Origin of the sequence: Leucobacter sp. UCMA 4100, assembly GCF_027853335.1 — a bacterium.
GTDB lineage: Bacteria > Actinomycetota > Actinomycetes > Actinomycetales > Microbacteriaceae > Leucobacter_A.
The window spans coordinates 401,326-515,190 of record NZ_JAFEUS010000002.1 but is presented as its reverse complement, the minus strand read 5'-3'; the positions used below and the strand labels follow the sequence as shown (position 1 = coordinate 515,190).

Annotated in this window: 117 protein-coding genes and 2 tRNA genes (2 of these 119 cut by a window edge); 97 read left to right on the top strand and 22 right to left on the bottom strand. The window is 61.0% G+C overall.

The features are described from left to right. Positions 1-191, bottom strand: partial view of a hypothetical protein gene (locus JSO19_RS02640; protein WP_270909561.1) — the 5' portion only. Its footprint begins 124 nt before the window's first position; only the first 191 of its 315 coding nucleotides appear in the window; its start codon is at positions 189-191; its stop codon lies off the left edge, out of view. 307 nt (positions 192-498) lie between these two features. On the opposite strand from JSO19_RS02640, the gene JSO19_RS02635 reads away from it, so the two are divergent. From JSO19_RS02635 to JSO19_RS02615, 5 genes are all read left to right on the top strand, one after another. After that, positions 499-1,227, top strand: a complete 729-nt coding sequence (locus tag JSO19_RS02635) for a TSUP family transporter (protein ID WP_270909560.1) — start codon at positions 499-501, stop codon at positions 1,225-1,227. A gap of 132 nt (positions 1,228-1,359) precedes the next feature. Next, a complete protein-coding gene (locus JSO19_RS02630) occupies positions 1,360-1,950 on the top strand; it encodes a GNAT family N-acetyltransferase (protein WP_270909559.1) in 591 nt (196 codons plus the stop codon). 55 nt (positions 1,951-2,005) lie between these two features. Beyond that, positions 2,006-2,491 (top strand): S-ribosylhomocysteine lyase, encoded by a 486-nt coding sequence (locus JSO19_RS02625; protein WP_217136416.1) that lies wholly within the window; start codon positions 2,006-2,008, stop codon positions 2,489-2,491. Continuing rightward, positions 2,472-3,098 (top strand): phosphorylase family protein, encoded by a 627-nt coding sequence (locus tag JSO19_RS02620; RefSeq protein ID WP_270909558.1) that lies wholly within the window; start codon positions 2,472-2,474, stop codon positions 3,096-3,098. Before JSO19_RS02625 ends, JSO19_RS02620 begins: the two co-directional genes overlap by 20 nt. An 11-nt stretch (positions 3,099-3,109) precedes the next feature. Beyond that, positions 3,110-3,198, top strand: a tRNA-Ser gene (locus JSO19_RS02615). Between the two features lie 306 nt (positions 3,199-3,504). Here the strand turns inward: JSO19_RS02615 and JSO19_RS02610 are convergent. Next, the gene (locus JSO19_RS02610) at positions 3,505-4,656 is read right to left on the bottom strand and encodes an IS30 family transposase (protein WP_442915703.1); all 1,152 of its coding nucleotides are present in this window, start codon (positions 4,654-4,656) and stop codon (positions 3,505-3,507) included. A gap of 249 nt (positions 4,657-4,905) precedes the next feature. Between JSO19_RS02610 and JSO19_RS02605 the strand changes: the two genes are divergently transcribed. Continuing rightward, entirely contained in the window at positions 4,906-5,418 is a 513-nt protein-coding gene (locus JSO19_RS02605) for a DUF1648 domain-containing protein (RefSeq protein WP_270909556.1), read from the top strand. Here the strand turns inward: JSO19_RS02605 and JSO19_RS02600 are convergent. Together JSO19_RS02600 and JSO19_RS02595 are read right to left on the bottom strand one after the other, a co-directional pair. Then, on the bottom strand, positions 5,311-5,817 hold the full coding sequence (locus JSO19_RS02600; protein WP_270909555.1) for a hypothetical protein: 507 nt from the start codon (positions 5,815-5,817) through the stop codon (positions 5,311-5,313). The genes JSO19_RS02605 and JSO19_RS02600 overlap by 108 nt on opposite strands. Before the next feature lie 220 nt (positions 5,818-6,037). Continuing rightward, on the bottom strand, positions 6,038-6,784 hold the full coding sequence (locus tag JSO19_RS02595) for a GntR family transcriptional regulator (protein WP_270909554.1): 747 nt from the start codon (positions 6,782-6,784) through the stop codon (positions 6,038-6,040). A gap of 156 nt (positions 6,785-6,940) precedes the next feature. Between JSO19_RS02595 and JSO19_RS02590 the strand changes: the two genes are divergently transcribed. From JSO19_RS02590 to phnE, 4 genes are all read left to right on the top strand, one after another. Next, positions 6,941-7,750, top strand: coding sequence for an HAD family hydrolase (locus JSO19_RS02590; protein WP_270909553.1), 810 nt, complete (start codon positions 6,941-6,943; stop codon positions 7,748-7,750). Beyond that, complete coding sequence (locus JSO19_RS02585; RefSeq protein ID WP_270909552.1) at positions 7,747-8,706, top strand: phosphate/phosphite/phosphonate ABC transporter substrate-binding protein; 960 nt, start codon at positions 7,747-7,749, stop codon at positions 8,704-8,706. The genes JSO19_RS02590 and JSO19_RS02585 overlap by 4 nt, the downstream gene beginning before the upstream one ends. Before the next feature lie 135 nt (positions 8,707-8,841). Then, positions 8,842-9,702: a phosphonate ABC transporter ATP-binding protein gene (gene phnC, locus JSO19_RS02580; RefSeq protein ID WP_270909551.1), complete on the top strand. Its 861-nt coding sequence runs from the start codon at positions 8,842-8,844 to the stop codon at positions 9,700-9,702. After that, on the top strand, positions 9,699-11,411 hold the full coding sequence (phnE, locus tag JSO19_RS02575) for a phosphonate ABC transporter, permease protein PhnE (RefSeq protein WP_270909550.1): 1,713 nt from the start codon (positions 9,699-9,701) through the stop codon (positions 11,409-11,411). Before phnC ends, phnE begins: the two co-directional genes overlap by 4 nt. A 297-nt stretch (positions 11,412-11,708) precedes the next feature. Here phnE and JSO19_RS02570 read toward each other — a convergent pair whose 3' ends face one another. After that, the gene (locus JSO19_RS02570) at positions 11,709-14,108 is read right to left on the bottom strand and encodes a DUF4073 domain-containing protein (protein ID WP_270909549.1); all 2,400 of its coding nucleotides are present in this window, start codon (positions 14,106-14,108) and stop codon (positions 11,709-11,711) included. Positions 14,109-14,416: 308 nt separating this feature from the next. On the opposite strand from JSO19_RS02570, the gene JSO19_RS02565 reads away from it, so the two are divergent. Beyond that, complete coding sequence (locus JSO19_RS02565) at positions 14,417-14,602, top strand: CsbD family protein (RefSeq protein ID WP_270909548.1); 186 nt, start codon at positions 14,417-14,419, stop codon at positions 14,600-14,602. Positions 14,603-14,706: 104 nt separating this feature from the next. On the opposite strand, the gene JSO19_RS02560 is transcribed toward JSO19_RS02565, so the two are convergent. Then, complete coding sequence (locus JSO19_RS02560; RefSeq protein WP_270909547.1) at positions 14,707-15,480, bottom strand: AraC family transcriptional regulator; 774 nt, start codon at positions 15,478-15,480, stop codon at positions 14,707-14,709. Positions 15,481-15,534: 54 nt separating this feature from the next. Here JSO19_RS02560 and JSO19_RS02555 point away from each other — a divergent pair, with 54 nt between their 5' ends. The 9 genes from JSO19_RS02555 to JSO19_RS02515 all read left to right on the top strand — a co-directional run bounded on the left by JSO19_RS02555 (position 15,535) and on the right by JSO19_RS02515 (position 24,889). Further along, positions 15,535-16,818 carry a CynX/NimT family MFS transporter gene (locus tag JSO19_RS02555; RefSeq protein ID WP_270909546.1) on the top strand — a complete coding sequence of 428 codons (1,284 nt, stop codon included), beginning with the start codon at positions 15,535-15,537 and terminating at the stop codon, positions 16,816-16,818. Between the two features lie 107 nt (positions 16,819-16,925). Beyond that, on the top strand, positions 16,926-17,666 hold the full coding sequence (locus JSO19_RS02550; RefSeq protein ID WP_270909545.1) for a VIT1/CCC1 transporter family protein: 741 nt from the start codon (positions 16,926-16,928) through the stop codon (positions 17,664-17,666). 88 nt (positions 17,667-17,754) lie between these two features. Continuing rightward, positions 17,755-18,690, top strand: a complete 936-nt coding sequence (locus JSO19_RS02545; RefSeq protein WP_270909544.1) for an ABC transporter ATP-binding protein — start codon at positions 17,755-17,757, stop codon at positions 18,688-18,690. Positions 18,691-18,719: 29 nt separating this feature from the next. Further along, a complete protein-coding gene (locus tag JSO19_RS02540; protein ID WP_270909543.1) occupies positions 18,720-19,442 on the top strand; it encodes an ABC transporter permease in 723 nt (240 codons plus the stop codon). A gap of 9 nt (positions 19,443-19,451) precedes the next feature. After that, positions 19,452-20,546 carry a sensor histidine kinase gene (locus JSO19_RS02535; RefSeq protein ID WP_270909542.1) on the top strand — a complete coding sequence of 365 codons (1,095 nt, stop codon included), beginning with the start codon at positions 19,452-19,454 and terminating at the stop codon, positions 20,544-20,546. Then, a complete protein-coding gene (locus JSO19_RS02530; protein ID WP_270909541.1) occupies positions 20,540-21,166 on the top strand; it encodes a response regulator transcription factor in 627 nt (208 codons plus the stop codon). The genes JSO19_RS02535 and JSO19_RS02530 overlap by 7 nt, the downstream gene beginning before the upstream one ends. Positions 21,167-21,261: 95 nt before the next feature. Beyond that, the gene (locus JSO19_RS02525; RefSeq protein ID WP_270909540.1) at positions 21,262-21,945 is read left to right on the top strand and encodes an SOS response-associated peptidase; all 684 of its coding nucleotides are present in this window, start codon (positions 21,262-21,264) and stop codon (positions 21,943-21,945) included. 65 nt (positions 21,946-22,010) lie between these two features. Then, entirely contained in the window at positions 22,011-23,348 is a 1,338-nt protein-coding gene (gene radA, locus JSO19_RS02520; protein ID WP_270909539.1) for a DNA repair protein RadA, read from the top strand. A 53-nt stretch (positions 23,349-23,401) separates the two neighbouring features. Continuing rightward, positions 23,402-24,889, top strand: a complete 1,488-nt coding sequence (locus JSO19_RS02515; protein WP_270909538.1) for a malate:quinone oxidoreductase — start codon at positions 23,402-23,404, stop codon at positions 24,887-24,889. 87 nt (positions 24,890-24,976) lie between these two features. On the opposite strand, the gene JSO19_RS02510 is transcribed toward JSO19_RS02515, so the two are convergent. Next, positions 24,977-25,747, bottom strand: a complete 771-nt coding sequence (locus JSO19_RS02510) for an HAD-IIB family hydrolase (RefSeq protein ID WP_270909537.1) — start codon at positions 25,745-25,747, stop codon at positions 24,977-24,979. 126 nt (positions 25,748-25,873) lie between these two features. Between JSO19_RS02510 and JSO19_RS02505 the strand changes: the two genes are divergently transcribed. The 5 genes from JSO19_RS02505 to JSO19_RS02485 all read left to right on the top strand — a co-directional run bounded on the left by JSO19_RS02505 (position 25,874) and on the right by JSO19_RS02485 (position 33,113). Continuing rightward, positions 25,874-25,950, top strand: a tRNA-Pro gene (locus tag JSO19_RS02505). Positions 25,951-26,178: 228 nt separating this feature from the next. Further along, positions 26,179-27,435 (top strand): hypothetical protein, encoded by a 1,257-nt coding sequence (locus JSO19_RS02500; protein WP_270909536.1) that lies wholly within the window; start codon positions 26,179-26,181, stop codon positions 27,433-27,435. 171 nt (positions 27,436-27,606) lie between these two features. Beyond that, entirely contained in the window at positions 27,607-28,815 is a 1,209-nt protein-coding gene (locus tag JSO19_RS02495) for a hypothetical protein (RefSeq protein WP_270909535.1), read from the top strand. A 230-nt stretch (positions 28,816-29,045) separates the two neighbouring features. Then, positions 29,046-31,481: a SpaA isopeptide-forming pilin-related protein gene (locus JSO19_RS02490; protein ID WP_270909534.1), complete on the top strand. Its 2,436-nt coding sequence runs from the start codon at positions 29,046-29,048 to the stop codon at positions 31,479-31,481. A gap of 93 nt (positions 31,482-31,574) precedes the next feature. Then, on the top strand, positions 31,575-33,113 hold the full coding sequence (locus JSO19_RS02485; protein ID WP_270909533.1) for a SpaH/EbpB family LPXTG-anchored major pilin: 1,539 nt from the start codon (positions 31,575-31,577) through the stop codon (positions 33,111-33,113). A 71-nt stretch (positions 33,114-33,184) separates the two neighbouring features. On the opposite strand, the gene JSO19_RS02480 is transcribed toward JSO19_RS02485, so the two are convergent. The 7 genes from JSO19_RS02480 to JSO19_RS02450 form a co-directional block, all read right to left on the bottom strand. After that, positions 33,185-34,918: a 2-isopropylmalate synthase gene (locus JSO19_RS02480; protein ID WP_270909532.1), complete on the bottom strand. Its 1,734-nt coding sequence runs from the start codon at positions 34,916-34,918 to the stop codon at positions 33,185-33,187. Positions 34,919-35,162: 244 nt separating this feature from the next. Further along, positions 35,163-36,089, bottom strand: coding sequence for a ribokinase (locus tag JSO19_RS02475; protein WP_270909531.1), 927 nt, complete (start codon positions 36,087-36,089; stop codon positions 35,163-35,165). Beyond that, positions 36,086-37,030 carry a nucleoside hydrolase gene (locus JSO19_RS02470; RefSeq protein WP_270909530.1) on the bottom strand — a complete coding sequence of 315 codons (945 nt, stop codon included), beginning with the start codon at positions 37,028-37,030 and terminating at the stop codon, positions 36,086-36,088. The genes JSO19_RS02475 and JSO19_RS02470 overlap by 4 nt, the downstream gene beginning before the upstream one ends. A gap of 71 nt (positions 37,031-37,101) precedes the next feature. Beyond that, entirely contained in the window at positions 37,102-37,575 is a 474-nt protein-coding gene (locus JSO19_RS02465) for a SprT-like domain-containing protein (protein WP_270909529.1), read from the bottom strand. Then, a complete protein-coding gene (locus JSO19_RS02460; RefSeq protein ID WP_270909528.1) occupies positions 37,572-38,417 on the bottom strand; it encodes a spermidine synthase in 846 nt (281 codons plus the stop codon). Before JSO19_RS02460 ends, JSO19_RS02465 begins: the two co-directional genes overlap by 4 nt. A 12-nt stretch (positions 38,418-38,429) precedes the next feature. Next, a complete protein-coding gene (locus tag JSO19_RS02455; protein WP_270909527.1) occupies positions 38,430-38,717 on the bottom strand; it encodes a glutaredoxin domain-containing protein in 288 nt (95 codons plus the stop codon). A 9-nt stretch (positions 38,718-38,726) separates the two neighbouring features. Continuing rightward, complete coding sequence (locus JSO19_RS02450) at positions 38,727-39,434, bottom strand: phosphatase PAP2 family protein (RefSeq protein WP_270909526.1); 708 nt, start codon at positions 39,432-39,434, stop codon at positions 38,727-38,729. 218 nt (positions 39,435-39,652) lie between these two features. Here JSO19_RS02450 and rpoB point away from each other — a divergent pair, with 218 nt between their 5' ends. The 40 genes from rpoB to rplQ all read left to right on the top strand — a co-directional run bounded on the left by rpoB (position 39,653) and on the right by rplQ (position 72,892). Beyond that, the gene (rpoB, locus tag JSO19_RS02445; RefSeq protein WP_270912084.1) at positions 39,653-43,150 is read left to right on the top strand and encodes a DNA-directed RNA polymerase subunit beta; all 3,498 of its coding nucleotides are present in this window, start codon (positions 39,653-39,655) and stop codon (positions 43,148-43,150) included. A 41-nt stretch (positions 43,151-43,191) separates the two neighbouring features. After that, positions 43,192-47,088, top strand: a complete 3,897-nt coding sequence (gene rpoC, locus JSO19_RS02440) for a DNA-directed RNA polymerase subunit beta' (RefSeq protein ID WP_270909525.1) — start codon at positions 43,192-43,194, stop codon at positions 47,086-47,088. A 185-nt stretch (positions 47,089-47,273) separates the two neighbouring features. After that, positions 47,274-48,215 carry a hypothetical protein gene (locus tag JSO19_RS02435; RefSeq protein ID WP_270909524.1) on the top strand — a complete coding sequence of 314 codons (942 nt, stop codon included), beginning with the start codon at positions 47,274-47,276 and terminating at the stop codon, positions 48,213-48,215. After that, a complete protein-coding gene (locus JSO19_RS02430) occupies positions 48,212-48,718 on the top strand; it encodes a hypothetical protein (protein WP_270909523.1) in 507 nt (168 codons plus the stop codon). Before JSO19_RS02435 ends, JSO19_RS02430 begins: the two co-directional genes overlap by 4 nt. Then, the gene (locus JSO19_RS02425; RefSeq protein WP_270909522.1) at positions 48,715-49,356 is read left to right on the top strand and encodes a spermidine/putrescine ABC transporter substrate-binding protein; all 642 of its coding nucleotides are present in this window, start codon (positions 48,715-48,717) and stop codon (positions 49,354-49,356) included. Before JSO19_RS02430 ends, JSO19_RS02425 begins: the two co-directional genes overlap by 4 nt. Positions 49,357-49,627: 271 nt before the next feature. Then, complete coding sequence (gene rpsL, locus JSO19_RS02420; RefSeq protein WP_217131605.1) at positions 49,628-50,002, top strand: 30S ribosomal protein S12; 375 nt, start codon at positions 49,628-49,630, stop codon at positions 50,000-50,002. Further along, positions 50,002-50,472, top strand: coding sequence for a 30S ribosomal protein S7 (rpsG, locus tag JSO19_RS02415; RefSeq protein ID WP_217131607.1), 471 nt, complete (start codon positions 50,002-50,004; stop codon positions 50,470-50,472). Before rpsL ends, rpsG begins: the two co-directional genes overlap by 1 nt. A 105-nt stretch (positions 50,473-50,577) precedes the next feature. Continuing rightward, positions 50,578-52,692: an elongation factor G gene (gene fusA / locus JSO19_RS02410; RefSeq protein ID WP_270909521.1), complete on the top strand. Its 2,115-nt coding sequence runs from the start codon at positions 50,578-50,580 to the stop codon at positions 52,690-52,692. A gap of 162 nt (positions 52,693-52,854) precedes the next feature. Then, entirely contained in the window at positions 52,855-54,048 is a 1,194-nt protein-coding gene (tuf, locus tag JSO19_RS02405; RefSeq protein ID WP_270909520.1) for an elongation factor Tu, read from the top strand. 150 nt (positions 54,049-54,198) lie between these two features. Continuing rightward, positions 54,199-55,998, top strand: a complete 1,800-nt coding sequence (locus JSO19_RS02400) for a polysaccharide biosynthesis protein (RefSeq protein ID WP_270909519.1) — start codon at positions 54,199-54,201, stop codon at positions 55,996-55,998. After that, positions 55,995-57,071, top strand: coding sequence for a UDP-phosphate alpha-N-acetyl-D-fucosaminephosphotransferase (locus tag JSO19_RS02395; RefSeq protein WP_270909518.1), 1,077 nt, complete (start codon positions 55,995-55,997; stop codon positions 57,069-57,071). The genes JSO19_RS02400 and JSO19_RS02395 overlap by 4 nt, the downstream gene beginning before the upstream one ends. 314 nt (positions 57,072-57,385) lie before the next feature. Beyond that, entirely contained in the window at positions 57,386-57,694 is a 309-nt protein-coding gene (gene rpsJ / locus JSO19_RS02390) for a 30S ribosomal protein S10 (RefSeq protein ID WP_010156393.1), read from the top strand. Positions 57,695-57,708: 14 nt separating this feature from the next. Continuing rightward, positions 57,709-58,362, top strand: a complete 654-nt coding sequence (gene rplC / locus JSO19_RS02385; protein WP_270909517.1) for a 50S ribosomal protein L3 — start codon at positions 57,709-57,711, stop codon at positions 58,360-58,362. Between the two features lie 3 nt (positions 58,363-58,365). Next, positions 58,366-58,983: a 50S ribosomal protein L4 gene (gene rplD / locus JSO19_RS02380; RefSeq protein WP_270909516.1), complete on the top strand. Its 618-nt coding sequence runs from the start codon at positions 58,366-58,368 to the stop codon at positions 58,981-58,983. Continuing rightward, positions 58,983-59,279 carry a 50S ribosomal protein L23 gene (gene rplW, locus JSO19_RS02375; protein ID WP_217131619.1) on the top strand — a complete coding sequence of 99 codons (297 nt, stop codon included), beginning with the start codon at positions 58,983-58,985 and terminating at the stop codon, positions 59,277-59,279. Before rplD ends, rplW begins: the two co-directional genes overlap by 1 nt. Before the next feature lie 27 nt (positions 59,280-59,306). Continuing rightward, positions 59,307-60,143: a 50S ribosomal protein L2 gene (gene rplB / locus JSO19_RS02370; protein WP_217131621.1), complete on the top strand. Its 837-nt coding sequence runs from the start codon at positions 59,307-59,309 to the stop codon at positions 60,141-60,143. A gap of 10 nt (positions 60,144-60,153) precedes the next feature. Beyond that, positions 60,154-60,435: a 30S ribosomal protein S19 gene (rpsS, locus tag JSO19_RS02365; RefSeq protein ID WP_217131623.1), complete on the top strand. Its 282-nt coding sequence runs from the start codon at positions 60,154-60,156 to the stop codon at positions 60,433-60,435. A 26-nt stretch (positions 60,436-60,461) separates the two neighbouring features. Beyond that, the gene (gene rplV / locus JSO19_RS02360) at positions 60,462-60,842 is read left to right on the top strand and encodes a 50S ribosomal protein L22 (protein ID WP_217131624.1); all 381 of its coding nucleotides are present in this window, start codon (positions 60,462-60,464) and stop codon (positions 60,840-60,842) included. After that, a complete protein-coding gene (gene rpsC / locus JSO19_RS02355) occupies positions 60,843-61,607 on the top strand; it encodes a 30S ribosomal protein S3 (RefSeq protein WP_270909515.1) in 765 nt (254 codons plus the stop codon). A gap of 2 nt (positions 61,608-61,609) precedes the next feature. After that, on the top strand, positions 61,610-62,029 hold the full coding sequence (gene rplP / locus JSO19_RS02350) for a 50S ribosomal protein L16 (protein ID WP_270909514.1): 420 nt from the start codon (positions 61,610-61,612) through the stop codon (positions 62,027-62,029). Continuing rightward, a complete protein-coding gene (gene rpmC, locus JSO19_RS02345) occupies positions 62,029-62,343 on the top strand; it encodes a 50S ribosomal protein L29 (protein WP_217131630.1) in 315 nt (104 codons plus the stop codon). The genes rplP and rpmC overlap by 1 nt, the downstream gene beginning before the upstream one ends. 2 nt (positions 62,344-62,345) lie before the next feature. Beyond that, positions 62,346-62,639, top strand: a complete 294-nt coding sequence (rpsQ, locus tag JSO19_RS02340; RefSeq protein ID WP_217131632.1) for a 30S ribosomal protein S17 — start codon at positions 62,346-62,348, stop codon at positions 62,637-62,639. A 35-nt stretch (positions 62,640-62,674) separates the two neighbouring features. Then, the gene (gene rplN / locus JSO19_RS02335; protein WP_217131633.1) at positions 62,675-63,043 is read left to right on the top strand and encodes a 50S ribosomal protein L14; all 369 of its coding nucleotides are present in this window, start codon (positions 62,675-62,677) and stop codon (positions 63,041-63,043) included. A gap of 3 nt (positions 63,044-63,046) precedes the next feature. Next, entirely contained in the window at positions 63,047-63,409 is a 363-nt protein-coding gene (gene rplX / locus JSO19_RS02330; protein WP_217131635.1) for a 50S ribosomal protein L24, read from the top strand. Then, the gene (gene rplE, locus JSO19_RS02325; RefSeq protein WP_217131637.1) at positions 63,409-63,990 is read left to right on the top strand and encodes a 50S ribosomal protein L5; all 582 of its coding nucleotides are present in this window, start codon (positions 63,409-63,411) and stop codon (positions 63,988-63,990) included. Before rplX ends, rplE begins: the two co-directional genes overlap by 1 nt. 157 nt (positions 63,991-64,147) lie before the next feature. Beyond that, complete coding sequence (gene rpsH / locus JSO19_RS02320) at positions 64,148-64,546, top strand: 30S ribosomal protein S8 (protein ID WP_270909513.1); 399 nt, start codon at positions 64,148-64,150, stop codon at positions 64,544-64,546. A 9-nt stretch (positions 64,547-64,555) separates the two neighbouring features. After that, on the top strand, positions 64,556-65,092 hold the full coding sequence (rplF, locus tag JSO19_RS02315) for a 50S ribosomal protein L6 (protein WP_270909512.1): 537 nt from the start codon (positions 64,556-64,558) through the stop codon (positions 65,090-65,092). A 2-nt stretch (positions 65,093-65,094) separates the two neighbouring features. Next, positions 65,095-65,469: a 50S ribosomal protein L18 gene (gene rplR / locus JSO19_RS02310; RefSeq protein WP_270909511.1), complete on the top strand. Its 375-nt coding sequence runs from the start codon at positions 65,095-65,097 to the stop codon at positions 65,467-65,469. After that, entirely contained in the window at positions 65,466-66,173 is a 708-nt protein-coding gene (gene rpsE / locus JSO19_RS02305; protein WP_270909510.1) for a 30S ribosomal protein S5, read from the top strand. Before rplR ends, rpsE begins: the two co-directional genes overlap by 4 nt. Positions 66,174-66,175: 2 nt before the next feature. After that, a complete protein-coding gene (gene rpmD, locus JSO19_RS02300) occupies positions 66,176-66,361 on the top strand; it encodes a 50S ribosomal protein L30 (protein ID WP_217131647.1) in 186 nt (61 codons plus the stop codon). Then, the gene (gene rplO / locus JSO19_RS02295; protein WP_217131649.1) at positions 66,361-66,855 is read left to right on the top strand and encodes a 50S ribosomal protein L15; all 495 of its coding nucleotides are present in this window, start codon (positions 66,361-66,363) and stop codon (positions 66,853-66,855) included. Before rpmD ends, rplO begins: the two co-directional genes overlap by 1 nt. A gap of 161 nt (positions 66,856-67,016) precedes the next feature. Then, positions 67,017-68,345 (top strand): preprotein translocase subunit SecY, encoded by a 1,329-nt coding sequence (secY, locus tag JSO19_RS02290; RefSeq protein ID WP_217131650.1) that lies wholly within the window; start codon positions 67,017-67,019, stop codon positions 68,343-68,345. Beyond that, entirely contained in the window at positions 68,345-68,923 is a 579-nt protein-coding gene (locus tag JSO19_RS02285; RefSeq protein ID WP_270909509.1) for an adenylate kinase, read from the top strand. Before secY ends, JSO19_RS02285 begins: the two co-directional genes overlap by 1 nt. A 6-nt stretch (positions 68,924-68,929) precedes the next feature. After that, positions 68,930-69,769 carry a type I methionyl aminopeptidase gene (map, locus tag JSO19_RS02280; RefSeq protein ID WP_270909508.1) on the top strand — a complete coding sequence of 280 codons (840 nt, stop codon included), beginning with the start codon at positions 68,930-68,932 and terminating at the stop codon, positions 69,767-69,769. 129 nt (positions 69,770-69,898) lie between these two features. Continuing rightward, complete coding sequence (infA, locus tag JSO19_RS02275) at positions 69,899-70,141, top strand: translation initiation factor IF-1 (RefSeq protein WP_217131653.1); 243 nt, start codon at positions 69,899-69,901, stop codon at positions 70,139-70,141. A 67-nt stretch (positions 70,142-70,208) separates the two neighbouring features. Next, entirely contained in the window at positions 70,209-70,322 is a 114-nt protein-coding gene (gene rpmJ, locus JSO19_RS02270) for a 50S ribosomal protein L36 (RefSeq protein ID WP_005987264.1), read from the top strand. Between the two features lie 147 nt (positions 70,323-70,469). Further along, positions 70,470-70,838 carry a 30S ribosomal protein S13 gene (gene rpsM, locus JSO19_RS02265; protein ID WP_217131654.1) on the top strand — a complete coding sequence of 123 codons (369 nt, stop codon included), beginning with the start codon at positions 70,470-70,472 and terminating at the stop codon, positions 70,836-70,838. Positions 70,839-70,868: 30 nt separating this feature from the next. Next, entirely contained in the window at positions 70,869-71,264 is a 396-nt protein-coding gene (rpsK, locus tag JSO19_RS02260; RefSeq protein ID WP_217131655.1) for a 30S ribosomal protein S11, read from the top strand. 103 nt (positions 71,265-71,367) lie between these two features. After that, on the top strand, positions 71,368-72,354 hold the full coding sequence (locus tag JSO19_RS02255) for a DNA-directed RNA polymerase subunit alpha (protein ID WP_217131657.1): 987 nt from the start codon (positions 71,368-71,370) through the stop codon (positions 72,352-72,354). 43 nt (positions 72,355-72,397) lie between these two features. Next, a complete protein-coding gene (rplQ, locus tag JSO19_RS02250; protein WP_270909507.1) occupies positions 72,398-72,892 on the top strand; it encodes a 50S ribosomal protein L17 in 495 nt (164 codons plus the stop codon). A 177-nt stretch (positions 72,893-73,069) separates the two neighbouring features. Here rplQ and JSO19_RS02245 read toward each other — a convergent pair whose 3' ends face one another. Next, positions 73,070-75,022 carry an acyltransferase family protein gene (locus JSO19_RS02245; RefSeq protein ID WP_270909506.1) on the bottom strand — a complete coding sequence of 651 codons (1,953 nt, stop codon included), beginning with the start codon at positions 75,020-75,022 and terminating at the stop codon, positions 73,070-73,072. Positions 75,023-75,076: 54 nt separating this feature from the next. On the opposite strand from JSO19_RS02245, the gene truA reads away from it, so the two are divergent. From truA to glmM, 4 genes are all read left to right on the top strand, one after another. After that, positions 75,077-75,994, top strand: coding sequence for a tRNA pseudouridine(38-40) synthase TruA (gene truA, locus JSO19_RS02240; protein WP_270909505.1), 918 nt, complete (start codon positions 75,077-75,079; stop codon positions 75,992-75,994). Between the two features lie 326 nt (positions 75,995-76,320). After that, a complete protein-coding gene (gene rplM, locus JSO19_RS02235) occupies positions 76,321-76,767 on the top strand; it encodes a 50S ribosomal protein L13 (RefSeq protein WP_270909504.1) in 447 nt (148 codons plus the stop codon). Between the two features lie 35 nt (positions 76,768-76,802). Next, positions 76,803-77,282 carry a 30S ribosomal protein S9 gene (gene rpsI / locus JSO19_RS02230; protein ID WP_270909503.1) on the top strand — a complete coding sequence of 160 codons (480 nt, stop codon included), beginning with the start codon at positions 76,803-76,805 and terminating at the stop codon, positions 77,280-77,282. A 20-nt stretch (positions 77,283-77,302) separates the two neighbouring features. Further along, positions 77,303-78,652 (top strand): phosphoglucosamine mutase, encoded by a 1,350-nt coding sequence (gene glmM, locus JSO19_RS02225; protein ID WP_270909502.1) that lies wholly within the window; start codon positions 77,303-77,305, stop codon positions 78,650-78,652. Between the two features lie 71 nt (positions 78,653-78,723). Here the strand turns inward: glmM and JSO19_RS02220 are convergent, their stop codons facing one another. Continuing rightward, positions 78,724-79,056 (bottom strand): hypothetical protein, encoded by a 333-nt coding sequence (locus tag JSO19_RS02220; protein ID WP_270909501.1) that lies wholly within the window; start codon positions 79,054-79,056, stop codon positions 78,724-78,726. 95 nt (positions 79,057-79,151) lie between these two features. Then, a complete protein-coding gene (gene coaA, locus JSO19_RS02215; RefSeq protein WP_270909500.1) occupies positions 79,152-80,117 on the bottom strand; it encodes a type I pantothenate kinase in 966 nt (321 codons plus the stop codon). Positions 80,118-80,184: 67 nt separating this feature from the next. On the opposite strand from coaA, the gene JSO19_RS02210 reads away from it, so the two are divergent. The 6 genes from JSO19_RS02210 to tsaD are packed head-to-tail and all read left to right on the top strand — an operon-like array spanning position 80,185 to position 84,397. Next, the gene (locus JSO19_RS02210) at positions 80,185-80,589 is read left to right on the top strand and encodes a holo-ACP synthase (RefSeq protein ID WP_270909499.1); all 405 of its coding nucleotides are present in this window, start codon (positions 80,185-80,187) and stop codon (positions 80,587-80,589) included. Between the two features lie 2 nt (positions 80,590-80,591). Continuing rightward, positions 80,592-81,731, top strand: coding sequence for an alanine racemase (gene alr / locus JSO19_RS02205; RefSeq protein WP_270909498.1), 1,140 nt, complete (start codon positions 80,592-80,594; stop codon positions 81,729-81,731). Further along, positions 81,731-82,222 (top strand): tRNA (adenosine(37)-N6)-threonylcarbamoyltransferase complex ATPase subunit type 1 TsaE, encoded by a 492-nt coding sequence (gene tsaE / locus JSO19_RS02200; protein WP_270909497.1) that lies wholly within the window; start codon positions 81,731-81,733, stop codon positions 82,220-82,222. The genes alr and tsaE overlap by 1 nt, the downstream gene beginning before the upstream one ends. Then, entirely contained in the window at positions 82,216-82,866 is a 651-nt protein-coding gene (gene tsaB / locus JSO19_RS02195; protein WP_270909496.1) for a tRNA (adenosine(37)-N6)-threonylcarbamoyltransferase complex dimerization subunit type 1 TsaB, read from the top strand. Before tsaE ends, tsaB begins: the two co-directional genes overlap by 7 nt. Beyond that, a complete protein-coding gene (gene rimI / locus JSO19_RS02190; RefSeq protein WP_270909495.1) occupies positions 82,863-83,339 on the top strand; it encodes a ribosomal protein S18-alanine N-acetyltransferase in 477 nt (158 codons plus the stop codon). Before tsaB ends, rimI begins: the two co-directional genes overlap by 4 nt. Beyond that, positions 83,336-84,397, top strand: coding sequence for a tRNA (adenosine(37)-N6)-threonylcarbamoyltransferase complex transferase subunit TsaD (gene tsaD, locus JSO19_RS02185; RefSeq protein ID WP_270909494.1), 1,062 nt, complete (start codon positions 83,336-83,338; stop codon positions 84,395-84,397). Before rimI ends, tsaD begins: the two co-directional genes overlap by 4 nt. Positions 84,398-84,404: 7 nt before the next feature. Here tsaD and JSO19_RS02180 read toward each other — a convergent pair whose 3' ends face one another. Both JSO19_RS02180 and JSO19_RS02175 read right to left on the bottom strand, forming a co-directional pair. Then, positions 84,405-85,637: a THUMP-like domain-containing protein gene (locus JSO19_RS02180; protein ID WP_270909493.1), complete on the bottom strand. Its 1,233-nt coding sequence runs from the start codon at positions 85,635-85,637 to the stop codon at positions 84,405-84,407. Positions 85,638-85,646: 9 nt separating this feature from the next. Then, positions 85,647-86,300 carry a DUF4190 domain-containing protein gene (locus tag JSO19_RS02175; protein WP_270909491.1) on the bottom strand — a complete coding sequence of 218 codons (654 nt, stop codon included), beginning with the start codon at positions 86,298-86,300 and terminating at the stop codon, positions 85,647-85,649. Positions 86,301-86,540: 240 nt separating this feature from the next. Between JSO19_RS02175 and groES the strand changes: the two genes are divergently transcribed. The 9 genes from groES (at position 86,541) to JSO19_RS02130 (ending at position 95,010) form a co-directional block, all read left to right on the top strand. After that, positions 86,541-86,834, top strand: coding sequence for a co-chaperone GroES (gene groES / locus JSO19_RS02170; protein ID WP_270909489.1), 294 nt, complete (start codon positions 86,541-86,543; stop codon positions 86,832-86,834). A 224-nt stretch (positions 86,835-87,058) separates the two neighbouring features. Beyond that, positions 87,059-88,129 (top strand): Lrp/AsnC family transcriptional regulator, encoded by a 1,071-nt coding sequence (locus tag JSO19_RS02165; protein ID WP_270909487.1) that lies wholly within the window; start codon positions 87,059-87,061, stop codon positions 88,127-88,129. 356 nt (positions 88,130-88,485) lie between these two features. Next, the gene (locus tag JSO19_RS02160; RefSeq protein WP_270909486.1) at positions 88,486-89,976 is read left to right on the top strand and encodes an aldehyde dehydrogenase; all 1,491 of its coding nucleotides are present in this window, start codon (positions 88,486-88,488) and stop codon (positions 89,974-89,976) included. Further along, positions 89,973-90,701 (top strand): gamma-glutamyl-gamma-aminobutyrate hydrolase family protein, encoded by a 729-nt coding sequence (locus JSO19_RS02155; protein ID WP_270909484.1) that lies wholly within the window; start codon positions 89,973-89,975, stop codon positions 90,699-90,701. Before JSO19_RS02160 ends, JSO19_RS02155 begins: the two co-directional genes overlap by 4 nt. A gap of 32 nt (positions 90,702-90,733) precedes the next feature. Then, complete coding sequence (locus JSO19_RS02150) at positions 90,734-91,207, top strand: DUF3830 family protein (RefSeq protein WP_217131700.1); 474 nt, start codon at positions 90,734-90,736, stop codon at positions 91,205-91,207. A gap of 39 nt (positions 91,208-91,246) precedes the next feature. Next, positions 91,247-92,335 (top strand): extracellular solute-binding protein, encoded by a 1,089-nt coding sequence (locus JSO19_RS02145; RefSeq protein ID WP_254259223.1) that lies wholly within the window; start codon positions 91,247-91,249, stop codon positions 92,333-92,335. Between the two features lie 9 nt (positions 92,336-92,344). Then, the gene (locus JSO19_RS02140) at positions 92,345-93,169 is read left to right on the top strand and encodes an ABC transporter permease (RefSeq protein WP_217131701.1); all 825 of its coding nucleotides are present in this window, start codon (positions 92,345-92,347) and stop codon (positions 93,167-93,169) included. 3 nt (positions 93,170-93,172) lie between these two features. After that, the gene (locus JSO19_RS02135; protein ID WP_217131703.1) at positions 93,173-93,976 is read left to right on the top strand and encodes an ABC transporter permease; all 804 of its coding nucleotides are present in this window, start codon (positions 93,173-93,175) and stop codon (positions 93,974-93,976) included. Continuing rightward, complete coding sequence (locus JSO19_RS02130) at positions 93,973-95,010, top strand: ABC transporter ATP-binding protein (protein ID WP_270909479.1); 1,038 nt, start codon at positions 93,973-93,975, stop codon at positions 95,008-95,010. The genes JSO19_RS02135 and JSO19_RS02130 overlap by 4 nt, the downstream gene beginning before the upstream one ends. Here JSO19_RS02130 and JSO19_RS02125 read toward each other — a convergent pair. After that, positions 95,007-95,591 (bottom strand): hypothetical protein, encoded by a 585-nt coding sequence (locus tag JSO19_RS02125; protein ID WP_270909477.1) that lies wholly within the window; start codon positions 95,589-95,591, stop codon positions 95,007-95,009. The genes JSO19_RS02130 and JSO19_RS02125 overlap by 4 nt on opposite strands. Positions 95,592-95,653: 62 nt before the next feature. On the opposite strand from JSO19_RS02125, the gene rarD reads away from it, so the two are divergent. From rarD to guaA, 7 genes are all read left to right on the top strand, one after another. Then, complete coding sequence (rarD, locus tag JSO19_RS02120; RefSeq protein ID WP_270909476.1) at positions 95,654-96,586, top strand: EamA family transporter RarD; 933 nt, start codon at positions 95,654-95,656, stop codon at positions 96,584-96,586. A 61-nt stretch (positions 96,587-96,647) separates the two neighbouring features. Next, positions 96,648-98,150 carry an IMP dehydrogenase gene (guaB, locus tag JSO19_RS02115; RefSeq protein WP_270909474.1) on the top strand — a complete coding sequence of 501 codons (1,503 nt, stop codon included), beginning with the start codon at positions 96,648-96,650 and terminating at the stop codon, positions 98,148-98,150. A gap of 15 nt (positions 98,151-98,165) precedes the next feature. Beyond that, positions 98,166-99,287, top strand: a complete 1,122-nt coding sequence (locus tag JSO19_RS02110; RefSeq protein WP_270909472.1) for a GuaB3 family IMP dehydrogenase-related protein — start codon at positions 98,166-98,168, stop codon at positions 99,285-99,287. Positions 99,288-99,292: 5 nt separating this feature from the next. Continuing rightward, on the top strand, positions 99,293-100,945 hold the full coding sequence (locus tag JSO19_RS02105; protein WP_270909470.1) for a glycerol-3-phosphate dehydrogenase/oxidase: 1,653 nt from the start codon (positions 99,293-99,295) through the stop codon (positions 100,943-100,945). A 122-nt stretch (positions 100,946-101,067) separates the two neighbouring features. Further along, positions 101,068-101,889, top strand: coding sequence for an SURF1 family cytochrome oxidase biogenesis protein (locus tag JSO19_RS02100; protein ID WP_270909468.1), 822 nt, complete (start codon positions 101,068-101,070; stop codon positions 101,887-101,889). 4 nt (positions 101,890-101,893) lie between these two features. Then, positions 101,894-102,343, top strand: a complete 450-nt coding sequence (locus JSO19_RS02095) for a DUF3817 domain-containing protein (RefSeq protein WP_217131717.1) — start codon at positions 101,894-101,896, stop codon at positions 102,341-102,343. Positions 102,344-102,362: 19 nt separating this feature from the next. Next, positions 102,363-103,934, top strand: coding sequence for a glutamine-hydrolyzing GMP synthase (gene guaA / locus JSO19_RS02090; protein ID WP_270909466.1), 1,572 nt, complete (start codon positions 102,363-102,365; stop codon positions 103,932-103,934). Between the two features lie 436 nt (positions 103,935-104,370). Here guaA and JSO19_RS02085 read toward each other — a convergent pair whose 3' ends face one another. Next, positions 104,371-105,186 carry a Bax inhibitor-1/YccA family protein gene (locus JSO19_RS02085; RefSeq protein ID WP_270909465.1) on the bottom strand — a complete coding sequence of 272 codons (816 nt, stop codon included), beginning with the start codon at positions 105,184-105,186 and terminating at the stop codon, positions 104,371-104,373. Positions 105,187-105,309: 123 nt separating this feature from the next. Here JSO19_RS02085 and JSO19_RS02080 point away from each other — a divergent pair, with 123 nt between their 5' ends. The 4 genes from JSO19_RS02080 to sucD all read left to right on the top strand — a co-directional run bounded on the left by JSO19_RS02080 (position 105,310) and on the right by sucD (position 111,029). Next, positions 105,310-106,353 carry a glycerophosphodiester phosphodiesterase family protein gene (locus tag JSO19_RS02080; protein ID WP_270909463.1) on the top strand — a complete coding sequence of 348 codons (1,044 nt, stop codon included), beginning with the start codon at positions 105,310-105,312 and terminating at the stop codon, positions 106,351-106,353. After that, entirely contained in the window at positions 106,350-108,818 is a 2,469-nt protein-coding gene (locus JSO19_RS02075) for an ATP-dependent helicase (protein WP_270909462.1), read from the top strand. The genes JSO19_RS02080 and JSO19_RS02075 overlap by 4 nt, the downstream gene beginning before the upstream one ends. A 108-nt stretch (positions 108,819-108,926) precedes the next feature. After that, positions 108,927-110,093, top strand: coding sequence for an ADP-forming succinate--CoA ligase subunit beta (gene sucC / locus JSO19_RS02070; protein WP_217131725.1), 1,167 nt, complete (start codon positions 108,927-108,929; stop codon positions 110,091-110,093). Positions 110,094-110,126: 33 nt separating this feature from the next. Continuing rightward, a complete protein-coding gene (gene sucD / locus JSO19_RS02065) occupies positions 110,127-111,029 on the top strand; it encodes a succinate--CoA ligase subunit alpha (RefSeq protein ID WP_270909459.1) in 903 nt (300 codons plus the stop codon). Positions 111,030-111,105: 76 nt separating this feature from the next. Here sucD and JSO19_RS02060 read toward each other — a convergent pair whose 3' ends face one another. Further along, a complete protein-coding gene (locus JSO19_RS02060) occupies positions 111,106-112,086 on the bottom strand; it encodes an epimerase (protein ID WP_270909457.1) in 981 nt (326 codons plus the stop codon). A gap of 100 nt (positions 112,087-112,186) precedes the next feature. Between JSO19_RS02060 and JSO19_RS02055 the strand changes: the two genes are divergently transcribed. Then, complete coding sequence (locus JSO19_RS02055; protein ID WP_270909455.1) at positions 112,187-113,236, top strand: hypothetical protein; 1,050 nt, start codon at positions 112,187-112,189, stop codon at positions 113,234-113,236. Between the two features lie 34 nt (positions 113,237-113,270). Next, positions 113,271-113,865 carry the start of a cell division protein PerM gene (locus JSO19_RS02050; RefSeq protein WP_270909453.1) on the top strand. The gene runs 1,115 nt beyond the window's last position, so 595 of the gene's 1,710 nt are visible here — the first part of the coding sequence; the start codon lies at positions 113,271-113,273; its stop codon lies beyond the right edge, outside the window.

Below are 113,865 nucleotides of genomic sequence, written 5' to 3'. Positions count from 1 at the left end.
TTCACGCGTTCAGTTTCGACGACGTAGTACGTCGCGTGACCGGCACGAAAGACCGATCGTTTGCTGGCCCAGCTCGGAATGAGCGTCTGGGGCTCGTCAGAAGCACCGAGAGCGCTGAGTGCGCGGTACGGCGTCTGCGGCAGCGTCGCAGCGAGCTGCTGCGGGTAGTGCAGTGTAATAGTGTTTGTCATTGTCCATGTTTCCTAACTGGCACCTTGGCCAATATGGTGGTGACGGTTCAGGCTGTCGCATACGAAGAAGCACACGAACATTGACACGAAAGTTCGTGTCAAACCGAAGACCTCAACCGGTCGTATTATTCTTCAACTCCTGCGACCCGCCTCATCTTCGGTGATGAGTCTTGCGGCGCAAACAGCGAACTGAAGAATATGACCCAACACTATAGTCTAGGTTGAGGGTTGTCAAGCATTTTCTTTGTGCGCGAACGATTGCTGCGCCTACCGGCCGCGCACTCAGTGTGAAGAGTAGCATCGAGGCATGCTCGTTCTCGCAACCCTCACGTTCTTTATCGCGGCGGTCGTGCAACGGCTGACGGGCATGGGGTTTGCGCTCGTGGCAACACCGATTCTCGTGCTCCTGCTCGGGCCGCACGACGGGGTTCTGCTCGTCATTATGGGCGGCTTTGTGATCTCTTCGCTCATGCTTATCGGCGGTCTCCGGCTCATTTCATGGAAGCCCACCCTCCTCCTGCTCCTGGGCGGCACGCTAGCAATGCCCTTCGGTGCGTGGGTCGCAGCGGCCCTGACCGATGCCGCTCTGCTCACCCTCGTGGGAGCCGCGGCGATCTGTGCGCTGCTCGTGCCCATGCTGCCGTTGAAACCCCACCCCAACACCGGTGCTCGAGGTGCGATCCCCGCCCTCGGAGCCGGCGCCGTCTCTGGCTTTCTCAGCGTCACGAGCGGGCTTTCTGGGCCACCGCTCGTTGCATACGGAACCTCATCGCGCTGGGAACATCGCAGCTTCGTCGCCTCGATCCAGGTCGTCTTCGTTGCTTTCGCCGCGGTAACGCTCGCGCTGCGCGGACTGCCGAGTGTGCAACCCACCTCATATGCGCTCTTCGCCGTTGCCCTTGTCGTTGGTCTGATCGTGGGTATCGGCCTCGATACGATCGTCCCGGTGCGCGTCGCGAGAATCGGCATGTTTGTGTGCGCCTGGGCCGGTGCAGTCTCGGTACTTGCGCGGGGAATCATCGCGCTTCTCGCGTGATAATTGCGGCGGATCGGGCCGAGTGATCCGCCGCGATTTGTTCCGGCCCGCACGCCAACGGGCGGTACGATTGCCACGTGACCAGCGCGGGTTCTCGCGCACGACAACGCCTAGCGCGAGAAGGAGACAACGATGCTCACACACCCCGGCACGCTGAGCGGTGACCTCGTCAGGCTTGAGCCGCTGAGTCATGAGCACCACGACGGTCTCGTCGAAGCAGTGCGCGACGGCGAACTGTGGAACCTCTGGTACACGATGGTTGCGCGGCCCGAGGCGATGCGCCAAGAGATTGACCGCCGCCTTGCGCTGCAGGAGGACGGCTCGATGATTCCGTTCACCAGCGTGCGGGCCGACACCGGCGAGGTGCTCGGGATGACCACCTTCATGAACATCGAAGCGACCGTTCCGAGGGTCGAAATTGGCTCGACCTGGAACCGACTCTCAGCGCAGGGAAGCGGCACCAACGCCGAGGCCAAGCTCATGATGCTCGGCCACGCCTTCGACGTGTGGGGGTGCATCGCGGTCGAGTTTCGCACCGACTACTACAACCAGCAGTCGCGCCAGGCCATCGCGCGGCTCGGCGCGAGGCAGGACGGGATTCTGCGTTCGCACCGAAACGATGGCGGGTATCTGCGCGACACTGTCGTCTTCTCGATTGTGCAGCAGGAGTGGAGTGGTGTGAAGAAGGGGCTTGAGCTGCGGCTGGCGAAGCGTCGGGGCTGAGGGGTGGCTTTTGCGTCGATTCAACGCGAATCGGTTGAGGGGGTAAGCTCGTTGCATGGACGATCCGTTGAAGCTGCCAGAATCATTTACGCTCGATCATGACGCCGTAAGCGCGCCCTTTGTGAGGCTTGCCGGGAGGCACGTGCTCGCAGGCGGAGGCGAAGTTGTGAAGTGGGATCTGCGCTTCGAGCAGCCCAACGAGGGTCACCTTGAGATGGACACCGTGCACAGCATCGAGCATTCGCTCGCGACGACCCTGCGCACGATCACCGATGCGGTCGTTGATATCTCGCCCATGGGATGCCAGACCGGTTTCTACGTCTCGGTCGATGCCGCAGAACTCGATGATTTTGATGTGTTCACCGAGGTGCTCGCGCGCGGTATCCAGACGGCGCTCGAGCTCAACACGGTTCCTGGCTCAAGCCGTACCGAGTGCGGCTGGGCCCACTCCCACTCGATCGAGGGCGCGAAGGAAGCTCTCGCCGGTTTTCTCGACAAGCGCGACGAGTGGAACGTGATTTATGGTGAAGAGCGTGCCTAAGCCGCTGCTCGTCTTTGCGCACGCCGACGAGGCACAGGCTTTCGCCGAGGTGCCTCATCTCATTACCGGTATTGGCAAGGTCAATGCCGCGGCTAAGCTCGGGCAGCGTCTTGCCGAGGGCGACGTCTCTGAGGTTGTTGTGCTCGGCACCGCCGGCATGCTCGACGACTCGCTCGACCTGTCGACCGTGTACCGAGTGAACGTTGCGCTGCAGCACGACTTCGAGTTCGCGAGCCCGGCCGCCGTCATGGGGGCCGACGGGGGCGTGCAATTCGTTGCCCCCGAGGTGTGGATGCGCGATGGTGCTGGGCTCGTCGGCACCGATGCGTCAAACGCGGGGGAGGCGACCGCCACGATCGCGACGGGTGACGTCTTCGTGAAAGATGACGGCCTTCGCGCCGCGCTCACCGGCCAAGGGGCCCAGCTCGTCGACATGGAGAGCTACGCGTACGCCGTGCTCTGCCACACGTTCGGCGTGTCGCTCAGAATTTTTAAAGTGCCTTCTGACTTTGCAGACAGCGCCACGAGCCACGAAACCTGGGATGACATCGTCGCCCGCAAGAGTTCGGAGCTCCTTCAATTTGCGCGGGGGCGCTCACTCGTCTAAACTTTTCTCTTGGTGACGTGTCCGAGCGGCCGAAGGTGCAACACTCGAAATGTTGTGTAGGCAACCCCTACCGTGGGTTCAAATCCCACCGTCACCGCCACTCGAAAGGCCCCGCATTCCCCTGAACTGGGGAGGTGGGGCCTTCGTTATTTCTTCTCAGGGGCTTGCGCTTGGTCGCGATGCCTCGTTTCGGCTGGTTAGTGAGTGACGGCATCGGCACCGGCACCGGCACCGGCACCGGCACCGGTAAGGGTGAGGTAGGGCGCGGCGCTACAGCCTGACTTGCCTTTCGGCCGCCGTATGTTGCTGGTGTGCCTGCTCTATGGCCGCTATTGCCCGCCCTGTGGTCAATTTCGCACGCTGTGTGGTCAAAAAGTGTCGATTCTTGAACGGCGGTTTCTAGCGGTCAGCGCAACAGTATCTCTTCGATGACCTCGGCCGGCTTCGCGAACGCTAACCGTTTCCGGGGCCGGTCGTTCATCTCCCACTCAACATAATCGAGATCTGCCTGACTGAACACACTCAGATCAGTGCCCTTGGGGAAATACTCCCGCAGTAACCCATTCGTGTTCTCATTCGTCGGCCGCTGCCAGGGCGAGTGCGGGTCGCAAAAGAACACATCAATATCAGCTCCCATAGCGACTTCTTGATGCTTACTCATCTCTTTGCCCTGGTCCCAGGTGAGAGTCCGACGAAGCACATCAGGTAACTCTTTCATCTTCGCGATAAGCCCCTCAGTGACTGCTTCTACCCGCGGTAACGAGGGGTCTAACCAAACAAGGAATAGATAGTTCGAGTGGCGTTCAACGACCGTCCCGATAGCGCTCTTGCCATCTTTCCCGATAATTAAGTCACCTTCCCAATGCCCAGGAACAGCCCGATCAAGTGCTTCTGCGGGACGGTCAACAATGTTCACCATCCCAGCAATTCGGCCCTGCCTAGACTGGCCAGAACGGTGACTGTGTCGGATCTTCCTCCCCGTACGAACCCGAACCTCAAGCTCGCGTTTGAGCCCACCCCTGGCAAGGAGATAGATCGCTTGATAGATCGTTTCGTGTGACACTCGCATCTCCGGCTGATCCGGAAACTCGCGCTGTAGCCTGCCCACAACCTGTTCCGGTGACCGCTTCAACGATAGTTCAGCCTCCACAAAACGCCGTAACCGCGGATTCGTTACCAGCTTCGACGGTTTCGGTCTGCGGGCGCGCTGAAACGTTTGCGATTGTGCCTGTGTTGCCCGATACCTCGGCCTACGAGCCCGTTCAGAAGAAAAGAACGCGTTCCGCCGAATCTCACGACTCACTGTTGACGGGGCACGCCCCAACTTCCTCGCGATCTCACGAATCCCAGCCTTTGCCGTCCATAACGCCTGAATCTCGATACGCTCCTCGAACGATAACGACGACACCCGGGCTACTCTTCGGGGTCTCACCCCGCCCTGCGAATGAATATGTGACAAGATCGCGGCTTCGCTCTTGTCTACCCGTTCACCAATCTCTCGTGCGGTGAAGCCAGCAGCTCGCATATCCCAGATCGTGTTCACATGCTCAGCAAGCATGTTCCTTGAGAACTTCATGTCAGTGTCCACCCTTGTATTGTCTCGGGTGTTGCAACCACCGTTAGAACCCGCGAACCGATTTTCGACACTTTTTGACCACACGATGAGTGAGAGGGTACGGTGGGGCGGAAACGGGGCGGGTTTGGTGGGATGAGCGCCAGGAAGGCGCGCGTGCCGGAACCTCGCAGCGCCAGGAACCCCGCAGCGACGGCGCACCACAAGAACCCACGTACCCATAGAATGAGCCTGATGACGAAGCACCTCACCAGCCATGCTCACCCCGCCGAGCGGCCGCCGCGCACCTACGTGACCGGGCCAGTGACGCGGTTCGCGCGGTACCTTACGATCGCGGCCGCAGCAACGGTGGTAGTGATCGGGATCGTGGGCTACTCGTCTATGCCTGACACGATCCCGACGCACTTCGGGGTGAACGGCGAACCCGACCAGTGGGGCCCGAAGGGAACGTTCATCGCGCTGATCATTCTGGCGGCGCTCGTCTCGGCGGGCATGGTGATCGCCTCGTACTTTCCGGGCAGTGTGAACGTGCCCAGGGTGATCCCCGTTGAAAAGGCGCAGGAGTACTACCGAAGGGTTGAGCAACTCCTCATCGCGGTTGCCGCGGTGACGGTCATGCTCTACGCGACGATCGTGTTCTCAACCGTTTACGACGTGAATATGCTGCTTCCGCTCATCGGCGTTGGTGCTGCGCTGCTTGCGACCGCCGCGGTTGGCACGGTTCGGCTGGTGCGAGCGCTGCGGTAGTGCTTCACCCTCAGCCGAGTGGGGCTGGTGCGCCGAGTGGTAGACGTCGCCGAGCATGTCACGCACGGCTTCAGCGCAGCGCTCCTGGATCTGCTCGCAGACTCCCTCGGCCGGGCCTCGCCGCGGCACCGGAACGTCGTTGATGTGTGAGAGCACGACGTTGGTGAGCTCAGAGATGGCGTCATTGACGTCTCGATGAAAGAGACGAAGCTTTGCAAAAAAGTGTGTCCCGTTGACGTTCTCGAATCGACCATTGTCTTGAACGAGGGCTACGCGAGCTCCGGTCGCAAGGTTGATCCACTCGAGATCGAGGGTGTGGCCGCGATTGAGATCGCGCATTTCGTGCAGAGCACCCCAAGCTTCACGCTGAATTCCGGGAGTTTCAATCCATGTAGCCATAAGACGTCCTTCTGTTGCGTATAAACACAAACGGTCGAATATCCACCCTCTTAAATAATATCGCCACCACCTCAAAAAACCGAAAAGAACTGATGTTGATTGGGTAACAATCGCGTCGCACGCCGCTGGCATTCGCCGACCCAGCCGGTGAAGGGGCCCAGCCGATGAAGACGCCCCAGCCAGTGAAGCGGTGTCAGCCGGCGCAACCGCAACCGCAACCTCAGTCTGCGCGAGAGAGCGTGTTGCTGGCGTTCGACGTTTGGGCGTGAAAGGTGATGGTGTCTGGCAGGTAGCGATCTTCGCCGTGTTCGATCGGCACGCCACTTCCGGTGAAGCTCGTGCGCCGCACGCGAAGCAGGGGGCTTGAACGTCGAACGTGAAGCAGCGCCGCATCGGTGCTTGAGGCGGCGACCGCGTCAATCGCGTGGTCGGCGTGCGCGGTCACAACGCCGAAACGCTCGGCCAGAACGGTAACGACTGAGGGCTCGTCGGCGGGCAGCGAGCGTATCTTCTCTGACATCCACTCGGGGTAGATCGTGCGTTCGAGCATGACGACCCTGCCGTCGAGGGTGCGTGTGCGCGTGACTTCGAGCACCTCGCTCTTTGGCTTGACGAGAAGTTTGCGGGCTTCCTGCACGCTCGCGGGTCGCGGCGTCGCTGAGTGCACCTGACCGCCAGGGGTCATGCCCTTACTCCTCGCCCACTGCGCGAATGACCGTAGCTCGCGAAAGCTCTGTGTGTTGAGACTCGACTGCACGATCCACCCCGCGCCTTGAACTGGCACGAGCATGCCGCGATCTTCGAGGCCCGAGAGCGCCGTGCGTATGGTGCCGCGCGAGACGCCGTACTGCTCGGCGAGCTTGGCCTCAGCGGGAAGCGGCGTGCCTGCGCTGAACTCACCGTCGATGATGCGTGCGAGAAGGTCTCGCAGTACATCGCGGTGGATCGAGGCCCTGGCTGCGTTCACACCCCAACAATAGCCCCGCGCGGCTCGGCTCGAAAGCGGCTGTGAACAGGAGTTCACAGTTGTCCGTTCACAGGGGCGTTCGGCCAGGAAATGTTTGCGCGGCGTTTACCGTAGCGACCTGTTCCGTTAACGCTGAGCGGCGCTAATGAGGGTGTGATGACTGAGCCACTGACGAAAACGCCGCGGCAGGCAAAACCCCTCCCCGCCGCGGTGTTGTGCGACCTCGATGGGACGCTGCTCGATACTGAGCAGCCCTGGCTCGAAACCATTCGCGTGACGCTCGAAGATCTCGGCATCGCAATGTCCGAGCGTCAGCTCTTGCGTTTTGAAGGGGCGACTGTCTCGCAAACGGCGAGGCGCATCATCGATGAGTACTTTCTTGGCCGGGTGCCGAGCGGGCTTGCCTCGGCTGCCGAACTGGGGGAGCGGATCGAGCTCGCCTCGCTTCGGGTCCAGCGAGGCGCCGCCCGCTGGAAACCAGGGGCGAGAGAGATGCTCGCTGACCTGCGCGAAGCTCGGGTACCCGTCGCGATTGTGACGAGCTCATCGCGGCGCTGGTACGAGCAGCTCTCGGATGAGCTTGCTCTGGAGGGGTTTGCGCACGTCGTCACCGCCGACGATGTGCGGGCGACGAAACCAGACCCCGAGCCCTACCGTCATGCCGCTGGCCTGTTCGGGCTTCGCGCGAGCGATTGCCTTGCCATCGAAGACTCAGAGGTGGGTATGCGTGCAGCGCTCGCAGCAGGGTGCCGCACCGTGCTCGTGCGCGCTGATCCCGGCGCTGACCTCAACACCGTTTCCCGCGAAGACTTCGGTCCAGGGCACGGGGGAGCCCCAGAGCCCTGGACCGTGGAGGCCCACGTACGCGTCTCGAGCCTCGTGGGGCTCGGCAGCGACTGGGCCGCCAAAATATGCGATCTTGACCGACTTTCACTCTTTGAACACAACCCGAAAGGTACTCCGTGAAAACATCAACCCGTCGTGGCCTCGCCATCGTCGCAGGACTCTCACTCCTCGGCACACTCGCCGCCTGCTCGCCGAGCGAAGCCACGCCACCCGCAGAGGGCGGCGACACCGCGAACTCGCAGGAGGGGAGCTTCGCGAAAGACGAGAACACCCTCGTCATGGGCATGGTTCCCGACCAGCAGTCGGTCGAAAACAACTTTGAGCCGCTCGTTGATTACATCGCGGCCAAGACCGGCAAGAAAGTCGAGCTCGTGCAATCGACCGACTATGCGGCCCTCGTTGAAGCCGCGATCGCCGGGCGCATTGACATCGGGAGTTTCTCGGGCTTCACCTATGTCGCCGCGACGAACGGTGGCGCGCCTCTCACCCCGATCGGCGTCACGGTGACTGAAGCAGGAGAGGAACCAGGGTACGAGTCGCTCGCGGTCGTGCCGAAGGGCTCAGACATTGCCTCGATCAAAGACATGAAGGGGCACAAGGTGTGCTTCGTTGACCCGGGTTCAACCTCGGGCTACCTGTACCCGAGTGCTGAGCTACTCGCCGAGGGCATCAACCCCGAGAGCGATGTGACCCCGGTCTTCGCTGGTGGCCACGATGCTTCGGCGCAGAAGACCGCGCAGGGCGTTGAGTGCGAGGCCGGCTTCGCCGAGGACGCCGTGGTCGAGACCACCGGTATCGCCGATGGGCTCTTTGCCGAGGGCGACCTGACCGTGATTAATCGCGTCACCGTTCCCGGTGCTCCGCTCGTCATGTCGACGAACCTGCCGAAAGATGTGCAGAGCTCGCTCAAAGATGCGCTGCAAAACATCACGCTTGACGGTATCGAGGCCGAGGGCATCACGATCACCGAGGCGTTCAAGGCCTACTTCTACGAGCTCGTGCCCGTTGAAGATTCGTATTACGACAGCGTGCGCAAGGTGTGTGAAGAAACCGGCGCCGCGCAGTGCCAGCCCTAAACGGGGCATTGCCGGGTGAGGCCTAGCCCGACGGCTGAGCCCATCCGGCACCTCCCGGGGCCCGACACCAGTGGGTGCCGGGCCCCGCACATGAATGCTTGAGACCGCGGAAGGCGCGGCAGAAGGAGTCAACTGATGAGTGATACACCGAAGATCCGCTTGACCGAGGTGACGAAGACGTTTGGGCACACGGTTGCCCTTGAATCGGTCTCGCTCGAGGTCTCGGCGGGCGAGGTCGTCGTGCTGCTCGGGCTGTCGGGTTCGGGTAAGTCGACCCTGCTGCGCCACCTGAATGGGCTTGAGACCGCGACCGAGGGCATCGTTGAGGTGCTCGGCGATCCGCTCGGCGGTCTCAAGGGGCGCCAACTTCGTGAGCTGCGCAGCAAGGTCGGGTTCATCTTTCAGCAGTTTGAGCTCGTGGGCCCGCGAAGCGTGCTCGAAAACGTGTTGAGCGGTAGCCTCGCCACCCTTCGTGGCCCGAGGCTCGGCCTGCTCAGCTACCCGAAGCATCTGAGGCTGCGAGCGCTCGACCTGCTCGCCGAGGTGGGGCTTGAGGAACTAGCCTTCCAACGGGCCGACACCCTCTCTGGCGGGCAGCAGCAGCGGGTCGCGATCGCGCGTGCCCTCATGCAGGAGCCAGAGATTCTACTCGCAGACGAACCTGTTGCCTCGCTCGACCCGGAGTCGTCGCAGCAAGTCATGAACCTCATTCGTGAGATTGCCGTGCGCCGCGGTTTGATCGTGCTGTGCAGCCTGCACCAGGTCGACCTGGCCCTCGCCTGGGCCGATCGCATTGTCGGGCTGAGGCACGGTGCCGTCGTGCTCGACACCCGGGCCGGCGCACTCGATAAAGAGACCGTCATGAATATTTACCGCAGAGTTGCGGTGACACCCGAAGAGATCGCTGCGATCGAACCACAGGTAGGCGCAGCCGGGCTGGGGCAAGCTGCGGGGGCGCCCGTGACCGATATGCAGGCGAGTGGGGCATCGGCGTGACCGCCCCGACGCTCGCAAAACGAGAGGCTGCTGCGCAGCCGCCCTGGCCCACACTTGCAAAGCCCACGAGGGCGAGAATCGTTACCAACGCACTGCTCATCGGGCTCCTCATCGCGGGAGTATGGTCGCTGCAGGGCGTCGGCCTCTCCTGGGAACAGGTCACCCGGGGCACCGAGTATGCGGGGTCGTTCCTTGCACGCACGGTTCCCTTCGTCTGGCCGAGCCTCGGCGAAGCCCTGTGGCTCTGCGCTCTCACCCTGGCCATCGTGTTTTGCGGAACGGCGCTCGCCGCAGTGCTCTCGATCCCGGTGGCCTACCTTGCCGCCCGCAACACCGCCCCGAACCGCTTTGGCGTTGCGCTCGGCCGTTTTCTCGGCGTCACGACGCGAGCGGCACCCGACGCGATTATGGCGATGATCTTCGCGCTCATCATCGGGCAGGGGGCGCTCGCCGGGGTGCTCGCTCTCGGGATCCACTCGATTGGCATGATCAGTAAGCTCACCGCCGATGCGATCGAGCAGATTGACGACGGCCCCGTGCTCGCACTGCGCGCCGCCGGGGCGAGTAAACACCAGCAGTTTTGGGGAGCGGTGTGGCCGCAAATTCTGCCGGCGTTCATCGCGATCGTGTTGCACCGTGCCGACATTAACCTGCGCGTCTCGGTCATTCTCGGCTTCGTGGGCGTCGCGGGCCTCGGCCAGCAGCTCAGCATCGCCATGCAAACGCTGAACTATCGCGAGGCGATGCCCTTCGCGATCATCATCTTTGTGCTGTGCGTCCTGTTCGAGGTCGTCTCGGCCCTGTTGCGGCGCTCGTTACTCGGAGCCCAGCCCGAGGGCCGCAGTATCGCCCACCGCCTTGTGCGCCGCCTGACGAACGAACCCGAGAGTCCAGAAGCGATGCGGATCGCGCACGCCGCCCAGGGCCGCGAAGGCCGCATTCCGTGGACTCCTGACCGGGTGCGCAGCGTTACCCTCATCTGGTCGACGGTGCTGATCGTCGCGGCCTCGGTTGTTCTCGCGGGATCGCAGGGAAGTAGCTTCGCGAACTTCTGGCAGAACCTCGCGATCGCCGGAGGTCGGCTCTGGCCACCGTCGCTCGCTCAAGAAAAGTGGGGGCAGGTCGCTCTCGCGCTCGTCGAGACCGTGCAGATCGCGTTCGCGGCAACCCTCTTCGCCGTCGTCTTCTCGATGCTGCTTGGGGCTCTCGCCGCACGCAACGTCTCGCCGAGCCCCGGGGTTCGGGCTGGCGCACGGTTCACGCTCGTCGTGATCCGCGGCTTGCCAGAACTCTTGCTGGCCCTCTTCTTTATCATTCTCACGGGGCTCGGCCCCGGTGCCGCCGTGCTCGCGCTTGGTATCGGCGGGGTGGGGCTGCTGGGGAAGCTCATCGCCGACTCGCTCGAAGAGGTGAACCCTGGGCCTGAGCAAGCGCTTTTCGCGGTTGGGGCGACCAGGCCGCAGGTGTTTGCCGCAGCGACCTTCCCGCAGGCGGTGCCATCGTTCGTAGGGCACACGCTCTACCTGCTCGACACGAACATTCGCTCGGCGACAGTGCTCGGCATCGTTGGCGGAGGCGGCATCGGGTACATGCTCTCGAGCGCGGCCCGGGTGAACCAGCACGAACTGCTCTTCTTGCTGCTGTGCGTGCTCGTGATCGTCTTTCTCGTCGAGGGGCTCTCGACGCTGCTGCGCAAGATGCTGGCGTAACGCGGAACGACTCGTGCGGCCCGAGGGGATTTACCCTCGGGCCGCTTTCGTGTGCCCGCATGAATGCGTGTGCGTCCCGTCTGCGCGCTTGCGCCTGGCGCCTGGCTCCTGGCTTTGCGCCTGGCCTCGTGGCTTCGGCTGCTGCGCTTCACAGTGCGTCCTGTGTGACGAGTGAGACGAGAACGGGACTCGGTGATCACCCGGGGAAGGGAAGGGAAGGTGGCGATGGCTCGGGGGAACGCAGAAGGCTGGGGCGCCCCGGGAACAACCCGGAACGCCCCAGCCTTGGACGTGGTGCTAGCGGCTCGAACCGTGGCGCACGAAGCGTGCGGTCACGAATGCTCCGCCGGCAGCGAGCAGTGCGAGTGCAGCCGCGATGCCCCAGCCGTACCCGGCTAAGCCGGTCTGCGCGAGTGCGCCGTCGGTCGCTGCTTCCGTTGCATTCGGTGCGCCACCGCCCGGTGCTCCATCGTCAGTCTTGTCGCCGGGGGTCTCAGGCCCAGTGGCCGTGCCTTCTGAGGGCGTGAGGCCCGCGATCGCCGAGATGATCGCCTGGGCCATCGCGTCGACCTCGGCCTGTCGATCGGCAGTGAGGTCGTAAACGACCGCAGCGATCGCTGCTTCGAGGGGCTTGACCGAGCGTGGCGTGAAACGGTCGAGGTGCTGCGGCACCGATGCGAGGGCCGCGGTGATCCCCGAGTAGTCGGCCGCACGCTTTTCGTCAGGCGCGAGCTCTGCCGTGAAGTCGACGAGCGGGTTTGCGATCGTGACCTGGCGCAACTCGGTGTTGCTTGCGAAATCGTAGGCGGTGATGACCACTCGGTCGCCGTATGAGTCGAGCGTGAGGCCACGGTTGATGTCGCCGGTCGTCACCTCGGTGATATCGCTGGTGTTTTCACCGCGGGCATCCCACTCAATATGCATCGCGAGCGTGTTGATGGCCCAGAAGCCGTCGGGGTGGCCACGATCAGATCGGCGCTGCATCGACCAGTCGCCGAGCTCTGCGGGGTAGTGGGTGTGGCCGCTCAGCATGATGGCATTCGGGTAGTTCACCATGATGTTGGTGAGGCGGTCGTTGTGCATGTGGTGCTTGCTGTACCACGGCAACCATGATGCCGAGACGGTGTTGCCGAGCGGAAAGTGCGAGAGCACGAGTACCTGCTTATCGAGCGCGGTCCAGTGCGCGAGCCGCTCTTCGAGAAACCTGACCTGCTCTTCGGTCATGGGAACGTCGCTCGGGCCAGCGATCTCTTGACCGAGTACGATTACCGGCAGGTCACCCGCAGGGCCTTCGAGCACGTATTCGCCCCATGCCTTGTCTCGTTCGGCAAACTCGAGAAAGCGCGCAAAGTTCGCGTCAAACCCTCCTGAAGCGTAGCGTTCATGGTTTCCCATCGTGGCGACGGTCTGGCGCGGGCGGTAGGCCTCAGACGCGTTCATGACATCGTAAATTTCACGCCACTCCTGCACCGATCCCGAATTGACGATGTCGCCGACCATGAGCAGCCCGTCAGCCTTTGGCGAAAGCTCGGCAAAGCGCTGAAGGCCGACAGCGAAATCGGCCGGGTGCCCCTGAATATCTGAGACGACCCAGGCCTGGGTGGGTTCAACGCTCGTGGCGGCCTGTACCTGGTGCACGAGCACCGAGTCGATGCCCCAGTAGTGTGCGCCTTCACCGCCGGTAAAGCTCCACGTGAACTGAACCGTTTTGGCCTTGGCCGGCACCTCGATCATCAGGTCCTGTGCGGCATTCATCTGCATGCCGTCGTAGCCCGAAGTGACGGTTGTCTCATCGAGGCTCAGCACCTGCACCGGCTCGGCCTCATCGAAGCTCGCAAAGACCTCGCCGGTTTGGCCCGGCGCGCCACGGTAATGGCTGTCGAAGGTGAGGCGTACACGATCGAGCCCGTGCACGTCGACCGGGGCGCTCGTGAGGCTCGCCTCGAAGTAGTCAGCACCGAACTGTTGTGCATCTGCCACCATGAAACCGCGATCAGTGCGCCCGAAACGATCGCGCATCTCGTCAACGTTCTCAGACCACTGCGACCTCGTCGTTTGTTGCCAGCCAGCGTATGCCGGATTGCCGGTCGCGGGCGATGCAAAGGCCGTGATCCACCCCTCTGGTAACGACGTCTCGGTGAAAAACTCGCGCATGATGACGCCGTCGGTTGCGACGGTGGTCGTGACCGGGTCGATCGTGACCGGGGCGAGTGGATCACCGGGTTCGAGAGGGGCCGGGGCCTGCGGATCAGCCGTGACCGTCAACACTTGCTTATCGGTAATCGCATCGTAGCCGCCCCGCGCGAGGAACCAGACATGGTAGGTGCCGGGTTGAAGATCGAGGGTGAAACTCGTTGAGCCTGAGGCTTCTGGCGTGTACTTCCACAGCAGCGAGGGGGAGTCGCCTGGAGCGACCGTTTCAGGGTAAATGCCCACCCAGTTTTCGGCGTGGAGCTGGTCTGTTGCGTACTTGACGGTGAGCTTTTCACCGGTTATTGCAGTCGCTGCCGAGAGCGAGAGCGTGGCTGGAGCTGCTGCCTGCAACGGGGCGCTTGCGTTCGCTTGCTCCTGCTCGGCTTGAGGCTCGGCCCAGGCCGAGCTTGTTGCGGCTGGCACGAGCAGCATGGTCGTGACGAGCGCGCCTACGATGGCGAAACGCCGCTGTTTGCGTGAACGTCGGGATGGTGACGCGGGCATTGAGATTCCTTTCTCGAAGCCCCGAATTTCAGGGCTTACCCGCAGTGTTTCGACTCTGCGTGAACGGGCGGAGGAGGGCCGGTGAATGCTCGGTTGCGGGTCGTCTCATCTGCGCGTGTGATGGGGACAGCTGTGCAAACCTGTTCGCCCTGCGGGGTGCGTGGGGTGGGCCGAAGATGAACGAGAGGTTGCGAAAACCTGCGGGTTCGGCGAGTAGCTGCTGTGAACGCCCTGGGCATGACTTGCACCATCGGCGCATGAGTGAAACAGTAGAAATGTCCAATATAACCAACGAACGGAGCTGAACAATGAGTGCATCAGACAAAATCGAAGCAGGTATGGACAAGGCAAAGGGTAAGGCCAAAGAAGCCGTCGGCAACCTCACTGATAACGAGCAGATGGTTGCCGAGGGTAAGGCAGACCAGGTCAAGGGCGGTGCCAAGAAGGTCGTTGGCGACGTGAAGGACACCGCAAAAGACATCATGAACGACTAGCGTTCGCCCAGGCGAAACGCTTCACAGCCCCAGCCCGGCATAGCGCCGGGCTGGGGCTGTTCTCTTTCTTGGCGGATCGCGCCCGGCTATGACCCCGGAGCGTTCTACTGAGCGGAGCCAGCCCCCGCTTCGCCGAGCGAGCGCTGGTACCTGCCCGGGGTCTGGCCGATGAGCGCGGTGAAGGCGTCGATGAAGGCGCTCGGGTTGGCCCAGCCGCAGGCGGTTGCGACGTCAAGCACCGACCGCCCCTCGCTGAGCATGAGGAGGGCGCTGTGCACTCGCAGTTGAATGCGCCACTGGCGAAAGCTCATGCCGGTCTCTGCGCGAAAAAGGCGGCTGAGCGTGCGTTCGCTCGCGCCGATGCGGTGCCCGAGTTCGCTCAGGGTTGCGGGGCTTGCGAGGTCTGCCGTGACGAGCGACATCACCTGCAGGAGTCGCTCGTCGGTGGGAACGGGCAGATGCAGGGGCTGCTCAGGGGTCGCCGTGAGTTCGTCGATGATGACGTGGCGCAAGCGGTTGCGTGATTCAGGGCTGCGAGCCTGTGTACTCGTGAGCGCGAGCGTGGCCTCTCTGGCGAGGGGCGGCACCGCGAGCACTGCCGGGTGGCCTGGCAGGCGGCAGGCATGCTCGCCAGTCATGAAGACAATGCGCATGTCGGTTGCTCCGTGCGCGCGGTGCTGATGCAGAAAGCCGCTGGGAATCCAGACGGCACGGTTCGAGGGTGCGATCCACGACCCCGCATCGGTCACCATCGAGAGCACACCGGTTGCCGGGTACACGAGGTGTCCCTGGTCGTGCAGGTGGGCAGGGGTGTGCTGCTCGTGGCCGAGCCGAAGGGCCTGCTCGGGAATGATGACTTCTTGGCGTAATTCAGGCATTTCATGTCAGTTTACCGGTTGTGAGCTAGTTGCGTATCGGCTGAAATGGTGGGTATGCCGTTTGATACCCCGAATACTGACATGGTGAACCTGCCAACCCCAGACGCCGAAAAGGTGAGCGTCGCACCCGAAAAAACCCCGAGCAAGTGGTCGTTGCTCCTGCTCGGCACCGGCCTCATTCTCATCGGGCTGAACCTGCGCATCGGTGTTGCCTCAATCGGCCCCGTACTCGCCGACATTCAGGCCTCGCTCGGGCTTTCTGCGACGCTCGTGAGCTTGCTCATGACGATTCCGGTCTTTGCGTTTGGTGCGTTTGCCTTCTTCACACCGGCGCTGACGAGGCGTCTCGGCATGCACCGTCTGCTCGGGCTCACGATGCTCGTTCTCGCAGCCGGCATTCTGCTTCGGCTGCAGCCGAGCCTGCTCGGCCTCTTCGCCGGCACAGTGCTCGTCGGCGCCGCGATTGCGGTGGGCAACGTGGTGATGCCCGCCGCGATCAAGCAAGACTTCTCGCACCGGGTGGGCCTCATGATGGGGCTCTACTCGACCGCCCTGTTCGTGGGTGCCGCCTTTGCCTCAGGGCTCACCGCCCTGCTGCTGCCCGTCATGGATGGGAACTGGCGCCTCGCGCTTGGTGTCTGGGCGATTCCCGCGGTGATCGCGCTCGTCATTTGGCTGCCGCAGCTGCGACGTGGCCCGCAGCCTCGGCTCCCAAAGCACGAGGCAGGCGTCAAAGCCGCCACCCACGAGCCGCCATTTCGAGCGATTCTCACCGACCCGATTGCGATTGCCGTTACCCTGCTCATGGGTCTGCAGAGCGCGAGCTACTACACGATGCTCACCTGGATTCCAACGATGCTACAAGACGCAGGCATGAGCCCGAACGAGGCTGGTTTGATGCTCGCGTACTCTGCCTTTCCTGGAATCGTTGCCTCACTTGTGACGCCGTCGGTCGCCGCCCGTATGAAACCGACCTGGGTTCCCGTCGCCATCGCGACCGCGCTCGTCGCCTCAGCGTACGTGGGGCTCGCGATCGCACCGGCCGAGGGAGCCTACGTGTGGATGACGCTCATCGGTCTCGGACAGGGGGCCACCATCAGTCTGTCGCTGACGTTTATCGTGTGGCGTTCGCCAGATGCCCACCACACGGGTCACCTCTCGACGATGTCGCAGGGCTTCGGCTACCTCATCGCGGGGCTCGGGCCCATCGGCATCGGTGCGGTGCACGCTGCAACCGGCGAGTGGAAGGTGCCGATGGTCGTGCTGGGAGTCGCACTCGTCGTGCAATTGCTCGCCGGAATCGTTGCTTCACGACCCGAACATATTCGGGCTCGGTAGTGGGTCAAAAGTGAGGCTAGGCTATGCTCATATTTGAGGCAAACAGAGGCTTTTAGCCTTGCCTAGCCTTGCTTGCGCGGTCTTCTTCTCGGTGCCATGCTGATGACATGAACACCAGAGTAACCGGCTTCGAAACCGTCATCGACCACCTCCACGAGTCACACCTCGAGAGCAACGTTGGGCAACGCCTTAACTGGTTGCGCGCGGGCGTGCTCGGAGCGAACGATGGCATCGTCTCGGTCGCCGGCGTCGTTGTCGGTGTCGCAGCAGCAACGCCAGGCAACGTCATCGCGATCGCGACGGCCGGAATCGCCGCGCTCGTTGCGGGTGCCTTTTCGATGGCTGGCGGCGAGTATGTCTCGGTGAGTACGCAGCGTGACACCGAAAAAGCGCTCATTGAAAAAGAGAGCATCGAGCTCAAAGAGCACCCGCAAGCCGAGCTGGCCGAGCTCACCGGCATGTACCGCAAGCGCGGGCTCTCAGCCAAGCTCGCGAAGCAGGTCGCCGAAGAGCTCACCGAGCACGACGCCCTTGCGGCTCACGCCGAGGTTGAACTCGGCATCGACCCCGATGAATACACGAGCCCGTGGGTCGCTGCGTTCTCGTCGTTCATCGCCTTCACGCTCGGTGGCCTCATCCCGATGCTCATGATTCTCATTCCAGGGGGCAACGCGGTCGCACTCACCGCGATTGCGGTCGTGGTTGGCCTCTTCCTGACGGGCCTTCTGAGCGCCAAGCTCGGCGAAGCGCCGATTTGGCCCGCGATCATACGCAACGTGCTCATGGGCTCTGCCACGATGGTCGCAACCTACCTCATCGGCATGCTCTTTGGCGTGGCGATCGGCTAGTCGACGCGCGAAAGTCGTGACACTTGTCACGAAAACCCCATGACAGTTGGTTCCTGCATCTCTTGGCGATGTCAATGAAACTTGCAGCATGGAAGATCTTTACGACGCACCCACTCACGCGCCTGTCGTTGATATTCAAGGGCTAACGAAACACTTTGCATCGCCGAGTGGCTCGGTTACAGCGGTCAACGGGCTCACCTTTAGCGTTCGCGCGGGAGAAATTATCGCGTTTCTCGGCCCCAACGGGGCGGGGAAGACGACAACGATTGACATGATGCTCGGTCTCACGAAGCCCGACGCCGGGAGCGTGAAACTCTTTGGCGTTGATGCCCGGCAAGCAGTGAACGAAGGGCATGTCTCTGCGGTCTTGCAAACTGGCGGGCTTCTCGCCGACATTACCGTTGCTGAAACGATCGGTATTATCGCTAGCCTGCACAAACGCAGGGAGCGAATTCCTGAAGTGATGAAACGTGCCAGGCTCGAAGGTATTGCAAAACGCAAAGTCGGCAAATGCTCTGGCGGCGAGCAGCAACGGGTGAAATTCGCGTTGGCACTTGTGCCAGATCCCGAGTTGCTCATACTCGACGAGCCAACCGCGGGCATGGACGTGCACGCCCGAAAAGCATTCTGGCAAGAAATGCGCGTTGACGCGGCGCGCGGCAGAACGATTATTTTCGCGACGCACTACCTCGAAGAGGCAGAACACTTTGCCGAACGAACGGTTGTTGTTCACCGGGGCACGGTGGTCGCAGACGCGAATACCTCGGAGCTTCGCAACACCCTCGGCACGCGCACGCTGAAGGCGCGTGTGCCCATGGCGCGAGAGGCAGAGTTTACGCGGCTCGCTCGAGAAATTTGCCATGATCCGCGTTCCCAGGTGCGGGTTCAAGGGGGCGAGTTCTGGGCCCGAACTGTTCGTGCAGATCAACTCGCTGCGGCAGTGCTCGAACGGGGCGCAACTGACCTTGAAATAGCGGCCCCAACACTTGAGTCGGCATTCACCACTCTTACTGAGGAGGCATGATGTTTTCGGGCACATTTTATGCAGTTGAGATGAAACGACAGCTGCGAAACCCCTTCGCGCTCGTTTTCACGCTCGGCATGCCAATTGCAATGTACCTGTTGTTTGGTGCCGGTGCCGAGTATGGCTCGGCCCCCATGGGCAAAGGGAACGTCGCCTTTTACGTCATGGTTTCGATGGCCGCATTTGGCACCGCAGTAGCGATGACTTCGGTGTGCTCATTCGCTGCCTCAGAGGTCAGACAGGGGTGGGGGCGCCAGATTGCAGTAACGCCCATGCCGATGCTGGGCTATGCGGCGGTGAAGCTCGCGACCGCGCTGACGTTTTCGATCATCGTTGTCGTGGTGGTGGGAATCGTTGGATGGAGCACTGGGGCTCGCGCTGATGACGCTTGGCGGTGGGCATTGGCCGCGCTCATTATTCTCACCGGTGGGGTCATCTTTGGTGTGTTCGGGCTCGGGGTAGGGCTTACGTTCAACGCAGACTCAGCTTCTTCGCTCGCTTCAATTGCCGTGACCTTCTTTGCGTTTTTCGGCAACGTGTTCATGCCGCTGGAAGGCACGATGCTGTCGATCGCACAGTTCACTCCGATGTATGGTTATGTCTCGCTCGTTCGCTGGCCGATAACCGAGGGAACGTTGCTCGCAGGCGGGAGCGACAATATCTGGCTTGTACTCGGGAATATTGCAATTTGGGCGATACTATTTGCCGCTCTCTGCCTGCTCGGTATTCAACGATCTCGCCGACGCCGCTAGGGTACAACTATGCACGACGTAAAACGGAGCCAAACGGCTGACGAGCCCTGGTCACGATACGGCTGGCTTATGGCAGCCGTTTGGCTTGTGTTCCTTCTGTTCCCGGCGCGAGCCATCGTCTCGGCAGAGAAACCGCCGGTGCTTATGGTGCTTGCCTGGGGCGCCTTGCTGCTCTTTGCTGCGGCCTATACCGCGGGTTTCGTGCTGGGTATGCGGTGCGGTTGGCGTAACCCTTCGCCAATAGTCTTTGTGATGTTTTTTGGCGCAGCGCTTTCGGCCCTTGCAACCGTTCCGACGATTGGCTGGGATGCAACGAGTTTTCTCCCGTTTCTCATGGCTTACGCTTCGTACTGCATGGGCCGAGTATGGCACTGGGGCGTTATTGCAACCTCCTTTGCGATACTTGCCGCTGAGATTTGGGCATTGACTTCGAAAGGCGAGTCGGCGCCATGGGCGCTCGTTGCGGTCATGACGATTATGTCCGTTGTCAACACCGTAAATACTTGGCTCATAGACCGCTCGGTGAGCGCCGATGCTCTGAGAATTAACCTGGCGAAGAGCGAGCAGCGGGAGTCGATCAGCCGTGATATTCACGACCTGCTTGGCCACTCGCTCACCGTGATTAAGCTGAAGTCTGAGCTCGCTGTTCGGCTTATTGACCAAGACCGTGTCAAGGCCAAACGAGAGGTTGAAGAGATTGCGCGTCTCAGCGGCGAAGCCCTTGGTGCGGTTCGAAGCGCCGTAAGCGAGATGCGCCACACCGGTTTTGCCCAGCAGGTGATTGCCTCTCAAACGTGTCTGCGCACGGCTGGCATGAACGTCGCGGTTTCTGGCGATGCGACAGCGTTGTCACAGGCTCAAGCTATTCCTGCCGAGTGGATTCTTCGAGAGGCCACGACGAACGTTCTTCGCCACTCTGATGCCAGGAATGTTGGCATTGAGATTGCGCCTGGAACACTCATCGTGACCGATGATGGGAGAGGCACCGCGCATACTGAGGGTAACGGGCTCTTCGGCATGCAAGAGAGAGCTGCTGCTGCGGGCGCCGCCCTTGCCGTCGAGAGCCAACCAGGGTTAGGAACAAAAGTGAGCCTGCAATGGTGAGTGCTGAGCGACAACGAACAAAACTCCTCATCGTAGACGACCAGGCGCTGGTTCGTGGTGCCCTTGGGGCGCTGCTTGACCTTGAAGAAGACTTTGAGGTTGTCGCGTATGCGACCGATGGTGCGGAGGCTCTGCGGCAGATAGAAGCCTACGCACCCGACGTTTGCTTGATGGATATTCAGATGGGCGGTAATGATGGCATTGCTGCAACCCAACGAATCTCTGAGCAGTACCCTCACGTCGCCGTGCTCATAGTGACGACGTTTGCTCGGCCCGGGTACGTGAACGAGGCGCTCGCCGCAGGGGCAAAAGGCTTTATTGTGAAAGACGCTGCGCCCGAAGCGCTTGCAGAGGCAATTCGTCGGGTGCGTGCGGGCCTGAGAACCATTGACCCGGCGCTTGCAGAAACCACCCTCTTTGCATCAACAAACCCGCTGAGCGACCGTGAACGGCACATCTTGAGGCTCGCCGGTGAAGGCAACAATGCCCCATCGATCGCCGCAGAGGTCTTTCTCTCAGCAGGAACGGTGCGCAACCACCTCTCTTCGATCATTCAAAAACTCGGCGTTGATAACCGGGCGCAGGCATTTGCCTTGGCCAGTCAACGGGGCTGGCTGTAAACGGCACTCTCGTGAGACACTGGTGCCCGAGAACAGAAGGGGTCACCGTGAAGAGCGCTCGGCAGCAGCCAGAAACCAGGCGGGGGTAGCGTCATATGTGCGGTCGCTGCGTTGTCGACATTTCAGAGCAACAATTCGCCGAGACTTTTCCCGGCGCCGTGCTTTCGCCCGCGCTCGGCGACTCATCGTGGAACCTTGCGCCGACCCAGCACCTGCCCATTCTCGTGATGAGCCATAAGCAGCCTGGCCAACGCCGAGTCGAGCTTGCGCGCTGGTCGTTGACGCCACCCTGGTCGCCGACCCTGCAAACCTCGTTCCCGACGTTCAACGCGAGGGCCGAGACGGCGGCGACGAAGGCCACGTGGCAAGATCCGCTGCGTTCGAGGCGTTGCGTCGTGATCATGAACGGGTTTTATGAGTGGAGCGGATCACAGGGCAAGCGAATCCCGCACTATATTCAGGCCCCTCATCAACCGATGCTCGTGGCCGGGTTATACGGGTGGTGGCGTGATCCAGAAGCTGAGGGCCCCGAAGCATGGCACCTCACCGCGGCGGTGCTCACCGACGAAGCCGAGGGGCCGGTGAGCGCGCTGCACGACCGCATACCCGTGTTCATTGAAGAAGCCCACATTGACGCGTGGATCGACCCCGCCAACCCGGGTGCCGGCCCGCTCCTCGAGATGGTTCGTGAGGGCGGTCGGCGCATTGCCCGGCAACTGCGCATCGACGAGGTTGCCCCGCTGAAGGGTGACGGGCCGCACCTCACCGATCCCGTGTAGTGCTCATTCGGGCCGCTCGACAGCCTCGGAGCCGCCGTGTCAGTGGCTGCCAGTATGCTCGCACTATGGCAAAATCAAGCGGCTTCGAATGCACCGAGTGTGGCTGGCGTGCCCCCAAATGGGTGGGGCGCTGCGGCGAGTGTCAGCAGTGGGGCACGGTCATTGAACGAGGGGCTCCTGCCGGTGGTATTGGCAAGAACACCCGTGCGGTGAGGCCCCCAGAAGGCCGTAGCGCGGTGGCGATTACGAAGCTCTCTGGCGACACCGTTAAGCACCGGCCGACCGGCATTTCTGAGCTTGACCGCGTGCTCGGCGGCGGCATCGTGCCGGGAGCTGCGATTCTCTTTTCAGGCGAGCCAGGGGTTGGCAAATCGACGCTACTGCTGAGTGCAGCCGCTGAAGCGGCGAGGCGGGGTGACCGAGTGCTGTACTCGAGCGGCGAAGAGTCGACGGGGCAGGTGCGCATGCGCGCCGAGCGAACCGGTGCGCTTGAAGAGACCCTCTTTCTCGCCGCTGAAACCGACCTTGCCGTTGTGCTCGGCCAAATTGAAGAGGTCAATCCTGATCTCGTCATCATCGACTCGGTGCAAACCATGCAAACCGAGGCCGCGCAGGGCATTGCCGGCGGGCCTGCCCAGGTGCGTGAGGTCGCGGCCACGCTCATTCGGGTGGCAAAAGAGCGAGAGATTCCTGTCGTGCTCGTGGGCCACGTGACGAAAGACGGCATGGTTGCCGGGCCGAGGCTGCTTGAACACCTCGTTGACGTGGTGTGTCACTTCGAAGGGGATCGAGACTCGGCGTTGCGTTTCTTGCGAACGTTGAAAAATCGCTTCGGCCCAACCGACGAGGTCGGCTGCTTCCAGATGCACGGTGAAGGCATCGAGCAGGTTCCCGACCCGAGTGGGCTCTTCCTGAGCCGAAACCGAGAGAGCGTGAGCGGGGTGTGCACGACCATCGCGATGGAAGGGCGTAGGCCACTGCCCGTTGAAGTTCAGGCACTCGTCTCGCCCTCGGCGGCGCCGAACCCTCGCCGAGTCACGAGTGGCGTTGACTCCTCTCGCGTCGCAATGATTCTCGCGGTCATCGAAAAGCGTTGTGGGCAGAAGCTCTCAGACCATGACGTGTACGTCTCAACGGTCGGCGGGGTGAAGCTCGCCGAGCCCGGCACCGACCTCGCGATCGCACTCGCAATTCTCTCGTCGGCCAAAGACCGGGCACTGCACCCAGGCGTTGTTGCCTTCGGCGAAATCAGTCTTGCCGGCGAAATTAGGCCAGTTCAGGCCGGTCAGCAGCGTAGGGCAGAGGCCACGAGGCTCGGCTATCAGCACATTATTGATGACGCGACGGGCTCACTGCGGCAGGCAGCACAGCATACCGCAAGACTCTCAACGTCTGTGGGTTGACGCTGAGCACCGCTTTACACACGAATCATCAAGGAGGAGTACACTTGAACATCGTGACTAACAAAACCGTAGATGTCGTACTTATTGGTGGCGGAATCATGAGCGCCACGCTCGGAACCCTGCTCAAACAGGTGCAGCCAGACTGGTCGATCACGCTCTTCGAGCGCTTCGGCGGCCTCGCCACCGAGAGCTCAAACGCGTGGAACAACGCGGGTACCGGGCACTCAGCGCTCTGTGAGCTGAACTATATGCCCGAGGGCAAAGACGGCTCGCTCTCATCAGCCAAGGCAGTCACGATCAATGAGCAGTTTCAGCTCAGCCGCGAGTGGTGGGCATCGCTCGTTGAAGACGGTGTACTCGGCGAACCAACGTCGTTCATCAACGCAACGCCGCACATGACGTTTGTTCAGGGCGAAAAGAACGTTGACTACCTGCGTCGCCGCTACGAGACGCTCAAGCAAGAACCACTCTTCAAAGAGATGGAATTCACCGACGATCCAGAGAAGATCGCCGAGTGGGCACCCCTCATCATCGACCGCCGCAAGAAGGGCGAAGCGGTAGCCGCTACCCGCTCAATTCACGGCACTGACGTCGATTTCGGTTCGGTCACACGACAGCTCACCAACAACCTCGAGTCTCAGGGCGTCGGGGTCAACATGAACACCCAGGTCAAGAAGGTCAAGCGTCAGAGCGACGGCACCTGGCGCGTGTTCTATCGCGACCACAACACCGACATCTCGAGCACCATCGACGCGAAGTTCGTCTTCGTCGGTGCCGGCGGCGGCGCACTGCAGCTGCTGCAGAGCTCAAAGATTCCCGAGATCAAGGGCTTCGGCGGTTTCCCGATCAGCGGCGAGTTTTTCCGTTGCGACAACCCCGAGGTCGTCTCGCAGCACCGCGCCAAGGTCTACGGTAAAGCCGCGGTTGGCGCACCCCCCATGTCTGTTCCTCACCTCGACGCCCGCATCGTCGACGGTCAAGAGTCACTGCTGTTCGGCCCCTACGCCGGCTTCACCCCGAAGTTCCTCAAGAAGAGCTCGTGGTTTGACCTGCCAGGCTCAATTCGCATGCACAACATCTGGCCCATGATTCGCGTCGGGCTCAGCGAGCTCTCGCTCGTGAAGTACCTGCTCACCGAGCTCATGGCGAGCCGCAACAAGCGCCTCGAGGCACTGCGCGAGTACCTGCCAGCTGCGAAGTCAGAAGACTGGCGCCTCATCACAGCCGGCCAGCGCGTGCAGGTCATGAAGAAAGACAAGAAAAAGGGCGGCGTGCTGCAGTTCGGCACCGAGATCGTCACCGGTGGCGAGGGCACCATCGCAGGCCTGCTCGGCGCATCGCCCGGCGCATCGACCGCTGTGTACGCGATGCTCGACGTCATGAGCAAGTGCTTCCCTGAAAAGTTTGAATCAGAGTGGAAGGCAAAGATCGTCAAGCAGATTCCTTCATACGGCAAAGACATCAACGCAAATGCCGATGTCGCGATGCAATCGCTCGCTGCGACCGCCAAGACCCTCGGCCTCATGAACAACGAGGCCTAAGCGAAGTAATAACCTCTCGCTAATACGGCTGAGGCCCCCGACTCCACACGGAGCGGGGGCCTCAGCCGTATCTACGGTGACTCGCGGTTAGCCAGCGAGCGTCGCCAAGAAAGCGGCGGTGTCCTGCCAGCCGGTGACCTCGTGGCAGCGAACACCGAGCTGCTTCACGGGGTAATCGTTACCGTCAGGGTCTAGCCTGTCGCCAACGAACAGCATGTCGCTCAGCGCGATGCCGGTCTGCTCTGAAAGCTTCTGCATGCCGTAGGCCTTGTCGATGCCCTTGAGCGTGATGTCGACTGACGTTGATCCGCCGCTTCGAACTTCAAGGTGGGGAAGCTTCGCCGCGACGGCCTCTCGCAGCGCATTCTTCTTGGCGCCAGACTGGTCCCACAGCTCTTTCGCCTCAACCGGGGCGCGCTGCCCGAGCGCCGAAAACGTGATCTGTGAGCCGCGATCTTCGATGATGTTGCCCCACACGAGGGCCTCCCAGAGCCCGAGACGCTTCGCCTCAGCCTCGAGCGTCTGCGCCGCGAGCGCGCGATCGGCAAACGGCAGGTTCTCTTCGTACTTCGCCCGCCACGCAGCTCCGTCGTGCAGGTAGTAGCGCGTGCCGCAGGTGGGCAAGAGGTGAAGTTCGCCGAGCAGGTCGAGCGCGTCCGCTTTCGCAAGGTGCTCCCGCAGCGGATCAATGAGCTGCGTCGAGAACTGCTCAAAGTTCCCTCCCGAAATCACTGCGATGGGGGTGACCTTGAGCAGCCGCGTAAGTTCTTGCACGATCGCCTCGGGCGCCCGTGACTTCGAGGGGGCGAGCGTGTCGTCAAGGTCAAACGCCAACAGGCGAAAATCAAGGTTCGTCATGCGTCCCATTCTCCCACAGCGACCCCTGGTAGCCCTCTCGAACCGAGCCATCGGGCGCGCGCACCGCACTCTGATTTTTGTCTCGGGCGATGCAGGAGTAGTATGGTTCGTGGCTCATCGAGCCATCGGGATGTGGCGCAGTTTGGTAGCGCACGTCGTTCGGGACGACGGGGTCGCAGGTTCAAATCCTGTCATCCCGACCATTAGCCCCTCAACTTTCGTTTTAACACCGGCGGGTTGAGGGGCTTACTTGTTTTCAACAGGGCAGTTGAATGTAGACAGTATCGCGCCCCCGCCGAAGCAACCGGCCTGGTTAAACAGCACTCCTTTTGCCCGAACGACAGGAGATGTATACTAAAGCCAATTTTCTTCCAGCAGTCGGTTTCGCCATGCTCGGCGACGACTGCTGAAGAAAGAAACTGTGGTGGGGCATGAAAAAGAGCGCTTGTGTAGGGGCGGCCTTTGTAGGGCTTTCGACAGTCATGGCGTTTGCTACAGCAGCAAACGCGGTGGGAGTTGTTGACCCTGAATGTACCGATACAACCGTGGTCGCATTTGACATAACAGTTCCTGAAGGGCCCAGTGAACTCTCGATTTTCAACTACCAGTTCTACGGCAAATGGGGTTTTCTCGATCCACATCCCCTGGGCGGTAGCGAATTTACCGTCACCAACGAGAACGGTGAGAAGCAGTCAGCTTCTACTGAGGCGGGCATCGCTTGGCAAAACCACCCAGTTGTAGCGGGCAAAAATACTGTGCTCCAGACGATCTTGCCGCAACCAGACGACGCGAGCCCCGACAAAGGGTACTGGCCGATCAGCGTGCATACTCCGGATGCGTTTGATGACTATGACCCGAACAACCCTTTTGCATTGACCATCGATGTTCAGGCATGGCAGACCTGCCAGGCATGGTTGAACAACGCCCGAGTGTATGAGCTAGGGCGTAGCACTGATGACGTTCATGCTTCTGAAATTGAATTTCCTGATTGGGATCTACCGGGATGGGTGCACGATGAACAGCGCCCAGTGAGTTATGCGTATCGGTGCGATCGCATTGAAAAACCAGTAAATTTTGGCGTTTCGAGCTTGGCTCTCGATGCGGGGCTCGCCCTTGAGGAGTTGAGCGTGCAACGCCTCGAAGAGGGAAGCAGCAGTGAAAAACTCGCTTTTGACTCAACGGGGTCGTTTGAGGGCGAAGAAATCGTTGTCGATCTTTCCACGCTTGAGGCTGGTGAGTATAGGATCTCTGCCGCCCTCTCGTATGGGTTGCAAGGAGAGTACGAAGTCAGCCTTTCGACCGTCTTTATGGAAGAAGCAAGGCAAAACGTCACCATCTCGATTGACGATGATGTTCAATGTCTCCCACCAGGGCCCGGGGCAGAGCCTGAACCGAAACCTGACCCTGATCCTGACCCATCGGAGAACCCTGGTGTCACACCTAATCCCGGGACGAAAGTGCCAGTGGCGAATAAGCCACCGTTGGACACTCGGTTGAGCGCAACCGGCTCAAACGGCTCACCACAGCTTCTGACGCTCGGAGTTTTGGCGCTTGTAAGCGGATCAGCTGTGATTGGCGGATCTTTCGCGCTTCAGCGCCGTAAACGGTTACAACAGCGTTATCCCTCTGAATCTGCGAGCGGGCCCCATCCAAAGCGCGAGGACCTTTTTTCAAAAGTAAATAATTGAGCCGAAAATTAAGAAATATCGGTTTTTGGCTTTTCTTTTTCCCCCGACGGGTGCAAAATCAGCATTAGGGATTGGAAAACGGTCAACGTGTGATCGCTGAAACTCTTCACTCAGGGTGCTTCACCTGAGCGTAGGGTTTCTGCACGGCGACCGTCAAAATAGGGGGAAGCCGTGAAGACGGTGCAACACAGGTCACAGACCTTCAAAGGGCGAATCGCTCGTATCGTCGGTATGCTGCTCGCTACGGTTCTGCTCGTACTCGGGGTAGGGGTGCCAGCTACTTCGGCTGCGAACGGTGTGTCTGTGGTCTTTCTTGAGCCCGAGGCCTCGGTACTTTCGGGCGAAACGATTCTTTTCACGGCGAACTGGGAATGCGGTGATCAAAATACTGCGACCTGTAGCAACGGCCGAATCGAAGTTCCCGTTCCGCAGGGGATGCCGGGTAATTTCGAGCTCGGGGTAGGGGCGATTAGCGGTGCCGTCGGTGATAGCTATCCTGGCCATGTTGAAGGCACTGGTTCAAGCCGGGTGATTGTTTGGAACCTGCCGGCCAACCTTACGACTGGTGGAACTCAGACAGTTTGGTTTGAGCTCAAAACCTCAAACTACAGTACCCCCGATGGGACAACGGTCACTCCCGAGATTTCGATTAGCTCATCAAACCTTGGGAACAGTCATGCGGTGTCGCAGCCGGTCACGATTCTTTCTGACGCCGAGTTGAAGGTCTCCAAGCAGCGAGAAGGCGGTGTAGAAACAGAAGATCCCTATGTCGGGAATGAGGTCACTTACAAGGTTCGAGCAGGATATGCTCGCCAATGGAGTTCGACTGGACAATTTGGCCATTATTCGAACATGTGTGGCGAGGACGGTATCTGGGCGATGCAGAACCTCGTCGTTACCGATCACCTGCCTGAGGGTGTTGATTTCGTTTCAGCTAATCTCGGCGGAGAATACGATGAATCGACCAACACGGTGACGTGGAATCTCGGCGATTCAGTGAAAATGATCGACGGAGTTTTGCTCTGTGACGCAACCACATTTGGTCAGGAAATGTTTGTTACCGTTCGCTTTCCTGCCGAACGGTTCACTGACGCAGTGAATAACCATGAGCTGCAGACGAACACCGTCACTGCTCAAGCGAACGCATGGGGTGACGAAGACCATGAGCTTACCGACGATGCGGCAACATCCCACTATCTGCAAATTGGTGCAGATGGTGAGTTTACGTTGCAAAAGGGTAAATCATACGCCGGCTCGAATGGGCAGGGCTGGCAGTTTACTCGTGGGCAACACACGAGCAAGTCTGATGCGGTTCGGGGTTACCTCAACCAATTTTCAATCAAGGCACCGGTAATGCATCAGGCACATGGTCGCTCGTAGACGTGTTGCCGTGTCGCTGGACTTCGCCCGAAAGCGCTGATGATACCGATTGCGCCACACCGGCCTTCACCGACATCTCTTTTGGTGCAAACGGCAACATGTCAGAGCTCCAAGTCCACTGGATTACCAACGCCTCGAGAACCGGTGTCTGCACGATTCCGTCTGGCTCGAATGTCGGCGACACGCATGTTCGGTTCTGCGAGGGACTAACCAGTGAAGACGATATTGCGATGGGAGACGGTGAATGGATCACGAAGTTCTGGCTTGATGACAACCCTGTCAAAGCGGGCTCTGCAGGCAAATTATTCCTCTTCGGCACAGTGAGCGACAGGCTCCCTATCGATAATTCCCAGGCGGTCGCTGACGGTGAGTATCAGCCGCACTTCTTGACAACGGGTAACCCGCCGGGCGGGCCAACGACTCAGGGCACTCCGGTGCGCGGAGTTACTCCATCCTCTGAACATCCATTGTGGGTCACCGTTGAAAACTGCACGTACGACAACACGATTATTTGGAACGGTGGGTCGGCTACTCGCAACGGTTCACTCGTCGATTCGAATCACGAGGGGCGCTGCGGGTATGTGCGGGTCGCGCGTGACGTCATTAACGTCTACGCCGAGAAACGTATGTATAACCCCGACCGTGTGGGCGAGGGGGGCAGTTCAGCCTCTCCTTTCTTTACCCCGGGGGAGCCCGTGCGCATTGATGTGGTAACGCAACGCGACGGGTGGACCGATGAGCCAAAATACGATCAATGGTTCTTCACTCCAAAGGTGACAGAAATCTTGCCAGAGAACCTCGTTTTTGATCCGAAAGACCCCGAGCACCCCGTGTACCTCGCGCTTTCGGGTGAAGGTAGCGACACGGCTGCTCAAGTGATAGCCCGCCTCGGTGAACCGCGGTTGACGCTCGATGAGGTGACAATTGATGGTGCCGCTCGAACCAAGATTGTTATCGATTTTCCCGATGCCCCGGCTGACGGTGGCTTGGAACTCACGCAAGAGATTACGATCGGTTTCGACGCGAGAGTGAAAGAAAACTCGCCGAGATCGACGGGACAGAATTACCTGCTCGTGCAAGCTGCCCAGGCCGAGCACTCGTATCTCGTGTGTGCGAGTCCCGGTAAATACGCTGACCCAGAAAAGCTGACGCCCACCACCACCTGGGGCGACCTTGAGTTCGACAACGCAGTTCAGGGGCCCGACGCTCATACCGGGTGTCGTACTGGAAAAACGTACTCGATCGTCGACGGGCCAGGCATGGCCGCGAATAAACAGGTGAAGGGCACGCTTGATAGCGACTTTGTCTTCTCGCCGCACATCGGTTCGACCGACCGTGCTGGTCAGGCCGAGTACCGCATTCCGCTCAAGAACACGGGCAACGTCGACATGCGCGGGGTTGTGCTCTACGACCTGCTGCCGCGGGTCGGTGACAACGGTGTGAAACCGGGCGCTGGCGCACGCGATTCGGCCTTTGACGTCTTCATGACGGGCCCGGTGACGGGCCTTCCCGCGGACACCGTGGTGCAGTATTCGACGCAGGATGAGCCATGCCGTGGCGAATTAGCGGGGCAGGGCGGCGGATCGCGCGCAAGCGCGCCAGCCGGCTGCTCTGACGACTGGTTCACCGGGGCACCCGCTGATTGGGCCGATGTCACCGCGATCCGCCTCGATTTCGGCGATCGGGTTTGGAAGCCGGGAGACACGTTCACCGGGCTTTTTCCGGCGGTCGCTGGCGAGGACGGTGACTTGACGGGCACCGCCTGGAACAACGTCGCCTTTGCAGCGCTGCGGGCCTCGAACGGCACAGCGATGCTGCCATCAGAAGCGTCGAAGGTTGGCCTGCAACTCACCCCTGACCTGTCGTGGAAGAAAGTTGACGGGCTCGATCCGACCAAGTTACTTACAGGCAGCGAGTGGAAGCTGCGCCCCGTGCTCGAAGAGGGTGCAGCAATGCCTGCCGGCGACTGGCCCAAGGTCATCACCGACTGCTCCGACGCGGCTAACTGTGGTGAAGACCGTGACCCAGCGGCGGGTCAGTTCTCGCTGAAGGGTATTCCGTGGGGCACGTACGAGCTCACCGAAACGAAGGCGCCAGACGGCTACGTTGTGGCATCAGAGCCGATTCGGTTTACGCTCGGTTCTGGTGACCTTAATGTCGACGAGTGGGTCCACGAGCTTGGCAACGTCTCGAACTACAAGGCGGGAGTGGGGCTCACCTGGCAAAAGGTTGATCCTAAGGGTGAACGGCTGAAGGGTGCCGAGTGGCAGCTCGTGCCGGTCGATGAGAACGAGGAGCCCATTACGGGTGCCGAACCCATCGACGTGACCGACTGCGTTGCTGACAGCGCGGGAGACTGCGAGGGCATCGACCAGAGCCCAGAGGGTGGGGTGTTTACGCTCGCGAGCGTTGCCCCCGGGAAGTACCACCTCATTGAAACGAAAGCGCCGGCAGGGTACCAAAAGCTCACGGCCCCGATTCTCGTGACGATCGCTGGCGATACCGCTGTTGACCTCGGCGAGATTGAAAATCGCCAGGTCGAGGTGCCGGTTCTTCCGCTCACGGGCGGCCTCGGAACCCTCATCTTCGTCATCGTTGGCGGCCTCTTGCTCGCGTTCACGCTGTTCTTTGCCGTGCGCACGATCCGCGCACGCCGACTTACATAACTTTCATCTCTCACTCAGCAGCACGACCTGGGCTACCGCTTCGCGAGGGTAGCGCTCAACACACCTCTACCGATTTTCCAGAAAGGAATCGATATGAACACTCACACGAAACCCCGAGCGGTGCGGCGTGGCATAGCCGCGACAGCGGTGATGGCCGTCGGCGCGCTTGGTCTCTTTGTCGGCGCGAGCACCGCTCACGCAGAAGAGATCGACACCACTCGCACCGGCTCGATCACCATTAACAAGTTTGAGGCCCCGGGCGAAGGCCAAATGAACCCAGATGGTAACGGTACGAGGCCTGACTCGAAGCCGATCGATGATGTTGTCTTTGAATACTGCAAGATTGACGGCATTGACCTGCTGAGTGGCGCAAATATTGGCTGGGACACGCTGCGCGGGCTAACCGCCGATGACCTTGTCGGGGCTCGCACCGGTACCGCGCTTGGAAACCTCACCCTCACCGGCTGTACCGTCATGGACCCGACCGTGAACGGCGTGACCGAGACCGGATCGATTGCTCTCGGCGCGTACCTCATTCGAGAGAAGACGGTTCCGGCGCACGTGACAAAGAAGTCCGAGCCGTTCGTCGTCACCGTTCCTACCCCCGGCGTGAACGTTGGCGAGGGCGACGGAACCTGGGTCTACAACGTTAACGTGTACCCGAAGAACGACGTGGGCGATACGCCCGTCAAGACCATCCAGAACCAGCCGACCAACGGCTACGTGCTGGGCTCGAAGATCAACTACACGATCTCGCAGAAGGCACCCGCCGTGACCGGCGACACCTACACGAAGTTCATCGTCACTGACACGCTTGACGAGCGCCTCACCGGCTCAGAGCTGCCCCTTGTGACGCTCAACGGTGCACCACTGACCCTTGGCGACGATTACACGGCTGTGTGGACGAAGGGTGGAACTCCCGAACGCTCGACGCTCACCGTTGAGCTGAGTGGCACGGCCCTTGCCGACCTGACGGTGGGCGACGTTCTGAAGGTCGATTTCATGGCGACGCTCACCACGCTCGGCGATGGCAACATGCCGAACAAGGCGATCGTCAACGTGAACGACCTCGACCTTGATGGCGACAACAACCCCGGCACCCCGACGAACGAGGTATGGACTCGCTGGGGTGGAGTTTCGATGAAGAAGGTTGATGTAGAGACCACCGGCAAAGGCCTGCAGGGCGCTCAGTTTACGCTCTACATCAGCGAGAAGGCCTCTGGCTGCAAGCTGGATGAGGGGCTCGAGCAGGTCAAGAACGCCGACGGCAGCGAATTCATCGTCGAGTCGGGAAGCGACGGCAGCATTCTGATTGATGGGCTGTGGATCGGCGACGACGAGCTGAACGGCGGGCAGATGACCAACGGTCTCAGTGCTCGCTGCTACGTGCTTATCGAGACCCGGGCGCCAAACGGCTTCGTGTTGCCCACCGGCGATGCGGCGAAGACCGAGGTCATCGTGAATCCGGGCGAGGTTACCGAGATCTCGAAGGAGATCACGAACAAGCAGCAGCGAGTTCCTGAGCTGCCACTCACCGGTTCGGCCGGCCAGGTGCTCATGATTGTTGCCGGCCTTGCGCTCGTCGCGGTTGCGGCGGGAACTGTCGTGTTCAACCGACGCAAGCGCGCATAGCGACGGCGTTGTAGCGCACGAGGGGTGGCGGTCACGAACGGTGACCGCCACCCCTTTCTTTGTTGGTTCGCCTAGCCCACGTGCTCAAGGTCGCGCTCGGCGACCTGCTGCCTGCTGATCGCGGCATTTGCTGCTGCGATGAGCGCCTCGAGCGATGCGGTGAGTACCGATGAAGCGATGCCAGCCGCCCACGCGGTTTCGGCGCCGACCCGGTACTCGATGAGTGTGAGCGCCTCGCTGTCGTTGCCCTCGGTGAGGCTCGTCTGGTGCAACTCGAGAATCTCGATTTCGACCCCCTCTGCAGCGAGCGCCGCGGTGAGTGCTTCGACGGGGCCGGTTCCGACATGCTCTGATGAGCGCGAGTGGCCTTCTGGCGTCGTGATTTCGATCGAGGTGCTCAGCTCGGTTCCAACGCCAGAGGTGGCGTAATTCGTGAGTGAGAACGGCTGTTCGATCCGCTCTGGAGCACAGTAGCTCTCGCGAAATACGCGCCAGATCTCGTGAGCGGTGATCTCGGCCCCCGAGGTATCGGTGTGATGCTGAACCCGGCGCGCAAAATCGATTTGAGCTCGGCGCGGCAGCTCGATTCCGTACTCAGTCGCGAGCAGGTAGGCGATACCGCCTTTGCCCGATTGCGAGTTGACCCTGATCACCGCGTCGTAGTTGCGGCCAAGGTCTGCAGGGTCGACCGGCAGATAGGGCACGCGCCACGCGGCTTCATTCACGGGAATCCCGAGTCGAGCCGCTCGTTCCCGGTGCTCGGCGAAGCCCTTGTTGATCGCGTCTTGGTGTGTGCCGCTGAATGCCGTGTGCACGAGGTCGCCTACGTAGGGGTGGCGCTCTGGCACCGTGATGCGGTTGCAGTACTCGACCGTGCGGCGAATCTCGTCGATGTCAGAGAAATCGATCATAGGGTCGATACCCTGTGCGTGCAGGTTGAGCGCGAGTGTCGCGATGTCGACGTTGCCCGTGCGCTCGCCGTTGCCGAAGATGCAGCCCTCGACGCGGTCAGCCCCGGCGAGCACGGCGAGTTCGGCGCAGGCGATGCCCGTGCCGCGATCGTTGTGTGGGTGTACCGAGAGGATCACGCTGTCGCGCCTGGCGAGCCGCTTGTGCATGTACTCGATCTGGTCGGCGTACACGTTCGGGGTCGCCACCTCGACGGTCGCCGGCAGATTCAACACGACAGGGCGTTCGGGGGTAGCCTGCCAGAGTTCGGTGACGCTGTCACAAATGTCGATGACGTAGTCGGGTTCGGTGAGGTTGAAGACTTCGGGCGAGAACTGGAAGCGCACGTTGGGCAGGTGCCCTGCGAGCTCGAGAATGTCGGTTGCGCCGCGCAAGATGAGTTCTTTGAGCTCTGCGGGCTCCTGGCGCAAGACCATATCGCGCCAGGTTGGGGCCGTCGCCGTGTACATGTGAATGACGACGGGGTTTCGAATATCTCTGATCGATTCGACGGTGCGTTCGATGAGGTCACGGCGTGCCGGCGTGAAGACCACGAGGGTCACGTCTTCTGGCGCGAGGGTTCCCTCGGCGAGGAGCCGCACGAAGTCGTAGTCGGTTTGCGACGCTGAGGGGTAGCCGACCTCGATCTCGGTGTAGCCCATCGCGACCATGAGCTCGAAGAAGCGCCGCTTGCGCTCGGGGTCCATGGGCTCAGCGAGCGCTTGGTTGCCGTCTCGCAGATCGACAGGAACCCAGAGCGGTGCCTTCGTGAGGCGCTTCGTGGGCCACTCTCGTTCGGCGTCGGTGAGACCGACAGCAACGCGCTCGTACACGTCGCGGTAACGGTGCGATGGCATTTGTGAGTGCCGTTGCCGGTTCCAGAAGGGTGCATTTTCGGGCCTTGGCCCTGAGGGAGTATTGAATCGTGCGAATGCCGTATGGCTCATGCTCGGTGCTTTCTGTGTGCGTAGGGTGACCGACGCATGCTTCGACTCCACGACGGGGAGCCGGTCGGTTAGGCCCCGTCGTGGCGACGAAGAAGAAGCACTGCAGAAAGCATGCGATTACCCTAGCAACTCCTCAGACAAGTCGCAAGGAGTGTTAGGCGTTTTCTGCGAGAAAAGCCCGAACCGCCTGCTCATTCTCGTATGAGGTTTGCGCCCCGAGGCGCTGCACCGAGAGCGCCGACATGGCCTGCGCGAAACGAACCGCCTCGCTGAGGTCAGATCCGCGTGAGAGCTCAGCTGCGACGGCGCCGACGAAGGCGTCGCCCGCACCTGTCGTGTCGGTCGCCCGCACGGAAAAGGCGGGCAGGGCCTCGCAGCCCGCCCCCGTTGCAATGAGGGCGCCCTCTGAACCGAGCGTGACGATGACCGAGCGTGCGCCAGCCCCGAGGAGGCGCGTCGCGAGCGCACGGTAGTCACTCGCGTCGGGGTCATCACCCGTGGCGCCGAGCACCTCGAGAGCTTCATGCTCGTTGACAATGAGCGGATCGCAGTGCTCGAGCACGCCGCGCCCGAGGCTGGTTGCGGGGGCGGCGTTCACGATCACGCGGGTGCCGTGCTCGGCGGCATCGGCGATCACGAAGCGAACGGTCTCGAGCGGAATCTCGAGGCTCAATACGACGGCTGCTGCCTCGCGCCAGGTGGCAGACTCGCGCTCTGCGATCGCTCGGGTGAGGTCGTGGTTTGCTCCGGGCGAGACGACGATTGAGTTCTCGCCGTCTGGGGTGAGGAAGATGATGGCCGTGCCCGTGGGGCTTTGTGTCGCGTGCAATGAACGAGTGCTGACGCCGGCTCGCGTGAGCGAGGCTCGCAGAATTTCGCCGTTCCCATCGTTACCAACGCACCCGACGAAGCTCGTTACCGCACCGGCAAGCCCGGCTGCGACGGCCTGATTTGCGCCTTTGCCGCCGGGGATGATGCTGAGCTCGCCGCCCATGAGGGTTTCACCGCCGGCGGGTCGCCGATCAACGGCTACGACAAGGTCGGCGTTGGCGCTGCCAACGACCGCGACTCGCTGAGTCATGATGCCGCGCCTCTGAGGCGTGTATCGAGGGCCGTGAGCCTGGTGTCGAGCAGCGACCTGAACCGCTCCAGATCAATCGAGAGGGCGACATCGATGTTGGGGGTCATGCCCGAACCGCCCTCGTGATCGACCACGGTTTGCCCCGCGGTTAACCTGCCCGTGTTGTCAATGTCGACGTGGAGCAACTTCGTCTCGATGAGTGAGGGGTCGATGACCGAGGCGACAGCGACCGAGTCGTGCTGCGCCGTGCCATTGTCTTCAACCTTGCTGCGGTAGCTTGAAAGAAGGTGACGAGTGATGTCGGCGACCTTGCCATCAGACCCTGCGAGGCCGGGCAAGTGTGAAGGGCCGACGAGCGCGGTGTTGGTGACATTGAGGCCGACCATCGTGATGGGTAGACCAGAGTCAAAGACGCGTGCGGCGGCGTCGGGGTCGTAGTAAATGTTGAACTCGGCGGCTGGGGTGACGTTGCCCATGTGCTCGAGCGTTCCGCCTCCCATGAGCACGATGCGTTCAAGTTTGCGTGCGGTCTCGGGGTAGAAGGTGATGAGTCCTGCGACGTTCGTCAACGGGCCGATTGCGATGAGCGTGACGGGCTCTTCGCTCTCTTCGATGAGCCTTGCCATGAGTTCGAGCCCTGGCTCTGCGACACGATCTGACTGGGGTAGCGCGTAGCCGCCAAGTCCGTTGGCTCCGTGCACGTGGTCAGCTGGCTTGGTGTCTCGCCGCCAGAGTGGCCCGTCTGCGCCCCTACCGAGCGGAATCTCGAGCTGGAGCAGATCAGCGAGCGCCGCGGCATTCGCGCTGGTGTGTTTCAGGCCAACGTTGCCTGCAACAGAGATGATGCCGAGCAGGTCTACCTCGGGGCTTGCCGCTGCCAAGAAAATAGCGACTGCGTCGTCGATGCCCGGGTCGGTGTCGATGATGATTGGTCGTGCCACGGTAAGCGCTCCTTGGGTTCTCTCGTGTGCTCGTAAAAAACCAGTGTATTGCACGTGCCGAAGAGTGAAGCTCAGCGCGTTTTACGCGCAGAATGTGGCACAAAGGTCCATTCGATGAGGAATCGCTTATCGAAGCGCTTCGAGCACAGCGAGCATGAGAGGGGTCTTGTTGGCCGCCGGTACCGGTAGTGGTCATGACCGCCGGGGCAAGAGCCGAGCCATGCCGCTTTTTCGCGCGCGAAGGGGGTTTCGAGGGTTCGTGCTCCCGAGTAACCAAGTGCTCGTGCGGTCACGGCCCACTCTGGTCCGTGACCGGCGTCAGCCCCCGCGAGAGCATGAGCGATCTCGTGCAGCACAACCTGGGTGAACTCTTCCTGTGTTGCTTGCTCGGTGAAGTATCGTGACACCGTGATTGAGTGCTTCGTGTAGTGGCATGCCCCGGCTCGACGCTTTGCCGTGTCGAAGGCGAATGACCAGCCGTCGCCGAGGTGCTCGGCGATGAGTTCTCGCGCAATGTCGGCTGCGCGCTGGCGGTCGACAGTCAACGGCTCGAACCGAACAGCGAGTCAGGTGGCGGCGGCGAGGCCTCAGCTGTCGTATCGGTTACCGGTTGAGCGCCGGCGATATAGCGCTGCATGTCTTCGCCCTCGAGGAGCTTCGCTGGGTGCGGGCCTGCCGCCATGAGGCGGTGCAGCGGGAAGGCATTGGTGAGTCCCGCGACGAGTACCACATTGCCGAAGCGGCGGCCTTTCAGCACTTGCGGCTCGGCGAGAGCGACAACGTTCTGCCACACGCTCTCGAGTGTTGCTGCCTGAGCGCGGGCGAACCGCTGTGATTGACCGTCGGCTGCGTTGACAAGCACCACACCCTGGGGCGCGAGGAAAGGCTCGAGCTCTCGATAAAACTCGGTGCTCGTCAGGTGAGCGGGGGTTTGGGCGCCGCTGAAGACGTCAACCACTACGACATCGACAGCACCGAGGAGTCCCTTTGGCAACGACGAGAGTTTCTCTCTCGCGTCGCCTCGCCTCACCCTGAGGCTTGCCCTGCGGGGCAGGGGAAGGTGCTCGCGCACGAAATCGATAAGGTCGCCGTTCAGCTCAATAACCTGCTGCTGTGAGCCAGGCCGCGTCGCCTCGATATACCGGGGGAGCGTGAAGGCCCCGCCTCCCAGGTGCAATGCGGTGATGGGAGCCCCGGGCTCGCGCACTGCGTCAATGACGTGGCCCATACGACGTACATATTCGAAGAAGAGGTCGCTCGGGGCGTCTGGGTTGACGTGCGACTGCGGGGTGCCGTCAAGGAGTAACTGCATGGCACCAGCAACGTACGGATCTGGTTCGATGCGGGCAAGACTGCCGTCGCCGAGGCGACGTTCAACAGCGGTCATGGGTGCGAGGTGCTACGAGAGCGCCTCGGCCCCTCCTGGCTGCGTGCCGAGCCCGAGTTCGGTGACCTTCGCCGTGATGTCGTCGTTTGAAGGCTCGACCTGAAACGACTGATCGGGGTACACGATGACAGGAATGTTCGTGCGACCCGAGATGTCTTTTGCGACCTCGACCGCGGCTTCGTCTTTCACGAGGTCGATGTAGGTGTATGGCACCCCGAGACGGTCGAACATGAGCTTCGCCCTTCGGCAGTCGCCGCACCAGTCAGCGCCGAACATGGTGGTGGTTGATTCTGCAGTCATACGAATATCTTAGGCAATCTGTCGTGGCTGTTCGCCGGGCGCTAACACGGTCTCTTCAGGAACCCGTAGCAGGGCGCGCGCCACGACGAGCGCGAGCGCGATGCCAAACAATGCCCCGCAGAGCGTGTCTGAGAGCCAGTGCACGTTGAGCACGGTTCTGCTCCACATCATGAGGGGGACCGCGGCAATCGTCACCACGAGCGGCACCGTAAAGGTTCGTTTTTTGCGGCTGTGAACGACGAAGATGCAGGTGATGCTCGTGAAGAGCGCTGCGACTGCCAGAGAGTGGCCAGAGGGGAAAGACGTGCCGCCCTGTTCGACGAGCATGTTCACGGGGCGTGGACGCTCAACGGTGAACTTCAGCGTGACGACGATGACGAGCACGCCGATCATGGTGGTGGCAATAGTGGCTGCTTCGCGCCATCGACGTAAGACAATGAGGAGCATCGTGAGCACCGCGGCGACGACTGCCATGCTCTTGGTGCTGCCGAACACGTGCAGCACGTTCGCGACGCTAAAGGTTGCCGAGTGCGGCTTCGCGGCGATTCTCTCGTGCCACCACTCGTCAAAGGGCAGAGGCGCGGTCGAGCCAAAAGCAAACCAGAGGGCCGCTGCGACGGGAACGACGAGCAGCGCGCCGATGATCCACGGTTTCACGCTCAAGCTTCGCATCTGACGGTTTGGTGTCTCGTGGTCGGGTGGGGCGCTATAATTCATGTGAGCCACCCTACCCGGAAGCGCAACGAACACTCAGGAAACCCGCTAGACAAGCGGCGCAAACTGGCGTACATTAGGTAGTTGCACTTCCTGTTTTGCTATGCCTTCATATTGCGGTCGGTCAGCACCTCGTTTTCAGGTGCGTTTTGCATCCAGTGAAGTCACTCATCGCAATATCCGGACAATTTAGCCCGACGGGGCTCACGGAGGTTATTCTTTTGGCTGCTGCGCGCAACGCATCTTCCACAAACCGACCCAAGAACTCGCGTGAAAATTCACGCGTTTCGTTCGCTAAGGTTTCTGACACTATTGAGGTTCCTAACCTGCTGGCTCTCCAGCTTGAGAACTTCGACTGGCTTGTCGGCAACGACGCTTGGAAAGAGCGTCTTGCCGAGGCCCAAGCCGAGGGGCGCGACGATGTCGCAACGCTGAACGGGCTCGAAGAGATCTTTGAAGAGATCTCACCGATTGAAGATGCTGCTGGCACCATGCAGCTCTCATTCGAGAACCCCATTCTCGACGAGCAGAAGTACACGATCGACGAGTGCAAGGAGCGGGGTAAGACCTATTCGGCGCCACTCTACGTCGAGGCTGCCTTCTACAACACCGAGACGCAGGTTCTGAAGAGCCAGACGGTCTACATGGGTGATTTCCCCATCATGACCGACAAGGGCACCTTCATCATCAACGGCACCGAGCGCGTCATTGTTTCGCAGCTCGTACGTAGCCCCGGTGTGTACTTCGAGCGCACTCCAGAGAAGAACAGCGATAAAGACCTCTTTACCGCGCGCGTCATCCCGAGCCGTGGTGCATGGCTCGAGTTCGAGATCGACAAGCGCGACCAGGTTGGCGTGCGCATTGACCGCAAGCGCAAACAGTCGGTAACGGTCTTCCTGAAGGCCCTCGGCATGACCGAAGACGAGATTCGTGAGGAGTTCGCGGGTTACGAGTCGATCGAGCTCACGCTTGCCAAGGACGGCAACATCGAGACGCAGGAAGATGCTCTGAAGGACATCTACCGCAAGCAGCGCCCAGGCGAGCAGGTTGCGATTGAGGCTGCCCGCGCGTTGCTCGACAACAGCTTCTTTAACGACAAACGTTACGACCTGGCAAAGGTCGGCCGCTACAAGATCAACCGTAAGCTCGGTCTTGAACTGCCTATCACTGAGTCGGTGCTTACGCTCGAAGACATTATCTCGACGATCAAGTACCTCGTAGGCCTGCACGCAGGCACCGAGTCGCTTCCTGGTAGCCGTAACGGCGAGGTCGTTGACATCCGTCTCGACGTCGATGACATTGACCACTTCGGTAACCGTCGTATTCGTGCGGTTGGCGAGCTCATCCAGAACCAGATGCGCACCGGCCTTAGCCGTATGGAGCGCGTTGTTCGCGAGCGCATGACGACCCAGGACATCGAGGCGATCACGCCGAACACCCTGATCAATACGCGCCCTGTGCTCGCTGCGATCAAGGAGTTCTTCGGTACTTCGCAGCTCTCGCAGTTCATGGACCAGAACAACCCGCTCGCGGGTCTGACGAACAAGCGCCGTCTCTCGGCTCTCGGCCCTGGCGGTCTCTCGCGTGACCGTGCGGGTGTTGAAGTTCGTGACGTTCACCCATCGCACTACGGCCGTATGTGCCCGATTGAGACTCCTGAGGGCCCGAACATTGGCCTTATCGGTGCGCTCGCGACGTTCGCGCGCATCAACTCATTTGGTTTCATCGAGACCCCGTACCGCCGCATTGAAAACGGCAAGGCAACCGACCAGATTGATTACCTCACCGCGCACGAAGAAGATGAGTTCCTCATCGCTCAGGCCGGTGCTGAACTCAGCGACGACGGTCACTTCGCCGAGCCACAGGTGCTTGCACGCCCCCGTGGCTCTGAGGTGGTTCTCGTTGATTCAGACCAGGTCGACTACATGGACGTTTCACCGCGCCAGATGGTGTCGGTTGCGACCTCACTCATTCCCTTCCTCGAGCATGACGATGCGAACCGTGCCCTCATGGGCGCGAACATGCAGCGACAGGCCGTTCCCCTCGTGCGCTCAGAGTCGCCGATCGTCGGTACGGGTATGGAGAGCTACGCAGCGATCGATGCCGGTGACGTGATTGTCGCCGAGAAGCCCGGTGTTGTCACCGAGGTTTCGGCTGACGCCGTGACCGTGCTGAACGACGACGCTGGCTCACGCACGTACTACCTGCGCAAGTTCAACCGCTCGAACCAGGGAACGAACTATAACCACCGTGTGATCGTCAAGCTTGGCGAGCGCGTGGAGAAGGGCCAGGCTCTCGCCGACGGTCCAGCAACCGAGAATGGCGAGCTCGCACTCGGTAAGAACCTGCTCGTGGCATTCATGCCGTGGGAAGGCCACAACTTCGAGGATGCGATCATCCTCAGCCAGAACCTCGTGAAAGACGACACGCTCTCATCGATTCACATCGAAGAGTACGACGTTGATGCTCGTGACACGAAGCTCGGTAAAGAAGAGATCACTCGTGACCTGCCGAACGCATCGATGGAGGCCCTGAAGGACCTCGACGAGCGTGGCATCATTCGTATCGGCGCTGAGGTTCAGCCCGGCGACATTCTCGTTGGTAAGGTCACGCCGAAGGGCGAGACCGAGCTCTCGGCTGAGGAGCGCCTCCTGCGCGCCATCTTCAACGAGAAGAGCCGTGAGGTTCGTGACACGTCACTCAAGGTGCCTCACGGTGTCTCAGGTACGGTCATCTCGGTGAAGGTCTTTGACGCAGAGAACGACGACGACGAGCTTGGCTCGGGCGTCAACCAGCGCGTCGTGGTCTACATCGCTCAGAAGCGTAAGATCACTGAGGGCGACAAGCTCGCTGGCCGCCACGGTAACAAGGGCGTCATCTCGAAGATTCTTCCCGTTGAAGACATGCCCTTCCTGCCCGACGGTACTCCCGTTGACGTCATCCTGAACCCCCTCGGTATCCCGGGCCGAATGAACTTCGGTCAGGTTCTCGAGACTCACCTTGGCTGGATCGCGAAGCAGGGCTGGAAGGTCGAAGGAACGCCCGAGTGGGCTGGCCGCCTCGCTGACGACGCGCTCGATGTTGCGCCCAACACGAAGGTTGCGACCCCCGTGTTCGACGGTGCGACTGAGGCCGAGATCTCAGGTTTGCTCGACTCGACCCTGCCTACCCGCGATGGTGAGCGCATGGTGAACTCGAGCGGCAAGGCGCGACTCTTTGACGGTCGCTCAGGCGAGCCCTTCCCGTACCCGGTTGCTGTTGGCTACATGTACATCCTGAAGTTGCACCACTTGGTCGACGACAAGATTCACGCTCGTTCAACCGGTCCGTACTCGATGATTACGCAGCAGCCGCTCGGTGGTAAAGCACAGTTCGGTGGCCAGCGCTTCGGTGAGATGGAGGTGTGGGCACTCGAGGCTTACGGTGCCGCATACGCACTGCAGGAGCTGCTCACGGTTAAGTCTGATGACATTCTCGGTCGTGTGAAGGTCTACGAGGCCATCGTTCGCGGCGAGAACATTCCTGAGGCGGGCGTTCCCGAATCGTTCCGAGTGTTGATGAAAGAGATGCAGTCGCTCTGCTTGAACGTTGAGGTGCTTGGTGCCGACGGTAACGCCGTCAGCCTGCGCGACAACGACGATGAGGCACACCGTGCCGCAGAAGAGCTCGGCATCAGCCTTTCAACCCGTTTTGAAGCTTCGTCGGCTGACGAAATCTAAACGGTCGCACACTAGAGAATTTAGAATTTCAAGGAGATACATTGCTCGAAGGAACGAGTTTTAACGAGCTTCAGATTCGTCTCGCGACCGCTGAAGATATTCGTGGTTGGTCGTATGGCGAGGTTAAGAAGCCCGAAACGATTAACTACCGTACGCTCAAGCCAGAGAAAGACGGCCTGTTCGGCGAACAGATCTTTGGTCCCAGCCGCGACTGGGAGTGCGCGTGTGGCAAGTACAAGCGCGTGCGTTACAAGGGCATCATCTGTGAGCGCTGTGGCGTTGAAGTAACCAAGTCGAGCGTTCGTCGTGAGCGCATGGGCCACATCGAGCTCGCCGCTCCCGTGACCCACATCTGGTACTTCAAGGGTGTCCCAAGCCGGCTTGGCTACCTGCTCGACATGGCGCCGAAAGACCTCGAGAAGGTCATTTACTTCGCCGCGTACATGGTCATCAACATTGATGAAGAAGGCCGCCACGAAGACATGGCAGGCCTCGAGCAGGAGCTCAAGCAGGAGCTGAAGGCACTCGAGAGCGAGCGCGATATCACGATCGCCGAGCTCATGCAGCAGGCTGAGAAAGACCTCGCTGCGCTTGAGGCTGAGGGTGCAAAGGCCGACCAGAAGCGTCGTGCAGAGCAGTCAGCCAAAAAAGAGGCCACCGCGGTGCGCGCTCAGTTCGACAACGAGATCAATCTCATCAAGCAGGTGTGGGAAGACTTCCGCAACCTGAAGGTGGGCGACCTCAAGCCTGAAGACGCAGCATTCGTTGAGCTCATGGATCGCTACGGTGATTACTTTGACGCGCACATGGGTGCAGAGGCGATTAAGCGTCGCCTCGAGAGCTTCGACCTGCAGTCAGAGAGCGAAGACCTGCTGCTGCAGATCGCCGAGGGCAAGGGCCAGAAGAAGATCCGCGCGATTAAGCGTCTCAAGGTCGTGAACTCGTTCTTGCAGACCGGCGCGAACCCCGCTTCGATGGTGCTCGACGTTGTTCCCGTTATTCCGCCTGAGCTTCGCCCCATGGTGCAGCTTGACGGTGGCCGCTTCGCGACCTCTGACCTGAACGACCTCTACCGTCGTGTGATCAACCGCAACAACCGTCTGCGCCGTCTGCTCGATCTCGGTGCGCCCGAGATCATCGTGAACAACGAGAAGCGCATGCTGCAGGAAGCGGTCGACGCGCTGTTCGACAACGGCCGTCGCGGCCGCCCCGTGACAGGCACCGGTAACCGTGCTCTGAAGTCACTCTCTGACATGCTCAAGGGCAAGCAGGGTCGTTTCCGTCAGAACCTGCTCGGTAAGCGTGTTGACTACTCTGGCCGTTCGGTGATCGTTGTGGGCCCGCAGCTGAAGCTGCACCAGTGTGGCCTGCCGAAGCAGATGGCGCTTGAGCTCTTCAAGCCGTTCGCTATTAAGCGTCTCATCGACCTCGGTCACGCACACAACATCAAGGCTGCAAAGCGCATGGTTGAGCGTGCCCGTTCAGAGGTTTGGGACGTGCTCGAAGAGATCATTCGCGAGCGTCCCGTGATGCTGAACCGTGCACCAACCCTGCACCGCCTCGGTATTCAGGCGTTTGAGCCGCAGCTCGTTGAGGGTAAAGCAATTCAGCTGCACCCCCTCGTGTGTGCCGCCTTTAACGCTGACTTCGACGGTGACCAGATGGCAGTTCACCTGCCGCTGTCGGTTGAAGCACAGGCAGAGGCACGCGTGCTCATGCTCGCTTCGAACAACATTCTGAAGCCTTCAGATGGTCGCCCCGTGACCTTGCCTTCGCAGGACATGATCATCGGTCTGCACCACCTCACCACGGTGAAGCCAGGCTCAGCCGGCGAGGGCCGCGCATTCTCGTCGATCGCCGAGGCAATCCTTGCGTTCGATCAGGGAACGCTCGACCTGGGTGCCATGGCCAAGATCCGCATCGAGGGCTACGCGGGCAAGGATCGCGAGATCCAGACGAAGCCTGTTCTCGTTGAGACGAGCCTCGGCCGCGCAATCTTCAACGAAGCATTGCCAGCCGACTACCCGTACTTCGAGAGCGTCGCCGACAAGGGTGCGCTGTCAACGCTCGTGAACGACCTCGCTGAGCGTTACCCGAAGGTTGAAGTTGCTGCAACGCTTGACCGTATTAAAGATGCGGGCTTCTACTGGGCAACTCGCTCGGGCGTAACCGTCGCGCTGTCTGACATCGTGACGCCGTCGAACAAGCAGGAAATCATCTCGTCATACGAGTCGAAGGCCGCTGACGTTCAGAAGAAGTTTGACAAGGGTATGATCACTGACGCTGAGCGTCGTGCCGACCTCGTCGACATCTGGACCAAGGCAACCGACGATGTTGCTGACGCTATGAAAGACGCGTTCCCCGTTGACAACACCATCTTCCGCATGGTGACCTCGGGTGCTCGTGGTAACTGGCTGCAGATTCGTAACATCGCCGGTATGCGTGGCCTCGTGAACAACCCGAAGGGTGAGATTATCCCTCGCCCCATCGTGTCGTCGTACCGTGAGGGCCTCTCGGTTGCCGAGTACTTCATTGCGACGCACGGTGCGCGTAAGGGCCTTGCCGATACCGCTCTGCGTACCGCTGACTCGGGTTACCTCACGCGTCGTCTCGTCGACGTCTCACAGGACGTCATCATTCGCGAAGAAGACTGTGGCACGACCCGCGGTCTCGACCTCGTGATCGCAGCGACCAATGAGTCGGGCGAGCTCGTTCGCGATGAGAACGTCGAGAACTCGGTATATGCACGTACCCTCGCGGCTGACGCCACGAACGGTTCAGGCGACGTTGTCGCAAACGCTGGCGAAGACGTTGGTGACGTGCTCATCGACAAGCTCGTCGCAGGCGGCGTGACCGAGATCAAGGTTCGCTCAGTACTCACCTGTGAGTCGGCGGTTGGCGTGTGCGCGGTCTGCTATGGTCGTTCACTCGCAACCGGCCAGCGTGTTGACATTGGCGAAGCCGTTGGCATTATCGCTGCTCAGTCAATTGGTGAGCCGGGTACCCAGCTGACGATGCGTACCTTCCACACCGGTGGTTCGGCATCGGCAGACGATATTACCCAGGGTCTGCCTCGTGTCCAGGAGCTCTTCGAAGCACGTACCCCGAAGGGTGCGTCACCGATCGCTGAGGCCGCAGGCCGCGTCACCATCGAAGACACCGACAAGAGCCGTCGCGTTATTCTTGTTCCCGATGACGGAACGGAAGAGCGTAACTACCCAGTGCTCAAGCGTGCAACCCTGCTCGTTGAAGATGGCGATCACGTTGAGATCGGTCAGCCCTTCATCGCAGGTACCCTTGACCCGAAGGACGTGCTGCAGGTTGGCTCGACCGAGGAAGGCAAGCACATTCCTGGCGAGCGTGCGGTGCAGAAGTACCTCGTTGAGGGCGTGCAGGGCGTTTACCGTTCACAGGGTGTGCCGATTCACGATAAGCACATCGAGGTCATCGTGCGCCAGATGCTGCGCAAGGTTACCGTCGTTGACCACGGCGAGACCGAGCTGCTCCCGGGCGCGCTTGTCGACCGTTCGCGTTACCAGACCCTCAACCGCGAGGCCGTTCTCGAGGGCAAGCGCCCCGCAACGGCTCGTCCCGAGGTCATGGGTATCACGAAGGCCTCACTCGCAACCGAGTCATGGCTCTCGGCCGCATCGTTCCAGGAGACCACTCGCGTGCTGACGCAGGCGGCGATGGAAGGATCGAAGGATCCGCTCATCGGTCTCAAGGAGAACGTCATCATCGGTAAGCTCATTCCGGCAGGTACCGGTCTCGATGCATACCGCAACGTGACGGTTGAGGCGACCGACGAGGCGAAGGAAGAGCGCTACCCAAGCCGTTTCTACGCCGAGGCCGGCCAGTTCGACGAGGGTGACCTCTCGTTCGTCGAGTTCGACACCTTCATCGGTGACGACTTCACGCAGACGGGCGACCTGAACTAGTTCGCTACGCATTCAGGGAGGGTGTTCCGCTCAGGCGGGGCACCCTCCCTTTTGCTTTTCAGGCGGGCGGTGCCGAGTATTCGCTTCAAATCAGACACGGTTCGGCGCGGCATCGAAAATCAAACCGGAGAACTTGCTACGGTTGGGCTGATCAGTATGATCGAGATACGACCTAAGGGGTAGCGATGAGCGACCAAGAGCGAGAGAATTTGCCGGTGCAGTCTGGCGAGGAAGAGTCGACGAACACCGCCGACGTGCGCGAGGCGATCGAGCGCGCGAAAGATGCGACCGCGATGTCAACGGCCGAGACGACGGCGCTCGAGACTCCCGAGGGTGAGGCGATCGAGGCGTCAGGTCTGACGCCAGCAGAGCACGCTGATACCTCGACCGAGGCAATGCTTCCAGTGCAAGAAACCGTCACGATCAGTGAGAGCGTTGAGATGCCGAGCGCTGCGGCTCCCGTAGTACCAGCCGCTCCGGTAGAACCCGCACAGACACCGAGTGCAACGCCAGGTCTCGAACCGGGTGCCATGGTTATCAGCCCCGATCATCCGATGGCAGCGCTCTACATGCAGCAGCCAGATGCGCCGGTCATGAAGTCGAACCGGCTCGCGGGTCTGTTTATTAGCCTGCTGGCAACGCTCGGCTTCGGGGTGACCTACGCTGGTCTGCTCGCGCTCTGGCTCGCGAGGCACTACCCGCCCTCGACGTTCCTGCAAGAGGGGCTTTACCCGTACCTGGTCTCGCTCGGCTTCGTGATTCCGTGCGGCGTCTTCTTCGTGACGATGCTCGCACTCGTGTTGATCTTTAATCGTGCCGGCTGGTGGGTCTATGCCGTGCTCGGCTTCTTTGTCGCGATCGCCGTTTGGGCAAGCGCCGGCGTGGGATACGCCCTCTCGCCGCAGCTCATCGACGCTGCCGAGGGCGCGCGCCACAACATTCGAGACTTCGCGAAGTTCGCCCTGACGATCCCCGCGCTTGTCGCAGCCGTCTCGGCGCGCGAGGTCGCCGTGTGGTTTGGTGCGTGGATCGGCGCTCGTGGCCGCCGCCTCAAGATCCGAAACGCGGCAGCGCAAGAAGAGTACGAGCAGAAGCTCGCTGAGCTGAAAGTACCGCAGGCACTATGAACAAGCGCGTTCCGCACCGAGTCACGAAGGCCTATGCCCGAGGGCTGATCGGTGCGGTCGCCATTTTTGCCATGTCGCTCGTCGTGGTCTCGTGGGGGTACCTCTCGTGGTTTCTCGGTAGCGACCCCATCGAGAGCGACGTTTCGCGAGTCACGGCTCCTGGCATTGTCGGGCTGTGCCTCGTGATGCTCGTGATCGTGCTCTGGCGCGAAATGATCTCTCTGCTACGGGCTAACCCTCCGTCTCTCGTGCTCATCATCGTGATGCCCGCTGCCGCATACTTGCTCTGGTCGCTGCTTGGCGTCGCCTTTGGGCTGAGCATCGAAGAGACCTGGCTGAGCCCGTATGCGCTCGCACTCGCGGTCTCATGGTTGCTCGCCGTGATCATTTTTTGGTGGATCGCGATGCGCAAGCTATACAGCGGCAAAGACCGACCGCGCTGGCCGTGGGAGAAGAACGAGCTCAATGAGGGCCCTGACTACTTCAAGGATGGTTTGCCGTGACAGGGGAGCACCTGGCGGCTCGCGTTGCCGAGAACATTCAGGCGTGGGAGGGGTGGTTGGCCTCATGGGAGCCACCCCTGAATCGCGCCAGGCCGAGGGTGTGCCGTAAGTGCACGAACTCGCCGCTCGCCGCGGCCGCAGGCTTCACGCGTGACACTCCTCACCAGGTGGTGCACGCACTCGTCTCGCGTATGCACCGACTCATCGACGCTGAAGTTGATGCGTACACGAACGAGCACCTCCCGCTTTTGCAGGCCGAGCTCGAGGGGGCCGCGATCTGGAACTCGGGAGGGTATGACCCGGGGCAGGGACTTGACGTTGAATACGACGGGGTAGACCACGACGCAGTTGAGTCACCCGGAGCCCAGCCCTTTCTCTTTACCTTTGCTGAGCTGCAGCAGGCAGAGAAGCCAGAGCCGGGGCTGCCCAGACCGCCGCTTACCGAAGCAGAAAAACGGCAGTTGAAACTCGAGATCGACGTTGCCGATAGGCAGGCTGCCTCGGTGGGGCAGGAACTGTGCTTTTTACTCGTTGAACACCAACCGGGAGTGCGGCAGGCGGTCAAGCGTTTCGTCGATCCGCAAATTGAAGCCCTGCTTGAGCAGCTCAGTCGCAACCTTGAAGCGCCGGGAAACTGAACGTCGGTTGAACTCCCAGGCATCTTGTTGCACCTGGCGGCCCGGGCACGGTAATGTTACTTGTTGGCGTGTGTTGACGTTGTGGCTGCTCTGTGGCTGCAATCACGCTCGCGCTCAGGGTCCCTCACCATCCGGTTGAAACCCCCACGGCATACTCGTCATCAAAGCACACCCTCGGGTGCGCCGACGAGTCAGTGAGCCTGCTGTGCTCACACATGCTGCAAGCAATACAGCATTCCTGTCACCGTGCAGGAACGAACAAGGAGAAATAGTGCCAACTATTCAGCAGTTGGTTCGTAAGGGGCGTAAGAGCAAGCCTGCTAAGGGCAAAGCTCCCGCACTGAAATCGAATCCCCAGCAGCGTGGCGTATGCACCCGTGTGTACACCACCACCCCGAAGAAGCCGAACTCGGCGATGCGTAAGGTCGCTCGTGTGAAGCTTTCGAACGGAACCGAGGTAACGGCCTACATCCCAGGTGAAGGCCACAACCTGCAGGAGCACTCGATGGTGCTCGTGCGCGGTGGTCGTGTTAAGGACCTCCCCGGTGTTCGCTACAAGATTGTTCGTGGCGCGCTCGACACGCAGGCGGTCAAGGACCGCAAGCAGGCTCGTAGCCACTACGGCGCTAAGAAGGAGAAGAAGTAATGCCTCGTAAGGGTCCTGCTCCGAAGCGCCCAGTGGTCGCTGATCCCGTTTACGGATCACCGGTCGTCAGCCAGCTCGTTAACAAAATCCTCGTAGACGGCAAGAAGGGTCTCGCCGAGCGCATCGTGTACGAAGCGCTCGAGACCGTCGCCGACAAGTCAGGCCAGGACGCCGTGACGGTACTCAAGAAGGCGCTCGACAACGTGCGCCCCACCCTTGAGGTTCGCTCACGTCGTGTTGGTGGTAGCACCTACCAGGTTCCCGTAGAAGTGAAGCCGCACCGTGCAAACACCCTTGCACTGCGCTGGCTCACGAGCTACGCGAAGGACCGTCGTGAGAACACCATGACGGAACGTCTCACCAACGAGATCCTCGACGCATCAAACGGCCTCGGTGCCGCAGTCAAGCGCCGTGAAGACACGCACAAGATGGCGGAGTCGAACCGCGCATTTGCTCACTACCGCTGGTAGTAAGCCTGGGGCAGGCTGCTTCGGCTCCTGCCCCTCTCATCACTTCAGACCGAAACTGTTTGTCGGGGTCAGCGATCCTGGCTCCCAAACTCATTGGAGGAACCCGTGGCACAAGACGTGCTCACCGACCTGAATAAGGTCCGCAACATCGGCATCATGGCCCACATTGATGCCGGCAAGACCACTACCACCGAGCGCATTCTGTTTTACACGGGTGTTAACCACAAGCTCGGTGAGACCCACGATGGTGGCGCGACCACCGACTGGATGGAGCAGGAGAAAGAGCGCGGCATCACGATCACCAGTGCCGCGGTGACCTGCTTCTGGAACAACAACCAGATCAACATCATCGACACCCCGGGCCACGTCGACTTCACCGTTGAGGTAGAGCGCTCACTGCGCGTGCTCGACGGTGCTGTTGCTGTGTTCGACGGCAAAGAGGGCGTTGAGCCCCAGTCTGAGACCGTTTGGCGTCAGGCAGATAAGTACGAGGTTCCTCGTATCTGCTTCGTGAACAAGATGGACAAGATGGGTGCCGACTTCTTCTTCACCGTCGACACGATCGTGTCACGTCTCGGTGCGAAGCCACTCGTCATGCAGATTCCCATCGGCGCTGAAAACGACTTCATCGGTGTTGTCGACCTGCTCACCATGAAGGCTTTCGTCTGGGAGGGCGACTCGAAGGGTGACGTTACCCTCGGTGCGAACTACGAAACCCAGGAGATCCCTGCCGATCTGCTCGAGAAGGCCAAAGAATACCGCGAGAAGCTCGTTGAGACGGTCGCTGAGACTGACGACGCACTCCTCGAGAAGTTCTTCGGCGGCGAAGAGATCAGCATTGATGAGATCAAGGGTGCGATCCGCAAGCTTGTTGTCAACAACGAGATCTACCCAGTCTTCTGTGGCTCGGCGTTCAAGAACCGCGGCATCCAGCCCGTTCTCGACGCAGTCGTTGACTACCTCCCGAACCCCCTCGATGTTGGCGCTATTGAAGCGCACGACCCGAAGGATGAGTCGGTTGTTATCGAGCGTTTCCCAACCGAGGAGAGCCCCTTCTCGGCACTCGCGTTCAAGGTTGCTGTGCACCCGTTCTTCGGTCGCCTCACCTACGTTCGCGTGTACTCGGGCAAGATTCCCTCGGGCACCGCGGTACTCAACTCAACCAAGGGCAAGCGCGAGCGTATCGGTAAGATCTTCCAGATGCACGCCAACAAGGAGAACCCTGTTGACGAGCTCATGGCAGGCAACATCTACGCCGTTGTTGGTCTCAAGGACACGACGACCGGTGACACGCTCTGTGCGCAGGACGCTCCCGTTGTTCTCGAGTCGATGACCTTCCCTGAGCCCGTGATTGAGGTTGCTATTGAGCCCAACACCAAGGGTGACCAGGAGAAGCTCGGCACGGCAATTCAGAAGCTTGCTGAAGAGGACCCGACGTTCCGCGTGAGCCTCAACCCCGAGACCGGCCAGACCGTGATCGCGGGCATGGGCGAGCTGCACCTCGACATCCTTGTTGACCGCATGAAGCGCGAATTCAAGGTTGAAGCGAACGTTGGTAAGCCACAGGTTGCCTACCGTGAAACGATTCGCAAGACGGTTGAGAAGTACGACTACACCCACAAGAAGCAGACCGGTGGTTCAGGTCAGTTCGCTAAGGTTCAGATCGCACTTGCTCCGCTCGAGACCGACACCGACAAGGTGTACGAGTTCCAGGACAAGGTCACCGGTGGTCGTATTCCTCGTGAGTACATTCCCTCAGTTGACGCTGGTATCCAGGACGCAATGCAGTACGGCATTCTCGCTGGCTTCCCACTCGTGAACGTCAAGGCGACGTTGCTCGATGGCCAGTACCACGATGTTGACTCGTCAGAGATGGCGTTCAAGATCGCCGGTTCGATGGCGTTCAAAGAGGCTGCTCGTCTCGCGAACCCCGTACTGCTTGAGCCCATGATGGCCGTTGAAGTACGTACCCCTGAAGAGTACATGGGCGACGTTATCGGCGACCTCAACTCACGCCGCGGTCAGATCCAGTCAATGGAAGACGCAAGCGGTGTCAAGGTAGTACGTGCACTCGTACCGCTTTCAGAGATGTTCGGGTACATTGGTGACCTGCGGTCGAAGACCTCAGGCCGTGCAGTGTTCTCGATGGTCTTCGACTCATACGCTGAGGTTCCGAAGGCTGTGGCCGATGAGATCGTTCAGAAGGCTAAGGGCGAGTAACCTTGCCCAAGAGCAGGGTTTCCCGCATAATAATCCGGGAAGCCCTGCGCTCAGCTCGCATCAAGCGCTCTGAGCAAGTAATATAATTACAAACCGTATTTTCCCGCTTTCGAAAACCGTCGAAAGCCGGGCAAGTACCCAACGTCCTGAGGAGGACCTATAGTGGCTAAGGCCAAGTTCGAGCGGACTAAGCCGCACGTTAACATCGGAACGATCGGTCACGTTGACCACGGTAAGACGACTCTTACCGCTGCGATTTCGAAGACCCTCGCTGATCACTACCCGTCAGAGACGAACGTTCAGCGCGACTACGACCAGATCGACTCGGCTCCTGAAGAGCGCCAGCGCGGTATTACCATCAACATCTCGCACGTTGAGTACGAGACCCCGAAGCGCCACTACGCGCACGTTGATGCACCAGGCCACGCTGACTACATCAAGAACATGATCACCGGTGCTGCCCAGATGGACGGCGCAATCCTCGTGGTTGCTGCTACCGACGGCATGATGGCACAGACCAAGGAGCACATCCTCCTTGCGAAGCAGGTCGGCGTTCCTTACCTCCTCGTTGCACTCAACAAGTGCGACCAGGTCGACGATGAGGAAATCCTCGAGCTCGTCGAGATGGAGGTCCGCGAGGAACTCTCGAAGCAGGGCTTCCCTGGTGATGACGTTCCCGTCATTCGCACTTCAGGCTACGGCGCACTCCAGGGCGAAGAGAAGTGGGCTAAGTCCATTCTCGAGCTCATGGAAGCTGTCGACGACAACATTCCCGATCCCGTGCGTGACCGCGACAAGCCATTCCTCATGCCCGTTGAGGACGTCTTCACGATCACTGGTCGTGGAACCGTTGTTACCGGCCGTGCAGAGCGTGGTACCCTCGCGATCAACTCTGAGGTCGAGATCGTTGGTCTCCGCGACACCCAGAAGACGACCGTTACCGGTATCGAGATGTTCCACAAGCAGCTCGACGAAGCATGGGCTGGCGAGAACTGTGGTCTCCTGCTCCGCGGTACCAAGCGCGAAGATGTAGAGCGTGGTCAGGTTGTTGTTGCTCCTGGTTCAATCCAGCCGCACACCAACTTCGAGGGCACCGCTTACATCCTCAAGAAGGAAGAGGGCGGCCGTCACAACCCGTTCTTCACCAACTACCGCCCCCAGTTCTACTTCCGTACGACTGACGTCACCGGCGTCATCTCACTGCCCGAGGGCACCGAGATGGTTATGCCTGGCGACACCACCGACATGACGGTTGAGCTGATCCAGCCAATCGCTATGGAAGAGGGCCTCGGCTTCGCAATCCGTGAGGGTGGCCGCACCGTTGGTGCAGGCACCGTTACCAAGGTTATTGCGTAAGTAGTTCCTGAACGATGACCCCGGCAGTAATGCCGGGGTCATCGTCATTTTGGCGGTCATTCGCCGATAACACAGGACCCTGAGCCAGAGAACGATGGCAAAGGGAGTATCCTCGTAAAGAAAGAAAAACTCGCGAAGTCAGGGGAATACGTGACATCGAAAGTGCTCGGCCGTGTGAGGCACTTCACGCAAGCGTATGGCGCACTCTACTTTGCCGACGCCCTTTCATGGGCTGGTGCCATCATTGTGGCGCTTATCCTGCGCTTCGATTTTGATACCCATCGCATCAACTGGCAGAGCACGCTCTTTGTGATCGGGGTCACTGCGGCGTTTCAGCTGCTGGGCGGTTGGGTCTTCTGGCTGTACCGAAACCGCTACGAGATCGGAAGCTTCGACGAGGTTCGCGCGCTCGTGCTCAACACCAGCGCCGTCGTGGTCGTCTCCTGGTTCGTTGCCTTTCTCGTCGGCTATGGAAATGGAATCCCGCGATCAACGATGATCATCGCGGCTCCGATCGCCTTTAGTTTTATGGGCGTCACGAGGTATCTCGTGCGTATCGCTTCAGAACAACAGCTCAAACCTGGCCGTGAAGCAGACCGGGTCATCATCTACGGCGCTGGTTACGTCGGTACACTGACGGTGCGCCGCCTGCTCACCGATGTACAGGCTCAGATGCTTCCCGTGGCAATGCTCGATGATGACCCCAAGAAGAGCAACACCGAGGTGCGTGGCGTTCGCGTGATGGGCACGCTCGAAGACCTTGTGCGCGTTGCCGACGAGACCAGGGCCAACATGATCATGGTGTGTATCGGCTATGCAGACTCAAGGCTCATGCGCCGCACGAGCGAACTCGCTGAAGAAGCGGGGCTCACGGTTATGGTGCTGCCGCCCATCGAGCAGATCATGCACGGCTCGAGTGAGCTCTCAGACGTGCGTGCACTATCGATCGAAGACCTCATTGGCCGTTACCCGGTGAGCCTTGAGACTGAGTCAATCGCCTCGTACCTTGCTCAGAAGACCGTGCTCGTCACGGGAGCTGGCGGATCGATCGGCTCTGAACTGTGCCGTCAGCTGGTTCGCTTCGCCCCTCGTGAGATCGTCATGCTCGACCGAGACGAATCTGCGCTCCAAGAAACGCAGATCTCGATTCGTGGACACGGGCTGCTCGACACGAGCGACGTCGTGCTGGCCGATATTCGCGACGCCGAGAATCTTGAGACGGTCTTTCTTGAGCATAAGCCAGACGTTGTGTTTCACGCTGCAGCGCTCAAGCACCTCCCAATGCTCGAGCAGTACCCTGAGGAAGCTTGGAAGACCAACGTTCAGGGCACCCTGAACGTTCTGCGTGCTGCTGAGGCGGCAAACGTGCACACGTTCGTGAACATCTCGACCGACAAAGCGGCCAACCCGACGAGCGTACTGGGGCACTCCAAGCGAGTCGCAGAAAAGTTGACCGCCTGGATGGCGAAAGAGACCGGTGGGCGTTACCTCTCAGTTCGCTTTGGCAACGTTATTGGCAGCCGCGGCTCAATGCTGCCGACGTTTAAGCGTCTGATCGAGCAGGGCGGCCCCCTCACCATCACGCACCCTGATGTCACGCGGTACTTCATGACGATTCCTGAGGCTTCGCAACTCGTCATCCAGGCCGGCGGTATCGGTCGGCCAGGCGAGGTGCTTATTCTCGACATGGGGGAGCCCGTGAGCATTCTCGACGTGGCAAGGCGGATGATTGAGTCGTCGGGCAAAGACATCGATATCGTCTATACGGGACTGCGGCACGGTGAGAAATTGCACGAGGAACTCGTGACGCTTGATGAGGGCGATGAGCGCCCCTTCCATAATAAGATTTCGCACGCGCGGGTCGACTGGCTCGCACCAGACGGGCTTGATCACGACACGTGGATCGCGCGAATGGATCTCACCGACGAGGCCGAAGGGCGAATAGCGTGACCCCGACGATGATCGTGGTGGCGGTTTTCGGGCTGACGCTCGCGCTGTCGCTCCTGCTGCCGAAGCTTGTCAAGCCATTGCTCGTTCGCCTCGGCATCATGGACGTGCCGAATGAACGCTCCTCGCATGAGCGCCCGGTGATCCGCGGCATTGGCCTCGCAGTGCTCATTGCGATGGCCGCTGGCTATCTCGGTGGGCTCCTCAGCCTCACCGGCGCAAACGACTGGGGCTTGTTGCTCGTCGTCACGGGCGCTTCGCTCGCGAGCGGTGTGCTCGGACTCGGAGAAGACCTGCGCGGTGTGAGCGTTCCCGTGCGGAGTCTCTCGCTGCTCCTCATTGGGGGAGTGGCCGCCGCGGCGCTCGTATGGCCAGCCTGGTCGACCGGGGCCGCAACCTTTGGCTGGGGCGGCGCGTTCGACCGCAGTGAACTTCCGCTATGGGTCCTTCTGTTGCTCGTCGTGTATGCGGTCCTGTTTATCTCGAGCTACATCAACGTCGCGAACTTTATGGATGGGCTGAACGGTATCAGCGGTTTCCATGCCGTTATAGCGGGGCTGACCTTCGCGGCTGTCGGCCACGTGACTGAGATGACCTGGCTCGGCGTCGCAGGTGCGGTTATTGCTGCTGGCTTTCTCGGTTTCCTGCCGTACAATCTCACAAAACCCGGCGCCTTCCTCGGAGACGTTGGTAGCTACCTGCTCGGCGGCGCAGTTGCCGTTACGAGCTTCGCAGCGCTCATGGCTGGGGTACCCATGCTCGCAACAATTGGGCCCATGGTCATTTACTTTGGTGATGTCGGTGTGACGCTCGTGAAGCGCGTTCGCGCCGGCTACAAGTGGGATGAGCCCCACAAGGAGCACACCTACCAGCGTATTCAACAGCTTGGTTACTCGCATACCGCAGCCTCGGCGATCACAGGGCTGTGCACCGCGGCAACCTCCTCGCTTGGCCTGGTGAGCCTCTGGGTTGACGGCTGGTGGCAGCTCGGTTTGCTTGCTCTAGGGTTCGTGGTCTTGGGCGTCTATCTTGCGCTTCCGCGCTTGCTGCCGCGGGGCCGATCCACCAATCTCTAGAAAACGACACGCCCGGGTTGCGCGGTAGCCGGTGGTGTGTGAGAATTGATTGGTTCAGTATTCCGCAATTCTTTTGCGGATCACCGCTCAAGCGTGCGTGACCGCCCCGTTCGGGGTAGGGAGTGCCCTGGGCGGCGAACATTTCTTCATGACAGTGCAGCGTTCTTCGCTGTCTCGAGTGGGGCGTGACGAACAGTCACGAATTTGACAGGTGAATAGCGAACACGCACTCCAGTGGTGCATGAACGTTTTACACGAAGACGTCCAATGTCAGGTTTCGGCCTGGGTATGACGCAACAGAAAGAGAGAGTCACATGGCGGGACAAAAGATCCGCATTCGACTGAAGTCGTATGACCACGAAGTCATCGACAGCTCTGCACGCAAGATCGTCGACACGGTCACTCGTGCAGGTGCAACTGTAATTGGCCCCGTGCCGCTGCCCACTGAGAAGAACGTGATCGCTGTGATCCGCTCACCTCACAAATACAAGGACAGCCGCGAGCACTTCGAGAAGCGCACCCACAAGCGCCTCATCGATATCGTTGACCCGACTCCAAAGGCTGTTGATTCGCTCATGCGTCTCGACCTGCCCGCCGATGTCAACATCGAGATCAAGCTCTAGGGGGTCAAGCGCATATGTCATCAGTAAAGAACGTAAAGGGCCTGCTCGGCACCAAGCTCGGCATGACCCAGGTATGGGACGAGAACGGCGCAGTCGTTCCCGTAACCGTCGTTGAGATTGCTCCCAACGTCGTAACCCAGATTCGTACGCAGGACGTAGACGGCTACTCAGCAGTGCAGATTGCTGCCGGCCAGATCGACCCGCGTAAGGTAAACAAGCCCGCTTCGGGCCACTTCGAGAAGGCAGGCGTTACGCCGCGTCGTCACCTCACCGAGGTACGTACGCCCGACGCAGCCAGCTACGAACTGGGCCAGGAGCTCACCGTTGCAGAGACCTTTGAAGCAGGACAGCTCGTTGACGTTGTCGGCACTTCAAAGGGCAAGGGCTTTGCAGGCACCATGAAGCGCCACAACTTCGGTGGCGGCGCTGCATCACACGGTGCACACCGTAACCACCGCAAGCCCGGCTCGATCGGCGCATCGGCTACCCCTGGTCGCGTATTCAAGGGTAAGAAGATGTCAGGCCGCATGGGTGGCGACCGCGTTACCGTTCAGAACCTCAAGGTTCACGCGGTTGACGCTGATCGCGGTCTTGTGCTCATCAAGGGTGCAATCCCAGGTGCTGCGGGTCGTCTCGTTTTCATCCGCAACACAGTGAAGGGGGCGTAGTCCATGGCTACCGTAACTCCAGCAAAGGTAACGTTCCCAGCGGAGATCTTCGACGCTCCGACCAACGTGCCGCTCATTCACCAGGTTGTCGTCGCACAGCTCGCAGCTGCGCGTCAGGGCACCCACAAGGTGAAGACTCGTGGCGAGGTTTCGGGTTCGGGTACTAAGCCGTTCAAGCAGAAGGGCACCGGCCGCGCTCGTCAGGGCTCGATCCGTATGCCTCAGCACACCGGCGGTGGCATTGTTCACGGCCCAGTCCCACGCGATTACTCACAGCGCACCCCGAAGAAGATGGTTGCAGCGGCTCTCCGCGGCACCCTTTCGGACCGCGCTCGCGCAGGCCGCGTTGTTGTTCTCGACGCAATCGTCGGTGACAAGCCCAGCACCAAGCAGGCTCGCACCGCTCTCGAGAGCGTTGTACAGGGCAAGCGCGTGCTCGTTATCACGGAAGCAACCGAAGAGTCGACGATTCTTTCGGTACGCAACCTGCCGAACGTACACGTGATCGAACACGGTCAGCTCAACGCATACGACGTGGTCGTCAGCGACGACATCGTCTTCACCAAGGCCGCCTTCGACGCTTTCGTCGCAGCGCGTACTGCTAAGGAGGACTCGAAGTAATGAGCCTGAACAAGAACCCACACGACGTGATTCTGCGTCCCGTGGTGTCAGAGAAGAGCTACACGCTCATCGACACGAACGGCCAGTACACCTTCGAGGTTGAGCCCACTGCAAGCAAGACCGAGATCAAACTCGCTCTTGAGCAGATCTTCGACGTAAAGGTCGCAAAGATCAACACGCTTAACCGCAAGGGCAAGACGCGCCGTACCCGCTTCGGCATGGGCAAGCGCAAGGACACCAAGCGCGCCATTGTCAAGCTGAGCCAGGGCACCATCGACATCTTCTCGGCTGCATAAGCCTGAAACGAAGAGGAACGTAGAATTATGTCAATTCGTAAGTACAAGCCGACGACTCCCGGTCGTCGTGGCTCGAGCGTGGCAGATTTCGCTGAGATCACCCGCTCGACCCCAGAAAAGTCACTGGTACGCCCCCTTCCCAAGACGGGTGGCCGTAACAGCTCAGGTCGTATCACTACTCGCCACATCGGTGGTGGGCACAAGCGCCAGTACCGCGTCATCGACTTCCGTCGTAACGACAAGGACGGTGTCAACGCCAAGGTAGCTCACATTGAGTACGACCCGAACCGTACCGCTCGCATCGCGCTGCTGCACTATGTAGATGGCACGAAGCGTTACATCCTTGCTCCCGAGAAGCTCCACCAGGGCGACATCGTTGAGTCAGGTGCAAAGGCTGATATCAAGCCCGGTAACAACCTTCCGCTGAAGAACATCCCGACGGGTACCGTCGTGCACGCGATCGAGCTCATGCCCGGTGGCGGAGCTAAGCTTGCTCGTTCAGCAGGAACCTCGGTTCGCCTCGTCGCTAAGGATGGCCCTTACGCACAGCTCCGTCTCCCCTCGGGCGAGATCCGCAACGTCGACGCCCGCTGCCGTGCAACGGTCGGCGAGGTCGGCAACGCAGAGCAGTCGAACATCAACTGGGGTAAGGCAGGCCGTATGCGCTGGAAGGGCGTTCGCCCGACCGTTCGCGGTGTTGTCATGAACCCGATTGATCACCCACACGGTGGTGGCGAAGGCCGCACCTCAGGTGGTCGTCACCCAGTGTCACCGTGGGGCCAGAAGGAAGGCCGCACTCGCCGTCCGAATAAGGCAAGCGACAAGCTCATTGTTCGCCGCCGTAATGCAAACAAGAAGCGCTAGGAGATAGAAGATGCCTCGTAGTCTTAAGAAGGGCCCCTTCGTCGACAACCACCTCCTTGACAAGGTGGTCGCGCAGAACGAAGCAGGCACGAACAATGTCATCAAGACTTGGTCACGTCGCTCGATGATCATCCCGGCAATGCTCGGGCACACCATCGCAGTGCATGACGGTCGCAAGCACATTCCCGTTTTCGTCACGGAAACCATGGTTGGCCACAAGCTCGGTGAATTTGCACCGACTCGCACCTTCCGCGGTCACGTGAAGGACGACAAGAAGGGCCGTCGCCGCTAAGCGCGGTGACGCTAAGGAGAGAGATAATGGTCGAATCAATCGCACGTGTGCGTCACATTCGCATCACCCCGATGAAGGCCCGTCGTGTCGTTGACCTCATTCGCGGCCGTCAGGCTGAGGAAGCACTCGCTATCCTCAAGTTTGCGCCGCAGGCAGCGGCAGAGCCCGTGTTCAAGCTCGTCGAATCGGCGATTGCAAACGCACGCGTGAAGGCCGACAACGAAAACCTTCCCTTCAACGAAGACGAGCTCGTTGTAGCTCGTGCATTCGTTGACGAGGGTGCAACGCTCAAGCGTTTCCGCCCCCGTGCTCAGGGACGCGCATTCCGCATCAACAAGCGCACCAGCCACATCACGGTTGTCATTGCCAGCCAGGATGAGCTCGCGCAGTCGAAGGGAGCCAAGTAAATGGGCCAGAAAATTCATCCCTATGGCTTCCGCCTCGGGATCACCACTGATCACGTTTCGCGTTGGTTCTCTGACTCGAAGCAGCCAGGTCAGCGTTACGCCGATTACCTTGCAGAAGACATTCGCATTCGCGAGCACCTCACTGAGAAGCTCGACCGTGCGGGCGTTTCACGCGTAGAGATCGAGCGCACGCGTGACCGCGTTCGCGTTGATATTCACTCAGCACGCCCCGGCATCGTTATCGGCCGCCGTGGTGCAGAGGCAGAGCGCATTCGTAGCGAGCTCGAAAAGCTCACCGGTAAGCAGATTCAGCTCAACATTCTCGAGGTTAAGAACCCCGAGGCCGACGCTCAGCTCATCGCTCAGGGCGTTGCAGAGCAGCTTGCTGCACGCGTGGCTTTCCGTCGCGCAATGCGTAAGGGCCTCCAGGGCGCTCAGCGCGCAGGCGCAAAGGGTGTTCGCATCCAGGTTTCGGGTCGTCTCGGCGGCGCAGAAATGAGCCGTTCAGAGTTCTACCGCGAAGGCCGCGTTCCCCTTCACACCCTCCGTGCCAACATCGATTACGGCTTCTACGAGGCCAAGACCACTTTCGGTCGCATCGGTGTGAAGGTATGGGTTTACAAGGGTGATCTCACCAACAAGGAACTCGCACGCGAGCAGGCCAACCAGAAGCCTTCACGCGAGCGCAGTGACCGCCGTCGCGGGCCACGCAACAACGCCCCGGCACCTGAGGCTGCACCCGTTGCAGCAGGAGCGGAGAGCTAAACATGCTGATTCCACGTCGAGTCAAGTACCGTAAGCAGCACCACCCGAGCCGTAAAGGCCAGGCAACTGGTGGCACGAAGGTCACCTTCGGTGAATACGGCATTCAGGCAGTAACCCACGCATACGTGACCAACCGTCAGATCGAGGCAGCTCGTATCGCGATGACCCGTCACATCAAGCGTGGCGGTAAGGTCTGGATCAACATTTACCCAGACCGTCCCCTCACCAAGAAGCCAGCCGAGACCCGCATGGGTTCAGGTAAAGGCTCACCTGAGTGGTGGGTAGCAAACGTCAAGCCAGGGCGCGTGATGTTCGAGGTAGCAGGTGTTGATGAGCAGCTCGCTCGTGAAGCACTCACTCGCGCAATTCACAAACTCCCCATGAAGGCACGCATTATCAAACGTGAGGAGGGCGACGCGTAATGGCCATCGGAACGAAGGAACTCGCCATCAGCGAGCTCGATACATTCGAAAACGAGCGCCTCGAAGAGGAACTCAAGAAGTCGAAGGCTGAATTGTTCAACCTCCGCTTCCAGTCAGCAACCGGCCAGCTCGAGAGCCACGGCCGTGTTCGCCAGGTGAAGCGCGACATCGCACGTATCTACACCGTCATTCGCGAGCGTGAGCTCGGAATTCGTACGACGCCCGTAGCAGCTCCCGCAGCAGCGCCTAAGAAGAAGGCAGCCGCTAAGAAGAGCGAAAAGGCAGAGACTGCCGCTGAAACGAAGGAGGCCTAACCATGGCAAAGGTCGAAACTCAGACCGCTGACCAGCAGGCCGAGCAGCGCGGTTACCGCAAGGCTCGCCGCGGCTACGTTGTCAGCGACAAGATGGACAAGACCATCGTTGTCGAGGTAGAGGATCGCGTTAAGCACCCTCTCTACGGCAAGGTCATGCGCCGCTCAACGAAGGTGCACGTACACGATGCAGGTAACACCGCAGGCATCGGTGACCTCGTGCTCATTCACGAGACTCGCCCCTTGAGCGCTACTAAGCGCTGGCGCCTCGTTGAGATTCTCGAGAAGGCGAAGTAAGCGGTTTTCCGTTTACTGCATAGAAGGAGTAACAAGTGATTCAGCAGGAATCCCGACTCAAGGTAGCCGATAACACCGGCGCAAAGGAGTTGCTCACGATTCGCGTTCTCGGCGGCTCAGGTCGTCGCTACGCAGGTCTTGGCGACACCATCGTTGCTACGGTCAAAGATGCTATTCCTGGCGGCAACGTCAAGAAGGGCGATGTCGTTAAGGCAGTTATCGTTCGCACGAAGAAGGAAACCCGTCGTGTTGACGGGTCGTACATCAGCTTCGATGAGAACGCTGCTGTCATTCTTAAGGCAGACGGTGAGCCACGCGGCACCCGTATCTTTGGCCCCGTAGGCCGCGAGCTTCGTGACAAGAAGTTCATGAAGATCGTTTCACTCGCACCGGAGGTGATCTAGTCCATGGGCTCGAAGATCAAGAAGGGCGACCTCGTAGAGGTCATCTCAGGCCCGTCGCAGGACCGCGGTGGCTACCGCGGCAAGCAGGGCCTCGTCATCGAGGTTCTGACCGACTCAGATCGCGTGATCGTTGAGGGCGTTAACTACGTCACCAAGCACGTGAAGGTCGGTCAGTCACAGCGCGGCGCAAAGGAAGGCGGTCTCGAAACTCACGAGGCGCCGATCCACGTGTCAAACGTTGCACTCGTTGATCCCGAAACGAAGAAGCCGACCCGCGTTGGCTTCCGCGTCGAAGAGGTTGAGAAGAACGGTGTGAAGAAGACCGTTCGTGTTCGCTTCGCGAAGAAGTCTGGGAAGGACATCTAATGGCAGAGCAGACTGCTGCAGTGGCTGGCAAAATCCAGCCGCGTCTCAAGCAGAAGTACCGCGCTGATATTGTTCCCGCGCTCCAGAAGGAGTTCGGTTACAACAACGTCATGCAGGTTCCACGTATCGTCAAGATCGTTGTGAACTCGGGCGTTGGCGAAGCGGCACGCGACAGCAAGGTTATCGAGGGCGCGATCAACGATCTCACCCTCATCACCGGTCAGAAGCCGATGGTAACCAAGGCTCGCAAGTCGATCGCTCAGTTCAAGCTGCGCGAGGGCCAGGCAATTGGTGCACACGTCACCATGCGTGGCGATCGCGCGTGGGAGTTCATGGACCGTCTCGTATCGCTGGCACTGCCGCGTATTCGTGACTTCCGTGGTCTTTCACCCAAGCAGTTCGACGGAAACGGTAACTACACCTTCGGTTTGACCGAACAGAGTGTATTTCACGAGATCGATCAGGATAAGATTGATCGCGTGCGCGGTTTCGACATCACTGTCGTTACCACCGCGAAGTCGGATGAGGAAGGACGCGCTCTCCTGCGAGAGCTCGGCTTCCCGTTCAAGCAAGACGCGTAAATAGTTCACCATGACGGTCAGGATCGGGCAGGCTTCGGCCTGCCCGACACTGGCGTCTGGACAGCTGCCTCGTGCAGCTGGTCCTGGCCGCTCATGAACCACCCAGGTCGTCTCCCGTGTACGGGTCGACGAAACCAGGCGAGAAAGAAGACACATCATGACGATGACAGATCCGGTAGCAGACTTGCTTACCAGACTGCGCAACGCCAACTCGGCGTACCACGATGAGGTCTCTGTTCCTGGCTCCAAACTCAAGGAGCGCATTGCAGATATCCTCAAGCGTGAAGGCTACATTTCAGGCTGGAAGGTTGAAGACGCTCGCGTCGGCACCAACCTCACCCTCACGCTGAAGTACGGCCCGAACCGTTCACGTTCGATTGAAGGCATTAAGCGCGTTTCAAAGCCCGGCCTCCGGGTATACGCGCGTTCAACCGAGGTGCCAACGGTACTCGGTGGCCTGGGAATCGCAATCCTGTCAACCTCTTCAGGGCTCCTCACGGACCGTGAAGCCGAGCAGAAGGGCGTAGGCGGGGAAGTTCTCGCTTACGTTTGGTAGGGGGCTCTCATGTCACGTATTGGAAAGCTTCCTATCGGAGTTCCCGGTAGCGTAACGGTAACCATCAATGGTCAGGACGTCACTGTGAAGGGCCCCAAGGGCGAACTCTCACACACCGTTCCTGCTCCCATTACGGTTGCACTCGAAGATGGGCAGATCACTGTCAGCCGCCCGAACGACGAGCGTGAATCACGTTCGCTGCACGGCCTGACTCGTACCCTGCTCAACAACATCATCATCGGCGTCACCGAGGGCTACGCAAAGTCGCTCGAGGTTGTCGGCACCGGTTACCGTGTCCAGGCGAAGGGGCAGGGCCTCGAGCTCGCCCTCGGCTTCTCACACCCGGTCCAGTTCGATGCACCCGCGGGCATCACCATCGAGGTCGAAGGCAACAACAAGATCACGGTTCGCGGCATTGACAAGCAGGCTGTAGGCGAAACCGCAGCAAACATTCGTAAGCTCCGCAAGCCAGAACCCTACAAGGGCAAGGGCGTGCGTTACGAAGGCGAACAGGTTCGTCGCAAGGCTGGAAAGGCTGGTAAGTAATCATGGCCGGATCAATGACTCGCGCCAAGGGCCGTGCAGCGGCACGTATTCGCCGCCACGCACGCCTGCGCAAAAAGATTGTTGGCACCACCGAGCGCCCCCGTCTCGTCGTAACCCGCTCATCACGTCACGTGTTTGTGCAGGTTGTTGATGATGCAAAGGGCCACACCATTGCATACGCCTCGACCATGGAGGCTGACCTCCGTGCATTCGACGGCGACAAGACCGCTAAGGCACGCAAGGTTGGCGAGCTCGTTGGCGCACGCGCGAAGGATGCAGGAATTGTTTCTGTTGTCTTCGACCGTGGCGGCAGCAAGTACGCGGGCCGCGTTGCAGCGGTTGCTGACGGAGCCCGAGAGGTAGGGCTGAGCCTGTGAGCGAGAATCAGAAGGAGCAGCAAGTGACTGCAGAGCCACAGAACGAGGCAGCGGAAGGCCAGAACCAGGCCCAGGAACACCGCAACGAACCTCGCGAAGCACGCCGTGGCAGCCGCGATCGCGGCACCCGTGGTGAGCGTGGCGCTCGTGATCGTAACGAGAGCCAGTTCCTCGAGCGCGTTGTAACGATCAACCGCGTTTCAAAGGTTGTTAAGGGTGGTCGTCGCTTTAGCTTCACCGCTCTCGTCGTCGTAGGCGACGGTAACGGCATGGTTGGCGTTGGCTACGGAAAGGCGAAGGAAGTTCCCCTCGCAATTTCGAAGGGCGTCGAAGAGGCGAAGAAGAACTTCTTCCGCGTTCCTCGCGTCGGCAGCACCATCCCGCACCCAGTTCAGGGTGAGGCCGCAGCAGGCGTTGTTCTGCTTCGTCCCGCAGCAGCCGGTACCGGTGTTATCGCCGGTGGCCCTGTTCGTGCAGTTCTTGAGTGCGCAGGCATTCACGACGTACTTTCAAAGTCACTCGGTTCATCGAACACGCTCAACATCGTGCACGCAACCGTCGCAGCTCTCCAGCTTCTGGAAGAGCCTCGCGCGGTCGCAGCTCGCCGTGGGCTTGACTTTGATCAGGTGGCGCCCGCACGCATCGTTCGCGCAGAGGCCAAGGCCGCTGCAGAGCGTGCTGAACAGGCAAAGGCAGGTGCGTAAGCATGGCTAAAAACCTCAAAATTACCCAGATCAAGTCGGTAATCAGTGAGAAGCAGAACCAGCGTGACACGCTGCGTAGCTTGGGTCTCAAGCGCATCGGCCAGACGGTCGTTCGCGAAGATACCCTCGCAAACCGCGGCTACGTGCGCACTGTTGCTCACCTCGTTGAAGTTGAGGAGATCGACTAATGACCGAAGAGAAGAAGCCAGCGGCCAAGAAGGCCGCCCAGGCAGAGGAGCAGAACGTGCAGCTTTTGAAGATGCACCACCTCCGTCCCGCACCCGGCTCAAAGCCCACCAAGACCCGTGTTGGTCGCGGTGAAGCTTCGAAGGGTAAGACCGCAGGCCGCGGTACCAAGGGTACGAAGGCTCGCTACCAGGTTCGCGCTGGCTTTGAGGGTGGGCAGATGCCACTGCACATGCGCACCCCGAAGCTCCGCGGGTTCAAGAACCCCTTCCGCACCGAGTACCAGGTTGTGAACCTGGCGAAGCTCGCCGAGCTCTACCCACAGGGTGGCGACGTGACTATCGATGACCTCGTTGCAAAGGGCGCAGTTCGCAAGAACCAGCCCGTGAAGGTTCTCGGCACCGGTGACATCCAGGTCAAGCTGAACATCTCAGTTGACAAGGTGTCGGCATCTGCAGCAGAGAAGATTGCTGCAGCTGGCGGTAGCGTTAACTAATTTGGTTTAGGCCAGCGAACGGCCCCCGTGCGAAAGCGTCGGGGGCCGTTTTGCGTATAACGAAACTTTTCGAGAGTGAAACGGGTGGGGTAGTGTAAGATAAGTATTTGGTCGTGTGTCTATTTTCACGGTCCTCATTTCCCCCACCCAGGAGGCAGCTGTTGTTTAGCGCCATTCGACGCATCATGAAAACGCCAGATCTCAGGCGTAAGATCATGTTCACACTCAGCATTATTGTGCTGTTCAGGTTCGGCTCTTTTATTCCGACGCCCTATGTGAGCTTTGACAATGTCCAGATGTGTCTCGCAGCAAACCAGTCTGCGCAAGAGACCGCGGGTCTCTACCAAATGGTCAACCTGTTTAGCGGTGGAGCGCTCTTGCAGCTCTCGATCTTCGCGCTCGGCATCATGCCGTACATTACGGCCTCGATTATCACGCAGTTGCTGCGTGTTGTGATTCCTCACTTCGAGACGCTTCACAAGGAAGGCCAGGCTGGCCAGGCGCGACTCACCCAGTACACGCGTTACCTCACGATTGGTCTCGCGATTCTGCAGTCAACGACGCTCATCACCGTGGCACGCTCAGGCATGCTCTTCGGCCAGAGCAACGAGATTGCATGTCAGAACCTCGTGTCGCAAGAGTGGTACGCAATGCTCATCATGATTCTCGTGATGACCGCGGGTACCGGCCTCATCATGTGGTTCGGTGAGCTCATCACCGAGCGCGGTGTGGGCAACGGCATGTCGCTCCTCATCTTCACGTCAATCGCGGCTACCTTCCCAAGCGCCCTGTGGCAGATCAAGGTTGCCAAGGGCTGGGAGGTCTTCTTCTTCGTGCTGGCAGTCGGCATGATCGTCGTCGCGGCAGTGGTCTTTGTCGAGCAGTCGCAGCGTCGTATTCCGGTCCAGTACGCGAAGCGCGTCGTTGGCCGTCGAACCTACGGTGGTTCGAACACCTACATTCCCATCAAGGTGAACATGGCTGGCGTGATCCCCGTGATCTTCGCTTCGTCACTGCTCTACCTGCCCATGTTGCTGACGCAGTTCAACCAGCCAGCAGCTGGTGAAGAGCCCAAGGGTTGGGTTGTGTGGATCTCACAGAACCTCATGCAGGGCGACCAGCCTCTCTACATGCTGGTCTTCTTCCTGCTCATCATTGGCTTTACCTTCTTCTACGTCCAGATCACGTTTAACCCTGACGAGGTTGCAGACAACATGAAGAAGTACGGCGGCTTTGTTCCTGGCATTCGTGCGGGCAAGCCAACCGCTGATTACCTCCAGTACGTGCTCTCGCGCATCACGAGTGCCGGCTCACTGTACCTCGGTATCATCGCTCTTATTCCGCTCGTTGCACTGTCATTCTTTGGCGCAAACGCAAACTTCCCGTTCGGCGGAGCCTCGATTCTTATTATCGTTGGCGTCGGCCTTGACACGGTGAAGCAGATTGATGCTCAGCTGCAGCAACGACACTATGAAGGACTCCTCAAGTAATGACCGCTCGTCTTCTTATCATTGGCCCTCCCGGAGCGGGAAAGGGCACTCAGGCTACACAGATCGCAACGACCTTCGAAATTCCTGCAATCTCGACCGGAGATATCTTCCGTGCGAACATCAAGGGCCAGACAGAACTCGGCAAGCGTGTTCAGCAGATCATCGAGTCAGGCGAGCTGGTTCCAGACGCTCTGACGAACGAGATCGTAGCGGATCGCCTTCAGCAAGATGATGCCAAGAACGGCTTCTTGCTCGATGGTTACCCCCGTACTGTCGATCAGGTGCACGCGCTCGATGCGATGCTCGCACCCGTGAACGCGAAGCTTGATGCTGTTGTTCTGCTCGAGGCAGACACCGATGAGGTCGTCGCTCGCTTGCTCAACCGTGCACAGCTCGAGGGGCGTGCAGACGACACCGAAGAGGTCATTCGCCACCGCCAGGAGGTCTATGCCGAGCAAACCGCTCCGCTCATTCATCTCTTCAGCGAGCGCGGTATCCTTGTCGCTGTCGACGGTCTCGGCACCGTCGAAGAAGTCGCTAATCGTATTAACACAGCTCTCGAAGGGGTGCTTTCCTAGCTCGTTATGGCTCGTAACATTCTGCGTAAATCGTTCTACAAATCTCCTGCCCAGCTCCGGCTCATGATCGAGCCGGGCAAGGCGACAGGGGCGGCACTTGCGGCCATGAAACGAGAAATCAAGGTTGGCATGACCACCCTTGAGCTCGATGCCATCGCAGAGCAGGCCATTCGTGACCTCGGTGGCGAGCCAAACTTTATGCTCGAGCCTGGCTACCGCCACACGATTTGCGCGAGCGTGAACGAGCATGTCGTGCACGGCATCCCGAATGACCGCCCGCTCGAGCCAGGCGACATGGTCTCGCTCGATGTCGGAGCGATTATCAAGGGCTGGAACGGCGATGCGGCGATTACCGTCGTGCTCCCCGATCCCGAGCGTCCTGAGCGCACTGAGCGTCAACAAAAGCTCAGCCAGGTGACCCATGACGCGATGTGGCACGGTATCGCACAGCTCGCGCACGGAACCCACCTCAATGAGGTCGGTGACGCGATTGCCAAGCATGTCCGTAAGGTCAGCGACTTTGGAATCGTTGAAGACTACATTGGGCACGGTATCGGCCGGAAGATGCACGAGGCTCCGCCCGTGTTTAACTACCCGGTGAACTTTGCGGGCCCAGAAATCAAGCCAGGGTTGTGCGTCGCAATCGAGCCAATCATTTCAGAGGGTCGTCCCGAAACGATCGTGCTCGATGATGACTGGACCGTCGCGATGGCCGATGGCAAGATGAGCTGCCAGTGGGAGCAGACGGTCGCCGTTCATAAAGACGGTATCTGGGTTCTCACCGCCGAAGACGGCGGGGCAGCGGGCCTGAAGCCCTTCGGGATTACCCCCGTTCCCATCGCCTAGCGAGGGAACTTCTCATAGCGACTGGACAAGTACCGGCCGCTAGGTCTATTATAGATCTTTGGTGGATTATGTATGCTCGCGCATGCGTATCCGCACGACCAGCATCGTTGAACAAGTGATAGTGAGGCTATGGCCAAGCAAGATCGTCCCAAGAAGCAAAAAGAAGGCGTTATTGAGCTCGAGGGCCGCGTCGTCGAGGCGCTTCCCAATGCCCAGTTCCGCGTCGAATTGACGAATGGACACCTCGTTCTTGCACACATCTCAGGGAAAATGCGTCAGCACTACATTCGCATTCTTCCCGAAGATCGGGTGCTTGTAGAGCTCACGCCCTATGACCTGACCCGTGGTCGCATCACTTACCGCTACAAGTAACGACGGCTGAGAAGTAACGGCTCATGAACCTCATGAGTACGAGGACAGCGAATACCAAGGATTCCACATGAAGGTAAAGCCCAGCGTTAAGAAGATCTGCGATAACTGCAAGGTGATTCGCCGTCACGGTCGCGTGATGGTCATCTGCGAGAACCCGCGTCACAAGCAGCGCCAGGGTTAGTAATGTGCGCTCCTCGCGCACACATTACAACCAATAAATGAATATACATGTGCACCTCAGAACCCGCCTCGGCGGGGGACACCCTGGGTTGGAGGCCCAGGCTCCATGGTGCGCACCACACCTCCAATACATAGAGGAGAGCCACACATGGCACGTCTCGCAGGAGTAGACATTCCGCGCGACAAACGCGTAGAAATCGCACTCACGTACATTTATGGCGTGGGTCGCACCAGTGCAAAGCAGACGCTCGAGGCAACCGGTATTGACGCAAACATCCGCGTCAAGGACCTGACCGACGAGCAGCTCGTTCAGCTTCGCGACTACATCAACGAAAACTTCAAGGTCGAAGGTGATCTTCGCCGTGAGGTGCAGGCCGACATTCGCCGCAAGGTTGAGGTTGGTAGCTACCAGGGTCTGCGTCACCGCAAGGGCCTTCCCGTGCACGGTCAGCGCACGAAGACGAACGCTCGTACCCGCAAGGGGCCGAAGCGCACCGTTGCCGGTAAGAAGAAGTAGAACCCTTAGGCTTTCAGGAGTACAGCACACATGGCTAATCCATCATCAGTGCGCAAACCGCGCCGCAAGGATAAAAAGAATATCGTTCAGGGCCAGGCCCACATCAAGTCGACGTTCAACAACACCATCGTTTCGATCACTGATCCGAGCGGTGCAGTTGTCAGCTGGGCGTCGTCAGGTGGCGTTGGCTTCAAGGGTTCACGTAAGTCAACCCCGTTTGCCGCCCAGCTTGCTGCAGAATCAGCAGCTCGCAAGGCGCAGGAATTCGGCATGAAGAAGGTTGACGTTTTCGTGAAGGGCCCCGGCTCAGGTCGCGAAACCGCAATTCGTTCGCTTCAGGCTGCAGGCCTCGAGGTTGGGTCAATCAACGACGTGACGCCACAGGCTCACAACGGTTGCCGCCCACCCAAGCGTCGCCGCGTCTAACGTGCATAGCACGCGTTCGGGTTTCGGCCCGAACGCGTTTCCTCCCGCTTTTCAACCGTTTTCAAGAGTCATATAGCGGACTCTGAACGAAAGGAAATACATCGTGCTCATTGCACAGCGACCAACACTCACCGAAGAGCCCATCTCAGAGTTCCGTTCACGTTTCGTGATCGAACCCCTCGAGCCGGGCTTCGGTTACACCCTTGGCAACTCGCTTCGTCGTACCCTTCTCTCTTCAATTCCTGGCGCGTCGGTGACGAGCGTTCGGTTTGAGGGAGTCGCACACGAGTTCACCACGATTCCCGGCGTGACCGAAGACGTGACTGAAATTATCCTGAACATCAAGGATCTCGTTGTATCGAGCGAGCACGACGAGCCGATCACCGCTTACCTTCGTAAGACCGGTTCGGGCGAAGTTACCGCTGCCGATATCTCAGCGCCTGCCGGCGTCGAGGTACACAACCCCGAGCTCGTTATTGCGACGCTCGGCGAAGATGCGCAGTTCGAGCTTGAGCTCACGATCGAGCGTGGCCGCGGCTACGTCTCGGCAAACCAGAACCGTCAAGAAGACGCAGAGGTTGGCCGTATTCCGGTTGACTCGATTTACTCACCCGTTCTCAAAGTGACCTACCGTGTCGAGGCAACTCGTGCCGGTGAGCGCACTGACTTCGACCGCCTCGTGGTCGACGTTGAGAGCAAGCCAGCGATCAGCCCCCGCGATGCAGTTGCATCAGCAGGCGCGACGCTCGTTGAACTCTTCGGCCTTGCCCGTGAGCTCAACACGCAGGCTGAGGGTGTTGAGATCGGGCCAGCCCCGGTTGAGCAGGTTGTTGACGGCGAACTCATGGTCCCGATCGAAGATCTCGACCTCTCGGTTCGCAGCTACAACTGCTTGAAGCGTGAAGGCATCAACACAGTTTCAGAGCTTGTTGCACTCTCAGAGGGCCAGCTCATGAACATTCGTAACTTTGGCCAGAAGTCAGTGTTCGAGGTACGCGACAAGCTCCAGGAGATGGGGCTCTCGCTGAAGGACACCGTCCCCGGTTTTGACGGGGCGAACTTCTACAGCTACGAAGAAGACAACAACTAACTGTTTGTCAGCCACGCTGACGTAAACATCTACGGAGAACATCATGGCAAAGCCCAGCAAGGGTCCACGTCTCGGGGGCGGCCCAGCCCACGAGCGTCTTCTGCTCAACAACATGGCGGCTCAGCTCTTCACTCACAAGAGCATTCAGACCACCGAGACCAAGGCAAAGCGTCTTCAGCCCGTGGCTGAGCGACTCATCACCTTCGCAAAGCGCGGCGACCTGGCAGCACGCCGTCGCGTTCTGCGCCAGATCGGTGATCAGACGGTCGTTCACGAGCTCTTCACTGAGATCGCGCCCCTCGTTGAGGAGCGTCAGGGCGGCTACACTCGCATCATCAAGACCGGCTACCGCAAGGGCGACAACGCTCCCATGGCGGTTATCGAGCTCGTTCTCGAGCCCGTACAGCCCAAGGTGAAGGCGAAGAAGGCAGCTCCCGCTGAAGCGGCAGCTCCTGAGGTCGTCGAAGAGACCGCGGTAGAAGAAGCACCCGCTGAAGAGGTTCAGGTAGAGGAAGCAGCCGAAGAGAAGGCTGAGTAACTCTCTCGAACTCGAGTGTGAGGGGCGGTAGCGAAAGCTACCGCCCCTTTTGCATACCCAGGGCGGGAGCATCGAAAGACCATGCAGGTTCCTGGCAGCGACACCGTGCGGTGACGTGCTGCAGCGGGAGAGCTAGCGGGAGCGGTGCCAAGGGCCGCGATCCGCCTTGGTTTCCGGTTAGCGGCGGGGAACTCCGAAACCGATGCGTTCATCTTGCGCATTGAGCTCATCGATTGCGTTGGCGATCGCCGTGGCGTAGACCTCGCCGCCCTCGGGGTGGGGGTGCACGAGGTCACCAGCGAGCAGCTCGGGGTGGGGGGCAATGCTGCCGTTCCAGTCGGCGACGACAACACCGCGGTGCTCGTCTGCGAAGGCAGTGAGCTGCTCATTGACCTCGGGAACCCACCAGCGGTCGGCGTAAGCATTGACGAGAATGATGCGGCGTTTTTCGGCGATCTGGGCGATGGCGGTGAGATCATCGTCAGAGATAGGCCCGTTGGTGCCAAGACCGATCACGAGAATGGGGCGCAGCGAGCCAGCCTGTGCGAGCTCTTCGACGTACCAGACGGCATAGCCGAGCCCGCGTGAAACTTCGGCGTCAATGTCGACACCGGCGAAGGCGTCGCTGAGCTCGGGAGCACTCGCGAGCATGACCGAGTCGCCGACGGCGGTGAGGTCGAGCCCGTGATTGAGCTGTTGTGGGGTTGTTTCTGCGGCAGCGGTAGCGTCGTCGGTAGCGCCATCAGTCGGGGGGCTCTTCTTGGCCTCTGGGCCCGCTTGAAAAGCGTCTGCAGGGGCTTGCGCGTCTGCATTTGGCTGCGTGCCCTCTGCCCCTTGAGGGGCTGACTGGGTCGCCTCGCGACCACGCTCGATTGCTTCCTCGCTACTCGTGCGGTTAGGCGCGGTGAGAAGCGCGCCACCGACGAGCGGCACGGCGAGAAACGTGATGCTAAAGACCGTGAGAGCCCTGCGTTTGGTGACTGGCCGTGACATGCGGCCAGCGAGGGCGCCCCAGAAAGCGTTCCACGAGGTGCGCAGGCCATAGCGCCGAATAGGGGTCTCGACGAACCGGTATGAGAGGCCTGCGGCCGCGAGGGTGATGACGAGGGTCACCACGCCGATGACCCAAACTGGCGTGGTGAGACCTGCAGCAGGTCCGAGTGATTGCCGCACGAGCAGCAGCACAGGCCAATGCCAGAGATATATGCCGTATGATCGCTCACCGATGTATGCGAGTGGGCGCATGTCGAGTACACGCGCGAGTGGGGCACCCGGCCTCGTCACCGCCGCGACGGTCACGAGCGCTGCGAGCGTGGCGAGCTGGAAGCCGCCCTCGAAGCTCTCGGCAGAGCCCTCGACGAGGGTGAGGCTGAGCCACATGAAGCAGCTAAGGCCCGCGACCACGATCACGGTATTCACGATGGCCTGAGGCCTCGTGAGCGAGGCGGGGGCGGCGGCATTCATGCGCGGCCGGTGGAGCAGGGCGGAGAGGGCTACGCCGAAGAGCAACCCGAACACGTGCGAGTCTGAGCCGAAGTAAATGCGGGTCGCGTCGACGCCCGCGAGGCTGTAATGCCACATGAGCCAGGCTGATCCGGCCCCGAGCAGCGTGAACACCGTGACCACGAGCACCTTGCGCGAGCGGCGCAACAGCACGATGAGTACGAGCGGTAGCAAGAGGTAGAACTGCTCTTCGATCGCGAGCGACCAGGCGTTACGTAGGAGTTCAGGGGTGTCTTGCGCGAAGTAGTCGGTGCCGAAGGCGATGAAGACCCAGTTCGAAACAAACAACAGGGCGCCAATGACCTGCTGACGTATGTGATACAGCAGGTCGCCGCCGACGATGAAGCTCGCGGCGGTTGTGACGGCAACGACGAGGCCGAGGGCTGGCAGGAGGCGTCTCGCGCGCCGCCGCCAGAAGTCGGCGAGGTTGATGTGCCCCTTGCTATCGTGCTCACGCATGAGCAGCGTCGCGATGAGAAAGCCTGAGATCGCGAAAAAGACGTCAACGCCGAGAAAACCGCCGGGCATGAGGGGCGGGAAGAGGTGGTAGACAAGCACGAGACCCACCGCGATGGCGCGAAGACCGTCGAGGCCGCCGAGCCGCTGCTGGCGTTTGGTGTCGTGCATTCTTGGGCGGATCCTTCGTAGCTCGGCCCCACGCTTGGCGGTAGAGTGGGGCTATTGTGCAACGATTCATCATACGCGAAAGAGGTGCGAGGCATGCGGGCAGACGGTCAGGTTCGGTTGAGAATTGACCTCGCCTACGATGGCACGCACTTTTCGGGCTGGGCCAAGCAACCCGGACTGCGCACGGTGCAGGGCGAGCTTGAACGGGCGATCGCTATGGTCGTGCGCAGAGAACCTGACGAGGTCACCGTGACGGTTGCGGGAAGGACCGACGCCGGGGTGCACGCGACGGGCCAGACCTGCCACGTCGAGGTGACTGAGGTCGAGTGCGCAAAGCTTGCCGGCAGGAGCGCGAGTGTCGGGGGAGCGGCACGCAAGCTGAACGGCGCGCTCAAGCGCTTTGACGCGGGCGACCTCATCGTTCATGCCGTGAATCTCGCGCCGGAGGGGTTCGACGCGAGATTTGCTGCGCTCTCGCGAACCTATGAATACCTCGTGTCGCCGAGGGGAGTGCCCGTTAACCCGCTGCTGCGTCACTGCGTTGTTGCGCTCGGCGACGAGATCGATGTTGATGCGACCCGAACAGCATCGCTCACGCTCCTTGGCCTCCAGGACTTCACGAGCTTTTGCAAGGCGCGCGAGGGCTCAACTGCCGTGCGCACGCTCATTGACTTTACGTGGGCCGAACGTGCCGACGGGGTGCTCGCCGCAACGATTCACGCCGACGCCTTCTGCCACTCGATGGTGCGCTCGCTCGTTGGCGGGGTGCTCGCGGTGGGGGCTGGCAAGCTGACGGTTGATCAGCTGCAGCAGCTCACGGCCGAACGGAAGCGCTCGAGCAGCATCCCGGTCATGCCTGCGCACGGCCTTACGCTCGTCGGCGTGGAGTACCCCGAAGATGCCGGGCTCGCGGCACGGGCTGCGGTGACGCGTGCGAGGCGCGATCCGCTAGCCTCGGAAATTCTCGGCTGAGCACGTGGGTGGCGGTTTCGGGCGGTGGCGGTTTCGGCCGCGCGCTGAGGTTTGGGCCGCGCGCGGGGATCCACTTGACGAAAAGCAGGGTGTTGGGGCGAAAACACCCTGCTTTTCGTCAAGTAAACGCGAAATCGGCGTGCAGCGGCGAGACCGCGCCGAGCAGCTCGCGGCCGCGGCACCGCGTGTGCTAGAGTTGTTCGTTGGTATGCGTATCAAAATGCATACTGTGAATGTTGAGACCTCCGCAGGTGCTTTTTCTCTCGAGAGAAATCGCCATGGAGTGGGATACACGAACACCTCCATTCCGACAAGAAAGCAGTATTGTGACTACCACATACACGCCCAAAGCCGCAGACGTGACTCACGACTGGCTCGTGATTGACGCTACTGACGTTGTGCTCGGCCGCCTCGCTTCGCAGGCAGCAGCACTGCTGCGCGGCAAGCACAAGACCACCTTCGCACCCCACATGGACATGGGCGACCACGTCATCATTGTGAACGCCGAAAAGGTTGTGCTCACCAACAACAAGGCCGCTACCAAGCGCGCCTACCGTCACTCGGGTTACCCCGGTGGCCTGCGTTCAGTGACCTACACGCAGCTGCTCGACGAAAACCCGGAGCGCGCCATTGAGAAGGCGATCCGCGGCATGCTTCCTAAGAACAAGCTCGGTGCACAGATCATCAAGAAGCTGAAGGTTTACCAGGGTGCTGAGCACCCACACGCTGCTCAGCAGCCGACCCAGTACACCATTTCTCAGGTCGCGCAGTAGTCGCGCCGTCATCGATCAAGATTAAGGAAAACAACGTGACTACCGAAGAAACCGTAGTAGCCGAGAGCTACACCACCGAGACGCCTGCTGAGGCAGCTGTCGCTTCAACCCCTCGCCCCGCGCTCACCGTGGCTGGCGCAGGCGTTGGCCGTCGCAAGCAGGCTGTTGCCCGTGCACGCGTTACCCCGGGTTCAGGCACCATCACGGTCAACGGCCGTGAGCTCTCAGAGTACTTCCCGAACAAGCTGCACCAGCAGCTCATCAACGACCCCTTCACGGTGCTCGAGCTCGCAGGCGCATACGACGTCGTCGCGATCATCGACGGCGGCGGCCCCTCGGGCCAGGCAGGCGCACTGCGTCTCGCCATCGCTCGCGCCCTGAACGAGATCGACGTTGAGCACAACCGTCCTTCGCTCAAGAAGGCCGGCTTCCTCAGCCGCGACGCTCGTATCAAGGAACGCAAGAAGGCCGGCCTCAAGAAGGCACGTAAGGCTCCACAGTACTCGAAGCGCTAACCACGCGTCGGAGTGCAGACATGGTACGACTTTTTGGTACCGATGGTGTGAGGGGGCTGGCTGGCGTCGATGTGACCGCCGAGCTGGCCCTCCACCTCGCACACGCAGCGGCTCTCGTGCTCGGGCGGAATGCCCGGGCCGAGAGCCGTCGTGCTACTGCCGTCGTTGCGCGTGACCCCCGTGTTTCGGGAGAGTTCATTGCGGCGGCAGTCGCGTCAGGCCTCGCAGCAGCGGGCGTTGACGTGCTCGAAGCCGGAGTGATTCCGACCCCCGCAGCCGCATATCTCGTGGCCGATACCGGGGCCGACTTCGGTGTCATGATTTCGGCATCGCACAACCCAGCACCCGATAATGGCATTAAGTTCTTTGCCGAGGGCGGTAAGAAGCTGGCCGACGATGTCGAAGACGAGATCGAGGCGGCAATGGCCGGCCCGCTCGTGGGCACGACCGGCCGTGAGGTTGGCCGCATTCGTCGCTTCGCCGATGCTGAAGATCGCTACCTCGTACACCTTCTTGGAACCCTCGAAGGGCTGAGCCTCGAGGGCGTTCACGTTGCGCTCGACTGCGCCCACGGCGCCGCTGCAGGTATTTCACCCGATGTGTTTCACGCGGCTGGTGCGAAGGTGACCGTGATCGGGAACGATCCCGATGGCTTCAACATCAACGACGGCATTGGCTCGACACACCTCGAACAGCTCATCGAAACGGTGAAGCAGTCGGGGGCTGACCTCGGTATTGCGCACGATGGCGATGCAGACCGCTGCCTCGCGATCGATGGCGACGGTAACGTGGTCGATGGTGACAAGATCATGGCGATTCTGGCGCTCTCGATGTCGCAGCGCGGCAAGCTTGCTGAGAACACGCTCGTCGCGACCGTGATGAGCAACCTTGGTCTGAAGCTCGCGATGGCCGATAATGGCATTGACGTCGTGCAAACGAACGTCGGCGACCGATACGTGCTTGAGTCGATCAACGAGCACGGCTATACGCTCGGTGGCGAGCAATCGGGTCACGTCATCATGAGCGACTACGCGACGACCGGCGACGGCATTCTCACCGGGCTGCACCTCGCGGCCGAGGTAGTTCGCTCTGGTAAGACGCTCGGGCAGCTCGCAGAATGCATGACGGTGTATCCGCAGGTGCTCGTGAATGTTCGCGGCGTCGACCGCACGCGTGTGCACGGTGACGAGTTGCTTGGCCAGGCTATCTACCAGGCTGAGGCGGCGCTCGCGGGGCAGGGGCGCGTGCTCCTGCGGCCCTCGGGAACCGAGCCCGTCGTGCGTGTCATGGTTGAGGCGGCGACACAGGAAGTCGCCGAGCAGCTCGCAAACGATCTCGCGCAGGTCGTGAAAGAGCGCCTCGCAATCTAGCAGTCAACGACAAAAGCCCGCGATCACCGGTTTGGTGGCCGCGGGCTTTTTTGATGCGGATCGCGCCCGCCCTACGGGAGCATGCGCAGTACTGCGAGTTGCGCCACGGTGAGCACCGCGAATATCACGAGCAGGAGTACCACGGTAAGCGCTGGCCGATCGCGCCAAAAGCGGTGCCTTCGGGCTCGCGTGAAGGCATACAGCGCGATGGCGAGTGCGAGCGCTAGTGTGCCGATAAAGGGGTTCTCGGGGATGCCGGTGTTCACGAAGTGCTGAAGCACGGTGTGCCCGAGCGAAATCGCGGCAACAATGAGCAGGGCAGCGATGACCGGGGCGGCGGGGGTGGAACGAAGCAAGCCACGCTCGCCCTGCGTCGCTGTTCGTTGCTCCTCAGTGGTCATCACGGCACTCTCCCCTCAGTCGTCTGTAGTCGCCTGGGCACTCATTCCAGGCTTGCACGGGAGCGCCAAGGGGTCAAAGGGGCCGCTCAAGGCCGCAACTACAGCTTGCGCAGGAGCACCTTGTTCACGCGATGATCGCGGCCCTTGCGCAACACCAACGATGCGCGTGCCCTGGTGGGCCGAATGTTCTCGACGAGGTTTGGCTCGTTAATGCCACGCCAAAATTCCTTCGAGAGGGCTCGGGCCTCGTCGTTGCTGAGACCCGCGAAGCGTTTGAAGTGGGAGTTGGGGTCGCTAAACGCCTGGTCCTTGAGATTCAAGAAACGCTCGGTGAACCAGTGTTCGATGTCGGCTGTTCGCGCGTCAACGTAAATCGAGAAGTCGAAGAGGTCGCTCACCGAGATTGGGTGCTCGTTTGAGGCCGGCTGCAAGACGTTGAGTCCTTCGACGATGAGAATGTCTGGCTGCTTCACGACGGTGTGCTCGCCAGGAACGATGTCGTAGATGAGGTGGTCGTAGTGCGGCACCACTGCCTCGGCAGCACCGCTCTTGACCTGCGTGACGAAGCGCAGCAGGTTCTTGCGGTCGTATGACTCTGGAAAGCCTTTGCGGTGTGCGATACCCCGGCGCTCGAGCTCAGCGTTCGAGTAGAGAAAACCGTCGGTCGTGATGAGCTGCACGTGGGGGGTCTCGGGCCATCTCGCAAGCAGATCGCGAAGAATGCGGGCAACGGTCGACTTGCCGACGGCGACCGAGCCGGCGATGCCAATCACGTAGGGGGTTTTCTTGTCTTCGAGTTGCAGAAACTGGCGGGTGCGCTGGTGCATCTCGTAGGCGCCGATTGCGTACTGATTGATGAGGCGTGAGATGGGTCGATAGATTTCAGTGACTTCGGTGAGGTCGAGGCTCACCCCGAGCCCTCTGAAGGCTTCGATCTCGCTCTCGGTGAGCGGCATCGGGGTTTCGCCAGCGAGCCGCGCCCATTCGTCGCGTTTGATTTCAATAAAGGGTGACACGTCACTGTGTTTGACAATGGCTGTGGTGTCAGTATTTAGCCCAGACATAGTGCTTCTATCGTGCCACATGCTTCCTGACATCGCGCACTCGTTACCGAGCCGATAAACTGTTGGCATGCATGCCGAACCCTCGTCTTCTGCCGTGCCACACGCGGCTGTGGCAGGAATTGGGGTAGACACGGTCGATATTCAACGCTTTGAGAAACAGCTGGCGCGAACCCCCGCTCTGCGCGAGCGGCTCTTCACCCCAGACGAGCGAGAGATACCGACCCGTTCACTCGCGGCCCGTTTCGCCGCAAAAGAGGCGCTGATCAAAGCCCTGGGGGGCTCTGAGGGCATTAACTGGCACGACCTTGAGGTGCTCCGGGTACGCGGTGAGAAGCCTGCCTTCTCAGCGACCCCGGAGCTCGTCGCAGTGCTGGGCGAGCGAGGTTATGCATGGCCGCACCTATCACTCACCCACGACGGTGGGGTGGCAACGGCCTTTGTGATTATTGAATACGGTAGGAAAGAGAGATAGCCATGACCGGCAGCGCACTGCGCACCGCAGAAGTTTCACTCGACGCGATTCGTCACAACGTGCAGTTCATTAAGAACCGCACGGGGGGCAACGTGATCATCGTGGTGAAAGCCAACGCATATGGCCACGGCGCGGTTCCCGTTGGGCAAGCCGCCCTCGAAGCGGGCGCGACGATGCTCGGTGTAGCCGACCTCTCAGAGGCCTACGCGCTGCGCGATGGCGGCATCACCGCCCCGGTGCTGTGCTGGATTCACGGGCCTTCGAGCGACTTCGACGAGGTCGTTGCCCGAGATATTACGCTCGCAATCGGTTTTGAATCTCAGCTTGAGCGCCTCGCTGCGGCTGCGGCGAAAGCTGGCAAGGTTGCTGAGCTGCACCTGAAGCTTGACACCGGACTCAGCCGTAATGGCGCCTCACCCGAAGACTGGCCATCACTCTTTGCGCGCGCGAAGCAGCTTGAAAACGAAGGCCTGGTCAAGGTGCGTGGCATGTTCACACACATCTCGAACACCAACGACACCGAAGACCGCCTGCAGCAGGAGCAGTTCGAGCGCGCGATCGTCGCGCTCCGTGAAGCGGGCATCGAGCCCGAATACTTGCACATGGCTTCGAGCGCCGCGACGCTCACCTCACCGCACCTCTATTACAACACCGTGCGCGTGGGGTTGCTCACCTACGGGCTGAGCCCCTTCGACGACCAGACCTCGGCAGAGATCGGGCTGCGGCCGGCGATGACCCTGCGGGCGCAGGTGGCGGCGATCCGCGATGTTGAAGCTGGCGCCGGCGTCTCGTACGGCTACATCTATCGAGTGCCGAGCGCAACGCGTCTCGCGCTCGTTCCGGTCGGCTACGCCGACGGGCTTCGTCGCGCGCTGAGCGGTGCTGGGGCGAGCGCCGTTATTCGAGGCAAGCGTTGCCCGATCGTGGGGCGCATCAGCATGGACCAGTTCTTGATGAACCTTGAACCGCTCGGTGACGAGGCCGCTGAGATCGATCTTGGCGAGCCGGTCACGCTGTTCGGCGACCCAGAGCAGGGAGCGCCCTCGATGGACGAGTGGGCCGCATTCGCCGACACGATCAACTACGAGATCGCCACCGGCATCGGCGTTCGCGTGGCACGCGAGTGGGTTGAAACCGAGTAATGCAACAGGCGACCTGGCGGCATGAAGCCGAGATTGCGACCCCCGAGGCCATGCACGACCTCGGGGTCGCGATCGGCGAGACCCTCAAAGCGGGCGACGTGGTGATGCTCACCGGCGCGCTCGGTGCGGGCAAGACCACCCTCACCCGAGGCATCGGGGAGGGAATGGGCGTGCGCGGTCAGGTGACGAGCCCTACGTTTGTGCTTGCGAGAACGCATCCGTCGCTGAGGGGCGGTCCCGAGCTCGTGCACGTTGACGCTTATCGGCTCGGCGGGCCCGAAGAGCTCGACGATCTCGATCTCGACTTCGAACACGCGGCCGTGGTCATTGAGTGGGGCAAGGGCATGATCGACGATCTGCCGAACCTGCTCGAGATCACGCTCACCAGGCAAACCGGCGCAGAGGTTGAGACGGGCGAAGAAGCAATCGAAGCTCGCGGCATACTCTTCGAGGGGTACGGCGAGCGGTGGAAAGAAGGAATCACGTGGTAGTCGAGATCGCAGCTCAAGAGACTGGCGGGCACGTGCTCGTTGCGTTCGACTCGTCACTCGGCTCGAGCGTTGCGGTGTGCCGCGACGGGCGGGTGTGGCAAGCGTCGAGCGACGACCCCAGGGGGCACGCAGAGGTCATCGGCACGTTGCTCGACGAGAGCCTCAAGGCGGCCGGCGTGAACCCGAAAGATGTGACGGGTGTGGTCTCGGGCGTTGGCCCCGGCCCCTTCACCGGGTTGCGCGTCGGCATTGCCGCGGCGCAGACCTTCGCGCTCGGTGTCGCGGCACCACTTCTGCCGGTGAAGAGCCACGACGCTGCCGCGCTCGAGGTACTCGAAACCGGGGCAGCGGCCTCGGTCAGGGTCGTGCAAGACGCGAAGCGACGAGAACTGTTTGTGAGCGACTATGCCGCGCTCGACTGGGCTGGGGTTCCCGTGCTCACCGGCGGGCCACGCATTGAAGCCCGCGAGGGCTACGAGCCAGCCGAGCACGAGGTGTGGCCCGAGCGAGTCTCGGCCGCCAAGCTGCTCCAGGTTGCGGCTAGGCGTCTCGCGGCAGGAGCCGCGTTCGAAGCTCCCGAAGCGCTCTACCTGCGCCAGCCAGACGTCAAGGCACCCGCCGCGGTGAAGCGGGTCTCTTCGTGACGACCGACAGTACCGAGCTTGTGTGGCGCGACGCGACGAGCGACGACGCCACGGCCATCGCACTGCTCGAGCGTGAGCTCTTCGGCTCGACGGCTTGGCCCCAGGAGATGGTTCGTGAAGAACTCGAGGGGCCATACCGCGCATACACCGTGATCGAGCACGAGGGCAGTATCGTCGCTTACGGTGGCGTGCTCTCGGTCGGCGGCGACGGTGACGTGCAAACCATCGCGGTCACCGAGTCATACCGGGGCCGCGGGCTCGGTAAGCAGCTCCTTCACCGGCTGCTGCGAGACGCGGTTGCCCTCGGTGCCACCCGCGTGTTTCTCGAGGTGCGGGCCGACAACCCCGTCGCGATCACCCTGTACGAGCGTTCGGGCTTCGAACACATCGGGGTTCGGCGCGGGTACTACCAGCCAGACAATATTGACGCACTGATCATGTGCAACCGTACGCTTCAGGAGGCGAGCGAGTGACTACTCAACCGCAGCAACCACTCATTCTCGGCATCGAGACGAGCTGTGATGAGACCGGCATCGGTATTGTTCGGGGCACGACACTGCTCGCCAATACGGTCGCCTCATCGATGGAGCAGCACGCTCGATTCGGCGGCGTGGTTCCCGAGGTCGCTGCCCGCGCACACCTCGAGGCGATGACCCCGACGATCGAACAAGCGCTCGCCGAAGCCGGCGTGACCCTCGACGAGCTCGATGGGATCGCGGTCACGGCAGGTCCAGGTCTCGCCGGCGCCCTCATGGTTGGTGTTTCGGCGGCGAAGGCGCTCGCGCTCGCGACCGGCAAACCACTCTACGGCGTCAACCACCTCGTGGGGCACGTTGGCGCAGACCTCATCGACTCAGCCGAGACCCCGGCCGAGTTTCCCACCGTCGCGCTGCTCGTTTCTGGTGGGCACACCTCTCTGCTGCTCGTGCGTGACCTCGTGAGCGACGTCGAACTCCTCGGTGAAACGATTGACGATGCGGCAGGCGAAGCCTTCGACAAGGTCGCAAGGCTGCTCGGGCTGCCGTACCCCGGCGGGCCGCACATCGACCGGGTAGCCGCCGAGGGCGACCCGACCGCGATCCGCTTTCCTCGCGGCCTCACCCTGCCCAAAGACCTCGAACGCCATCGGTATGACTTCTCGTTCTCGGGGCTCAAGACCGCGGTCGCGCGTTGGGTCGAAAAAGCCACCGACGAGGGAACCGAGGTTCCCGTGGCCGACGTCGCCGCGAGTTTTCGAGAGGCGGTCGCCGACGTGCTCACGCAGAAGGCTATCGCCGCTTGCAAGGCGCATGGCGTGCCGCGGCTGCTGCTCGGAGGCGGCGTCGCCGCCAATGCTCGCGTGCGTGAGCTCGCCGCTGAGCGTGCCGAGGCAAACGGGATCGAGTTGCGCGTGCCACCGCTCTCGCTCTGCACCGATAACGGTGCCATGATCGCGTTTCTCGGCGCTCAGCTTGTCGCTGCGGGCAAGGAACCCTCGGGTCTTGCGTTCGGAGCCGACTCGACCCTGCCGGTGACCGACATTCAGGTGTAGTGCGGGCCTAGTGTGTGGGCACGCGCTCGACGAGAAAGGTCACGTGCCGCTCGCCGATGCGCGTCATGACGATCGTCGCGCTCTGCGACCCCTTAAGCTTCAGGCGCTTGCGCAGTTCGGCCGGGTCGACTGCGACGCCGCGCTTCTTGATCTCGACCGTGCCGACATCGAGTTCGGTCAGGGCGCGTTTCAGCTGCTTCTCTTTCGAGGGCAGCTCGTCGATGACTCGAAACGCGCTCGCGAACGGGGTAGGGGTCAGGTGATCGGCGACCATATACGCAATGTGCTCGTCGAGCATCGTGGCGTCGAGCCGCTCTGCGAGCAGCCCGATGAGTCTTGCGCGGATCACGGCGCCATCGGGCTCATAGAGATACTCTCGCACGCCGCTAATTCCCGCGTCGAGCGAGTCAGCAGGGGCGCTCAGTTCGTTGCGTTCGATCGCTGCGCCACGATCTGAGAAGAGCAGGGCTGAGCGGCGGTTCTCGCCAGAGCGGGTGGCTCCGAACCAGAGAGCCGTCTCGACGACGCTGCCGTTGACCGAGACCCACTGCGCCTCGGCTTCTTCGGGAATGAGCTCTCGTTCGAAGCCAGGGCCGAGTTTGATGCCCGTGGGGAGAGTGGAGGCGACGCTAAACGCGTTCGTCAACGACGGTGAGTAATCATCGGGCGAGGCGATTCGTCGCGTGTCGCGGTGCCCGGCGGTGCGCCGGGCGGGGTCGAAGAACGCCGCATCTGAACCGCCCGGCCCGAGCAGCTCTGCATCTCCGGTGATGACCTCGTGTGAGGCCCGAGCGCCCGCAGCCGAGAGGTTGTGCGCTGCGAGTTTGGCGGTGAAAGGGTCAATCTCGACGGCCCGCACGTTCATGCCGGCGTTGAGGAAGGCGAGAGATTCGGCGCCGAGCCCGCAGCCAAGGTCGCTCACGCTCGTGGCTCCGGCCCGAACGAAGCGCGCTGCGTGTTCACGGGCGACAACGTCACGACTTGCCTGTTCGAGGCCAGCCTGGGTGAACAGCATGTTCTTTGCGGCGTCACCAAACTTGGCGGCCGCTTTTTCGCGCAACTGCACCTGTGTGAGGGCGGCTGCGACGACATCGCCTGCATGCCCGTCTTTGCGGAGGGTCAGGCCGATGCGATCGAGGCTCTCACCGCGGGCATGCATTGCGGTTGCCTCGGCGATAAGAGAGTGCCCGGCCCCGGAAAGGAGATTCTCCCATCCGGGGTCGGGCGTTGAAGTGCGCACGTCGAGTGCTTAGTAGTAGTAGCCGCTGGGTTCTGAGGCGATGAACGCCGCGACGACCAGTACCCAGACGATGACGGCGATGATGCTGAGAGCAAACAGCACATAGCCGATGATGAGCCCGGCAATTGCGAGGCCACGGCCTTCTTCGCCGGTCTTCTTAATCTGGCTGAGGGCGACGTGGCCCAGCACGATACCAGCGATCTGGAAGACAAACGCGAATACCAGTGAAAGAATTGCGCACACGTTCGTCTTGGCGCTCTGCGGTGTACCTTCGACGCCCGTGCTGTACGCGGGCGCGGTAGCGACGGGAGCGCCGTACGCTGGCGGGGCCGCGGGAGCTGCGCCGTATGCCGGTGCGGTTGCTGCCTCGGGCGTTGCTGCCGGGGCTGGCGGCGTCAGCGGTGCGGCATAGGTCGGTGCTGCAGGCTCTGCAGAGGTGGGAGCGCCCGTGGTCTGTGCCGAGGGGAAGACGGGAGGGGCGTACGTCGGCGCAGCCGACGGGGTGAGCGGATCGCTTGCTTCAGGGGCAGAGGGGATGACCGGAGGAGTGTAACCGGGGGCATCGGTTGCCGCGGGAGTCGTTGCGGGAGCCTCCGGAGCCTGCGCCTCTTCCGCGGGATTCTCCTCGGGCGCGTTCTGCTGTGGGAACTCGTCGTTTGTCATCGAGCCTTGGTCCTTTCGGGGGTGGGGGTGCAGCCAGAATGCTGGCGCGCCGGCGACCATTTTCCCACATATCCTGAGTGTGTGGGGTGAGAAATGCGAAAAACTGTCACTCTGTTTGCGTGAGTGCTAACGTGTCACTAGACTTGAGCATTAGCACTCGCGCTATGAGAGTGCTTACTTGATCTGAACTGCGTCGGGGTTTCGACGTAGCCCCTGTTACTGTGAAGAAAAGAGGACATCGTGTCGGTCGCTATTCAGCCGCTCGAAGATCGTATTGTCATTCAGCAGACTGCAGCTGAGCAGACCACTGCATCGGGCCTTGTTATCCCTGACAGTGCGAAAGAAAAGCCCCAGGAGGGTGAAGTTGTTGCCGTGGGCCCAGGCCGCGTTGCTGACAGCGGTACCCGCATTCCCCTTGACATTAACGTCGGTGATCGCGTGATCTACTCGAAGTTCGGCGGCACCGAGGTGAAGCACCAGGGCGAAGAGTACCTCGTGCTTTCGGCTCGCGACGTTCTCGCTGTCGTAAAGTAACGCGCTCAACGCTTTCGGCGTACTGCCGCCAAAGGGCCGCACCGTAATTCGGTGCGGCCCTTTGTGTGTCTTTGGGGGAGGCGTAGGGTGAAGTCGCAAATGGTGCCAATTTCGCTCGGAATCCGGTCAATTGCGCCATGGGAGTTTTGCTGAGGGAGCAAATGCGCCATCCGCAACGCGCGGTGCTCGCATCTTTAGGGCCGGTGTGCATTACTGTTAGGTAAATGACCGTTTTGAGTTGGAAGGGTGAGGCGCTTCGCGTGCACGAGCAAACAATCGACGAAACTGACCAACTCATTGCTGCCGCTCTGCAAATTAACGGGCGAGCATCCTGGGGCGAGGTCGCGAGGGCCCTTGAGCTACCGGAGCGAACGGTTGCTCGGCGTGGCCAACAACTCTTTGACCGCGGCCTGGTGAGGGTTTCGACGTACGTTGACGTCAGTCGGGTGCTGCACGCGAGAGCCGTTGTCTTGAGGGTTACGACGACCCCGGGTGATCTCTGGGGTGTGGCCCGGGAGCTCGCGAGCAAGAGCATTGCCTCATCGGTCTCGGTGCTTGAGGGCAGTAACGATGTCGCTTGCATGATGCTGCCGCGCAGCGAAGAAGCGGTGCGCGAGCTGCTCTACAGTGAGATCCCTGAGATGAGCGGCATCACTTCAATCAACGCCGTAACGGTGCTGAAGTTCTTTCGCTCGGGCCACGATTGGGAGCCCGGAATCTTGACGAGCGAGCAACAACAAGCGCTCAAGAAGACCGCCGAGGTCGATGCTGACTTGGCAGGTGAGATCTCAGAGGAAGAAGACGCCCTCATCGACCTGTTGCTGCACGACGGCAGAATGCCGGTTGCGCAGCTCGCGAGCCAGCTGGGCGTGAGCTCGGCCACGGTGCGTCGACGTATGGAGTCGCTCACGGCAAGGGGGCTTATGCACCCGCGCACGGAGGTGGTTCCGGCGGTATTCGGCCTGCGTATGGAAGCCCTCGTGTGGTTTAAGGCGCCCATGGATAAGGTCGAGGCCTTTGGCCAGTCCCTTGCTCACGCGAGTGAAATTAAGTTTATTGTTGCCACCACGGGAGCTTCGCAGCTGCTTGCCAACGTCATTGTGGCCGACGAGACGGCACTGTACGAGTTTGTGACCGGTGAACAGGTGACATGCCACGAGGGGCTTGAGGTGCTCGACATGCTCGTCGTGCTCACCCCGCTCTTGCGTGGCTCTTTGCGTGTTGACGAGGGGCCTGAAGCGAGCACGGGCATCGTGCCGGTCGTGCGGCCTTCGGCTGGAGCGATTGGTTCGTAACCGACTTCGGTGATGACGGTGTGCCGCCTGCCGTGAAGGGCGGCTTCTGGCGTGCGCACAGCTATCGCCTCTCTGCCGGGGCGGTTCTCGTGGGGCGCAACGGGTGTGCCCTCGGCGGAGGCTCTGCGGAGGGGTGCGCCAGCTCGGTCGAGCTCGGAATACCTTGCCTTCGCTCGAGTGTTGCCGCGGCGACTCCAGCCGCTTTTATTCGGCTGAAATGGTGACATAAATGTCCTGTGTGGCCGAAATGAATCATAAAGTTTGCAAAACTGGCGAGGTGCGTGCATACTGGAGTGAGTTTTACAGCCGCCGAAGCGCGGCGTTCTTACCGCCACTCTCAATGAGGAGGAAAACCAGTGTTTACAGCGACCACCGTTTCGTGGGATCGCCTTCGATCTGATCTCACGCTTCGCAACGAGTTGTTTATCGATGGGGCATGGGTACGCGGTTCTGGCGAAGAGCTGACACTCGTGAGCCCCCGCGATGGACAAGAGCTCACTCGCATCGTCTCAGCTTCTGCTGCAGACGTTGATCGCGCCGTGGCTTCGGCTCGAAGCGCCTTCGACTCAGGCGTCTGGGCCGGCCTCGCCCCGCGTGACCGTGGTCAGCGGCTGATCGCTTTCGCGCAGCACATTGCCGATCACGCTGAAGAGCTCGCGCTCACGATCACCCTCGAAATGGGCAAGCCGCTTCGTCAGGCGTACGAGACCGAACTGCGCGCCGTCGTGAACTCGTTCCGCTGGTATGGCGAGGCGATCGATAAGGTGCTCGACGAGACACCGAGCACCGCCCCAGACTCGCTCGCACTCGTGACTCGCGAGCCGGCCGGTGTTGTCGGCGCGGTCGTGCCCTGGAACTTTCCGCTCACCATGGCGGCTTGGAAACTCGCCCCGGCACTTGCCGCGGGCAACAGTGTGGTGCTGAAGCCCGATGAGCACACGAGTGCTTCAGCACTGCGTCTTGCAGAGCTCGCCTTCGAAGCGGGCATTCCTGCCGGCGTTTTCAACGTCGTGCCGGGCTTTGGTGCCGTCGCTGGGCAGGCCCTTGGCTTGCACCCCGACGTTGACGTCATTACCTTCACCGGTTCGACCGCGGTTGGGCGTAAGTTTCTCGAGTACGCCGCTCAATCGAACGGTAAGCGGGTATGGCCTGAGCTCGGCGGCAAGACCGCGAGCCTCGTGCTTGACGACGCTGACTTCGTGAAGGCGGTCGAAGCGAGCGCACACGGCTGCTTCTACAACCAGGGTCAGATGTGCACGGCAGCGTCGCGTTTGCTCGTGCCGCGCCATCGGCTTCACGAGGCGCTTGAGATCGCGGGCCGCATCGCTGCGTTGCAACGCCCGGCCGATCCACTCGACCTGGATGCTCCGATGGGGTCACTCGTGAGCAGCCAGCACCTCGACAGGGTCGCTGGGTTCGTGGAGCGGGCTGAAGCCAGCGGGAGCGACCTCATCGCAGGCGGTTCAGAAGCGAACGCCGTGATCGAAGGCGGATCGTACTTTGCTCCCGTTGTCGTGAACGCGACACGCGAGAGTGAAATCGCGAGGCAAGAGGTCTTTGGGCCGGTGCTGAGCGTCATCGCTTTCGACAGTCTCGACGAAGCCATCGAGATCGCGAATGAGACCGAGTTCGGCCTCGCCGCGACGCTCTGGACGACCGATCTGAAGAACGCGCACCTTGTCTCGCGTAGGCTGCGAGCCGGCATTGTCTGGGTCAACTGCTTCGAAGAGGGCGACATGACCGTTCCCTTTGGCGGGGTCAAGAGCTCGGGCTTCGGCCGTGACAAGAGCCTGCACGCCATCGACAAATTCACCGACCTCAAAACGACCTGGATTGATCTCTCATGACCGCACCGCTTATTGGCATTACGACCTGGCAGCGCGATATCCCGACGCACCTGGGCGCAGGCCGCCCGACGCACACCGTTGGCGTCGAGTACGTCGATCTCGTGCAGCGTGCGGGTGGCATTCCCGTGCTGCTCGTGCCCGACACGAATGTCGACCGTATTCTCGGTCGCCTCGATGCGCTCGTCATGACGGGCGGACAAGACGTGCACCCGAGCCGTTATGGGGCGCAGGCCGATCCCGAGCAAGAGTACAGCGAGGCCCGCGACGAATTTGAGTTCGCGCTCGCGCTCGCCGCACGTGAGAGGCGCCTGCCAACCCTCGCGATTTGCCGAGGGCTTCAGGTCGCAAACGTCGCCTTCGGTGGCACTCTCATCGAAGACATCGAACCGACGGCCTGGCATGAGCGCGTTGTCTCGACTGCCGAGCAACTCGACCGGCGCCACCCGGTGACGCTCGACGCGACCTCGGCGCTCGCCGCAGCGTACGGCGTGACCGAGCGAGAGATCAACACGATCCACCATCAATCGGTTGGGATGCCTGCCCGTGGCCTGCGCGTCACCGGCATAGCCCCAGATGGGGTCGTCGAGGCGGTTGAATCGACCGACCCCGAATGGCAGTTCTGGGGCGTGCAATGGCACCCCGAGAAGATGCAGACGAAGGATGAGGTCGCCATTGAAGACCGCATGCTCGCCGCTTTTGTTCGCACACTGACCACCGGTGCGTAGCACCACAACTCAACAGAAAGAAGACCACGACTATGGCTAAGAAGATTTACATCGAGTACGAAAACGGCACCCGCGCGATCGCGACGCTGCTTGAAGACCTCGCACCCGAGACCTGCAAGGTCATGTGGGGCGCGCTCGAAGAGCCTCGCACGATGCAGACAATGCACGCAATGTACGCCGGCCCAGAGGTTATGATGGGTCTGCCCGAAGAGGCGCAGAACTTCGACCCCGCCACGGTACCCTTCGAGAACCAGCAGGTTGTTCCGGCTCCGGGCGATCTGCAGTGGTACTGGCAGCAGCCGATGCAGATGGGCGGCCTGCCGTTCGAGTGGTGGGAAATTGGCATTTTCTACGACCGCGGCGCACGTACCCTCGGCCCTCTCGGCTGGACCCCCGTGAACATCTGGGCAACGATCACCGAGGGCCTCGAAGCCTTTGCGAAGGAATCGGCTGCTATTCGTGTCGACGGCGCAAAAATGATTACTATCGGACGTCTCGAAGACTAAACACCTCCCGCTTTCATCGACGTTCAAAGGAGAAGACTCATGAAGATGAAGAAACTGATGCTGAGTGGCGTAGCTGCCCTCAGCGTGCTCACGCTTGCCGCGTGCAGCCAGACCGCCTCGGGCGGTAAGGGCGACGCAGGTTCAGAAGGAAAGCCCCACGCGGGCGAGACCCTCGTGGTCACCACCTTTGGTGGCGATTGGGAAGCGGCGTTCGTTGACGCCGTCGTGAAACCGTTCGAAGAAGAAACCGGCGCGAAGGTTGAGATGATCACCCTGTACAGCGCCGATGCACTCGCACAGGTTTCGGCCCAGGCCTCGAGCCCACAGATCGATGTGGTGCACTTCTCAGGCGGGCAGGAATTCACCGCGGCGCAGGAGGGGCTCATCGAGGCTATCGAACCGAGCGAACTCTCGAACTACGACGATCTCGTAGAGGTCGCCGTCGCGGGCCTTGAGCGCGGGGAAGGGCCGGCCATGCAGATGGCTCCCATCGGCCTCGTCTTCAATACCGAGTCTGGCGCTCCGCGCCCCACGTCGTGGCTTGACGTCTTTGACGATGCGTACGCCGAGCACCTTGCCATCACCGACTTCACGAACACCTTTGGGCTGATCGCGATGCTCCGCATGGCAGAGACACAGGGCAACTCGCTCGAGAAGCCTGACGCGACCATCTCAGAACTCGCAAAGCTCGTCTCGTCGGGCGATGCGATCGCCGTGCCGACCTCTCCTGATGTTCAGTCGGCGTTTGCACAGCGCAACGTCTGGCTTGCTCCGTACGCGATGGACTACGCGGGAACGCTGAAGGACGCCGGCCTGCCCGTCGAATTTATCGTGCCGAAGGAGGGTGCGGGAGCATCGATCCACACGACCAATGTTGTCTCGGGTCGTGACAACATCGAGCTCTCGAAGCTCTTTGTCGACTACGAGCTGCGCCCCGAGGCGCAGCAGGTCTTCGCTGAGCGCATGCGCTACTCTCCCGTCAACGTCAAAACCGAGCTCTCAGGCGATATCGCCGATGAGGTGCTCACCGGCGACGAACTCGACGACGTCATCACTTATGCACCAGGAGAGATCGCGACGAAGCGCGCAGCGTGGACCGATCTCTGGAACAGCCTCGTAACCCAGTAAAGTCACACCATGAAGAGTACCCGTAGGGAACCACTGTTCCTCTTACTGCCGGCAATTGCATTGCTCGTTGTCGGTTTTGTCGCCCCCGTCTCGGGCATGCTTCTCATGAGCGTGCAATCGCCGGCAGGCGGGTTCACTCTCGAGCAGTTCACCAAGCTGTTCGACTCGGGCTACCACCTGCAAGCAGCGTGGCGCTCGCTGCGCCTTGGCCTCATGCAAACACTCGTGACCATCGCGATCGCGTTGCCGATCTCGTACATCATGGTGAGGGCCAAGGCGTGGCTGCGCTCGTTCCTGCTCATCGTTATCATTCTGCCGCTCATGACCAGTGTCGTTGTGCGTACCTTTGGTTGGCTCGTGCTCATGGGCCCGAACGGCCTGCTCATGCAGATTCCCGGCATGCAGTGGCTCGTGAAAGGGTCGCAAGGCTTCCTCGGTACCGAGGTTGGCATTGTGGTCGCGATGGTGCAGGTGCTCTTGCCCTTTGCCGTACTGACCATTCTCGGTGTCATGTCGGGCATCTCGCCGCGTCTCGAGGAAGCATCGCGAACCATGGGAGCAGGCTTTTGGCGCACGCTCTGGTTCGTCATTCTGCCGCTTACGAAGCCCGGCATTATCGGCGCGGCTTCACTGGTGTTCGTGCTCTCGGTGAGCTCGTTCATTACGCCACGATTCATCGGCGGCACCCAGATTCCCGTGTTCGCCCAGACGATCTACGTCGACGCGACCACGAACTTTAACTGGCCCTTCGCGGCGGCGCAGGCCGTCGTGCTCTTCGCGGGCGTCATGCTCGTGCTCGTTGCCACCGCACGCATCGGGAAGGTGAAGAAGTAACCCATGGTCAAATCAATTCCCACTATTGCGAAGGTGCTCGGTGTTCTGCTCATCGTCGCCACCGCACTGTACATGCTCGTGCCGCTCATCGTGGTGGCCGGCGCCTCGGTGAACACGAGTCGCTTCTTGTCGTTCCCACCCGAGGGTTTCACCCTGCAGTGGTACGTTGAGGCGCTCACGAAAGACACCTACATTGAGCCGTTCAAGCTGAGCCTTGTGATCGCGGTCACAACGGCAATTCTTGCGGCGGTGCTCGGAACGCTCGCCGCGCTCGCGCTCACTCGGTTCACGATTCCCGGCGCTGGGTTCATCCAGGGCCTGCTCATGTCGCCGCTCACACTGCCCACCATTATTCTCGCGATCGGCGCGCTGTCGCTGGTCTCGCTCACCTTCGGCGCCCCGAGCGCCTGGGTGCTCGTGGTCGTGCACACGGTCATCACGATTCCGTACGTGATGCGCACCGTCACGGGTGTCATGGCACGGCGAGACCCCTTTATCGAAGAGGCCTCGCGCACCTTGGGGGCAAACACCTGGAACCGCTACCGTTTCGTGGTGCTGCCCGCGGCCCGACCCGGCATCATGGCGGGAGCCTTCTTTGCCTTCAACATCTCGTTCGATGACGCGGTGATCGCGCTCTTCCTGCGCACCCCGTCGACCGAGACCCTGCCGATCGCGATCTACAGCCAGCTCGAGTTCAGCACCTCTCCGACCGTCGCGGCGGTCTCAACGCTCATGGTGCTGCTCACCGTGGTGCTCACCCTCATTCTTGAAAAAATTATTGGACTCGGAAGGTTGTTTGTTTCATGAGTACCCTCACCCTCGACTCCCTCGTCAAAAACTTTAAGAGCACGCAGGTGTTGCGAGGCATCGACCTCTCGGTCGCCTCGGGCGAATTCATCTCGCTGCTCGGCCCCTCGGGCTGCGGCAAGACCACCCTGCTGCGGTGCATTGCGGGTCTTGAGACCGTGACGAGCGGCAGCATTCTCATCGGCGACGAGAACGTCACCAATCTGCCTCCCGAGAAGCGCAAGCTCGGCATGATGTTCCAGTCGTACGCCCTGTTTCCGCACATGTCGGTGCTCGAGAACGTTCGCTTCGGTCTGCGCATGGAGCAAGAGCACTCGAAAAAAGAACAGTTCGATATCGCCCAGAATGCGCTCGAACGCGTGCAGATGGGGCACCTCGCAAAGCGCATGCCGACCGAGCTTTCGGGAGGCCAGCAGCAGCGTGTTGCGCTCGCTCGAGCCATCGCGACCGAGCCCCGGCTCTTGCTGCTCGACGAGCCCCTCTCAAACCTCGATGCGCGTCTTCGCGAAGACATGCAGATCGAGCTGAAAGAGCTGCATCAATCGCTTGGCGTGACGACCATTTTCGTGACGCACGATCAAGAAGAAGCCCTGAGCCTCTCAGACCGTATTGTCCTGATGAACGCAGGCGTGATCGAACAGGTCGCAGCCCCTGCAGAGATTTACTCGGCTCCAGCGACGGCTTTTGCGGCCGACTTCATCGGCGCGGCGAACCTCCTAGAGGGCACGAAAGATGGTGCCACCGTGCGTTTGGCCGGCACCGAGATTATGCTCACGGTGCCGGGATCTGGTGACGGATCAGGCAACATCATGTTGCGACAAGAAGACATTCGACTCGCCGCTACTGCATCGCCCGAGACCCCTCACGCGGCAACCCTTTTGACGAGTGTGTACCGTGGTGCCGACGCCGTGCACGTTGTTGAGATGGGCGGTCACCGCCTCAAAGTGGTCACGCCGAGGGCCCAGTTTGCCCTCAACCCTGGCCCAGTGTGTATCGGCTGGGCAGCCGATACCCCGGTGTGGATCGCGGGTTAGCGAGCGGCGTGCGCATAGCTGCGCAACAACGCTGTTGCCTCCTGTTTCCCGATCAGGCTCTTCGAGAGCATTGATCCGCTCATGATGACCGAGCGGTGCTGATCGGGAACAGGCAGGCAACGCCACACGTATTCGAGGAGGGCCTCGTCGCGCGCGTTGGTGCGTGCGGTGTGGCCGAAACCGTCAACCTGGACCTCGACGACACCCGAAGCGAAGACGAGGGTGAGCATGCGTGCCGTTCCCGGAAACGTTCGCGTCGTCTCGATGAGCGACTGGAGATTCCCAGCCGAGTGGGTGACGCCACCAGCGGTGAGCGTGCCGTGGGCATAATCAATCACGAGCGCTGCTCGCAGCCTCACAATCGTCAGCGGCACGAAGATCGCATTGACCACGGTAAAGAGCACGAAGCTCATCATGATGCCTGGCACGATCGAGTAGCCGAGGGGGCGCATGAGAAAGCAGATCGTCAAGACAAGCGCTGCCGCGTTGACGCCGCCGAGCACCCACCACCATTGGCGGTCGTTGTGTAGGAAGACCTTTCGAACCGTCGCGGGAGCTTGAGCATGTGACTGCATATTCATGAGCTTGAGATTAGCACGTGTCAAAGTCGTATCTCGGCTGGCTGGACGGTACAGTACATACCGTGCGAGAGAGTCGAGCGGGGTTTGCTTACGGGGTAGGGGCATACGGGCTATGGGGCCTTTTGCCGGTGTACTTCGGGTTCATCATGCAGGTCGGGCCGTTTGAGATCGTGCCGTGGCGAGTGCTGTTCACGCTCGTGTTTTGCGGCATTGCGATTTCGCTCGTGCGGCGCTGGGGTGACGTGGCGAGGGTGCTGCGCAACCGCCGACTGACGCTCACACTGCTGCTCTCAGCGTTGCTGCTGTACGGCAATTGGCAAATCTTTGTCGTCGGTGTCATGAGCGGACGTGTGCTCGAAACCTCGCTCGGCTACTTCATGAACCCCTTCGTGACGGTGCTTATTGGCGTGTTCGTTCGCAAAGAAAAGCTCTCAAGACTGCAGTGGATCGCGGTGTGCGTCGCCGGCGTCGGAGTGCTCGCGGTCACCCTCGGCTATGGTCGCTTCCCGACGATCGCCATCGGTCTTGCGCTTACCTTCGGGCTGTATGGGGCGCTGCACAAGGAGCTCGGTTCTGAGGTCTCGGGGCTCACGGGCCTTACCGTCGAGACGGTGCTCACTGCTCCCTTCGCGGTCGTGCAAGCGGTCGTGCTGCAACTCACGGTGGGTCTTGGAGCCTTCTCGGTGAGCCCAACGGTGAGCGTGCTCGTGATGCTCGGCGGCGTCATGACGGCGGTGCCACTCATACTCTTTGGTGAGGCAGCCGCGAGGCTCAAACTCTCAACGCTCGGGTTCTTGCAGTTCATCACGCCCGTCATGAGCTTTCTCTACGGCTACTTCATCGCGGGCGAGCAGATGAGCCAGGCGCGCTGGTTTGGATTCATTGCGGTATGGCTTGCGCTCACGCTTCTCGTGACCGAACTCGTTCGACAAGTGCGCAAAGCTCCGCCTGAGCAGCCCCCGGGATTACACACGGGGCCTATCCCGTTAGACTAGAGACAACGCATGAGCGGCGCTCGTGTTTTGCCCTATTCGCCACTGCTCGAGAAGAGGTTCTATGGAACAGCGTGATCCATTCGCTTTTACCGGTCTCACCTATGATGATGTGCTCCTGATGCCGGGGCACACCGATGTGATCCCGAGCGAGGCTAACACTGCGACACAACTGACAAAGCGCATTCGTATTGGCATTCCGCTCATCTCTGCTGCGATGGACACGGTGACCGAGACCCGAATGGCGGTCGCAATGGCCCGTAACGGCGGCCTCGGCATTTTGCACCGCAACCTCTCGATTGAAGACCAGGCATACATGGCCGATCGCGTGAAGCGCACCGAAGCCGGCATGATCACCGACCCCGTCACGACCACGGTTGACGCGACCGTCGCCGAGGTTGACGCGATTTGTGGCGAGTACCGCGTGAGCGGCCTTCCCGTCGTCGACGAAGCCGGGGTGCTCGTTGGCATCATCACCAACCGTGACATGCGGTTTATCGAGCAGGCCGACCGCGAAAAGACACGCGTTGGCGATGCCATGACGCGCATGCCGCTCATCACCGCGCCGACGGGTACGAGCCGCGAGCAGGCTTTCGAGATCTTCCGCGAGCACCGCATCGAGAAGCTCCCGCTCATCGACGGTCAGGGCAAATTGACGGGCCTCATCACGGTCAAAGACTTTGATAAAGAAGAGCAGTACCCGAACGCCACGAAAGACGACTCGGGTCGGCTGCGCGTCGGTGCCGCTATCGGCTTCTTTGGCGACGCATGGCAGCGCGCGGGCGCGCTCCTCGACGCGGGCGCTGACCTGCTCATCGTCGACACCGCCAACGGTGATAGCCGCGGTGTGCTCGAGATCATTGAAAAGATCAAGAAGGACCCGGCGTTCCGTGACCTCGACGTTATCGGCGGCAACGTTGCGACCCGCAGGGGTGCGCAGGCGCTTGTCGACGCGGGTGTTGACGCGGTCAAGGTGGGCGTTGGCCCAGGCTCGATCTGCACGACCCGCGTGATCGCTGGCGTCGGTGTTCCTCAGGTGACTGCCGTGTACGAGGCTGCGTGCGCCGCGACTCCAGCTGGCGTTCCCGTGATTGCCGATGGCGGCCTCCAGTACTCGGGCGACGTCGCGAAGGCGCTCGTCGCCGGTGCCTCGTCGGTCATGATCGGTTCGCTCTTCGCCGGAACCGACGAGAGCCCTGGTGAGCTCGTGTTCGTTGGTGGCAAGCAGTACAAGAACTACCGCGGCATGGGGTCACTCGGTGCCCTCCAGACCCGTGGCGAGCGTACCTCGTACTCGAAGGACCGCTACTTCCAGGCTGACGTGCCGAGCGATGAGAAGCTCATCGCCGAAGGTATCGAGGGCCAGGTACCGTACCGCGGCCAGGTTGGCGCGGTTGCGCACCAGCTCATCGGCGGCCTGCGCCAGTCGATGTTCTACGTTGGCGCCCGCACGATTCCCGAGCTGAAAGAGCGTGGCGAGTTCGTGCGCATCACCTCGGCAGGCCTCAAAGAATCGCACCCGCACGACATTCAGGGCATCGTTGATGCCCCCAACTATTCAAACTAGCCAGAAAGGCTTTTCGTGAGCACTGAGATCGAGATCGGGCGAGGCAAACGTGCACGCCGTGTCTACACCTTTGACGAGATCGGTATTGTTCCTACCCGACGCACGCGTGACACCGAGCTCGTGTCGACGTCGTGGTCAATCGACGCCTTTCAGTTCGACATTCCGGTGCTTGGCGCCCCCATGGACTCGGTGATGTCGCCGGCAACGGCAATTCAGCTGGGTAAGCTCGGCGGCCTCGGCGTGCTCAACCTCGAGGGCCTCTGGACCAGGTACGAAAATCCTGAACCCGTGCTCGAAGAGCTCGCTCAGATCACCGATCCGACCGAGGCGCTTCGCAAGATGCGTGAGGTCTACGCGCAGCCGATCCGCGGCGAACTCATTCAGGAGCGCCTCGCGGAAATTCGCGAGGCAGGCGTTGTCGTCGCTGGCGCGCTGTCGCCACATCGCACCCAGGAGCACTACGAGACGGTCGTGAAGGCGGGCGTCGATCTCTTCGTCATTCGCGGCAACACGGTCTCGGCCGAGCACGTCTCGCACGAAGACCGGGAGCCGCTCAACCTCAAGGAGTTCATCTACGAGCTCGACGTGCCCGTCATCGTGGGCGGCGCAGCAACGTACAAGACCGCGCTGCACCTCATGCGCACCGGTGCTGCTGGTGTGCTTGTGGGCTTTGGCGGCGGTGCATCGTCGACCACCAGAGCGACGCTCGGCATTCGTGCTCCCATGGCTTCGGCGATCGCCGATGTCGCGGGCGCACGCGCCGACTACCTCGACGAGTCGGGCGGGCGCTACGTGCACGTCATCGCCGATGGGGGCCTCGGCACCTCGGGTGACCTCATCAAGGCGATGGCCTGCGGAGCCGACGCGGTCATGCTTGGAGCGGCACTCGCACGCGCGAGCGATGCACCGGGACGCGGCTGGCACTGGGGCCAAGAGGCCTACCACGACGAGCTGCCACGGGGCGCTCGCATGAATGCGGGGGCCGTCGCCCCCTTCGAACAGATCATCAATGGGCCCGCTGACTCGGCCGACGGCACCTCGAACCTCATCGGGGCGTTGCGACGGGCGATGGCAACCACGGGCTACTCAGACCTGAAGGAATTCCAGCGGGTCGACATTGTTCACGTAGAACGGTAACCGCCATGAACCGGTCACGAGCACTCACTTCACTTCACACCGAAGAGCTAGACGTGCTCGTGATCGGTGGCGGCATCACCGGGGCGGGGGCCGCTCTCGACGCAGCAACCCGCGGGCTCAAAACCGGGCTCATCGAGGCACGCGACTGGGCGTCTGGCACCTCGTCGCGATCATCGAAACTCGTTCACGGCGGCATTCGCTACCTCGAACAACTGAACTTCTCGCTCGTGCACGAGGCGCTGAGCGAACGCGGGCTCCTCTTGCAACGCCTGGCACCGCACCTCGTGACCCCCATCAAGCTGCTGTACCCGCTCGAAACGCCCGTCATTGAACGCTGCTACGTCGGGGCGGGCATGCTGCTCTACGACCTCTTCGCGAGGGCCTCGCGCACGAAAGCCGGCATGCGCTTTCACCGCCACTTCTCGCGGCGGCAGCTGAAACGCGTGGCACCCGGGCTCAAGCACGATGCGTTCGTTGGTGGGCTCGGCTACTGGGACGGCCAGGTTGACGATGCGAGGCTCGTAGTCTCTGCTGTGCGCACCGCTGTCGATCACGGAGCCGCCGCCGCGAGCCGCGTTCGGGCCGAGGGCTTCGTGCACGAGGGCGGCCGCGTTGTTGGCGTGGTAGCAAGAGACCTTGAAAGTGACGAGGCCTTCACGATTCGCGCCCGAGAGATCGTCATCGCGGCGGGCGTGTGGACCGACGACGTGCTCGGCCTCGCAGAGACCGAGATCCGCCCCCGCGTGCGCGCCTCGAAAGGCGTGCACATTGTCGTGCCACGCGACTGCTTCGACTCGCACGCAGGCCTACTCTTGCGCACTGCGACGAGCGTGCTCTTTGTGCTGCCCTGGGGCAAGCACTGGATCATTGGCACGACCGATACCGACTGGAACCTCGATAAGGCTCACCCCGCCGCGACGCAGGCCGACATCGACTACCTGCTTGACCAGGTCAACCGCGTCGTCGAGCACCCCATCACCCGTGACGACGTGCTCGGGGTGTACGCGGGCCTCAGGCCGCTGCTGAGCGGTCAAGACGAGAACACCTCGACGCTCTCTCGTGAGCACACGGTTGCGACGGTCGAACCGGGACTCACGATGATCGCGGGCGGAAAGCTTACGACCTATCGGGTCATGGCCTCCGACGTCATTGATCACGTGGCCCCGCACACGACTTCGGTCACCGACACGGTGGTGCTGCGCGGCGGCGAATCGTTTGCCGCCCACTGGAACCGGCGCTCCATTTTTGCCGAGCAGCACGGGCTCACGCTTCGCCAGTCAGAACGCCTGCTGCGTCGATACGGCTCAGACGTGCGGGCGATTGGTGAGCTCCTCGCGGCCAAGCCTGAGCTCTCGGCAACGCTCCCTGGCGCCGATGACACGCTTCTCGCCGAGATCGTCTACGCCTGCGAAGCAGAGGGCGCGCTGCACCTTGATGACGTTCTCACGAGGCGCACGCGCGTCTCGATTGAGGCCGAAGATCGTGGACTCGCTGCCGCCCCCGTCGCTGCTGACCTTATGGCGGCCGCACTCGACTGGAGCGAGCAGCAGCGCGACACCGAGGTGCAGCGCTACCTCGAGCGCGTCGCCGCCGAGATCGAGAGCCAGCTGCAGCTCACCGACGAGGCTGCTGACCGGGTGCGCAATAATCGCCCGTAGTGCCTGACTTCGAGGGCTCGCGATGCCAGCGAGTAGCACGCCTCACATGCGTTTGCGCACGGCAATTCTCAGCCACACCTGGGTAGGCTCAAGGGGTAGGTTCTGCGAGTAACAGGAGTCACATGAGCAAGCGCCCCCACTACGAAGGCGACCCCACACTGCTTCGAGTGATGATGCGGCCGAGGTGGATCCTCGCGCTCATTCTCTCGCTCGCCGTCGGCGCGGGATTCGCTGGTCTCGCGCAGTGGCAGATGGGCACGGCGGTCAAGCTCACCGAGACGACACTCGACTCTGAAACGAGCTACGAGATCCACGAGCTCACAAAGACTGGTCAGCCGGTGAACGAAGACATGGGCGGCCGCATGGTGACCGACGAGATGCGTCTCGTTCCCGGAGATTCGTACATCGTTGGCTCGCGCATGAACCAGAACGAAAAGGGCTACTGGGTCGTGAGCCACTTCGAGAACGAGGCGGCCGACGAGCACCTCACCGTCGCGGTCGGGTGGGCCGAGAGCGAAGCTGAGGCTCAGGCCGCCCTTGAAGCCCTCGACACCGACCCCGCGTTCACCACCGTGCACGAGATCGAGGGGCGTTACATGCCTTCAGAGGGCGCGGTACTTCCTGGCCCCGGCGAACCCCTCGACGTTTACGAGGCTCTCGCGACGGGCCAGTCGATCAACCTCTGGGAACCCTGGCAGGGAACCGCTTTTGCCGGCTACCTTGTTTCAGAAGATGCCCCAGAAGGGCTCGACAAGATCGACTCTTTCCCGCCGCTGCCCGAAGAGAAAATCAACTGGCTCAACCTCTTCTACGCGATTGAGTGGATCGTCTTCGCTGCCTTCGCCATCTTCTTCTGGTACCGCCTCACGAGAGACGCCTGGGAGAAGGAACACGAGTTAATGCAACTCCAGGCTGAATCATCAGGTGAGGCACGCGTAGAATAGAGCCATGGCTGTGCTTGAACCCAAGATTGAAGATTTCCCTCGCATTCGCAAAGCTCTGAAGGCCTACATGGTCACCTCGGTTGTGACCGGCATCATGCTCTTGCTCCTGTGCGCGGTCATGGTGATGAAGTACGCTTTTGGCGTCGAGCTCTTTGTGAACACACCCCAGGGTGCGTTCCACTTTTACCCCACGATTCCGCTGGGGCAGGAAGAAGAGTTCGTGCGCGAAGGCTTCAACCTCTTCAAAGCGATTCTTATCGCTCACGGCTGGTTCTACGTGGTCTACCTCATCTCAAACTTCATGCTGTGGAGCCCGATGAGGTGGCCATTCTGGCGTTTCCTGCTTCTCGCGCTTGGCGGGGTCATTCCCTTCCTCTCCTTCTTCCTTGAAGGGCGCACCGCGAAGCAGGTAAACGCTTACCTCGAAAAACGAGAAGCCGCAGTTGCGGCATAACCACGAAGGAGATCGCGTCATGAGTGAGACGCCGACCCAGGGCCCTGTGCTCGTTGTAGATTTTGGTGCGCAAGATGCGCAGCTCGTTGCACGCCGCGTGCGTGAAACCGGAGCGTTTTCTGAACTCGTTCCTCACTCGATCACCGCGAACGAAGTGCGCAAGCGAGGGGCAAGCGCCCTCATCTTCACCACCGGACCAAACCTCGTGAGCGACCCCAACGCTCCGAGCTTTGATGCAGACCTTCTCGACCTCGGTATTCCTGTTCTTGGCATTGGCTACGGGATGCATGCGATTGTCGCGAAACTTGGCGGCAAGGTCGAGAACGTTGGCGCGGCCGAGCACGGTGTGTTCACCGTCACCGCGCAGGCCTCGCCCCTCTTTGTCGGGGCAGAAGGCGACGCCAAGGTACAGCTTGGCCACGAAGAAACCGTTACCGGGCTGCCCGAGGGATTCACGGCGATCGCTTCGAGCGACGCAGCACCCATCGCTGCATTCGGCAACGACGAGCGCCGTGTTTACGGTGTCCAGTGGCTTCCCGAGCTGCGCACCTCAGAGCGCGGCACCGAACTGTTCACGAACTTCGTGCGCGGCATCGCCGGCCTCGAAGGCACCTGGACCGCAGCATCGATCGTCGAAGACCAGATCGCGAAGATTCGCGAGCAGGTCGGAACCGGCCGTGTCATCTGTGCACTTTCTGGTGGCGTTGACTCTGCCGTCTCGGCTGCACTCGTGCAGAAGGCCGTGGGCGACCAGCTCACCTGTGTCTTCGTGAACCACGGGCTGCTTCGCGAGGGCGAGCAGGAGCAGGTTGAAGTTGACTTCGTGAAGTCAACCGGCGTGCGCCTCATCACCGTCGACGCGCAGGCACAGTTCCTCGGCGAACTCGCCGGCGTCAATGACCCCGAGCAGAAGCGCAAGATTATTGGCCGTGAGTTCATTCGCGTCTTCGAGCAGACTCAGCGTGAGCTGATCGCTGAAGCGAAAGAAGCGAACGACCCGATCCGCTTCCTGGTACAGGGAACGATCTACCCAGACCTCGTCGAGTCGGGCGTGGGCGACGGCACGAAGAACATCAAGAGCCACCACAACGTTGGCGGCCTGCCAGAAGACCTCACCTTCGAACTCGTTGAGCCGCTCGCGGCCCTGTTCAAAGACGAGGTTCGTGCGGTCGGTCGCGAGCTCGGCCTTCCTGAGAAGATCGTCGCGCGCCAGCCCTTCCCAGGCCCGGGCCTCGGCATTCGCGTCGTCGGCGAGGTCACCGAGGAGCGCCTCAAGGTGCTTCGCGCTGCAGACCTCATCGTGCGCGAGGAGCTCACCCGAGCCGGCCTCGACGACCAGATCTGGCAGTGCCCCGTGGTATTGCTCGCAGACGTACGCTCGGTTGGCGTCACGAACGACGAGCGCACCTACGGTCACCCGATCGTGCTGCGCCCGGTCATGACTGAAGACGCCATGACGGCCGACTGGGTACGCATTCCTTACGAGGTGCTCGCGCACATCTCGCACCAGATCACGAGCCAGGTGGCCGAGGTGAACCGCGTCGTGCTCGACGTGACCCCGAAGCCCCCGGGAACCATCGAGTGGGAGTAACCCCTCCCGCATAAGCTCTGGGCCCTCGTCGCGCGTGTTGCGGCGGGGGCCCTTTGTTGTGCCGGGCGGGGTGGGGTGGGTCTCGGTCTACGGGCCTCTCCTTCGGTCGGTGCCTTGGCGTTGTTTCGGCAGGCATCGCTTCGGTTAGCGTCGACTTGGCGGGCTTCGCTTCGGTAGGGGCCGCGGCGTTGCTTCCGCAGGCGTGTTTGCGTTTTGGGTGTCTACTTGACGAAAAGCAGGGTGTTCAGGCGAAAACACCCTGCTTTTCGTCAAGTAGATCTGAAACAGTCGTGCAAGCCACTCCGGCAACCCGCGCTAGCACCAACAACGGCCCCGAGCTTCGACCCGGGTCGCGCTGAGGGGCGCGGCGACAGCGCCAACAAAAAGGTGCCCTCCCGCCGAAGCGGGAAGGCACCTGAGGCAACGACCTTGGCGGCTAGTCGCGGAAGATCGCGAGGAGACGCAGGATCTCCATGTACAGCCAGATGAGGGTCACGGTGAGGCCGTACGCGGCCATCCAGCCGTAGCGGCGGGGCACGCGTGACTCAACACCGTTCTTGACGAACTCGAAGTCCATGACGAGCGAGTACGACGCGAGCAGGATGGCAAGAATGCCGATCACTACGCCGAGGGGAATACCGAAGATCTCAACGCCGGTGCGCAGGCCCCAGGCATCGGTGGTGACGCCGGTCAGCATCAGCACAAAGTTGACCATCGAAAAGACGAAGTAGCCGAGCATTGCGCCGAGCACGATCTTCGTCATCTTCGGGCTCGTGCGAACCTTGCCCGAGCGGAAGAGCAGCAGCATGACACCGAACACCGAGAGGGTGCCGATGAGCGCCTGCGAGACAATGCCGGGGTAGGAGGCATTGAGGATTCCCGAGATCGCGCCGAGCGCGACGCCCTGAAGAATCGCGTAGCCAAAGATGAGGAAGAGGTTCGGCTCGCGCTTGAACGCCTGGATGAGGCCAAAGACGAGACCGCCGATGACGCCCACGAGGAGCAGGCCGGGCATGATCCACCCCACCGCTGCCGCGGCGATGGTCGTGCCAAGAAGCGCTGCCGTCTTGTGAATCGTGTCTTCGTAGGTCATGGGATCATCAGAAGCGCCCTCGACGGGCATGTTCTTCTGAATCTCAGCCTTTTGCGCTGGCGGAGCGGCGGCAGAAGCGTCGTACAGCTGACGAAGCTCTTCTGCCGACATGGTCTTACCACTGAAGGCGGGGTTATTGCGGAGTGCCGGATTGCTCATGAAGCGGCGTCCCTTTCGATAATGAGAGAAGTGGGCGTCGTTGCGTTATGTGGCCAGTCTAATTGTCATTATCGATAGTTGCCTGAATCATTCAGATGTTTCAGGTGACGCACACTACGCTCAATGAGTATGAGTTCGTTATCGTCTTCGACCCCCATCGTGATTGGCCACCGCGGTGCTCCCGGCTACCGCCCCGAGCACACCGCATCGTCGTACCGGCTCGCCTTCGAGCTCGGTGCTGACGCGGTCGAACCAGATGTCGTGGCAACCCGCGATGGGGTGCTCGTGGTGAGGCATGAGAACGAGATTTCAGGCACGACTGACGTCGCCGATCACCCGAAGTTTCGCGACCGCAAAACGACCCGCGTCATCGACGGGGTCTCGCACACCGGCTGGTTTACCGAAGACTTCACCTGGGCCGAGTTGCAAACGTTGCGTGCGACTGAGCGGCTTCGCAAGGTGCGCAGCGACAATCTCGCCTACGAGGGGCAGGAGCCGATGCTGCGGCTTGCCGAGGTGCTCGCGATCGTCGACGAAGCGGCGGATCAGCGGGAGACCGCGCCGGGCGTTGTGATCGAGGTGAAGCACGCGACCTATTTCGCGTCGATTGGTATTTCGATCGCCGAACTCTTGCACCGCGAACTTCGCCTCGCCGGCTGGCAGGACAGGTCGAGTCAGCTCACGATCGAGTGCTTTGAGCTCGAAATACTCGAGCAGCTGCAGCGTGATGGGCTCGAAGCGACGTACATCTTCTTGCTTGAGACGCGTGGCGCACCAGCCGATGAGGTGAGTGAGCTCGGCGAAGAACACGCCAAAACGTTTGAGTGGTACCGCAGCGATGAGGGGCTCGACAGCTTGCGCGGGCGCGTGCACGGCATCAGCGTCGCTAAGCGCGACCTCTTCATTTACGGGGTGCTCGGCATCGCCAAGGGCATTAACGACCTCGTGCAGCGCGCCCACGCGAGAGACCTGCTCGTGTACACCTGGACGCTGCGGCCAGAGAATAGCTTTCTGATGCAGCGCTTTCGTATCGGGGCGCACCCTGCGGCATGGGGCGACTGGATGGGCGAGATGCAAGAAGTGCTCTTGACTGGGGTCGACGGCATCTTTGTTGACCACCCCGATCTCGGAGTGTCAGCGGTGCGCAATAGACTTGAGACGCCATGACGAGCTATGAACTGATTTCTCCCGACCAGACCCCGAGCGAACCTCAGGGGGCACTCGAGCGACTCCTCGTGGGGCTGAACCCCGAGCAAGCGAAGGCCGTTGCCTACCGCGGCCCGGCACTGCTCATCGTCGCCGGGGCAGGTTCGGGTAAGACGCGCGTGCTCACGCACCGCATTGCAGGCCTCATTCAGGCGAAAGAGGCCTGGCCGAGCCAGATTCTCGCGATCACCTTTACGAATAAGGCCGCGAGCGAGATGCGCGAGCGCGTTGAAGGGTTGCTGGGCGCCTCGGCAGAGGGCATGTGGATCTCAACGTTCCACTCCGCCTGCGTTCGCATCTTGCGTCGCGAGGCCGACCGCTTTGGTTACGTCTCGGGCTTCACGATTTATGACTCGAGTGACTCGCGGGCGCTCCTCAAAGGCATCATTAAAGACCTTGACGCCGACGCCTATGGCTTTACCCCCGCAAACACGAGCGGCAAAATCTCGCGCCTCAAGAACGAGCTCACCGACGCCGACTCGTACGCCTCGACCGCGAGTATGAGCGACCCGCGAGAGCGCATCTTCAGCGAAATCTTTCGTCAGTACGAACAAGAGCTGCGCAAAGCGAGAGCGTTCGACTTTGACGACCTCATTGGGCAGACGGTGCATCTCTTCCGCGCGTTTCCCGATGTGGCCGCGGTATACCGCGAACGGTTCCGTCACCTGCTCGTTGACGAGTACCAGGACACGAACCACGCGCAGTACTCGCTCATTAAAGAGCTCACCCGGCCGGTGCCTGCCGAGCTGAGCCGCAACGGGCAGCCCGTCGCGGGTGCGACGATCACCGTCGTTGGCGACTCAGACCAGTCGATCTATGCGTTCCGCGGCGCCGACATTCGCAACATCGAGGGCTTCGAACGGGACTTCGGCGGCGCCGAGGTCATTAAGCTCGAGCAGAACTACCGCTCGACCCAGACGATTCTGAGCGCGGCGAACGCCGTGATTGGCAACAACTTTGACAGGCAAGACAAGAAGCTCTGGACCGACATGGGCGAGGGTGAGAAAATCACCGGCTTCACCGGGTACTCGCAGCACGACGAGGCCCGCTTTATCGCCGAAGAGATCGCCGAACAATACGTGAAGGGCACGGCCTACAGTGACATGGCCGTGTTCTACCGCACGAACGCCCAAACCCGTGCGCTTGAAGAGTTGCTCATTCGCGAGGCCGTTCCGTACCGGGTGCTCGGCGGCACGAAGTTCTACGAGCGGGCCGAGATTAAAGATGCGATGGCCTACCTCGTGTCGATCGCGAACCCGTATGATCCGCTCGCGTGGTCGAGGCTGCTCGGGGCACCAAAACGGGGCATCGGCCCCATGGCCGAAGCTCAGCTCGCGGTGTTTGCCGACGAACAAGAGATTTCGTATCACGACGCGATGAACCGCGCGGCCGAGCTGTCGTTCGGGCCCAAGGTGCTCGGCACCATCACTCAGCTTGGCGCAACGCTCACGCAGGCAGCCGAGCTGGCCTCTGCCGAAACGCCCGCGCGAGTGTTCGACATCTTGAAGCTGGTGCTCGAAGAGTCGCAGATGATCGAGAAGTTGCGCGCCAAGCGTGACGCGCAAGACGAGGCCCGCGCCGAGAACCTCGAAGAGCTCTTGCAGGTCGCCAAAGAGTTTGACACGCGAAACCCCGGGGCAGGGCTCATCGAGTTCCTGACCGAGGTGAGTCTCGTTGCCGCAGCCGACGAGCTTGATGACGAGAGCGGCACCGTTTCGCTCATGACCCTGCACACGGCGAAGGGGCTCGAATACGACGTGGTCTTCTTGACCGGCCTCGAAGAGGGGCTCATGCCTCACCAGATGTCGATTGACGAAGTCGGTGGCATTTCTGAAGAGCGAAGGCTCATGTACGTGGGCATCACGAGAGCGCGCAAGAAGCTGTTCATCTCGCTCGCTTCGTCACGCGCGCAGTTTGGTGACGTCAAGGTCGCGATGCCGTCGAGGTTCTTGCAAGAGATCCCGCCCGAGCTTATTGAGTGGCGGCAGTCGCCTGGCGAGGTTACTTCGCAGGGCGGCACCGAGTCACGCGCGCTGAACTCGAGGCAGGCCCCGGGCCAGGGGTGGTCGCGGCGCTCCACGAACGCCACGCAGTCGAGCGTTGGCTTCGGCGGCGGCGGGGGCGCGAGCGATGCGCCGCAGCGCGAGGGCGAGAATATGAAGTCAGCCCTCGAGCTCTGGCGCGAGCGCAAGAAGCAGGCGAAAGAGGCCGGGGGGTCTGGGTTCCCGAACCAGATCGGGGCCATGATCAGAGACAACGGCGAGCTCGAGCTTGAATCGGGCGACCGCATTCAGCACGACGATTACGGCGAGGGGCGCGTTGACCGGGTCACGGGAACCGGCTCGAAGAAAATCGCCCACGTGATTTTTGACTCGGTAGGTGAACGAAAACTGCTCATTAAGCTGGCGCCAATCACGAAACTCTGATCTGCGGCACAAGGCAGCGGTGGTAGGCTGGTGCATTGGTTGGATATCTCGATATCGAGATTTATTGCACAACCGACGACACCAATGTTGATCAGCTAAGGAAGTCACGTGGATCTTTACGAGTACCAGGCGCGAGATCTCTTTGAACAGTACGGTGTACCGGTTCTTGCCGGTGCGATTGCCGATACGCCCGAAGAGGCAAAAGCTGCGGCCGAGAAGATGGGCGGCGTTGTCGTCGTCAAGGCGCAGGTTAAGACCGGAGGCCGCGGCAAAGCCGGCGGTGTGAAGGTCGCAAAGAACCCCGAAGAGGCATACGAGGCGGCCAAGGCCATTCTCGGTCTCGACATCAAGGGACACGTTGTGAAGCGCGTCATGATTGCGCAGGGCGCGAACATCGACCAGGAGTTCTACTTCTCGGTCCTGCTCGACCGCGCAAACCGTTCACTCCTCTCGCTCTGCAGCGTTGAGGGTGGCATGGAAATCGAGCAGCTCGCGGTTGAGAAGCCCGAAGCGCTCGCACGCGTTGAGGTCAACGCACTCACCGGCATCGACGAGGCAAAGGCGCTCGAGATTGCCAAGGCAGCAAACTTCCCCGACGAGCTCGTTGCCAAGGTCGCTAACGTCTTCGTGAAGCTCTACGACGTGTACAAGGGCGAAGACGCCACCCTCGTCGAGGTCAACCCCCTCGTACTCACTGCTGAGGGCGACGTTGTAGCACTCGACGGCAAGGTCTCACTCGATGAGAACGCCGAGTTCCGTCAGCCAGCACACGCAGATCTCGCTGACGAGTCGGCCGAAGATCCGCTCGAGCTCAAGGCCAAGGCCCTCGACCTCAACTACGTCAAGCTTGACGGTGAAGTTGGCGTTATCGGTAACGGCGCTGGCCTCGTAATGTCGACCCTCGACGTCGTTGCTTACGCAGGCGAGAACCACGGCAACGTGAAGCCCGCGAACTTCCTCGACATCGGCGGCGGCGCATCAGCCGAGGTTATGGCTAACGGCCTCGACGTCATTCTCGGTGACGAGCAGGTCAAGAGCGTGTTCGTGAACGTGTTCGGCGGTATCACCGCGTGTGACGCGGTTGCAAACGGCATCGTTGGCGCGCTCAATAAGCTCGGTGAAGCGGCAAACAAGCCGCTCGTTGTGCGCCTCGACGGCAACAACGTTGAAGAGGGCCGCCGCATTCTCGAAGAGGCTGCGCACCCGCTCGTAACGCTCGCTGCAACCATGGACGAGGGTGCAGATAAAGCTGCCCAGCTCGCCAACGAGCGCTAGTCGCACCCGAACCAAGAATTGTAAGGAAACAACATGTCAATCTTCTTGACCAAGGATTCAAAGGTCATCGTTCAGGGCATCACCGGCGGCGAGGGTACGAAGCACACCGCGCGCATGCTCGCAGCAGGCACGAACATTGTCGGCGGCGTTAACGCACGCAAGGCTGGCACCACCGTCTCGCACACCGATGCTTCGGGCAACGCCGTTGAGCTTCCCGTGTTCGCAACGGTCGCTGAGGCAATGGAGGAGACCGGGGCTGACGTCTCGGTTGCTTTTGTGCCGCCGGCATTCACCAAAGACGCCGTTATCGAGGCGATCGACGCCGAGATCGGCCTGCTCGTGGTGATCACCGAGGGCGTGCCCGTGAAGGACACTGCCGAGTTCTGGGCATACGCTCAGCAGAAGGGCAACAAGACCCGCATGATCGGGCCAAACTGCCCAGGCATCATCACTCCTGATGAGGCGCTCGCTGGCATCACCCCGGCAACGATTACGGGTAAGGGCCCCATCGGCCTCGTCTCGAAGTCGGGCACCTTGACCTACCAGATGATGTACGAGCTGCGCGATCTCGGTTTCTCGACCGCGATCGGTATTGGCGGCGACCCCATCATCGGCACCACCCACATCGATGCGCTCGCTGCGTTTGAGGCTGACCCCGAGACGAAGGCGATCGTCATGATCGGCGAGATCGGTGGCGACGCTGAGGAGCGCGCGGCAGAGTTCATCAAGAGCAACGTGACGAAGCCCGTCGTGGGCTACGTTGCAGGCTTCACCGCACCCGAGGGCAAGACCATGGGCCACGCAGGCGCTATCGTCTCGGGCTCGGCAGGCACCGCTCAGGCGAAGAAGGAAGCTCTTGAGGCCGCTGGCGTCAAGGTAGGCAAGACCCCTTCAGAGACCGCGACGCTGCTGCGTGAGGTTTACGCAGCCCTGTAAGTCTTCATACGAGCAAGGACGCCGGCCTCCCGAGAACGGGGAGCCGGCGTTCTTGTTTCTCGGCGCCCTGTTCGGGCTACCGTTTGTGCGTCTTGGCACCGAGCGTCGCCGCGACGGCATCTTCGAGGTGCGGGTATCGAAACTCGTAGCCCGCCTCGAGCAGGGTCTCAGGCAGTACCCACCGGCTCTTGAGGGTGAGCTCGGTCTCGGTGCGAATGGCGATGGCGCCGATCTCCTGCATCCAACGCGGCATCGGGAAATGAACCTTGGCGCCCACGGCATCGCGAATGACTCGCATAAAGCTCCGATTATCGACGGGGTAGGGTGATGCCACGTTGATGGGGCCTGAGAGCTCTTCGTGGGTTTCAACGAAGTCGATCACGCGGGCGATCTCGTCGAGGTGCACCCAGCTAAAACGCTGCTTGCCTCCGCGAGCTCCTGGCCAGTGGGCTGTGCCAGCACGGCGTCGCGCGTACGTGACCGGCCAGCGCCCGTCGAGCTGGGTGCCGCCGAGACCTAGCCTCGCGAGACGGGTGAGTAGCGTGAGTACCGAACCTTCGCCGAGCACGATCGTGGCCCGGAGGGCGACCCTGCGGGTCTCGGGGAGCTCGTCAGCAAAGATTGCCCGCTCCCACGCTCGAACGACATCGACTGAGAAGCCGTTGCCAATATCGCCCGTGCTCTCGGTCATGGGTCGGTCTTCGGCGTGCCGGTAGATGGTTGCCGATGAGGCGTTGACCCAGAGGGGTGGCGGGTTCTCTGCATCGCGGATCGCCCGGCTGAGTGCCCCGGTGGTTTCTTCGCGGGAGCGAAAGATCTCGGCGCGGTTGGCTCTGGTGTACCGGCAGTTTACGCTCTTGCCCGAGAGACCAATCACGAGGGAAGCCCCGTCGACAGCGCGGGCGATCGCGGCTGGGTCGTCCCAGGAGACGTCGGCTCCGCTCCGACCAATCGTGACGACTTCGCGCCCCTGCTCACGGTAATGCTCGGTGAGCGCCTGCCCCATGAATCCTGAGGCGCCGCCGATGACGACCCGCCCGGTGCTGTCTGCCTGCATGACCTCACTGTACGTCATACTCGGCAACACTCGCTACGGCGTCGCGCGAGACGGGCCATACTGGCTGTGAAGCATTTCGCGAACGAAAGGACTCCGCACAATGAGCGCACCGCAGGGCGTACACCTGGTTGGATCAATCAATCTTGACACTGCCGATGAGACGATGCGCCTCGTGGCCGCAGAGCTCGGCGGGCATGTGAAGCGTATTCCTGACGGCGAGGTGGGGGAGCGTTTTCACTGGATCGCGTTTCAGGCGCAGCGGCTGGCCGCGACCGATGGTATTCATCACGTGGGCGATGAACCGCGCATCATACGCGGTGTCGACTTTCGTCCGGTCGCGCTCGACGAGGGGGTTCGTGCCGAGACGCTCGATCTGCAGCCGCTCGGCTATGCTGAGGCCGCGCTTGAGTCGTACGCCGTCTTTGAGGGGCTGCAGCGCGATGGCGTGATCGCGCCCGGCACTCGATTCCAGGTGTCGCTGCCGACCCCGCTCGGGGTTGTCGGAAGCTTTGTCGTGCAGCCGAACCGTGCCGAGTTTGAGCCGGTATACGAGGCCGCGCTCGCCCGTGAACTTGCGGCGATTCTCGACGCAATTCCTGCCGACCGCCTCGCGATTCAGTGGGACGCCGCGCTCGAGTTTGCGCATCTCGAGGGGGCTGGATACGGCGCCCCCTCTGAGACCTGGTATGACGAAGACGCTTGGCAGGCGACGACTAACCGCCTCGCGCGACAGATCAGCAGGGTTCCCGAGAACGTCGAGGTTGGCGTGCACCTGTGCTACGGCGACGTTGGCGAGAAACACTTTGTCGAGCCGAAAGATTCGGCGAACCTCGTACGCTTTGCCAATCTCGTCGCGGCGAAGGCAACGAGGCAGCTCAGCTGGGTGCACCTGCCGGTTCCGATCGATCGCGACGACGCGGCATATTTTGCCCCGCTCGCAGGGCTTGAGCTGCCGCACGAGACCGAACTGTACCTCGGCCTCGTGCACCGCGAAGACGGCGTCGATGGAGCAAAGCGTCGGGCCAAGGCCGCCGAGGCCGCGCTTGAGCGTCCCTGGGGCATTGCCACCGAGTGTGGCTTTGGCCGGGCTCCCGAGGGCACGACTGCCGAACTCTTTGCGACGCATCGCGACGTGGCGAGTTCCTGGTAAACATCGGGCTTTGGGTCGTTACACTTGAGTGAGCATGCGACACCTACTTACAGCCCTCGTTGCCGCCGTTGAGGCGGCGTTAATCGCGCTCGCCGGCATCGCGTTTATCGCGGTTCCGACGCTCCTTATCGGCGCGGTTACACTCTCGCTCGGCGTCGACCTGTCGACGCTCACCGAGACTATGGCGGGGGTGTGGATGCTGGGGCACGGTGGTGGCCTGAGTATCGCGGTGAGCGACGCGCAGGCGGTGAGCCTCGGCCTCGGGCCCAATCCGCTTACCTTCGACATCACGCTTGCGCCGCTGCTCATCGCCATCGTCACCGCGACGCTCGCGTGGCGCATGGGGTACCGCTTCTCGAACGATATGACGACTGGCGCGGCCGCAATTACGGGCGGATCGCTCGGCTTCATCGGTGCTTCAGTACTCATCGCGGTCATAGCTGGGAGCCTGCTCGCCGCACCGATCTGGGCAGCGACGGCGCTCGCTTCGCTCTGGTTCATTATTCCTGCGTGGGGCGGCTTCATGATGCACCACGGCGACGTGGTGAGCACCGCCTGGTTCAAGTTCAAGGTCGCGCTCGAGCAGGCAGGCGCGCCGAAGCTCGGGTGGGGAGCCGAACGTTACCTTG

Bases quoted from the DNA above. Each gene is read 5' to 3' on its own strand.
- JSO19_RS02610 (WP_442915703.1), bottom strand. From the start codon at position 4,656: ATGCTTGCTGAGCATGTGAACACGATCTGGGATATGCGAGCTGCTGGC.
- JSO19_RS02455 (WP_270909527.1), bottom strand. From the start codon at position 38,717: ATGACTGCAGAATCAACCACCACCATGTTCGGCGCTGACTGGTGCGGC.
- JSO19_RS02135 (WP_217131703.1), top strand. From the start codon at position 93,173: ATGGTCAAATCAATTCCCACTATTGCGAAGGTGCTCGGTGTTCTGCTC.
- rpsG (WP_217131607.1), top strand. From the start codon at position 50,002: ATGCCTCGTAAGGGTCCTGCTCCGAAGCGCCCAGTGGTCGCTGATCCC.
- JSO19_RS02475 (WP_270909531.1), bottom strand. From the start codon at position 36,089: ATGACTCAGCGAGTCGCGGTCGTTGGCAGCGCCAACGCCGACCTTGTC.
- JSO19_RS02095 (WP_217131717.1), top strand. From the start codon at position 101,894: ATGGCTGTGCTTGAACCCAAGATTGAAGATTTCCCTCGCATTCGCAAA.
- JSO19_RS02450 (WP_270909526.1), bottom strand. From the start codon at position 39,434: ATGAATTATAGCGCCCCACCCGACCACGAGACACCAAACCGTCAGATG.
- JSO19_RS02590 (WP_270909553.1), top strand. From the start codon at position 6,941: ATGACTGAGCCACTGACGAAAACGCCGCGGCAGGCAAAACCCCTCCCC.
- rpsQ (WP_217131632.1), top strand. From the start codon at position 62,346: ATGGCAAAGGTCGAAACTCAGACCGCTGACCAGCAGGCCGAGCAGCGC.
- radA (WP_270909539.1), top strand. From the start codon at position 22,011: ATGGCAAAATCAAGCGGCTTCGAATGCACCGAGTGTGGCTGGCGTGCC.
- tsaE (WP_270909497.1), top strand. From the start codon at position 81,731: ATGCAACAGGCGACCTGGCGGCATGAAGCCGAGATTGCGACCCCCGAG.
- rpmC (WP_217131630.1), top strand. From the start codon at position 62,029: ATGGCCATCGGAACGAAGGAACTCGCCATCAGCGAGCTCGATACATTC.
- rplO (WP_217131649.1), top strand. From the start codon at position 66,361: ATGACCGAAGAGAAGAAGCCAGCGGCCAAGAAGGCCGCCCAGGCAGAG.
- JSO19_RS02535 (WP_270909542.1), top strand. From the start codon at position 19,452: ATGCACGACGTAAAACGGAGCCAAACGGCTGACGAGCCCTGGTCACGA.
- JSO19_RS02285 (WP_270909509.1), top strand. From the start codon at position 68,345: ATGACCGCTCGTCTTCTTATCATTGGCCCTCCCGGAGCGGGAAAGGGC.
- rplB (WP_217131621.1), top strand. From the start codon at position 59,307: ATGTCAATTCGTAAGTACAAGCCGACGACTCCCGGTCGTCGTGGCTCG.
- JSO19_RS02525 (WP_270909540.1), top strand. From the start codon at position 21,262: ATGTGCGGTCGCTGCGTTGTCGACATTTCAGAGCAACAATTCGCCGAG.
- rpsS (WP_217131623.1), top strand. From the start codon at position 60,154: ATGCCTCGTAGTCTTAAGAAGGGCCCCTTCGTCGACAACCACCTCCTT.
- rplE (WP_217131637.1), top strand. From the start codon at position 63,409: ATGGCAGAGCAGACTGCTGCAGTGGCTGGCAAAATCCAGCCGCGTCTC.
- rpsH (WP_270909513.1), top strand. From the start codon at position 64,148: ATGACGATGACAGATCCGGTAGCAGACTTGCTTACCAGACTGCGCAAC.
- JSO19_RS02625 (WP_217136416.1), top strand. From the start codon at position 2,006: ATGGACGATCCGTTGAAGCTGCCAGAATCATTTACGCTCGATCATGAC.
- JSO19_RS02545 (WP_270909544.1), top strand. From the start codon at position 17,755: ATGGAAGATCTTTACGACGCACCCACTCACGCGCCTGTCGTTGATATT.
- JSO19_RS02140 (WP_217131701.1), top strand. From the start codon at position 92,345: ATGAAGAGTACCCGTAGGGAACCACTGTTCCTCTTACTGCCGGCAATT.
- JSO19_RS02620 (WP_270909558.1), top strand. From the start codon at position 2,472: ATGGTGAAGAGCGTGCCTAAGCCGCTGCTCGTCTTTGCGCACGCCGAC.
- JSO19_RS02210 (WP_270909499.1), top strand. From the start codon at position 80,185: ATGCATGCCGAACCCTCGTCTTCTGCCGTGCCACACGCGGCTGTGGCA.
- rplC (WP_270909517.1), top strand. From the start codon at position 57,709: ATGTCATCAGTAAAGAACGTAAAGGGCCTGCTCGGCACCAAGCTCGGC.
- rpsC (WP_270909515.1), top strand. From the start codon at position 60,843: ATGGGCCAGAAAATTCATCCCTATGGCTTCCGCCTCGGGATCACCACT.
- JSO19_RS02245 (WP_270909506.1), bottom strand. From the start codon at position 75,022: ATGCACGACACCAAACGCCAGCAGCGGCTCGGCGGCCTCGACGGTCTT.
- JSO19_RS02460 (WP_270909528.1), bottom strand. From the start codon at position 38,417: ATGACCGCTGTTGAACGTCGCCTCGGCGACGGCAGTCTTGCCCGCATC.
- JSO19_RS02490 (WP_270909534.1), top strand. From the start codon at position 29,046: ATGGGAGACGGTGAATGGATCACGAAGTTCTGGCTTGATGACAACCCT.
- JSO19_RS02150 (WP_217131700.1), top strand. From the start codon at position 90,734: ATGGCTAAGAAGATTTACATCGAGTACGAAAACGGCACCCGCGCGATC.
- JSO19_RS02105 (WP_270909470.1), top strand. From the start codon at position 99,293: ATGAACCGGTCACGAGCACTCACTTCACTTCACACCGAAGAGCTAGAC.
- JSO19_RS02485 (WP_270909533.1), top strand. From the start codon at position 31,575: ATGAACACTCACACGAAACCCCGAGCGGTGCGGCGTGGCATAGCCGCG.
- JSO19_RS02570 (WP_270909549.1), bottom strand. From the start codon at position 14,108: ATGCCCGCGTCACCATCCCGACGTTCACGCAAACAGCGGCGTTTCGCC.
- JSO19_RS02125 (WP_270909477.1), bottom strand. From the start codon at position 95,591: ATGAATATGCAGTCACATGCTCAAGCTCCCGCGACGGTTCGAAAGGTC.
- JSO19_RS02630 (WP_270909559.1), top strand. From the start codon at position 1,360: ATGCTCACACACCCCGGCACGCTGAGCGGTGACCTCGTCAGGCTTGAG.
- JSO19_RS02155 (WP_270909484.1), top strand. From the start codon at position 89,973: ATGACCGCACCGCTTATTGGCATTACGACCTGGCAGCGCGATATCCCG.
- JSO19_RS02530 (WP_270909541.1), top strand. From the start codon at position 20,540: ATGGTGAGTGCTGAGCGACAACGAACAAAACTCCTCATCGTAGACGAC.
- JSO19_RS02510 (WP_270909537.1), bottom strand. From the start codon at position 25,747: ATGACGAACCTTGATTTTCGCCTGTTGGCGTTTGACCTTGACGACACG.
- JSO19_RS02165 (WP_270909487.1), top strand. From the start codon at position 87,059: ATGACCGTTTTGAGTTGGAAGGGTGAGGCGCTTCGCGTGCACGAGCAA.
- JSO19_RS02605 (WP_270909556.1), top strand. From the start codon at position 4,906: ATGACGAAGCACCTCACCAGCCATGCTCACCCCGCCGAGCGGCCGCCG.
- coaA (WP_270909500.1), bottom strand. From the start codon at position 80,117: ATGTCTGGGCTAAATACTGACACCACAGCCATTGTCAAACACAGTGAC.
- rplX (WP_217131635.1), top strand. From the start codon at position 63,047: ATGGGCTCGAAGATCAAGAAGGGCGACCTCGTAGAGGTCATCTCAGGC.
- rplP (WP_270909514.1), top strand. From the start codon at position 61,610: ATGCTGATTCCACGTCGAGTCAAGTACCGTAAGCAGCACCACCCGAGC.
- map (WP_270909508.1), top strand. From the start codon at position 68,930: ATGGCTCGTAACATTCTGCGTAAATCGTTCTACAAATCTCCTGCCCAG.
- sucD (WP_270909459.1), top strand. From the start codon at position 110,127: ATGTCAATCTTCTTGACCAAGGATTCAAAGGTCATCGTTCAGGGCATC.
- rplW (WP_217131619.1), top strand. From the start codon at position 58,983: ATGAGCCTGAACAAGAACCCACACGACGTGATTCTGCGTCCCGTGGTG.
- rpmJ (WP_005987264.1), top strand. From the start codon at position 70,209: ATGAAGGTAAAGCCCAGCGTTAAGAAGATCTGCGATAACTGCAAGGTG.
- rpsM (WP_217131654.1), top strand. From the start codon at position 70,470: ATGGCACGTCTCGCAGGAGTAGACATTCCGCGCGACAAACGCGTAGAA.
- JSO19_RS02430 (WP_270909523.1), top strand. From the start codon at position 48,212: ATGAACAAGCGCGTTCCGCACCGAGTCACGAAGGCCTATGCCCGAGGG.
- rplV (WP_217131624.1), top strand. From the start codon at position 60,462: ATGGTCGAATCAATCGCACGTGTGCGTCACATTCGCATCACCCCGATG.
- JSO19_RS02100 (WP_270909468.1), top strand. From the start codon at position 101,068: ATGAGCAAGCGCCCCCACTACGAAGGCGACCCCACACTGCTTCGAGTG.
- JSO19_RS02500 (WP_270909536.1), top strand. From the start codon at position 26,179: ATGAAAAAGAGCGCTTGTGTAGGGGCGGCCTTTGTAGGGCTTTCGACA.
- JSO19_RS02130 (WP_270909479.1), top strand. From the start codon at position 93,973: ATGAGTACCCTCACCCTCGACTCCCTCGTCAAAAACTTTAAGAGCACG.
- rpsK (WP_217131655.1), top strand. From the start codon at position 70,869: ATGGCTAATCCATCATCAGTGCGCAAACCGCGCCGCAAGGATAAAAAG.
- rplQ (WP_270909507.1), top strand. From the start codon at position 72,398: ATGGCAAAGCCCAGCAAGGGTCCACGTCTCGGGGGCGGCCCAGCCCAC.
- JSO19_RS02635 (WP_270909560.1), top strand. From the start codon at position 499: ATGCTCGTTCTCGCAACCCTCACGTTCTTTATCGCGGCGGTCGTGCAA.
- infA (WP_217131653.1), top strand. From the start codon at position 69,899: ATGGCCAAGCAAGATCGTCCCAAGAAGCAAAAAGAAGGCGTTATTGAG.
- JSO19_RS02435 (WP_270909524.1), top strand. From the start codon at position 47,274: ATGAGCGACCAAGAGCGAGAGAATTTGCCGGTGCAGTCTGGCGAGGAA.
- JSO19_RS02600 (WP_270909555.1), bottom strand. From the start codon at position 5,817: ATGGCTACATGGATTGAAACTCCCGGAATTCAGCGTGAAGCTTGGGGT.
- JSO19_RS02055 (WP_270909455.1), top strand. From the start codon at position 112,187: ATGAGCGCACCGCAGGGCGTACACCTGGTTGGATCAATCAATCTTGAC.
- rpsJ (WP_010156393.1), top strand. From the start codon at position 57,386: ATGGCGGGACAAAAGATCCGCATTCGACTGAAGTCGTATGACCACGAA.
- JSO19_RS02060 (WP_270909457.1), bottom strand. From the start codon at position 112,086: ATGCAGGCAGACAGCACCGGGCGGGTCGTCATCGGCGGCGCCTCAGGA.
- JSO19_RS02555 (WP_270909546.1), top strand. From the start codon at position 15,535: ATGCCGTTTGATACCCCGAATACTGACATGGTGAACCTGCCAACCCCA.
- phnC (WP_270909551.1), top strand. From the start codon at position 8,842: ATGAGTGATACACCGAAGATCCGCTTGACCGAGGTGACGAAGACGTTT.
- JSO19_RS02145 (WP_254259223.1), top strand. From the start codon at position 91,247: ATGAAGATGAAGAAACTGATGCTGAGTGGCGTAGCTGCCCTCAGCGTG.
- JSO19_RS02540 (WP_270909543.1), top strand. From the start codon at position 18,720: ATGAAACGACAGCTGCGAAACCCCTTCGCGCTCGTTTTCACGCTCGGC.
- JSO19_RS02080 (WP_270909463.1), top strand. From the start codon at position 105,310: ATGAGTATGAGTTCGTTATCGTCTTCGACCCCCATCGTGATTGGCCAC.
- rplR (WP_270909511.1), top strand. From the start codon at position 65,095: ATGGCCGGATCAATGACTCGCGCCAAGGGCCGTGCAGCGGCACGTATT.
- rpmD (WP_217131647.1), top strand. From the start codon at position 66,176: ATGGCTAAAAACCTCAAAATTACCCAGATCAAGTCGGTAATCAGTGAG.
- JSO19_RS02480 (WP_270909532.1), bottom strand. From the start codon at position 34,918: ATGCCATCGCACCGTTACCGCGACGTGTACGAGCGCGTTGCTGTCGGT.
- rplF (WP_270909512.1), top strand. From the start codon at position 64,556: ATGTCACGTATTGGAAAGCTTCCTATCGGAGTTCCCGGTAGCGTAACG.
- JSO19_RS02085 (WP_270909465.1), bottom strand. From the start codon at position 105,186: ATGAGCAATCCGGCACTCCGCAATAACCCCGCCTTCAGTGGTAAGACC.
- JSO19_RS02560 (WP_270909547.1), bottom strand. From the start codon at position 15,480: ATGCCTGAATTACGCCAAGAAGTCATCATTCCCGAGCAGGCCCTTCGG.
- guaA (WP_270909466.1), top strand. From the start codon at position 102,363: ATGAGTGAGACGCCGACCCAGGGCCCTGTGCTCGTTGTAGATTTTGGT.
- guaB (WP_270909474.1), top strand. From the start codon at position 96,648: ATGGAACAGCGTGATCCATTCGCTTTTACCGGTCTCACCTATGATGAT.
- rplD (WP_270909516.1), top strand. From the start codon at position 58,366: ATGGCTACCGTAACTCCAGCAAAGGTAACGTTCCCAGCGGAGATCTTC.
- JSO19_RS02565 (WP_270909548.1), top strand. From the start codon at position 14,417: ATGAGTGCATCAGACAAAATCGAAGCAGGTATGGACAAGGCAAAGGGT.
- alr (WP_270909498.1), top strand. From the start codon at position 80,592: ATGACCGGCAGCGCACTGCGCACCGCAGAAGTTTCACTCGACGCGATT.
- JSO19_RS02175 (WP_270909491.1), bottom strand. From the start codon at position 86,300: ATGACAAACGACGAGTTCCCACAGCAGAACGCGCCCGAGGAGAATCCC.
- JSO19_RS02075 (WP_270909462.1), top strand. From the start codon at position 106,350: ATGACGAGCTATGAACTGATTTCTCCCGACCAGACCCCGAGCGAACCT.
- JSO19_RS02550 (WP_270909545.1), top strand. From the start codon at position 16,926: ATGAACACCAGAGTAACCGGCTTCGAAACCGTCATCGACCACCTCCAC.
- glmM (WP_270909502.1), top strand. From the start codon at position 77,303: ATGGTACGACTTTTTGGTACCGATGGTGTGAGGGGGCTGGCTGGCGTC.